This is a genomic window from Membranihabitans marinus (assembly GCF_019802045.1).
Classification (GTDB): domain Bacteria; phylum Bacteroidota; class Bacteroidia; order Chitinophagales; family Saprospiraceae; genus Membranihabitans; species Membranihabitans marinus_A.
The window spans coordinates 1-115,343 of sequence record NZ_JAHVHU010000017.1; the positions used below are offsets into that span (position 1 = coordinate 1).

Annotated in this window: 103 protein-coding genes, 1 tRNA gene and 1 pseudogene (1 of these 105 running past the window's edge); 59 read left to right on the forward strand and 46 right to left on the reverse strand. The window is 44.1% G+C overall.

All coding sequences use genetic code 11. The features are described from left to right. Window positions 1–364: 364 nt before the first annotated feature. From groL to miaB, 7 genes are all read right to left on the reverse strand, one after another. Window positions 365–2,014, reverse strand: a complete 1,650-nt coding sequence (gene groL, locus KUV50_RS16085; protein ID WP_222581211.1) for a chaperonin GroEL — start codon at window positions 2,012–2,014, stop codon at window positions 365–367. A 53-nt stretch (window positions 2,015–2,067) separates the two neighbouring features. Next, entirely contained in the window at window positions 2,068–2,337 is a 270-nt protein-coding gene (gene groES, locus KUV50_RS16090; protein ID WP_410000067.1) for a co-chaperone GroES, read from the reverse strand. A 478-nt stretch (window positions 2,338–2,815) separates the two neighbouring features. Continuing rightward, complete coding sequence (secG, locus tag KUV50_RS16095) at window positions 2,816–3,082, reverse strand: preprotein translocase subunit SecG (protein WP_222581213.1); 267 nt, start codon at window positions 3,080–3,082, stop codon at window positions 2,816–2,818. 4 nt (window positions 3,083–3,086) lie between these two features. Then, window positions 3,087–4,079, reverse strand: coding sequence for a hypothetical protein (locus KUV50_RS16100; protein WP_222581214.1), 993 nt, complete (start codon window positions 4,077–4,079; stop codon window positions 3,087–3,089). Window positions 4,080–4,162: 83 nt separating this feature from the next. Then, window positions 4,163–4,669 (reverse strand): LPS assembly lipoprotein LptE, encoded by a 507-nt coding sequence (gene lptE / locus KUV50_RS16105; protein WP_222581215.1) that lies wholly within the window; start codon window positions 4,667–4,669, stop codon window positions 4,163–4,165. After that, on the reverse strand, window positions 4,666–5,955 hold the full coding sequence (locus tag KUV50_RS16110) for a sigma-54 interaction domain-containing protein (RefSeq protein ID WP_222581216.1): 1,290 nt from the start codon (window positions 5,953–5,955) through the stop codon (window positions 4,666–4,668). The genes lptE and KUV50_RS16110 overlap by 4 nt, the downstream gene beginning before the upstream one ends. After that, the gene (miaB, locus tag KUV50_RS16115) at window positions 5,952–7,382 is read right to left on the reverse strand and encodes a tRNA (N6-isopentenyl adenosine(37)-C2)-methylthiotransferase MiaB (RefSeq protein WP_222581217.1); all 1,431 of its coding nucleotides are present in this window, start codon (window positions 7,380–7,382) and stop codon (window positions 5,952–5,954) included. Before miaB ends, KUV50_RS16110 begins: the two co-directional genes overlap by 4 nt. Before the next feature lie 216 nt (window positions 7,383–7,598). On the opposite strand from miaB, the gene KUV50_RS16120 reads away from it, so the two are divergent. The 3 genes from KUV50_RS16120 (at window position 7,599) to KUV50_RS16130 (ending at window position 11,382) form a co-directional block, all read left to right on the forward strand. Beyond that, window positions 7,599–8,333 carry a shikimate dehydrogenase family protein gene (locus KUV50_RS16120; protein ID WP_261395327.1) on the forward strand — a complete coding sequence of 245 codons (735 nt, stop codon included), beginning with the start codon at window positions 7,599–7,601 and terminating at the stop codon, window positions 8,331–8,333. 390 nt (window positions 8,334–8,723) lie between these two features. Further along, complete coding sequence (locus KUV50_RS16125) at window positions 8,724–9,914, forward strand: proline dehydrogenase family protein (RefSeq protein WP_222581219.1); 1,191 nt, start codon at window positions 8,724–8,726, stop codon at window positions 9,912–9,914. A gap of 343 nt (window positions 9,915–10,257) precedes the next feature. Beyond that, window positions 10,258–11,382, forward strand: coding sequence for an aminotransferase class V-fold PLP-dependent enzyme (locus KUV50_RS16130; RefSeq protein ID WP_222581220.1), 1,125 nt, complete (start codon window positions 10,258–10,260; stop codon window positions 11,380–11,382). 179 nt (window positions 11,383–11,561) lie between these two features. On the opposite strand, the gene KUV50_RS16135 is transcribed toward KUV50_RS16130, so the two are convergent. Next, the gene (locus KUV50_RS16135; RefSeq protein ID WP_222581221.1) at window positions 11,562–12,548 is read right to left on the reverse strand and encodes a hypothetical protein; all 987 of its coding nucleotides are present in this window, start codon (window positions 12,546–12,548) and stop codon (window positions 11,562–11,564) included. A 168-nt stretch (window positions 12,549–12,716) separates the two neighbouring features. Here KUV50_RS16135 and KUV50_RS16140 point away from each other — a divergent pair, with 168 nt between their 5' ends. The 14 genes and pseudogenes from KUV50_RS16140 (at window position 12,717) to KUV50_RS19805 (ending at window position 23,235) form a co-directional block, all read left to right on the forward strand. Beyond that, the gene (locus tag KUV50_RS16140) at window positions 12,717–13,289 is read left to right on the forward strand and encodes a Crp/Fnr family transcriptional regulator (protein WP_222581222.1); all 573 of its coding nucleotides are present in this window, start codon (window positions 12,717–12,719) and stop codon (window positions 13,287–13,289) included. A 98-nt stretch (window positions 13,290–13,387) separates the two neighbouring features. Next, the gene (locus KUV50_RS16145) at window positions 13,388–13,759 is read left to right on the forward strand and encodes a VOC family protein (RefSeq protein ID WP_222581223.1); all 372 of its coding nucleotides are present in this window, start codon (window positions 13,388–13,390) and stop codon (window positions 13,757–13,759) included. 22 nt (window positions 13,760–13,781) lie between these two features. Continuing rightward, window positions 13,782–14,168, forward strand: coding sequence for a VOC family protein (locus tag KUV50_RS16150; RefSeq protein WP_410000068.1), 387 nt, complete (start codon window positions 13,782–13,784; stop codon window positions 14,166–14,168). A 631-nt stretch (window positions 14,169–14,799) separates the two neighbouring features. Then, on the forward strand, window positions 14,800–16,947 hold the full coding sequence (locus KUV50_RS16155) for a prolyl oligopeptidase family serine peptidase (RefSeq protein ID WP_222581225.1): 2,148 nt from the start codon (window positions 14,800–14,802) through the stop codon (window positions 16,945–16,947). Window positions 16,948–17,166: 219 nt separating this feature from the next. After that, complete coding sequence (locus KUV50_RS16160; protein WP_222581226.1) at window positions 17,167–17,922, forward strand: head GIN domain-containing protein; 756 nt, start codon at window positions 17,167–17,169, stop codon at window positions 17,920–17,922. 8 nt (window positions 17,923–17,930) lie between these two features. Continuing rightward, window positions 17,931–18,230, forward strand: a complete 300-nt coding sequence (locus KUV50_RS16165) for a hypothetical protein (protein WP_222581227.1) — start codon at window positions 17,931–17,933, stop codon at window positions 18,228–18,230. A 271-nt stretch (window positions 18,231–18,501) separates the two neighbouring features. Beyond that, entirely contained in the window at window positions 18,502–18,870 is a 369-nt protein-coding gene (locus KUV50_RS16170) for a YrdB family protein (protein ID WP_222581228.1), read from the forward strand. 756 nt (window positions 18,871–19,626) lie between these two features. Beyond that, the gene (locus tag KUV50_RS16175; RefSeq protein WP_222581229.1) at window positions 19,627–19,866 is read left to right on the forward strand and encodes a type II toxin-antitoxin system ParD family antitoxin; all 240 of its coding nucleotides are present in this window, start codon (window positions 19,627–19,629) and stop codon (window positions 19,864–19,866) included. Then, window positions 19,859–20,146, forward strand: a complete 288-nt coding sequence (locus tag KUV50_RS16180; protein ID WP_222581230.1) for a type II toxin-antitoxin system RelE/ParE family toxin — start codon at window positions 19,859–19,861, stop codon at window positions 20,144–20,146. The genes KUV50_RS16175 and KUV50_RS16180 overlap by 8 nt, the downstream gene beginning before the upstream one ends. A 121-nt stretch (window positions 20,147–20,267) precedes the next feature. Then, window positions 20,268–20,735: a DinB family protein gene (locus KUV50_RS16185; protein WP_222581231.1), complete on the forward strand. Its 468-nt coding sequence runs from the start codon at window positions 20,268–20,270 to the stop codon at window positions 20,733–20,735. 846 nt (window positions 20,736–21,581) lie between these two features. Continuing rightward, window positions 21,582–21,916, forward strand: a pseudogene (locus tag KUV50_RS19800) (type II toxin-antitoxin system RelE/ParE family toxin). Continuing rightward, complete coding sequence (locus KUV50_RS16195; RefSeq protein WP_222581233.1) at window positions 21,906–22,196, forward strand: helix-turn-helix domain-containing protein; 291 nt, start codon at window positions 21,906–21,908, stop codon at window positions 22,194–22,196. The pseudogene KUV50_RS19800 and the gene KUV50_RS16195 overlap by 11 nt, the downstream one beginning before the upstream one ends. A 129-nt stretch (window positions 22,197–22,325) precedes the next feature. Next, window positions 22,326–22,775: a hypothetical protein gene (locus KUV50_RS16200; RefSeq protein WP_222581234.1), complete on the forward strand. Its 450-nt coding sequence runs from the start codon at window positions 22,326–22,328 to the stop codon at window positions 22,773–22,775. Window positions 22,776–23,103: 328 nt separating this feature from the next. Further along, window positions 23,104–23,235, forward strand: coding sequence for a DUF2568 domain-containing protein (locus tag KUV50_RS19805; protein WP_410000066.1), 132 nt, complete (start codon window positions 23,104–23,106; stop codon window positions 23,233–23,235). Window positions 23,236–23,501: 266 nt separating this feature from the next. On the opposite strand, the gene KUV50_RS16210 is transcribed toward KUV50_RS19805, so the two are convergent. Both KUV50_RS16210 and KUV50_RS16215 read right to left on the reverse strand, forming a co-directional pair. Continuing rightward, complete coding sequence (locus tag KUV50_RS16210) at window positions 23,502–24,122, reverse strand: response regulator (RefSeq protein WP_222581236.1); 621 nt, start codon at window positions 24,120–24,122, stop codon at window positions 23,502–23,504. Then, complete coding sequence (locus KUV50_RS16215; RefSeq protein WP_222581237.1) at window positions 24,109–26,100, reverse strand: sensor histidine kinase; 1,992 nt, start codon at window positions 26,098–26,100, stop codon at window positions 24,109–24,111. The genes KUV50_RS16210 and KUV50_RS16215 overlap by 14 nt, the downstream gene beginning before the upstream one ends. 188 nt (window positions 26,101–26,288) lie before the next feature. Between KUV50_RS16215 and KUV50_RS16220 the strand changes: the two genes are divergently transcribed. The 4 genes from KUV50_RS16220 to KUV50_RS16235 all read left to right on the forward strand — a co-directional run bounded on the left by KUV50_RS16220 (window position 26,289) and on the right by KUV50_RS16235 (window position 31,040). Next, window positions 26,289–26,774, forward strand: a complete 486-nt coding sequence (locus KUV50_RS16220; protein WP_222581238.1) for a T9SS type A sorting domain-containing protein — start codon at window positions 26,289–26,291, stop codon at window positions 26,772–26,774. A 53-nt stretch (window positions 26,775–26,827) separates the two neighbouring features. After that, the gene (locus tag KUV50_RS16225) at window positions 26,828–29,368 is read left to right on the forward strand and encodes a hypothetical protein (RefSeq protein ID WP_222581239.1); all 2,541 of its coding nucleotides are present in this window, start codon (window positions 26,828–26,830) and stop codon (window positions 29,366–29,368) included. Window positions 29,369–29,570: 202 nt separating this feature from the next. After that, window positions 29,571–30,107 carry a DUF3575 domain-containing protein gene (locus KUV50_RS16230; RefSeq protein WP_222581240.1) on the forward strand — a complete coding sequence of 179 codons (537 nt, stop codon included), beginning with the start codon at window positions 29,571–29,573 and terminating at the stop codon, window positions 30,105–30,107. 279 nt (window positions 30,108–30,386) lie between these two features. Continuing rightward, window positions 30,387–31,040 carry a hypothetical protein gene (locus tag KUV50_RS16235; protein WP_222581241.1) on the forward strand — a complete coding sequence of 218 codons (654 nt, stop codon included), beginning with the start codon at window positions 30,387–30,389 and terminating at the stop codon, window positions 31,038–31,040. A 113-nt stretch (window positions 31,041–31,153) separates the two neighbouring features. Here KUV50_RS16235 and KUV50_RS16240 read toward each other — a convergent pair whose 3' ends face one another. The 3 genes from KUV50_RS16240 to KUV50_RS16250 form a co-directional block, all read right to left on the reverse strand. Further along, entirely contained in the window at window positions 31,154–32,362 is a 1,209-nt protein-coding gene (locus KUV50_RS16240; RefSeq protein WP_222581242.1) for a serine hydrolase domain-containing protein, read from the reverse strand. A gap of 265 nt (window positions 32,363–32,627) precedes the next feature. Further along, the gene (locus KUV50_RS16245) at window positions 32,628–33,938 is read right to left on the reverse strand and encodes a hydroxymethylglutaryl-CoA reductase, degradative (RefSeq protein WP_222581243.1); all 1,311 of its coding nucleotides are present in this window, start codon (window positions 33,936–33,938) and stop codon (window positions 32,628–32,630) included. Further along, window positions 33,938–34,948 carry an isopentenyl-diphosphate delta-isomerase gene (locus KUV50_RS16250; protein ID WP_261395330.1) on the reverse strand — a complete coding sequence of 337 codons (1,011 nt, stop codon included), beginning with the start codon at window positions 34,946–34,948 and terminating at the stop codon, window positions 33,938–33,940. The genes KUV50_RS16245 and KUV50_RS16250 overlap by 1 nt, the downstream gene beginning before the upstream one ends. Before the next feature lie 376 nt (window positions 34,949–35,324). Here KUV50_RS16250 and rplM point away from each other — a divergent pair, with 376 nt between their 5' ends. The 6 genes from rplM to KUV50_RS16280 all read left to right on the forward strand — a co-directional run bounded on the left by rplM (window position 35,325) and on the right by KUV50_RS16280 (window position 40,829). After that, on the forward strand, window positions 35,325–35,768 hold the full coding sequence (gene rplM, locus KUV50_RS16255; RefSeq protein ID WP_222581244.1) for a 50S ribosomal protein L13: 444 nt from the start codon (window positions 35,325–35,327) through the stop codon (window positions 35,766–35,768). A 3-nt stretch (window positions 35,769–35,771) separates the two neighbouring features. Further along, on the forward strand, window positions 35,772–36,158 hold the full coding sequence (gene rpsI, locus KUV50_RS16260) for a 30S ribosomal protein S9 (protein ID WP_222581245.1): 387 nt from the start codon (window positions 35,772–35,774) through the stop codon (window positions 36,156–36,158). Between the two features lie 110 nt (window positions 36,159–36,268). Beyond that, on the forward strand, window positions 36,269–37,003 hold the full coding sequence (gene rpsB, locus KUV50_RS16265; RefSeq protein ID WP_222581246.1) for a 30S ribosomal protein S2: 735 nt from the start codon (window positions 36,269–36,271) through the stop codon (window positions 37,001–37,003). 191 nt (window positions 37,004–37,194) lie between these two features. Then, on the forward strand, window positions 37,195–38,025 hold the full coding sequence (gene tsf / locus KUV50_RS16270; protein ID WP_222581247.1) for a translation elongation factor Ts: 831 nt from the start codon (window positions 37,195–37,197) through the stop codon (window positions 38,023–38,025). Window positions 38,026–38,251: 226 nt separating this feature from the next. After that, window positions 38,252–38,965 carry a UMP kinase gene (gene pyrH, locus KUV50_RS16275; RefSeq protein WP_222581248.1) on the forward strand — a complete coding sequence of 238 codons (714 nt, stop codon included), beginning with the start codon at window positions 38,252–38,254 and terminating at the stop codon, window positions 38,963–38,965. A 511-nt stretch (window positions 38,966–39,476) separates the two neighbouring features. Continuing rightward, on the forward strand, window positions 39,477–40,829 hold the full coding sequence (locus tag KUV50_RS16280; protein ID WP_222581249.1) for an NAD(P)/FAD-dependent oxidoreductase: 1,353 nt from the start codon (window positions 39,477–39,479) through the stop codon (window positions 40,827–40,829). 62 nt (window positions 40,830–40,891) lie between these two features. Here the strand turns inward: KUV50_RS16280 and KUV50_RS16285 are convergent, their stop codons facing one another. The 4 genes from KUV50_RS16285 to KUV50_RS16300 form a co-directional block, all read right to left on the reverse strand. Continuing rightward, on the reverse strand, window positions 40,892–42,805 hold the full coding sequence (locus KUV50_RS16285; RefSeq protein ID WP_222581250.1) for a S9 family peptidase: 1,914 nt from the start codon (window positions 42,803–42,805) through the stop codon (window positions 40,892–40,894). Between the two features lie 119 nt (window positions 42,806–42,924). Then, the gene (locus tag KUV50_RS16290; protein WP_222581251.1) at window positions 42,925–43,785 is read right to left on the reverse strand and encodes an alpha/beta hydrolase; all 861 of its coding nucleotides are present in this window, start codon (window positions 43,783–43,785) and stop codon (window positions 42,925–42,927) included. Between the two features lie 214 nt (window positions 43,786–43,999). Further along, entirely contained in the window at window positions 44,000–45,547 is a 1,548-nt protein-coding gene (locus KUV50_RS16295; RefSeq protein ID WP_222581252.1) for a glycine--tRNA ligase, read from the reverse strand. 601 nt (window positions 45,548–46,148) lie between these two features. Further along, complete coding sequence (locus KUV50_RS16300; protein ID WP_222581253.1) at window positions 46,149–46,622, reverse strand: DUF4199 domain-containing protein; 474 nt, start codon at window positions 46,620–46,622, stop codon at window positions 46,149–46,151. Window positions 46,623–46,696: 74 nt separating this feature from the next. Between KUV50_RS16300 and KUV50_RS16305 the strand changes: the two genes are divergently transcribed. After that, window positions 46,697–46,909: a hypothetical protein gene (locus KUV50_RS16305; protein WP_222581254.1), complete on the forward strand. Its 213-nt coding sequence runs from the start codon at window positions 46,697–46,699 to the stop codon at window positions 46,907–46,909. A gap of 96 nt (window positions 46,910–47,005) precedes the next feature. Here the strand turns inward: KUV50_RS16305 and xylA are convergent, their stop codons facing one another. The 3 genes from xylA to KUV50_RS16320 all read right to left on the reverse strand — a co-directional run bounded on the left by xylA (window position 47,006) and on the right by KUV50_RS16320 (window position 50,608). Then, window positions 47,006–48,334 carry a xylose isomerase gene (gene xylA, locus KUV50_RS16310; RefSeq protein WP_222581255.1) on the reverse strand — a complete coding sequence of 443 codons (1,329 nt, stop codon included), beginning with the start codon at window positions 48,332–48,334 and terminating at the stop codon, window positions 47,006–47,008. Further along, entirely contained in the window at window positions 48,331–49,827 is a 1,497-nt protein-coding gene (locus KUV50_RS16315) for a xylulokinase (RefSeq protein WP_222581256.1), read from the reverse strand. Before KUV50_RS16315 ends, xylA begins: the two co-directional genes overlap by 4 nt. A 695-nt stretch (window positions 49,828–50,522) precedes the next feature. Then, a tRNA-Leu gene (locus tag KUV50_RS16320) sits at window positions 50,523–50,608 on the reverse strand. A gap of 216 nt (window positions 50,609–50,824) precedes the next feature. Here KUV50_RS16320 and KUV50_RS16325 point away from each other — a divergent pair. Continuing rightward, entirely contained in the window at window positions 50,825–53,326 is a 2,502-nt protein-coding gene (locus tag KUV50_RS16325; protein ID WP_222581257.1) for a DNA translocase FtsK, read from the forward strand. 269 nt (window positions 53,327–53,595) lie between these two features. Here the strand turns inward: KUV50_RS16325 and polA are convergent, their stop codons facing one another. From polA to KUV50_RS16345, 4 genes are all read right to left on the reverse strand, one after another. Next, the gene (gene polA, locus KUV50_RS16330) at window positions 53,596–56,367 is read right to left on the reverse strand and encodes a DNA polymerase I (RefSeq protein ID WP_222581258.1); all 2,772 of its coding nucleotides are present in this window, start codon (window positions 56,365–56,367) and stop codon (window positions 53,596–53,598) included. Between the two features lie 23 nt (window positions 56,368–56,390). Continuing rightward, complete coding sequence (gene folK, locus KUV50_RS16335; RefSeq protein WP_222581259.1) at window positions 56,391–57,179, reverse strand: 2-amino-4-hydroxy-6-hydroxymethyldihydropteridine diphosphokinase; 789 nt, start codon at window positions 57,177–57,179, stop codon at window positions 56,391–56,393. Next, window positions 57,160–57,870, reverse strand: a complete 711-nt coding sequence (locus tag KUV50_RS16340) for an SDR family oxidoreductase (RefSeq protein WP_222581260.1) — start codon at window positions 57,868–57,870, stop codon at window positions 57,160–57,162. The genes folK and KUV50_RS16340 overlap by 20 nt, the downstream gene beginning before the upstream one ends. Window positions 57,871–58,269: 399 nt before the next feature. Beyond that, a complete protein-coding gene (locus tag KUV50_RS16345) occupies window positions 58,270–59,328 on the reverse strand; it encodes a DUF3078 domain-containing protein (protein WP_222581261.1) in 1,059 nt (352 codons plus the stop codon). 118 nt (window positions 59,329–59,446) lie between these two features. On the opposite strand from KUV50_RS16345, the gene KUV50_RS16350 reads away from it, so the two are divergent. Beyond that, window positions 59,447–59,983 (forward strand): phosphoribosyltransferase, encoded by a 537-nt coding sequence (locus tag KUV50_RS16350; RefSeq protein ID WP_222581262.1) that lies wholly within the window; start codon window positions 59,447–59,449, stop codon window positions 59,981–59,983. Window positions 59,984–60,352: 369 nt separating this feature from the next. Here the strand turns inward: KUV50_RS16350 and KUV50_RS16355 are convergent, their stop codons facing one another. From KUV50_RS16355 to KUV50_RS16365, 3 genes are all read right to left on the reverse strand, one after another. Next, entirely contained in the window at window positions 60,353–60,859 is a 507-nt protein-coding gene (locus KUV50_RS16355; RefSeq protein ID WP_222581263.1) for a GNAT family N-acetyltransferase, read from the reverse strand. Window positions 60,860–60,922: 63 nt separating this feature from the next. After that, window positions 60,923–61,444 carry a DUF3427 domain-containing protein gene (locus tag KUV50_RS16360; protein WP_222581264.1) on the reverse strand — a complete coding sequence of 174 codons (522 nt, stop codon included), beginning with the start codon at window positions 61,442–61,444 and terminating at the stop codon, window positions 60,923–60,925. A gap of 119 nt (window positions 61,445–61,563) precedes the next feature. Further along, window positions 61,564–62,835: an alginate export family protein gene (locus tag KUV50_RS16365; RefSeq protein WP_222581265.1), complete on the reverse strand. Its 1,272-nt coding sequence runs from the start codon at window positions 62,833–62,835 to the stop codon at window positions 61,564–61,566. 161 nt (window positions 62,836–62,996) lie between these two features. Between KUV50_RS16365 and KUV50_RS16370 the strand changes: the two genes are divergently transcribed. Next, window positions 62,997–63,827 carry a glycerophosphodiester phosphodiesterase gene (locus tag KUV50_RS16370; RefSeq protein ID WP_222581266.1) on the forward strand — a complete coding sequence of 277 codons (831 nt, stop codon included), beginning with the start codon at window positions 62,997–62,999 and terminating at the stop codon, window positions 63,825–63,827. A 260-nt stretch (window positions 63,828–64,087) separates the two neighbouring features. Here KUV50_RS16370 and KUV50_RS16375 read toward each other — a convergent pair whose 3' ends face one another. The 5 genes from KUV50_RS16375 to KUV50_RS16395 all read right to left on the reverse strand — a co-directional run bounded on the left by KUV50_RS16375 (window position 64,088) and on the right by KUV50_RS16395 (window position 69,090). After that, complete coding sequence (locus KUV50_RS16375) at window positions 64,088–64,474, reverse strand: RNA recognition motif domain-containing protein (RefSeq protein WP_261395334.1); 387 nt, start codon at window positions 64,472–64,474, stop codon at window positions 64,088–64,090. A gap of 78 nt (window positions 64,475–64,552) precedes the next feature. Next, entirely contained in the window at window positions 64,553–65,614 is a 1,062-nt protein-coding gene (gene leuB, locus KUV50_RS16380) for a 3-isopropylmalate dehydrogenase (RefSeq protein ID WP_222581267.1), read from the reverse strand. A gap of 291 nt (window positions 65,615–65,905) precedes the next feature. Then, window positions 65,906–66,514: a 3-isopropylmalate dehydratase small subunit gene (gene leuD, locus KUV50_RS16385; protein ID WP_222581268.1), complete on the reverse strand. Its 609-nt coding sequence runs from the start codon at window positions 66,512–66,514 to the stop codon at window positions 65,906–65,908. Further along, entirely contained in the window at window positions 66,514–67,908 is a 1,395-nt protein-coding gene (gene leuC, locus KUV50_RS16390; protein WP_222581269.1) for a 3-isopropylmalate dehydratase large subunit, read from the reverse strand. Before leuC ends, leuD begins: the two co-directional genes overlap by 1 nt. Before the next feature lie 12 nt (window positions 67,909–67,920). Next, complete coding sequence (locus tag KUV50_RS16395; RefSeq protein ID WP_222581270.1) at window positions 67,921–69,090, reverse strand: 2-isopropylmalate synthase; 1,170 nt, start codon at window positions 69,088–69,090, stop codon at window positions 67,921–67,923. Between the two features lie 131 nt (window positions 69,091–69,221). On the opposite strand from KUV50_RS16395, the gene KUV50_RS16400 reads away from it, so the two are divergent. Then, on the forward strand, window positions 69,222–70,799 hold the full coding sequence (locus tag KUV50_RS16400) for a hypothetical protein (protein WP_222581271.1): 1,578 nt from the start codon (window positions 69,222–69,224) through the stop codon (window positions 70,797–70,799). 8 nt (window positions 70,800–70,807) lie between these two features. Here the strand turns inward: KUV50_RS16400 and KUV50_RS16405 are convergent, their stop codons facing one another. The 3 genes from KUV50_RS16405 to lpdA form a co-directional block, all read right to left on the reverse strand. Next, complete coding sequence (locus tag KUV50_RS16405; RefSeq protein WP_222581272.1) at window positions 70,808–71,029, reverse strand: hypothetical protein; 222 nt, start codon at window positions 71,027–71,029, stop codon at window positions 70,808–70,810. A 6-nt stretch (window positions 71,030–71,035) separates the two neighbouring features. Further along, window positions 71,036–72,946, reverse strand: a complete 1,911-nt coding sequence (locus KUV50_RS16410; RefSeq protein WP_222581273.1) for a peroxidase family protein — start codon at window positions 72,944–72,946, stop codon at window positions 71,036–71,038. A 488-nt stretch (window positions 72,947–73,434) separates the two neighbouring features. Next, a complete protein-coding gene (gene lpdA / locus KUV50_RS16415) occupies window positions 73,435–74,829 on the reverse strand; it encodes a dihydrolipoyl dehydrogenase (RefSeq protein WP_222581274.1) in 1,395 nt (464 codons plus the stop codon). Between the two features lie 308 nt (window positions 74,830–75,137). Here lpdA and coaD point away from each other — a divergent pair, with 308 nt between their 5' ends. Beyond that, window positions 75,138–75,593 carry a pantetheine-phosphate adenylyltransferase gene (gene coaD, locus KUV50_RS16420; protein ID WP_222581275.1) on the forward strand — a complete coding sequence of 152 codons (456 nt, stop codon included), beginning with the start codon at window positions 75,138–75,140 and terminating at the stop codon, window positions 75,591–75,593. A gap of 371 nt (window positions 75,594–75,964) precedes the next feature. Next, window positions 75,965–77,590, forward strand: a complete 1,626-nt coding sequence (pruA, locus tag KUV50_RS16425) for an L-glutamate gamma-semialdehyde dehydrogenase (protein ID WP_222581276.1) — start codon at window positions 75,965–75,967, stop codon at window positions 77,588–77,590. A 1,060-nt stretch (window positions 77,591–78,650) separates the two neighbouring features. Here pruA and KUV50_RS16430 read toward each other — a convergent pair. Next, a complete protein-coding gene (locus tag KUV50_RS16430) occupies window positions 78,651–79,250 on the reverse strand; it encodes a superoxide dismutase family protein (RefSeq protein ID WP_222581277.1) in 600 nt (199 codons plus the stop codon). A 236-nt stretch (window positions 79,251–79,486) separates the two neighbouring features. On the opposite strand from KUV50_RS16430, the gene KUV50_RS16435 reads away from it, so the two are divergent. Together KUV50_RS16435 and KUV50_RS16440 are read left to right on the forward strand one after the other, a co-directional pair. Then, window positions 79,487–79,828, forward strand: a complete 342-nt coding sequence (locus tag KUV50_RS16435; protein ID WP_222581278.1) for an AraC family ligand binding domain-containing protein — start codon at window positions 79,487–79,489, stop codon at window positions 79,826–79,828. 261 nt (window positions 79,829–80,089) lie between these two features. Beyond that, complete coding sequence (locus KUV50_RS16440; protein ID WP_222581279.1) at window positions 80,090–81,223, forward strand: serine hydrolase domain-containing protein; 1,134 nt, start codon at window positions 80,090–80,092, stop codon at window positions 81,221–81,223. A gap of 98 nt (window positions 81,224–81,321) precedes the next feature. Here KUV50_RS16440 and KUV50_RS16445 read toward each other — a convergent pair whose 3' ends face one another. Then, a complete protein-coding gene (locus tag KUV50_RS16445; RefSeq protein WP_222581280.1) occupies window positions 81,322–81,678 on the reverse strand; it encodes a hypothetical protein in 357 nt (118 codons plus the stop codon). A gap of 443 nt (window positions 81,679–82,121) precedes the next feature. Here KUV50_RS16445 and rplU point away from each other — a divergent pair, with 443 nt between their 5' ends. The 3 genes from rplU (at window position 82,122) to KUV50_RS16460 (ending at window position 84,275) form a co-directional block, all read left to right on the forward strand. Then, a complete protein-coding gene (gene rplU, locus KUV50_RS16450; RefSeq protein ID WP_222581281.1) occupies window positions 82,122–82,427 on the forward strand; it encodes a 50S ribosomal protein L21 in 306 nt (101 codons plus the stop codon). Window positions 82,428–82,446: 19 nt separating this feature from the next. Next, entirely contained in the window at window positions 82,447–82,695 is a 249-nt protein-coding gene (rpmA, locus tag KUV50_RS16455) for a 50S ribosomal protein L27 (RefSeq protein ID WP_222581282.1), read from the forward strand. 263 nt (window positions 82,696–82,958) lie between these two features. Then, entirely contained in the window at window positions 82,959–84,275 is a 1,317-nt protein-coding gene (locus KUV50_RS16460) for an MATE family efflux transporter (protein ID WP_222581283.1), read from the forward strand. A 202-nt stretch (window positions 84,276–84,477) separates the two neighbouring features. Here the strand turns inward: KUV50_RS16460 and KUV50_RS16465 are convergent, their stop codons facing one another. From KUV50_RS16465 to KUV50_RS16495, 7 genes are all read right to left on the reverse strand, one after another. Further along, complete coding sequence (locus tag KUV50_RS16465; RefSeq protein ID WP_222581284.1) at window positions 84,478–85,326, reverse strand: aminotransferase class IV; 849 nt, start codon at window positions 85,324–85,326, stop codon at window positions 84,478–84,480. A gap of 16 nt (window positions 85,327–85,342) precedes the next feature. Next, complete coding sequence (gene ggt / locus KUV50_RS16470) at window positions 85,343–87,070, reverse strand: gamma-glutamyltransferase (protein WP_222581285.1); 1,728 nt, start codon at window positions 87,068–87,070, stop codon at window positions 85,343–85,345. 467 nt (window positions 87,071–87,537) lie between these two features. Further along, entirely contained in the window at window positions 87,538–87,873 is a 336-nt protein-coding gene (locus KUV50_RS16475) for a hypothetical protein (RefSeq protein WP_222581286.1), read from the reverse strand. 33 nt (window positions 87,874–87,906) lie between these two features. Beyond that, a complete protein-coding gene (locus KUV50_RS16480) occupies window positions 87,907–88,272 on the reverse strand; it encodes a hypothetical protein (RefSeq protein ID WP_222581287.1) in 366 nt (121 codons plus the stop codon). Next, a complete protein-coding gene (locus KUV50_RS16485) occupies window positions 88,269–90,683 on the reverse strand; it encodes a penicillin acylase family protein (RefSeq protein ID WP_222581288.1) in 2,415 nt (804 codons plus the stop codon). The genes KUV50_RS16480 and KUV50_RS16485 overlap by 4 nt, the downstream gene beginning before the upstream one ends. A 152-nt stretch (window positions 90,684–90,835) precedes the next feature. Then, window positions 90,836–91,597, reverse strand: coding sequence for a peroxide stress protein YaaA (gene yaaA, locus KUV50_RS16490; protein ID WP_222581289.1), 762 nt, complete (start codon window positions 91,595–91,597; stop codon window positions 90,836–90,838). Window positions 91,598–91,804: 207 nt separating this feature from the next. Further along, the gene (locus KUV50_RS16495) at window positions 91,805–92,239 is read right to left on the reverse strand and encodes a DUF1573 domain-containing protein (RefSeq protein WP_222581290.1); all 435 of its coding nucleotides are present in this window, start codon (window positions 92,237–92,239) and stop codon (window positions 91,805–91,807) included. A 241-nt stretch (window positions 92,240–92,480) separates the two neighbouring features. Here KUV50_RS16495 and KUV50_RS16500 point away from each other — a divergent pair, with 241 nt between their 5' ends. From KUV50_RS16500 to KUV50_RS16510, 3 genes are all read left to right on the forward strand, one after another. Beyond that, window positions 92,481–94,895, forward strand: a complete 2,415-nt coding sequence (locus KUV50_RS16500) for a thiamine pyrophosphate-dependent enzyme (RefSeq protein WP_222581291.1) — start codon at window positions 92,481–92,483, stop codon at window positions 94,893–94,895. 259 nt (window positions 94,896–95,154) lie between these two features. Then, complete coding sequence (locus KUV50_RS16505) at window positions 95,155–95,409, forward strand: hypothetical protein (RefSeq protein WP_222581292.1); 255 nt, start codon at window positions 95,155–95,157, stop codon at window positions 95,407–95,409. Window positions 95,410–95,447: 38 nt separating this feature from the next. Beyond that, on the forward strand, window positions 95,448–95,771 hold the full coding sequence (locus KUV50_RS16510) for a hypothetical protein (protein ID WP_222581293.1): 324 nt from the start codon (window positions 95,448–95,450) through the stop codon (window positions 95,769–95,771). A 196-nt stretch (window positions 95,772–95,967) separates the two neighbouring features. On the opposite strand, the gene argE is transcribed toward KUV50_RS16510, so the two are convergent. Then, a complete protein-coding gene (gene argE, locus KUV50_RS16515; RefSeq protein WP_261395336.1) occupies window positions 95,968–97,140 on the reverse strand; it encodes an acetylornithine deacetylase in 1,173 nt (390 codons plus the stop codon). Window positions 97,141–97,346: 206 nt separating this feature from the next. On the opposite strand from argE, the gene KUV50_RS16520 reads away from it, so the two are divergent. The 11 genes from KUV50_RS16520 (at window position 97,347) to KUV50_RS16570 (ending at window position 107,490) form a co-directional block, all read left to right on the forward strand. Next, entirely contained in the window at window positions 97,347–97,850 is a 504-nt protein-coding gene (locus KUV50_RS16520; protein ID WP_222581294.1) for an MgtC/SapB family protein, read from the forward strand. A gap of 239 nt (window positions 97,851–98,089) precedes the next feature. Next, on the forward strand, window positions 98,090–98,971 hold the full coding sequence (locus KUV50_RS16525) for a cell division protein FtsX (RefSeq protein ID WP_222581295.1): 882 nt from the start codon (window positions 98,090–98,092) through the stop codon (window positions 98,969–98,971). 46 nt (window positions 98,972–99,017) lie between these two features. After that, window positions 99,018–99,341 (forward strand): DUF3098 domain-containing protein, encoded by a 324-nt coding sequence (locus KUV50_RS16530; RefSeq protein ID WP_222581296.1) that lies wholly within the window; start codon window positions 99,018–99,020, stop codon window positions 99,339–99,341. Between the two features lie 30 nt (window positions 99,342–99,371). Beyond that, complete coding sequence (locus tag KUV50_RS16535; protein ID WP_222581297.1) at window positions 99,372–100,169, forward strand: undecaprenyl-diphosphate phosphatase; 798 nt, start codon at window positions 99,372–99,374, stop codon at window positions 100,167–100,169. Further along, the gene (truB, locus tag KUV50_RS16540; RefSeq protein ID WP_222581298.1) at window positions 100,166–100,900 is read left to right on the forward strand and encodes a tRNA pseudouridine(55) synthase TruB; all 735 of its coding nucleotides are present in this window, start codon (window positions 100,166–100,168) and stop codon (window positions 100,898–100,900) included. The genes KUV50_RS16535 and truB overlap by 4 nt, the downstream gene beginning before the upstream one ends. 2 nt (window positions 100,901–100,902) lie before the next feature. After that, window positions 100,903–101,802: an ABC transporter ATP-binding protein gene (locus KUV50_RS16545; protein WP_222581299.1), complete on the forward strand. Its 900-nt coding sequence runs from the start codon at window positions 100,903–100,905 to the stop codon at window positions 101,800–101,802. Next, window positions 101,799–102,542: an ABC transporter permease subunit gene (locus KUV50_RS16550; protein ID WP_222581300.1), complete on the forward strand. Its 744-nt coding sequence runs from the start codon at window positions 101,799–101,801 to the stop codon at window positions 102,540–102,542. Before KUV50_RS16545 ends, KUV50_RS16550 begins: the two co-directional genes overlap by 4 nt. After that, window positions 102,539–104,221, forward strand: coding sequence for a gliding motility-associated ABC transporter substrate-binding protein GldG (gene gldG / locus KUV50_RS16555; protein WP_222581301.1), 1,683 nt, complete (start codon window positions 102,539–102,541; stop codon window positions 104,219–104,221). The genes KUV50_RS16550 and gldG overlap by 4 nt, the downstream gene beginning before the upstream one ends. Further along, window positions 104,218–105,216 (forward strand): DUF4340 domain-containing protein, encoded by a 999-nt coding sequence (locus KUV50_RS16560; RefSeq protein WP_222581302.1) that lies wholly within the window; start codon window positions 104,218–104,220, stop codon window positions 105,214–105,216. Before gldG ends, KUV50_RS16560 begins: the two co-directional genes overlap by 4 nt. 10 nt (window positions 105,217–105,226) lie before the next feature. Next, window positions 105,227–106,387: a zinc dependent phospholipase C family protein gene (locus KUV50_RS16565; protein ID WP_222581303.1), complete on the forward strand. Its 1,161-nt coding sequence runs from the start codon at window positions 105,227–105,229 to the stop codon at window positions 106,385–106,387. 125 nt (window positions 106,388–106,512) lie between these two features. Next, a complete protein-coding gene (locus KUV50_RS16570; RefSeq protein WP_222581304.1) occupies window positions 106,513–107,490 on the forward strand; it encodes a DUF368 domain-containing protein in 978 nt (325 codons plus the stop codon). 273 nt (window positions 107,491–107,763) lie between these two features. Here the strand turns inward: KUV50_RS16570 and KUV50_RS16575 are convergent, their stop codons facing one another. Further along, a complete protein-coding gene (locus KUV50_RS16575; protein WP_222581305.1) occupies window positions 107,764–108,774 on the reverse strand; it encodes a helix-turn-helix transcriptional regulator in 1,011 nt (336 codons plus the stop codon). Window positions 108,775–109,535: 761 nt separating this feature from the next. Here KUV50_RS16575 and KUV50_RS16580 point away from each other — a divergent pair. From KUV50_RS16580 to csm4, 6 genes are all read left to right on the forward strand, one after another. Further along, complete coding sequence (locus KUV50_RS16580; RefSeq protein WP_222581306.1) at window positions 109,536–109,916, forward strand: hypothetical protein; 381 nt, start codon at window positions 109,536–109,538, stop codon at window positions 109,914–109,916. A 218-nt stretch (window positions 109,917–110,134) separates the two neighbouring features. Beyond that, complete coding sequence (locus tag KUV50_RS16585) at window positions 110,135–110,821, forward strand: CRISPR-associated endonuclease Cas6 (protein ID WP_222581307.1); 687 nt, start codon at window positions 110,135–110,137, stop codon at window positions 110,819–110,821. After that, complete coding sequence (gene cas10, locus KUV50_RS16590; protein ID WP_222581308.1) at window positions 110,814–113,543, forward strand: type III-A CRISPR-associated protein Cas10/Csm1; 2,730 nt, start codon at window positions 110,814–110,816, stop codon at window positions 113,541–113,543. The genes KUV50_RS16585 and cas10 overlap by 8 nt, the downstream gene beginning before the upstream one ends. 4 nt (window positions 113,544–113,547) lie before the next feature. Then, window positions 113,548–113,925 carry a type III-A CRISPR-associated protein Csm2 gene (gene csm2 / locus KUV50_RS16595; RefSeq protein ID WP_222581309.1) on the forward strand — a complete coding sequence of 126 codons (378 nt, stop codon included), beginning with the start codon at window positions 113,548–113,550 and terminating at the stop codon, window positions 113,923–113,925. 27 nt (window positions 113,926–113,952) lie between these two features. Beyond that, a complete protein-coding gene (csm3, locus tag KUV50_RS16600) occupies window positions 113,953–114,651 on the forward strand; it encodes a type III-A CRISPR-associated RAMP protein Csm3 (RefSeq protein WP_222581310.1) in 699 nt (232 codons plus the stop codon). A 5-nt stretch (window positions 114,652–114,656) separates the two neighbouring features. Next, window positions 114,657–115,343: the 5' portion of a type III-A CRISPR-associated RAMP protein Csm4 gene (csm4, locus tag KUV50_RS16605; RefSeq protein WP_222581311.1), read on the forward strand. The gene runs 372 nt beyond the window's last position; the window shows 687 of its 1,059 coding nt (coding positions 1–687); it begins with the start codon at window positions 114,657–114,659; the stop codon falls past the right edge of the window.

Sequence of the window (115,343 nt, forward strand, 5' to 3'; positions counted from 1 at the left end):
ACTAGATAGACTTCAGCGTATTGAATCGGCTGAGGCCTTCTTTCGGTATCTTTAAATTAAGAAAATATTTTGAGAAATAACAATATAAATACTTGGATTAGATCATAGTATCTGTCAGGTTTATACTACCGCGCGAAAAAAGGTAGGTTAGCTTCTTAATTTAACAAATATACGAGTGTCTCACTTTGTGATATTATTACAAATGCAGGAAAGGAGAGTAGCTCAAAGTAGAAAGTAAGCTCAAAGTTTTTTTAATGAAATAAAAAAACCGGGACGATCACGTTGGATCATCCCGGTTTCTATCTGCTTTCAGCTTCTACGCTTCGAGCCTTCAGCTTGTTTGCTTTCGCCTTTCAGCTTTATCTTACATCATACCGCCCATGCCGCCTGGCATTCCACCGCCGCCTGGCATTCCAGCAGGTCCGCCATCATTGTCTTCCGGCTGATCACTGATCACACAGTCTGTGGTCAGAATCATGCTCGCAATGGAAGCTGCATTTTCAAGGGCAATTCGCGTAACTTTTGTTGGATCAATAACACCCGCTTTTTTCAAATCGGTGTATTCATCAGTTCGTGCATTGTACCCAAAAGAACCTTCGCCTTCCAGAACTTTTTGCAATACCACGGATCCTTCTACGCCGGCATTATTGGAAATAGAGCGTAGTGGTGCTTCCAGTGCATTCCGAACGATCTGAATTCCGATGTTCTCATCTGCATTGGCGCCCTCAAGGTCCTTCAGGACGTTAATGGAGCGTGCCAAAGCAACCCCACCACCGGCAACGATGCCTTCCTCTACTGCTGCGCGAGTGGCATGCAGTGCGTCATCCACGCGGTCTTTTTTCTCTTTCATTTCTGTTTCGGTTGCTGCTCCTACATATAGTACAGCTACACCGCCAGCCAACTTCGCCAACCGCTCCTGAAGCTTCTCTTTGTCATATTCAGAAGTAGTGGTTTCAATCTGCTGCTTGATTTGATTGATTCGTGCATCAATCTGATCTTGCTCGCCTTTGCCATTGACAATGGTTGTATTGTCTTTGTCAACTTCGATTTTCTCAGCTGATCCCAGGTGCTCCAGCTCGGTATTCTCAAGTTTGTACCCTTTTTCTTCACTGATCACGGTACCACCGGTGAGGATAGCGATGTCTTCCAACATAGCTTTTCGACGGTCTCCAAAACCTGGAGCTTTTACAGCAACTACTTTCAGCTGAGCTCGCAATCGGTTAACTACCAATACACCCAATGCCTGGCTGTCAATGTCCTCGGCAATGATCAACAAAGGTTTTCCAGAGCTTACTGCTTTTTCCAACAAGGGAAGTATCTCCTGCATATTGGAGATCTTTTTATCGTGGATCAGAATAAGCGCATCTTCGTACTCGGCAACCATATCCTCTGTGTCAGTCACAAAGTATGGAGACAAATACCCCCGGTCAAACTGCATACCGATGACTTCATCAACATACGTGTCCGTCCCTTTGGATTCTTCCACGGTAATAACGCCGTCTTTGGTCACACGCTTCATAGCATCAGCGATTAATTCACCGATTTCAGAATCGTTGTTCGCTGAAATCGCCGCTACTTGCTTTACTTTCTCCAGATCGCTTTCGATACGCTCTGACTGATTCTGAAGATTTTGGACCACCGACTTTACAGCCAGGTCAATGCCTCGCTTCAAATCCATGGGATTTGCACCAGCAGTGACGTTTTTCATTCCCAACTGGATCATAGATTGCGCCAGAACAGTAGCAGTTGTGGTTCCGTCTCCAGCAATGTCTGCCGTCTTGGAAGCCACTTCCTTAACCATTTGGGCGCCCATATTTTCAACTGGATCCTTAAGCTCGATTTCTTTTGCTACGGTTACACCATCTTTGGTAATGGCCGGTGCTCCAAAAGATTTTTGGATCACGACATTACGACCCTTGGGGCCCAAGGTGATTTTTACTGCGTTCGCTAATTGGTCGACTCCGGATTTGAGTTTATTTCTCGCCTCGAGATTAAAGCTAATTTCTTTAGCCATTGTAAATAATTTTAAATTTTAAAAAATAGAATAACAAATGAATGGAAGAACTCTTATCCTTCTAAGATTACGAGGATATCATCTTCTCGCATAATCAGATAGTCTGTACCTTCCCAGGAAATTTCCTGACCGGCATACTTTCCGTAAAGAACGACGTCACCTTTGGACACATTCATATCATTTCCGTCCTTTCCAGGACCTACTGCAACGACTTCACCACGCTGTGGCTTTTCTTTTGCAGTATCAGGGATAATAATACCCCCTTTGGTTTTTTCATCAGCGGGAGCAGGCTTTACCACTACTCTGTCGTTGATTGGCTTCATCATAACACCTAAGGTTTTTATGGTTTAAAAAATATGTTTAATTCACAACTGCCTATAGTGCATTTTTGATGCCAATGAAAACTTTACTGACAAAGTGGCAACTGGTCTGCAATTTGTGCAGAGAAAGGGTTCAAATGAATTGCTTCTTGTAGGACTTGGACATCTTGGCAGATGGAGGCTGTGTATTGGAAATTGATGACACTACAAGTTTGCGGCTGGATGTTGGGACATCGATACCCTTCCAGCTTACGACTTCCTTTTCTTTCTTTCGTATTTGAACTTCGAATGGATTGAGCTATTGTTAAGATGTTCAAGGGAAGATCCAACGAACGGTATCATTGGTTTCTCTATGGAAGAACTAAGCGTCAAGCGCTTGGCAATAAAAACCAAGCACACAGCACTAAGCACTAAGCACTAAGCACTAAGCACTAAGCACTAAGCACTAAGAACTAAGAACTATGAACTAAGAACTAAACCCTCACTCAGACAAAAGCTGGATACCTGCATCGCCGCCGGTATTGCTCACCATAATGGTTGTGATGATGCAGAGAACCACGAGGACAATAGCTAATCCCCAGGTCGCTTTTTCGACCAGATTGGTACTTCGCGCTGCTCCAAACATCTGGTTTGCACTTTGACCACCCAAAGTGGAATCAACTCCACCTCCTTTTGGATTTTGGATCAGGACAACCAACATAAGCAGCACACTTATGAACGCGATAAGGATTGTCATTGCAGTAACCATGATATTAGGATTTTAATTTTTGGATCGTTTTTATTTTCTCCGCAAAGTAACCACTTTTTTCCGGGTTTTTCAAACTTAATTTTTCATACATCTGAATGGCTTTGTCATAGAGCTCTTGTTGGGCATATATCCGGGCTAAAGTTTCACTAACGACTTCTTCATTTTCGGCAATGCTGCGTTCGGCTTGTTTTTCGGCTTTTGTGATCGTTTTTATTTTCTTCTTTTTTATGCCTTTCTTTTTTCTCTTTAATTCCCGAGCCGTTCCGGGAATCACTTCTTGTTCCTGAAGCCAGGCTGTAAATCCTTTTTCTTGCTGTGGGGTCTGTTTTTCGTTGGCCGATTTGCGTTGTTTTTTCTTCTTCTTCTTGCGGTTCTTTTTTTTGTCGATGACTTTTTCAAGCTTGGTTTGCTTGTCTCTTTTAGGCTTTACTTTTTTGGCTATGTCCGTTTTTTTCGACTCCTTTCCGGATTTGGATTTTGTAGTTTTTTCTTCTTTTTCATATGCTGAAGGCTTGACCTCTGTCCCGTTGTTTACTTCCTGGTGGGGTGGTTTAGGTTCGCTTGGAATTGTATTTTCCTCTTTTGTGACCTCCTTGTCCATGGGATTGGATGTTTCCTCCGATGAGTGGGCAGCATCGTCTTGATTATTCTCGCCGGATTGGGCATCAGGTTCAATGTTCTGAATGATGGTAGCCGGGGTCGAAGATTCAGTAGATGGGGAATCGGCACTATTATTTTGCTGGATCAGATCGGATTTAGTCGGGAAGTGCTGTACGATCCTAAGCATCTCTCGCAGGGTTTTCTTGTCATTTTCTATAACGATCAGATGATGGACAAGTTCATCGTCAATGCGTCCAAAGGCAAATTTTTGTTTGAGTAGCGTGATAAATGTTAGCTCGGTTTGTGTGGGATGCTCCTCCATACTGATCAGCAGATCTTCATAGTCTATTTCTTCCAGTTTGATGGGATCGTTGATGTAGTATGCGGAAGTATTCATTGTATTCTTTTATAAATATGTGGTCTATATAAATGAACGATCAGTAAATTAACAATTTTTACCATGAAAAACAATATAACAAATTACCAGTTTGAAAAAGTCTCATTGAAAATGTCTTCACTGATTTGCTCAAAAATCTCTTTTACCAATTGGTCCTGTACATCAAGAAAATTCACGTTCTGATCAAAATTTCTAAAATCGGAAAATGATTTAGACCAATTGTTTTCTTCATTGAGATGATCCGTATAGTCTACTTTTATGGCAATATCCAATCGACTAAAAGAAGTCGTCTCGTCGGGTTGTGGAGCCACCGATCGAATGGCAAACCGGGAGATTTCACCGGCGAATTCAATGTCCGGAGCCGTCTCCGTAAAATTCAACCGGGACTCTCGAAGGACTTTACGCTTGAACTGATCAGTAAACACCGTCCCCAGTTGGCGGGGTGCTTTCAGGGCCCGGTTGCTGATTTCAAAATCCTGGACATAGAAAGAAGTAGTTTCTTCAGGAATACTTACCCCTTTAAAGGAATAACATCCCGATATCGTGCATATCAATACGCTGACTATGGTTAGGCGAATCGCTGTTATCATTCCAGTTCGTATTGTTTGATTTTACGATAAAGGGTCCGTTCTGAAATACCCAGTTCCTCGGAGGCATCCTTGCGTTTTCCATTGTACTTTTTCAGCGCCTTCTTGATCATCTCTTTTTCCATGTCTTCCAGAGAAAGGTTTTCTTCCACGGGCTCTGAATCTTCAAAATAACTTCGTTCCTTTTTACGATCCTCAATAATAATGGATGGTAAGTCCTCTTTCCCGGTGTTGTAACTCGCATCAATGAGGTCTTCTTTTTCTTGTCTGGAAAGAGATCGATCAGACCAGTGACCGGTCGAGGCCCTTTCGGGTAAACTAAGTATTTTCTGTGCGTCCGGGATGTCGAGTTTGTTTTCTTTGATCAGACCAAAAACCAGTGATTTGAGTTCATTGAGATCGTTCTTCATGTCAAATAATAACTTGTAAAGGATCTCACGTTCCTGCATGTTGCCATCGAGATTTTGGTCGTCTGTGGTCCGGGCTGGCAAATACCGATTATTGAGTTCAGGCAGGACTTCCAGCAAGTCGTTTTCGTCGATGGTGCGGCGTTCGGACATGATGGATAATTGCTCTGCTACATTTTTAAGTTCACGAATGTTGCCGGGCCATTGGTAACGCAACAACAACGTTTTGGCTTCCGGCGTCAGTGTAATGGGGTCAATCCGGTGTCGCTCCGCAATGTCCAGGCTAAATTTGCGAAAGATCATCCAGATATCATCTCGTCGTTCCCGCAGCGGAGGAATGACGATCGGTACCGTATTTAAACGGTAATAGAGATCCCGGCGAAACTTGCCGTTTTCTACTCGTTCATATAAATCGACATTGGTGGCTGCTATGACACGGACATCGGTGTGAAGAACCGCAGATGAACCGACACGAATAAACTCGCCACTCTCCAATACCCGCAGGAGATAGGATTGCGTATCAAGCGGCAATTCACCGATTTCATCCAAAAAGATCGTTCCACCATCAACCGTTTCAAAGTAACCCTTCCGGTCTGCGGTAGCTCCTGTAAACGCACCCTTTTCATGGCCAAACAATTCTGAATTAATGGTGCCTTCCGGGATCGCACCGCAGTTAATGGCGATAAATGGATTGTGTTTTCTCGGACTCTGTTGATGGATGATCTTGGAGATGACCTCTTTTCCCACCCCGCTTTCCCCTGTGATCAATACCGTCAGATCTGTCCCTGCCACCCGGATTGATTTGCGCAGGGCATCATTGATCCCCTCCGAATTGCCGATCAGGCCATACCGGCTTTTGAGTCCCTGGATGGTAGGATTCATGCTTCGACAATATTTCCCAACAATGTAGCACTGGTGATTTCATTCACCCGAACCTGTACATAATCCCCCGGTTTGTAATCTGACTTTTTTGGGAAAATAATCATTTTATTCTGTGAATTTCTTCCCCTAAAATCATCTGATGACTTTTTGGAATCGCCCTCGATCAAGACTTTAAAAGTTTTACCCAGGTCTTTCTCATTGTGGGCTCTGGACAATTCATGTTGCTTGGTGATAATTTCACTCAGACGGCGTTTTTTGATCTTAAGCGGAACGTCATCTTCATATTTTCGCTCGGCAACCGTGCCAGGTCGCTCGGAGTAGTAAAACATATAAGACATGCTGTATTTGGCAAAATCCATCATGGTTAGGGTGTCCTGGTGTTCTTCTTCTGTTTCACTGCAAAATCCAGCGATCATATCCGAACTGATTGCACAATCAGGAATGACCTCATAGATGCGACGAACTTTTTCCTTGTACCAAGCTCTGGTATACGTCCGGTTCATCAACTCAAGTACCCGGCTGTTTCCGGATTGAACGGGCAGGTGAATATAATTGCAGATGTTCTCATAATCGCGAATGGCATAGAGCACATCGTCGGTGATGTCCTTCGGGTGCGAAGTCGAAAATCGTACCCGGAGATCAGGGTGGACATCCGCCACCATGCAGAGCAATTCTGCAAAGGTCACAGCGTGTTCCCCGTCCGGACTGGTCCAATTAAAACTATCTACATTTTGTCCCAGAAGAGTCACTTCCCGGTAACCTCTGTCAAACAAGTCCGAGGCTTCCGCTACGATACTAAAAGGATCACGACTCCGCTCGCGTCCGCGGGTGAACGGAACCACGCAAAAAGAGCACATGTTATCACAACCTCTCATTATAGAGATAAAAGCTGTTACTCCATTGCTATCCAACCGAACCGGTGAAATATCCGCGTAGGTTTCTTCTCGGCTCAGAAAGACATTGATTCCCTTATCTCCATCTTCGGCGGTCTGGATTAGCTTGGGTAGATCCCGGTAAGCATCGGGTCCGACGACCAGATCAACCAGTTTTTCTTCTTCCAGCAATTTGGTTTTTAATCGTTCGGCCATGCAGCCGAGGACACCGACCAACGTACCGGGCTTTTCCTCTTTGACTTTGTCAAATTCACGCAATCGCTGCCGAACCGTATCTTCCGCTTTTTCACGGATCGAACAGGTGTTGATCAGGATTAGATCGGCGTCGAACATAGAGCTCGTCGAACCAAAACCCGATTGTTGTAAGATGGAAGCCACGATTTCACTGTCGCTAAAATTCATCGCACAGCCATAGCTTTCTATATAATATGATTTTCCGTTGGACGGCTTCTGAGTGGCGTCTGTATACACCTCTCCTTGTCGTTCATCGGCCAACATTTGTGTAGAATTTATGTCTTTTATTTGTTCGCTCATGCTAAATATTTACATTTATAGTGGCAAATATAAAAGATCTTAGTGACATTTTGTCAGAGAATGGGCTCATAATTCACCTGATATAAAGAAGGCAACGGAATTCGCGCTAAGCCGCAAAACTGCAGGGGTGCCTATCGATAAAAGAATGAAGATGGTTGGTTGTGGTGAAATATGGTTTTATTTAGTGGAGGAAAGAGCATGAAAACGAATAGAAAAATGAAAAGATTAGCGTTATTGGGGAGGAAGTTGGGGCATACCTTTTCTCCACGGTATTTTGCGGAAAAATTTGACAGAGAGTCCATCACCGGATATCACTACGGAACCATGGAACTCGCTGATATCTCCGAGTTTCCGACCGCCCTGGAAGAGCATCCGGAATTGATCGGACTCAATGTGACGATACCTTATAAACTGGAGGTAATGGAATACCTGGATCAGCTTGATGAGACCGCAGCAGCGATCGGTGCTGTGAATACGATCCGGATTACCGACGAGGGCTTAATCGGTTACAATACTGATGTTATCGGTTTTCAACGCTCGCTAGAAGCATTTTTGCCGGAAAACTTTGCAGGGAGTGCGCTCATACTGGGAACGGGGGGCAGTAGTAAGGCGGTTCGGTTTGTGCTGGAACGCATGAAGATTCCCTATAAGCTGGTCAGCAGAAAGCCGGTGACGGACGGATACACCTATGAGGATATGGATGAGGAAACGGTAAAATACTTTTCTCTGATTATCAATACGACCCCATTGGGCATGTACCCGGAGGTGGATCGATGTCCGGATATTTCCTATGCGGTGATGGATGAAAATTATTATTTGTTTGATTTGATCTACAACCCAGAAGAGACTTTATTTATGAAAAAAGGAAAACAACAGGGGGCTAAAGTGAGTAATGGGTATATGATGTTGGAACAACAAGCGGAAGCTTCGTGGGAAATATGGACGAAATAATTATTAATGGTTGATTGTTGATTATTGATTGTTGATGGTGAATTATTGATTGATGATTGTTGATTTTTGATGGTGAATTATTGATGGATGATTGTTGATGGTGACGGAATAATTTCCCCCGCTGGTCGCTTGCGCCATAGTTTGGTGAAATAGATCCTGCTCCGCAAAAGTCAAACGTCACCCAAAATTGGGCTATGTAATGTGCCCAATTTTGGAAATTAAGCAATTGATACACTACATATTATGTATCACAAATGATCGACGTGGTGAATAAAGCGGGCTACGCAAGTTTCACGAGATAAATGGTGAATGAAGTGAACAATGCACCATAGTACGAGGTACTAAGCGCTATTCAATAAGTTCTATGACCTATATATTAAGCACTAAATTATGAATAAAGACGAGGAACAACGGGTCAATTTTGAGAACACAGAAGTGGCCTTTGCTTACAAATCTACTGCCCAACTTCGGCTGGCACTGTGGTTGTTCCGGTTGATGAGCCGGTCATTTTGGTCGCACATTTTTATAAAAATGGGGGCGTGGGCATTGAAGTTTCGGCTTCCATTAGCGCCTTATTTGATTAAGGAAACGGTTTATCAGCAGTTTATCGGGGGTGTGTCTCTGGAGGATACGGAGCCGCTTATTGACAATCTCAGCAATCACCATTGTCTGGTAGTGCTCGATTATGCCGTAGAGGGAAAACATGAGGAGGAAGAGTTGGATGGAGCCCGCGATCAGTTTATCCAAACCATTCATTTTGCAGCAAATCAGCCTACTGTGCCGGTGATCACGATCAAGGTCAGTGCTTTGGCCCAAAATAAAACACTCCAAGCATGGGCAGAAACCGGATTGCGGAATAGTGATTTTGATGAGAAATGGGATCGAGTTGTTCAGCGGTTGATTGAGATCTGCGATCATGCTGCCGAATATGGAATGAAGATATTTATTGATGCGGAAGAGAGTTGGCATCAGGATGCCATTGATTTTCTGGCCAATGAGATGATGAAGCGGTACAATCAGGATGAAGTGGTGGTGTACAATACCTACCAAATGTATCGGCACGACCGGTTGGATTTTTTGAAACAATCTTATCGTCGGGCGCAAGAGGAGGAGTATATTTTCGGCGCTAAGCTGGTTCGGGGGGCATATATGGAAAAGGAGCGGGCCCGGGCAAAGCGCAAAAATTACCCCAGTCCGATATCAGCGAACAAGAAAGTGGTGGATCGGGATTTTAACGAAGGCATTCTGTTTTGTGCGGAGCACTATGAGAACATTGCGTTGTGTGCTGCCACGCACAATTTGATCAGCTGTAAAATACTGGCTGATTTTATCGAAGAACTTCCGGCCCGGCGCGACCATCCGCACCTCAATTTTTGCCAGCTTTACGGCATGGGCGATGACATCACCTTCAATCTGGGTGCTCACGGGTACAATGTAGCCAAGTATGTGCCGTATGGTCCGGTCAAGGAAGCGTTTCCGTATCTGATCCGGCGGGCAGAAGAAAACAAGGCGATGTCCAATGAATTTAACCGGGAGTATAAACTGATCCGACGGGAGCTGGAACGGAGGAAGAATTCTTAATTCTTAATTTTGAGTGTTTAAATTTTAATTGGGTATGCTTCGATGTTGGTACGACTCAGGCGACTTTGAACTGGGAAGTTGATGTTCAGAGAATTCTGAAGTCCGGAATAATTTGTGAATTTATCATCATCAAATAACCGGCTTAAATATCAATCTAATGCACGTCGAGAAGCTTGGAGTGCCCTACAAAAATAAAAGATATACTACGACGTCTGAAATTATTGTTTGGATTGGGGCTTCTTATTTTATTCAGAATTTCTATTTTGTTGTATCAAATATATTTTTATCTTCTTTATGATGGAAGCTAAATTCGTACCCACTAATATCTAAAAACTAAGAACTTATGTCCCAAATCTATTTGGCTCACTGCGGTTTAAGCCCGCTCTATACCGGTGCCCGAAAAATTATGAACGAATTAATTGATCTTCATGCGACAAAGGGAGATGTCTTGTTCCGGGATCATTACATCCAGGAACTCGATAAAGCCAAATCGTTGTTTGGCCAATATCTGAATACCGGACCAGAGAATATGGCTGTAGTGAAGAATACCACCGAAGCACTGTCCATGGTGGCGAACGGATATCCGTGGGAGGAAGGGGATGAAGTGGTGCTTTATACCCATGAATATCCCGCCAACTATTATCCGTGGATTAATCTCCGGAATCGGGGAGTTCGCATTCAGGTGCTCGACAATGAAAATGATTTTCACGGAATCCCGGATGAGTTACCCGGATTCTGGTCTTGGGAAGAACTGGAACGCAAGGTCACGGACCGGACGCGGATGATCGTCATGAGCCATGTGCAGTTTGTGTCGGGTTATGCAGCGGACTTGGAGAAGCTGGGTGGATTTTGCCAGGAACGAGGGATTTATTTTATCGTGGATGGCGCGCAAAGCCTGGGAGCACTGCCGATTGATGTGGAAAAATATCAAATCTCAGCGTTGTCCGGCTCGGGCTGGAAATGGATGCGCGGTCCGATGGGGATCGCTCCGTTTTACACCAGTCCCAAACTGCGGGAAAAATTGGCCATGACAGTGATCGGAGCTGAAACCATGGAGCAGGGGACAGACTTCCTGAATCACACATGGAATCCACACGAATCCGCGCGTCGGTATGAGTACGCTACCTCACCGGTTTACCTCGTCGCCGGACTCAATCGGGTGTTGGAAGAAGTGTTTTTAGGTGATCTTGAACCGGTCACTCTGGCCGCTAAGTTGTTCCATTTGCAGGATCATTTTCTCGATCGATTGGACCATCCGGAATTTACGCCTTTGACCTGGCCCCGCATCCACCGATCGGGTATATTGAGTGTGCATCATCCGAACTCAGAAGCTGTGGAGGCTTATCTGCGGGAACGAAACATCGTGACCTCTGCCCGTGGCGGATATCTTCGGGTGGCTGCACATTATTACAATACCAATGAAGAGATGGCCTACCTGGCGGAAGTATTAAATGAGTTTCAAGGATAGGGGAGACTGCTCAGGGATATCTGGTTCAGATGTTGTTGATTCAATGGGTTGATCAATTATCATTGCGACTTTTCTGAAGTCGATTTCACTTGGCTGAGCCATTTGCTAACATACTTTGGACCGCTTTGCAGTCGCTCACGGATTTTCAATCATTCTTGCTTACTTTACTATTTCATATTCTAATCTGACATCTCCCGGTAATAGCGCCGCCAGCTTGGGATTTTTTTGATATCAAGTCCGGAAATTACCTTGTTTGGTGGAATATCGCGGATGTCAAAAGGTTCAGAAGCATCCACTATTTGGGCATACCGATCCAGTGTGACCAAGCTTCGTGCCACCAAAATGTGGATCCGGTAGAACAAACCTTCTGTATAATATCGCTCATCGGACAGTGCTTTTCGAGCTTCCCTCACCAGCTTTAATTGGTCATCAAAAATTGTACGTACTTCTTGAAGGGGCAGACCCAGAGTCATTATCGTGACCTCTCCGTTTTGGTGATCTTTTAGTGCGTCATTAATGTCATTGGTCATTTGCAACATGGCTCCCAATTCTGCAAGAAAGAGATCCTCTTCCGTGGTCAGGGACCGATTGATACAACTTCGGTAAAAAAGAACCGCCTTCGCGCCTTTTTCTTTGGTGATGTGAATTAGATCGTTTTTGTGAAGGTCGGCTTGCGGTGACTGACGATTCGATTCCGTGCGTTGCTGAGCGGAGGATTGCTGGGCCCGGATAATACCGCTAATGCTTTTATCCAGCAGGTGTTGGTTGCCGGAAAAATGCTTATAGATCTCCCGGAGCAGATATTGGCAGAGGTATTCTTCCAGATGTTCCGAAGAAATAATGTAATCGGGTGTTTCCATGAGCGCCCGGATCCGGTCACCCGGTAAGTGCAACCGGTCAAACAGATCGTCGAAAATACCAGTGACCAGAGCTTGAGCGGAAGCGACCTTTCGGAGTTCTGGGTCTTTGGGAACCTGGTGCAATCGGAACAACGCATCATGAATAATCACCGGAACCAATACCCCGTAAAAGTTTTGGTAGCGGTTCCAGGGCAGATCCGACCAGTCATCCCGATCATCTTCCGGAAGTTCGCGGTACATCGCATCGGTGAGTAGGTGGATATCAATCCATTGACGAATAAGATCGGGAATGAGGCGAATGTCCATGAAAACAAAAATAAGGAAATGGTCTATAAAAACCGGAGATTAACATTGAAGATTATGAGGAAGTGCCTAGCTTGGTGGTTAGAAAATAAAAATTAGATTTGACAGATGCTGAAGGAGCATCAAATCTTTGGCTTAATATTGAATAATTCGAATCATTAAATTGAAACCATGGAAGTTTTCCAAACTATTTACCAGCACCATCTTCTGACGGAGTCCGATCTGGTCACAGTCGCAGCGGCACACCAAAAAATATCCTTTTCCCGACACCATCATTTTCTAGAAGCGGGCCAAATTGCCCATAACTACTATGTCATGGAGTCCGGTCTCGCCCGAACCTATGTGATGGATAGCGATGGAAACGAAATGACCACCGGTTTTATCCGGGAAGGTGAGATCCTAATTGAAGCAGCTTCCCTTTTCCAACGTACACCAACCGTGGAATACTTGCAAACTTTAACAGACGGGGTCGCCTGGAAAATGGAATACGACACTTTTCAACAATTGTTTCATGATATAGAAGGTGTTCGCGAATGGGGGCGGAACTGGATGATCAGCCAATGGTTTGATCTGAAGCGACGTACCAATGCGATGATCACCAACAGTGCAAAAGATCGTTATTTGGCCTTGATGAAAGAAAATCCGGAAGTATTGCGGCTAGCTCCTTTAAAACAAATTGCCAGTTATCTGGGTATCACGGACAGCTCACTGAGCCGGATCAGAAGAGAAGTAACGAATAGTTGATGACCGAGCGTATAAACTATTTTCTTGACATAGGACAAGAAAAAAATGGGATGCAGTATGTATCTTACCTGGGTATAATTAATTGCAAAAATATTTCTATGAAATTAGGTGCTTTTTCAGTCAGTCTGAATGTCAAAAACTTATCTGCATCCAAAGAATTCTATGAACACCTTGGATTTCGTGTTTTCGGTGGAGCACTCGAGATGAATTACCTGATCATGAAAAACGAGAACACGCTGATTGGCTTGTTCCAGGATATGTTTGAGGGGAATCTTCTAACTTTTAATCCAGGCTGGGATCAGGATGCACAACCACTCGATGACTTTGATGACGTCCGGACCATTCAGAAACAACTGATAGATCAGGGCATCAATCTGGAGCGGGAAGCCGATGAGAATACAGAAGGACCGGCGAGTATCGTGGTCACAGATCCGGACGGGAATGTGATTCTTATTGATCAACACCGATGAATTTTCACACTCTAAAAATAAAATAATGTCAAAAGTAGTATGGTTTGAAATTTATGTCGAGGACATGGATCGGGCACAACAGTTTTATGAAACAGTATTGGGTGTCGAGTTAAAAGATATGACGGATCCCACAGAAAACGATGGCCCATCGATGGTCATGAGAGGCTTCCCCGGTGATATGGAAGGCTATGGAGCTGGCGGAGCACTGGTAAAAATGGCCGGTTTTGAATCGGGTAAGAACAGTACATTGGTTTATTTTGGCAGCCAGAACTGTACGACCGAAGAAAACCGGGTGGTGGATGCAGGTGGAAAAATCGTTCAGTCCAAAATGGCCATCGGTAAACATGGATTTGTGACTTTATGTACGGATACGGAAGGCAATATGTTTGGATTGCACTCGATGGAGTGACGATTTTCATAGAAAGATTCAATTAAAATTGTTTCACGGAGCGGCACAAAGATATCAGTTTATATAAGGAGCGGGTATTTAGGTTTCACAGCTGAGCATAAATCTTGTGTATTCTGCCAATCCAGTAATCGTGTTCAGAATATTCCACGGAGATTATCACGGAGGGACACAGAGGGTTTCATGGGAGACACAAAGAAATCAGTTTATATAAGGAGCGGGTATTTAGGTTTCTCAGCTGAGCATGAATCTTGTGTATTCTGCCAATCCGATAATCATGGTCAGAATTTTCCATGGAGTATTTTCACGGAGCGGCACGGAGGTTTTTCACGGAGCGACACAAAGATATCAGTTTATTTAAGGAGCGGGTATTTAGGTTTCACAGCTGAGCATGAATCTTGTGTATTCTGCCAATCCGGCAATCGTGTTCAGAATATTCCACGGAGAGGTTCATGGAGCGGCACAAAGATTTTATACAAGCTCAATTAAGCCGAAGGGTAAACTATTCATTTGCTCTGACCTTCGGTGACTACTTGGTGTGACTCTGTGAAAAAAATCAAGACGATACCTGCACCGCGTAATTTCATTTATCTTCGTATTTTTGTAAGCACTATTGAATCACAAACACTTAAATATGAATTTTTTATCCATCATCGCTATCCTCATACTGACCTCTTGTATGATCGCTTGTACGGAAGAAAAAAAGGATGACAGGCTTTCTTACCCGGCTTATGATTTTACCTACCCACCCACCACGAAGGGTGAAGTGGTCGATGACTATTTTGGGACGGAAGTCGCTGACCCTTATCGTTGGTTGGAGGTAGATACCGCCGCAGAAGTAGAAGCCTGGGTGGATGCTCAGAATGAAGTGACCTTTGATTATCTCCATCACATTCCGTTCCGATCGGAAATCCGGGACCGGTGCGAGGAGTTGTATAACTATACCAAATACTCGGTACCCCGTCAGGTGGGTAATCAGTTGATTTTTTATAAGAACGATGGATTACAGAATCAACCGGTTATTTATATCATGGATCGGGGCGATGATCCAACGAACGCGGATGTATTGCTCGACCCCAACGCCTGGTCCGAGTCGGGGACGTCTGCAATTTCACTAATCGGTGCCTCTAGGGACAACCAATACATGGCTTTTCTGGTACAAGAAGCCGGATCAGACTGGGGAACGATTCATGTGATGAACCTGGAAAATGGCGAAGTCCTGGAAGATAAACTGGAATGGGTGAAGTTTTCCGGGGCCAGCTGGCATGGCAACGGGTTCTTTTACAGCCGGTATCCGGCACCGGATGAAGGCATGGAGTTGAGTAATGAAAATAGTTTTCACAGTGTGTATTATCATACCCTGGGGCAGGATCAAGCGCAGGATGAATTGATTTACCGGGATGATAAAGCGCCCAAAATGTACCACAATGTCGCCGTGACGGAAGACAACAGATTTCTGATTATGGAAAAAGCCAGCGGGACCGATGGGTTTGAGACCTGGTTTATGTCTTTGTATGCCGATAAATCCGATTTTGAACCCTTGTTTACCGGGTTTACGAATAAGAATTCTGTGGTCGATCACCGGGACGGTTATTTTTATGTGTTGACCGATGTGGACGCCCCCAATTACCGGTTGGTCCGGGTGCCGGCAGATGATCCGGATATCCGCAATTGGGAAGATGTATTGCCTGAACAGGATTATTTACTGGAATCGGTCCGTTCGACTGGCGGAAAACTTTTTGCAAATTATCTGCAGAATGCGACCAATCAGATTTATGTGTATGATTTTGATGGAAATGAAGAGCGAAAATTGGATCTGCCCGGAACCGGTTCCGTGGGTGGTTTTGGCGGCAAATCAGAAGCCACGGAGACTTATTATTCGTATACGTCTTTTATCTATCCGTCGACGATCTTTCGGTATGACATTGAATCTGGCACCTCCGAGGTGATGTTTGCGTCCGACCTAGACTTCGACCCGGCGGAATACTTGGAGAAGCAAGTGTGGTATCCGAGCAAAGACGGGACCGAAGTATCCATGTTTATCGTTCATAGAAAGGATGTAGAGCTTGATGGTCAGAATCCCACACTCCTCTATGGTTATGGTGGATTCAACATCAGCCTGGGGCCCTCGTTTTCATCCTCGAGACTGGTCTTACTGGAAAAAGGCGGAGTGTATGCCATGCCCAATCTCCGGGGAGGTGGTGAATACGGCGAGGAATGGCATCAGCAGGGAATGTTGGAAAAAAAGCAAAACGTGTTCGATGATTTTATTGCTGCAGCGGAATATCTTATTGATGAGGGATACACAAACAGTAAGAAACTGGCCATCTCCGGACGATCCAATGGGGGATTGCTGGTCGGCGCGTGTATGACTCAGCGGCCGGAACTGTTTCAGGTGGCCTTCCCCGGCGTCGGCGTGTTGGATATGTTGCGGTTTCATAAGTTTACCATTGGCTGGGGCTGGGTACCGGAATACGGTTCCAGCGATGATCCCGAGCAGTTTAAGTTTCTCTATGCATATTCACCGTACCACAATCTGGAAGAAGGCACCGCTTATCCGGCCACTTTAGTGACGACAGCGGACCACGATGATCGTGTGGTGCCGGCGCACAGTTTTAAATTTGCAGCCCGGTTGCAGGAAGTGCAGGCAGGACCAGCACCGGTATTAATCCGGATCGACAAAGATGCGGGGCATGGCGCAGGCAAACCGACGTCAAAGATCCTGGATGAACAGGCCGATGTGTGGTCGTTTCTGTTTTACAATATGGATGAGAGGTATTGATCCTGTGTCGACTTGTGGCATGCCGTATGTGTAAAAATGCATTTTAACGGAAGAAGTCTTTTCATTTAATGTCCTTAGCTTTGTGCTTTATGGCTGTCTGTTGGTCAAATAGATTATTACTGGATGAGATCACTTTGCCGTAAAACACGTGGTTGATGGGGCGGCCATCTCAATGAAGGTGTATGGCGATACGGTCAGGTAAACAATAAAAAGAAAATTATGAAAGTCAAAATTACAGCACTGTTTTTAACCGTGGTATTTATGTTCTTGGGCGGGGCATTTGGCTTCGCTCAAAGTAAGAGCACAAAAGTAGATCCTTTTAATAAGGTTATTATAAGTCCGCATATACAAGTCACTTTTCAGCAAGGCGATGAAGAAAGGGTAACCATTGAAAGCAGTACGGTATCCGACGATAAACTCAATATTGAAACCATTGGAAAAACACTGCGTATCTATCTGGATGGGGCGAAAGAGGTGACCAAAACCGAGACGATCGATGAAAATGGCCAGGAAGTTAAGCGGTCCATTTACCAGGGAACCGTAACAAAGGCGACGGTGACCTATGTTGATTTGAATGAGCTCTCGCTGCGGGGTGAAGAAAAGTTTGTTTGTAAAAGCCTTTTGACTGGGGAACGATTTCGTTTAAATAATTTTGGTTCTTCCCGGGTGTATTTGGATGAGGTTGCACTTGGCCGGCTCCAGGCCACGACCTATGGAGAAAGCAATCTGAAACTTAAGACTGGTACTGTGGACCATATAAAAATGACAGCCTATGGACAGAGCAGTATTGATGGCCTTGGCGTGCAGAGCAAAACGGCTAGAATTACGGCCTATGGAGAAGCTAAATTCCGACTTAATGTGGAAAAGGAACTCCGGGTGAGTGCGTATGGCGAGGCGGTGGTGGAGTACCAGGGGAATCCTACAGTAAAAAAAGGTGTCGTCATTGGAGATGCGACGATCCGTAAAATGGAATAATGTAAACTATGAATTACCTTGATTCAATTCCGGCTGCTCTGTTTGAGTTTGTTGGGATTATTGCTGGATTAACGGCCTGCTTCGTTATTTTAATTCAATTGATAAAGGAATATAAATCAAGCGCCCCCAGTAGTCTGTCGAATACTTTTCTAATCGGTTGGCTCTTTATCTATGCATTTTGGGGCCTATACGGTGTTCGTTTTGATACCATGGCTTTGTGGCTGACCAATGCCATCGCCGTCAGTTTGCAAGCCATGCTTTGCGTGATTGTCTTTAGAAAGAAGGCCAGGCATTCGCGGAAAGGATAGTCCAGTGTTTGTATTGCTTTTGCAGAGTAGGGTTGTAGGTAGTCTCCATGTGGTCCATACTTTATGAAGCGCTTGATGATCGATGAAATATCGTATTTTACTGCGTCGGCATGAATTTCGTTTGTGGTGCTTTTTCAAAAAGGAGGCTTACGGTTAGTGCAATTGGGTTTGAGTCAGCGTTTCGGTAGGGATTTGTAATAGATCCAATTTTGGAATTTAAGCAATTGGTGCTAAAGTTTAATTTTTGACAACCATTATATATTTAAACCATATGGGAACCCATCCAATTAATCTGGCATTGCGATTTCTTCTTGAGTTGGTTGCGCTGGTGTCAGTAGGTATGTGGGGTTGGAAACAAAGCGACGGCGGACTTCGGTACGTTTTGGCCATTGGACTCCCTCTCTTATTTGCCTCGGCGTGGGGGATATTTGCCGTTCCGGACGATCCAAGTCGTTCGGGGAATACGGTTATTACTACCCCTGGAATGATTCGGCTGATCATAGAATTAGGATTCTTTGGCTGTGCGATATGGGCTTTGTACAGTCTGGGACATCACACAGTCAGCTTTGCATTTGGCAGCCTTGTCTTGATTCATTACCTGACATCGTATGATCGTATTCAATGGCTGATTACAAACTAAGTTGACAAGGAGGTGGTCCTGACTAGTGCACCAATTGAATAATCTGCTTGTACTTGAGGTTTTTTCATTGGGTTTTACCAAGGGGATCCGGATGGGGCGGACCCCTATTTAGTACTGGGATCGGTAAGCCTGAGGGGGTGGATGAAGTGTGAGGAGGATTGCCGAGCCCATATTCATTCACCTTCCCTCCGTCTACAGTAGGCATAAGGTTTTGAAATCAATATACCGATCAGGCGAGCTGGTGGAAGGCACTGGCAGCGCTGGTTTGGTGCGATGGCTAGTAGCTTACACCTGTGTAATGAATGAATTGGAAGCTTCGGTTACAATATTGCCGCTGATGCCGCTGATTTGATCCAGAACAAAGGGGCTTAATAAACGGGTGGCTTTTCCAGGTAGTATGGTATAAATTGAAAGCTGTAACGTGTTGGTTGTTAATATTTATTATATTTGGTGAACGGGTGAAACGGAGACCAATTCTGTTTACATCGACCGTCCTCCGGTTTTCAATGGACAATATCCACAGCAAATACGATGTCATACCAGTCCTGAAACAACGATGTTGTATGCTTGGATGAACGATAAGGATATCATGAACATAAAAGCTCTTAGGACCAACGAATATATTGGATGTGCCAAGAGCACAATACCTACTGAATTGATCGGTGATCAGCGTAAAATGTGGGTATATATAAATAAGTTGGCAACAATTTGGAGGTGGTGCATATTTGGTGTATTTTTACATCATAAAATGAAATTATGGCAAGACAAAGTATATCATTTACCAAACCAAACGATGAGTGGTTAAAAGCCCAAGTGGATAGTGATGAATATTCAAGTAAAAGTGAGTTGGTTAACGACTTGATAAGACAAGCTAGGAAACAACAAGTTCAAATTGACTGGATTCGAGCCAAACTTGAAAAAGCTGAAAATAGCGGATTTACAGATGATAGTAAAGAAAGTATTTTAGCTCAATCAAAGTCTTTGCTAAATGGCTAAATATAAACTGACAAATGAAGCAAAAAGTGACTTGATACGGATTCACCACTACGGAGTTGAAAAATTTGGAATGACTCAAGCGGACAAATATTTTGAGTCTTTTTTTGAATATTTTGATATTATTGCTGAACGACCTTTTTCCTTTGAATCGGTTGACTATATAAGAAAGGGATATAGACGATGCGTATGTGGAGTTGATAGTATTTACTATAGAATAAATGAAAACAATGTCGAAATAATGACAATCGTCGGAAGACAAGATTTGAGTGAAAAACGATAACCAAATTAATGGAAGATGATTGTCGACAAAACCTATACTCAATGCCTTTCGGGACACTGTGCATAGCCGCCGGCCGCTGGGACAAATAAAATAATAGGAAGTCAAAAGCTTCACAAAGAAAATGACCCAATCTAAACTAATAATTTCAAATTTTACGGAGATACGGAGAAGAAGCATCAAACTTTGGAAAGGACTACCTCAAAGCCATTACCATTGGAAACCCGACGAAAAGGCAATGACTGCCATAGAAATGATCAGGCACGTTTTAGAAGCCGATTATGGATGGAATATTATAATCAACAATGGGAGTATGGCAAATTATCAAACGCCCTGGAAAAATCGACCCTTCATTAGTGTTACTGACGAACTTGAATTTGCCGAACCCTATCGAAACACCTTTTTAGAAAGTGTTCGACGGTTTTCGGATAAGGAGTTAACTGAAACGGAAATCATTCACCCCGGAAATGGAGAAAAGAAAATCCTTGGAAAATATTTATTACGGATTGGATACCACGAATCTGTGCACGCAGGACAATTTCTTTCGTATTTAAGAACAATGAAAATTGATCGCCCAGAGATCTGGGACTGATTAACGAAAACACCCCAGCCATCATTGCAACAACTAAAATGCCCTCAAATTGGAATCTTTGCCAGTGCTGTCTGGTCATTGTACGATCTGTAATTTGATAAATAATGGGTCGCTGATGCTGTACTTGTCCTCCTTCATTACTTGGTGTCGTATGATCGGATTGAATGGCTGCTAGCGCAATAGTACTGTATTTCATAAGTTTTTTTTGGATACTCTCCTGAAAGTACTGTCAGCCTTGTGTTCGTCTCACTAATGTAACAAAAGCATCCTGCTTTTGGAAAATGTCTCATGCCCGGAGCTGGAAGCTCCGGCTACTTTTAGGAGTCGGGGCTGGTGGAAGGCACTTGAGGCGTTAGCCTGGCGCGATGGCTAGTGGCTTACACCTTGGTGATGAATGAGTTGCAAGCTCCGGCTACAATTATTCCACTTCTCCGGATGATTTGTACAGTTGATCCTCAACAAAATGGCTGAATACACGGATGGAAATTTCCAGGCCCTACGGTATAAATGAATAAAAGCAGGGAAGAGCACAATCAGTATTTGAAAGAGCTGGGTTTAGATCCGATATAAAGTTACCTGCCAACCGATTTTGCAGTATAGTGTCAACCTTCCCGGCTTACGAAGGTGACATCATGTTCGAGCGGGTACCAAAGTGTATAACTTCCTGGAAGGTTACACACATCAATGGTTACTTTCCGAATTGCTTTTATAGGATATCTGTTATTATGACCATCGGAAATATACTATACCTAAGAAACATCCGAAATTCAAATTTAAACTTCAAAATTATTTGAGAGTAGTAACTTTTAAGTTACATTTGTCTGGATGGAATGAGTTAGGCAAGTAATACAATACAAAAATTATTTCGAGGAGTTTTTGCTTGCCCAACCACCAAAGGTCCAGGACAAGATTTTCAAGGTCATTGAAATTATCGAAACCTTTCAGCACGTGCCTAAAACCTATCTGGCACCTATAAAAACCCAGAAAGGACTGTATGAAGCACGAATAAAATTAGGCTCGAACATCTGGCGGGTTTTTTGCTTTTTCGATAAAGGCAAGTTGGTTGTTCTCTTGAATGGATTTACCAAAAAGAGCAAAAAACACCTAAAAAAGAAATAAACAAAGCTGTCCGATTAATGAAAGAATATTACGAAGAAAAAAGTAAAGACAATGGAAACTAAAAGTTGGAAAGACATAAAAGACACGGTGTACGGAAAAAAAGGCACCGAACGCAGAGACGAGCTCGACAGGAATTTTGATTCGTTTAAAATCGGGTTACTCTTACGGAATGCACGTAAGGAAAAAAATATGACCCAAAAGGAACTTGGTGAATTGATTGACAAAAAGCGAACCTATATTTCCCGCGTGGAAAACGATGGAAGCAATCTGACATTAAAAACACTGTTTGATATCGTTGAAAAAGGACTTGGAGGAAAAGTCAATATTACAATAGAAGTCTGAATATTCACCAACCTTTCTAAAAATCGAACTTAGATTTTAGTTCTGGAAGGAAACTTTTGGAATGGAATCTATTCGTATTTAACCAATAGAGAAATCAACATTCGTGATCTATACAACAATAACTATAATATGATAATCAGATTATCAAGTGCAGGAAAAAAGAAAAATTGGTGCAGCACGCCACATTTTTTAGCACTGTCTTTATTAATTGCACTATCCACATTTAGCTGTGAAAAAGATGATGCAAATCCAGCTGATGAATATTATGTCAAGTATGAGGTGAATAGCTCTACAGTGTATTCAGGTGGTAAATTGGACTTAATAATAAGAACAGAGAAGGATGAAGATTTAGCTCTTGTGATCAATCAGCGTACACTTCATGAGACAATAATCGGGCCCGTTGAAAAAGGGTTTAATGCTTCAATGGTAGTTTCTACCCCAGGAAACACACACTACAAACTAAAGCTTTACACAAACATTTATGTGAGTAAGAATGGAAGTCCCTTTGCTCTGAAAGAAAGTGATGGCAGCGATGAGCCCAGGGATTTTGTTCGGTTAAGCTACACCATAGATTATTAAGAACTTGAATTGAGGTAAAAATCATAGTTAGGTATCATAAGTTTACGTTCTGGCCGGAACGTGCAGGATAATTACTTCATTAATTCGAGTAGTTGAAATTCTTAGTTTGATCCAGGGAGAGCATGAACGAGCGCCGTATCGCAATAAGCGAGGAATTCTCAGACTATTAAACGAAGCTGTGGATGCCGATGCCAATACAGGAAATCAGGAAAGGCATATTCGAAATATAGACAATATGCTGGGAAAGAACAGAATATTCGATTAGAGAGGATACCATCTTTCACAGCTGTCAACACACTAAAAGTTTATTGGATCACATCCAATAAGGTTGGTATTCCGATTTCTTCTTAAGTTGGCTGCGCTGGTGTCAGTAGGTAGGTGGGGTTGGAAACAAAGTGACGGCTGGCTCCGGATTGTTCTTGTTGCTGCTTTAATCCTGGTTTTTGCTACACTAATGTAACAAAAGCATCTTGCTTTTGGAAAAATGTCTCTTGCCCAGAGCTGGAAGCTCCGGCTACTTTTTTGCCCCTGGGCTGGTGGAAGAAACTTGGGGCGTTGGCCTGGTGCGATGGCTAGTGGCTTACACCTTTGGTTATAGATTTTGGTGAAAAATGCTTACGCTTCACAGAGCGTTCAGGCCATCTCTGGATTATAAATACTGTAAATACAAGACATGAGGCGCTATCCAATTGTCTAAGCAATCCGGCAAACTCCTGCCACCATTGGTTACACCAACCCGGCTACCACGGCCTGACGGATCAGCATAGCGGTGTTGCTGACTTCAAATTTGTGGAGGAGGTTTTTTCGGTGGCTGTTGACCGTAAGTACGCTCACATAGAGTTTTTTAGCGATCTGGGGATTGGTCAGTCCCTCGGCTATGAGAGCCAGGACCTCTTTTTCGCGGGGAGTGAGGGTCGGTATGGGCGAATTTTCTTCTTCCATTTGGGCACCATCGTCTTTTACCCGGAGGTACATCCCTCCTGCATGCACTTCCTGGATAGCAGTTAGAATCTCAGTTTTACTGGCATTTTTCAGCAAATAACCGGCGGCACCGGCCTCCATCATTTTATTGATGTAGCTGCGCTGGGAATAGGTGGTTAAAGCAATGCATTTCACCGAAGGAAACTCCTTCCTAATCCGGGCACAGAGTTCGATTCCATTCACATCGGGCAGGTTGATGTCCAGCAGGGCTACGTCGGGCACGGCGGTTCTCATGGCTTCTATCACCTCGTAGGCCGTCGTGCACATATGAATGATCTCTACGGCGTCTTCCTCGGCCAGCAAATTCTTCAAACCCTCCAGGATCAGCGGGTGATCATCTACTATTAAAAGTTTAATCTTCTCCATCTACTGTGGGTTTTATCTGGATAACAAGGATGGTCCCCTGGCCCGGTGTACTGCTGATATCGATTTCCCCATTGAGGTAGGCGACCCTGTTTTGTATGTTTTTCAGGCCGATGCCGGCAGATGGTTTATCCACTTCAAATCCGCGGCCATTGTCTTCGATGGTCAGGGTCACATGGTCTTCATCCTGATCGAGCTGGATAAAGACATCATCCGCATCCGCATGCTTCAGTACATTGTTGACCGCTTCCTGGACAATCCGGTACAACGTGATCTCGGTTTGCTGCGACATAGAACGGTAGCCGTAGGACTGATAGTGCATTGTTAAAGGGGTGTTTTCAGACAATGAGGAGGCGAAATCACTCAGCGTGTCATCCAGACCAAAGTTGATCAATGCTTCGGGCATCATGTTGTGCGCTACCTTTCGCATTTCCGAAATGGCCAGATCCAACTGACCCAGTGCCTTGTGAAACGTATCCACGCTCGATTCGCTTAATATTACATTTCCATCCATAGTGTTGAGTGTAAGTTTTAATCCCGATAATAACCCACCGAGTCCATCGTGTAAGTCCCGGGCAATGCGCTGCCGCTCTTCTTCCTGCCCCTGAATGATGGATTCCGATGCTTTAAGTTTTTGTTCTTTTTGCAGCCGGAGCCGTTCCTGCTCCGCTATTCGGGCCCGGTAATGGTATCGCTTGGCTATAAAGTAAGCCAACAGACCCGTGAGCAACAGCCCCAAAACCAATCCCGTAATCCACCACTTCTGCCGTTCCTTGCTGACTTCCAGTCCCAGGATCTGCGCATCTTTGCGGGCCGATTGATATTTTTCCTCCAGGGCGAGCAGCTGGGTTTTGATATCCGCTCCCCGGACGGAGTCCGCTATTTCACTTCCCTTGAGGTGGTATTCATAGGCTTGTTTGTATTGACCCAGCTCCGCCAGGTTTTCACTGTAATTCATATACAAACCATCCAATACCAATACCATCTCCTCTTCCTCTGCCAGTGGTAAAATTTCTTCCAATACGCGTAACGCTTCCGCACTCCGACCACTTTTACTGTAAGCCAGAGCGAGCTCTTTTTTGGTGAACACTTCATACAAGGGCGCCCCCCAATCCTGTGAAATGTCCAGTGCCCGACGGGCGTAGGTAATGGCCTCGTCATAGTCCCCCATTTCCCGGGCATTCACCGACATAGACCGGTATATAGTTTCGAGTAAGGAGGGCATTCCAAATCCCAGAGCAAGGGTTTCGGCTTCATCCAGATACTGTCGGGCGTCTTGGTATTTGGTTGCATTGTTCAGTGTCAGGCCAAGGTTCGATAAGACTTCAATGTGTAGTAGGGTATCCTTCAATTCAACCGCCAGCGGGAGCGTTTTTTCAAAATATTCCGTGGCCTGATTCACAATAGCACTATCAAGTGCGATGGCCTTGGAGAGGTTGTTATAAAAAACACCTATCGTGAACAGCATCCGCGCTTCCCGCGCTTCATCACCCAGTTCCCGGAACACTTCGAGGGCCTGCCTGGCATAGTCGATACCCGATTCAAAATCACCGATATAGCTGTAGGAAATCCCCGTGTTGGCTAACTGCCGGGCCAGGTAGGTCCGATCCTCCAGTTGCCGGGCTACTTCCAACCCGTTCTTGTTGTATTCTAACCCTTTCTCAAAATCCCCTTTATAATTATACACGTTAGTAATACCACTATAGTAATTGACCAGTCCTTCCTGATAATCAATCGCTTCGCTGATCTCCCTGACCCGTTCAAATATCCGCCCCGCGGAGTCGACATCTGTATTGATGACATAAAATCCCAGATCGTACAGTTTATCGGCTTTTTCTTTCGTGTTGCCGGATATCCCTTCTATTTCTGTGGATAGGTTAACCGCACTTTCCTCTTCCGTAGGGCTCTGTCCGGACACTACGGTGCTGTATCCGCTAAGGATGATCAGTATTAAAATACAAGTGGTTAATTCGTGCTTCATCGATCCATAAATGTAAAGTGTAAAGGTGGGGAATAATTTATTCCCTTCCTATCCCCCAAAAACAGGATTTTAAATTTACCCTTTTTGGGGGATTGTTTGGTACGCTTTCATAAAATACCTTTACATCATCCATGTTCGAAATATAATTTTTTGTTTATGACTTTTTCAAAACTATAAATACAAATACCATGAGCCACCACTTCTCCATCCTCTTTCTACTGATATTTTTTCTCTTTGCAAGAAAGGTTTTACATGCACAGCAGGCTGTTGTTACAGCCGGAGCATCCTTATCTCACAGTACAGGCTCCATCTCTTATTCTGTCGGACTCATTCCATTTAAACGATATGACACGTCTTCAGGCTCCCTGACTGAAGGGTTGTTTCATATATACCGGGTCAAAACATTTCGTGCAGCGGACGGAATCAAACCTTCCCATGTCACCATTTTCCCCAATCCTACACCGGACTGGATCAACATTCGAATGGATAATCACTCTGCCGACCCCATGACAGCTGTTCTTTCTGACATCAAAGGCCGCACGATGACCACAATAAAACTACAGGACCACCATGAAGGCCGATTGTCTTTGCATAAATATAAATCAGGTGTTTATTTTCTGAGTATCCGAAAAGGTTCGGCACCCTTAGAAACTTTTAAAATAATAAAACTATAAAACTTCATCGTACTGCTTTGATTTACTTCACTGCCATTAAAATTTAATCCATCATGAAATCATCCATCCAAAATCAGCCCACCATGAACATTCGCGCCTGTCTTTATACATTTTCTGGCCTTCCGATGATATTAATTACTCTACTAATTCTGCTGAGTCCCTCGGGAGTGACGGTTGCACAGACCAATAGTGGTATCAGCTACCAGGCTGTCGTACGGAACTCCAAAGGTGATATGATAGAAAACGACCAGGTCGGCATACGATTTTCCATACTACACGGTACCCCCAATGGAAATGTGCTGTACCAGGAAAGACAGGAGGTCAAGACCAACGAGGACGGATTGATCAGCCTCATCATAGGGGCTGGATCCAATATTCAGGGGGACTTTGATAAAATTGACTGGTCGGCAGGCCCCCGCTTTCTTCAAACGGAAGTAGATCCTGATGGCGGTAGTCAATACACCATCAGCGGAGTCACCGAGATGACGGCGGTTCCCTATGCCTACTATGCCGAACATGTCAAAAATACCGATGATGCCGATGCCGATCCTGCGAACGAAATCCAAAACCTCAACCTCTCCGGGACCACGCTGTCCATCAGTCAGGGGAATGATGTGGATCTGAGTCCGTTGACGGGCACGGATGCTCAAACGTTGACCTATGATAATAATACGGGTCAGCTGAATATCTCCGGAGGAAATGCGGTTACCCTGCCTTTATCCTCCGGTGGCGACAACTGGGGGTCGCAGCACATCGTATCGGATAGCACACTGACCGGCAATGGCACCTCAGCCGATCCGCTGTCTGTAGTCCAGTCATCCGGTCCCTCTCTTTGGAAAAAGGAATCCGGAAAAGATGATATCTATTACGACGAAGGAACCGTGCAGGTGAAGGACAATTTCTACTTTTCAGAAATGAATGCGCAACATTTTACCAACATGGACTACGATAGCATCCAAGCAAGTCGCCTGGATAATTTTTCCCTTGATTTTAATGCAAAGAATGGATCTTACAGCAGCGGTTATGGTGCGCTTGGAGCATATGTGACGATCGATAGCCAGAATCTTGAAATGAATTCTTACCGTGTGATGTTTAGCGATGAGGAGAATATTCCGAGTGCTGTTTTCACACCGGACAGTCTGACGATGCATTCTCAGGTAGGGCTGCTATACCCGGAGGTGGCTACCTTGAAAGCTGGAGAACTTCGAATGGAATGGCTTTATACCGGATTGAAGAGCCGCTACGGGGCCGGTAGCACCACGCATGAAAACGGAGAACATCAGAGCATTCTCAATCCTTATCAATTGGACATATGGGAGACTACACAATCCACGCCATTCCATCGGCTGCACCTCTCCGGTGACAGTCTCCAGATGTTCAATTCTGCCAAGTGGAAAACGGTCGATATCAAGGGCGACAACTCCATTGGTGGTCAGATAAATCTATACAATCTCTCCGGGTCAAAATTATCCTTTCTGGGTGGCACAGATCTACCCGGGGTCGGCGGAAAACTCTGCCTTTTCACGCCAGGCCAGGACATTGAAAAATTCTGCGCCCTAGCTACAGAAGACTTTGGTGGGGAATTGACCCTTTTCGGAAAGGAGTTTGCCAATTTTTATGCCGGCGGTGAAGATAACAAAGGTCATGCCTATGTGGCTGATACAACCGGACTTAGCCGTGCAGGAATGAGCGTAAATGACGAACAGAAGGGTGTACTCTACACCCGGGGTGGATATGTCACCATTCAAGATAAATTTGGAACTGATCTGAATGGCATAGACCAGGATATTCTATGGATGGGTACAGGTATAGGTACTCCAAGCCTGGTAATTGGAAAATCATTGGATATTCCGGAGGCCGGGTATCAGCTGATATTTGGCAAAAACCACACACCCAATGTCTATCTGGGCTACGATGAAACCATCAGTCCTGGCAATGTGGGGATTATTAACCTATTTGACGGAAACGGTGATAGAGGTGCCAGTATAAATGGTATGGGCGACATAAAAGGTCGTACTTTTGAATTGAAAAATGGCAATGGTGATGTGACTCATTCGCAAGGGATATTTTTGGGAGGAAACCCTTACAGCAATCTATATGCCCCCAGTGGAAATATTGCCATCTCCATGAGTACCGACCCTCAGCAAAATGGAGGAGAATTACGGGTTTATGATAAATCTGGCAACGATAAGGCTTCTATCTACGTGGACAATGCCGGTGTAAGCCACATCGTAGCCAATGTCAAAAACTTCCGAATCGATCATCCTACCGATTCCAGCAAAGAAATATGGTATGCTTCCGTCGAGGGTCCTGAAGCGGCTATTTATCAGCGGGGAACAGCTCAGGTGGTGGACGGGGAGTGCTTCGTGCCTTTTGCCGATCACTTCCGGGTAATCCTGAACACCTCCTCAGCAACTGTGCAGTTGACACCCAGGCACTGGGATACCTTCGGATTGGCGGTCACCTCGATTACAGATACCGGATTTTATGTCAAAGAGCTGAAAGGAGGCACCGGCCAGTTTGAATTTGACTGGGAAGTGAAGGCGGTCCGAAAAGGGATGGAGAATTTCGAACCGGTCCGGGCGAAGAAGTGATCTATACCAATCAGATCGGTAAGCCTGAGGGCTGGTCGCAGACATAGGAGGATTGCCGAGCTAAGATTGGTCATCAATTTAGTTCATCTATATGCATTGAAATTGAATCACTGAAATTGATGAGTCCAAATTTAAACTGACAAACTTTGTTTTGACAGACCACCTCAACCTATTTAATTTAATAACACTAAAAACACAAACTATGAAAAACGTACTATTTATGATCATTATGGTTCTCTGCGGCCTTAGCGTTTCAGCACAGACTGACCTGACAATCAGTCCGGCCGGATTTTTCCTGGGCAATGCCAATCTGTACATCGACAAATCCGCCGGCGACCGGTGGAGCGTGGAACTCGGACTGGGGTACAGTTATGAAATCTATACTCAGACAGAAACTGACTACCACAGTAAAGGAGCTGTCATCAGGCTACTGGGCAAATACTATGTGAACAAAGATAAGAACCACTCTGGATTCTATGCAGGTCCTTACTTGCGGGGAGCTTTGGCGAAGATTGACAACATTGCGGAGCAAAAATACCGACGTCTGGGTTTAGGTGGTTTCACCGGATACAAATGGCTGATCGCTGACAAACTCGTACTGGAACTCGGTATGGGAGTGGGTTATGCATTGGTCCATCAATTTGATCCTGCTGATCCCGGCTTTGATGACATTCCCTGGTTTGCGGACAAACTCGATATCACCGGGAAGGTGAGTGTAGGAATGCGGATTGGGGATTAAGTAAATTTCAATTTGTGCCGGCAATCTTAGCTTCACAATCCCCAGTGCGCTGACCTCGCCACCCGGCTTATGAATCTGAAGCAGATACCAAGAAACCCATAAGCCTTGAGAGATATTGAGTACTCAGATGACTGTTGTATTCCGCCAGGAGTAGAAACGATGTGAAGCCTGAACAGGTAGTAGTAGAAACACTGCTCCTGGCTTACATGTCCTCAACGAGATAAAATTTATTAGACACTGTAGTTGTGGTAAACCAATAAATAATTAAAATCAACCACCATGAAAAACCAAATCATATTTCTTGTTATCGGAATGCTTTTCCTGTCATTCTTCTCCTGTGACAAAAATGACATTCCCAAAAAGGACGACAAACAGGAAAGGCCTAAAATTGCACACTACCCCTTTTCCACGGATTATAGTGATCTCACCGGCAATAATGACGATGCCCGGCAAGAGAACACTTCCCTGAAAGATGGTGGCGTGTTTATGGATGGGAATTACTTGTGGGACGATGATGAGGGATCCGTTCTGTGGATCCCAAAGATAAAGAATTTTCATCCGGATAACTTCCGGTTGAGCCTCGGCTTCAAAGTAGCCCGACTGCCGGATCTCAATAAACCCATTATCGTATTGGGACATAGAAAACGGTGGGCTATGATCTATATTACGCCGTCCGGGCAGCTCAATCTTGCTTTCAATGACGTACCCCGAAAGAAGAATCTTTCTGACCAATCCATTGAGCCCGATAAATGGCTAAATCTCTCCATGGAGCGAAATGAAACGGGTGTTTTTATCGTAAAAGTAGATGGAATCATCTTTTTTCGGACTGAATCGACGGTGCTGGATCATGAAAATGACAACAGTCTGGCCGCGTATCATGGCGGCAATGGCAACATGTTTCACGGGTATTGGCGGAATTTGGTGATAAGATGATGACCCTGGTATCGAATACAACATCAATGTCGGTCAGTTTTGTGTGTGAGATCGTCAATAACACCTGCTAAATTCACCGCATTCGTCTAATGTGTTCATAATGCACAGTGTACCTATTTGGCATAAACTTTCACGGCATCCCGGGCCAGGTCTTGTACGCCATACGCCAATTCGAAGAAGCTTTGATCGTTATCATTTTCGGGGTTGACCCGTATAAAATTGGCAACAGCCAGCACGGTGGCTTTCGTTGTCGGGTCGTACCGCAGAGTAGAAATGTAACTCAGGTGGGCACCATCGTGCCCAAAGCCAAGTCCATCGTCGTAGGTCAGCCCCAGGCCGTATACGCCGTGCGCCTCGTCGGCGGGTTCCATGGCCATCATTGCATTGATCTGGTCAAAGTCGAGAGCGCTTTCTCCGATTAACATGCCTGATATCCAGTGCACAATATCACGGGGTGTGGATACGATCTGGCCTTCAGACACATGGGGTGACATGTTGTCCAATGAGGTATTAACGGGGGCATCAGCTCCCAGGTAGAGATAGGAGGGGAGGTACGTCCCTTTTATTTCCATGTCTGTCCCCTGGACCACGCTATAGGTATGTCGGAGGTTCATCGGCTCCATAAAATGGGTGTGTAAAAAGTCGGAAAAGGTTTGTCCGGAAACCTGTTCGACGATAACACCGAGTAGATTGTATCCAGTGTTCGAATAGTGAAATGTTTCACCCGGCGCATGATTGTACAATCCATTTTCGGCGACCACGCGGATCAATTCCTGAAAAGTGAAGGTATGGCTGTCTTGACCGGGTTTTGAACGCACATAATCGATGTACCGGGTTCCGGCATAAGGGTGGGGTAGGGTATCCGGTAAATCCTGGTTGGTGATATCAAAGACTCCGGCCCGGTGTTGCAATAGTAGCCGGATGGTGATCTGATCTGCAAAAGGGATGTGGTACGCGGGATCATCAGGCAGATAGGCCTTTATGCCGTCATCGATATCCAGTTTTCCCTGTTGATCCAGCAGCATGATGGCTGCGGCTGTAAACGTTTTGGAAATGCTGGCTATCCGGTACCGCGTATCGAGGGCCATGGCCGGGTCCTGATTGGCTGAAGCCAGATAGGATCCTTCCGGACCGTCGATCATCACAAAAAAGCCGCCTTTATTTTCCCGAAGATCCCATCGATTCTCAAATTCCCGGAAGGTACTGTCAATCAATATCTGTAGTGCTGTCTGCAGGTCTTTTTGAGGTGCTTTGTCCGGAGTATTGCAGGCAGTGATGCCCATCACCAGGATAATGATGAACCGGGTCCATTTGATGTGCATAAATAACAATTGTTTTTAGGATGCGAGGGCGAAAATTCAACCTCATCTGATTATTTTATAAAATTTTTACTCTGGATAAAGATAACATATTTTGAGAATGCAGGAAGTGTTGAATTTAAAAATTAGCGCATAAAACACCCCAAACTTTGATTTCTTAAATAAGGGCGTACGAATGTTTAATCTCAGCTTTTTCGCAGATGGTCCGTATACCACATTCGTACACCGTGAAGGCTTAGGTTCATTCCCCAGAACGGATTTGGAGTTTTTACTCTTCCCTACGAATTTGCTTGAGGTAATTCCGTACCTGAGCAAAAGTGATCACCTTATCGTCAAAGTGGGCAATGGTCTGGTCGATCTCAGAGGATGTCGCATTCAAGTGATTGAGGATGTTGATGAGGTGCATTTTCATATGACCTTTCTGGATACCGGTAGTGATCAAAGAGCGCACGGCGGCAAAATTTTGTGCCAACCCTGCGACTGCTATGATTTTCATTAGTTCATGGGCGCCAGGATTTCCGAGGAGCTCCAGTGATCGCCGTGCCAGCGGATGAACATGAGTCAGACCACCTACGGTGCCGACGGAAATCGGAACCGTGAGTTCCAGGGTAAACTGGCCGTCCTCTACGGTACATGTACTCAAGCCCCTGTACTTTCCGTCGCGGGCGGCATAAGCGTGTCCGGCGGCCTCAATCGCTCGGAAGTCATTGCCTGTCGCCAGGACAACGGCATCAATACCATTGTATATTCCTTTATTGTGAGTGGTTGCACGGTAGGTATCCATGCGTGCGATATTCACTGCTTTTTGAAACTGATCGGCAAAATCATTTCCCCTGATTCCTTTTTGATCCAAGTCTTTCACTGGGCAGGTCACCTTCGCCTGAACAATGCAATCCGGAGTGTAATTGGATAGAATGGACATCAACACCTCCGGTAGGGTGCATTGGGGGCCAAAAATATCTGTAAACACAGCGTCAAGTTGTGATGAAAAATGTTCTAGGATCGAATTAATGTAATTCGCCCCCATCGAATCGCAGGTTTCGAAACGGATCAAAAACTGAAAGTAGGAAGGATCTTCTTCGAAGGTACGGATGTCCATACCTAAAATTCCACCGCCCCGGCGAACCATATTCTCTGATAATTCCCGGGAGTGATGGCATAAAGCCTTAAAGATCTGATCGCGGGCTTTCATCAGGTCACGCAGCACGCCATCCCAGTAAAAGTGGATCTGCCCGACCTTTTCGGATCGCAAAACCCGAGCTTCAAAGCCCCCTCGTTGCATCCAAAACTTTGCGGCATTACTCGCTGCAGCGACCACAGAACTTTCTTCAATGACCATGGGGATAATGTATGATTCTCCATTGATGATGAAGTTTGGTGCTACACCATAGGGCAGGATGAAGTTACTGATGGTATTCTCGGATATCCGATCGTAGATGTGTTGTTTTTTTGCGTCGTTCAACCAATAGCTTTTCAGTTCCTGGACGAACGACTCGGGATCATCAAATCCTTCCTCAGCAACCCATTGTAGCTTTCCGTCCTTGCTTCGCTTTGAAAAGCCGTTAACCCTCTTCTTCATTATTTTACTTCATTTTTGAGTGCAAGATAGTTTTGACACAGTGCCCAGCCGCGATGTTGGTTGTCCAGGTACTCATCGAGGTCTTCAAAAGAAACCAGGGCGCGTTTTAATAACGCCGATGCCTGTCCGATCAAGGCCGGGAACAGCGATTTTTCATGCAGATAATACCCATCCAAGAAGCCTTTTACACCCCCTGAAATGATCAGGTTTTTCGTCAGATATTTGTCTTTGTTCTGCTTCAAAAGATCATTGGAGAGGCCGACCATTTCTTCGGCAGAATGACCGATCCGGGTCAACCCTTCGAAAACGTCTTTCTTGGCCGCATCGGAACGCAGTAATTCGACCAGCGTAAAATTGGTGCCCCCGTTGGCAGCAAAGTCGATTGCTTCCAATGGCAGCCGAAGCAAGGCATCGAGGCTGGCTTTGCCCATCCCTTGCCCGACTTCTTTGACGATGACGGGCAGCGGAAATTCGTCCAGAAGTCGGGAAATGGTTTCGACCGGTGGCGCCGTGATCCGATCCCCTTCCGGTTGCATCCATTCCTGCAAGGGGTTGATGTGGACGATCAACCCATCGGCGGTAAGCCGGTGGATGAGTTCAAGCCAGCGGTCCATGTGGTTTTTATTCAGCGCATCCTCAAGCTGCGCGATTCCGATATTGGCGAAAAAAGGCACTTTGTCGCCCAGTATTGGCCGAAGGTCAAAATCAGGAAGACTTTCCGGTGTGTCAAGCAATATCCTACAGCTGCCCAGTCCCATGCCCATTTGGTATTTGGCACACGCTTTGGCCAGGTTTCTATTGATCATGCCTGCTTTTTCTGTGCCGCCGGTCATACTGGAAACCCAAAATGGGGATTTGAGATCCTTGCCGGCTAATGTGAATTCAAAAGCAGGCCGGTCTGACGGGTGGCTGGAAAAAAGTGGTTCATAAAAAAATCGATTATCCAGTCGCCGGTGATCGATCTGGGAATCAAATGCCAGATCAATGTGGTCTTTTTTTCGGTCTTTCAAGTTGGTGTCTTTTATTTCCGTTCTGAAAACAAAGATAATCGTTGGACCCCATATTACTAATCCAATTTCGTGCAATTTTTATTTATCGATTCCTCTGATGCCGAATTTTGACATTAAAAATAATTGATTTTCGTATGATTTTAGACGGTAAAAAATTATTTTGTGCGAAAATCGAACTGTTTTTCAATTCGTTACGCGGGTGAGGTGAAAAATAAATGGTAAAAATGTTTGATTATTAAGGATTAAAAAAATACCTTTGCACGGCTAAATCGGGGCAAGCATATCTTAACGATATAAAAGTAAAGAAAACCAAGCACCTAAATGGTCCTGATCAGCAGCTTGGAATTTGGAAATAATACGTCGTAAATAGTTAGTAATGAGCAAAATAAGTTACAAGACCCAATATCCCACTAATGAAACCGTTGAGCGGGAATGGTTTGTCGTGGATGCGGATGGCGAAAAAGTAGGACGGATAGCAAGTAAAATTGCTTCTGTTCTTCGAGGTAAACACAAACCCACTTATTCTCCACACGTGGATGCGGGGGATCATGTCATCGTTATCAATGCCGATAAAGTACGCTTTACGGGTCATAAAATGGAACAAAAAACCTATCTGACCTTTTCCGGTTATACGGGTGGGCAGAAATCACGAAACGCTGCTGAGTTAATGGCCAAATTCCCCGATCGAGTTCTTGAGAATGCGGTACGCGGAATGCTTCCAAAGACCAAGCTCGGTCGTCAAATGTTTAAGAAATTATTTATTTATACCGGATCAACACATCCACATCAGGCTCAACAGCCCAAAGAATTTAAATTTTAATTCATGGAAATAATTAACGCCGTCGGTAGACGAAAAGCATCAGTTGCCCGTGTCTTTATGCGTAAAGGCAGTGGTGATCTGAAAGTAAATGGAAAAGCACTCGAAGTTTATTTTCCTCAAAAACATGTTCAAAATAAAGTGCGGGAGCCTTTGAATACCGTTGAGATGGAAGGAGAAATCGATTTTAAGATCAACGTTAACGGAGGAGGATTCAAAGGACAGGCTGAAGCCATTCGTCTCGGAATCGCTCGCGCTCTGGTCAAGTTGAATGAAGATTTCAAGAAACCATTGAAAGACAAAGATTTCTTGACGCGTGATTCGCGGGTGGTTGAGCGTAAGAAATACGGTAAACCGAAAGCGCGTAAAAGCTTCCAGTTTAGCAAGCGTTAATATAGAAAGCATTCAGCAGCAAGGGAGTACATTCTTGTATGGATGTATAAACCTGATTGCAGGAATGATTTCTTTCGAAAATATTTGAACAGAGTAAATAGCTATATCATATGTTAAGTGCACCAAAATACAAAGAATTATTAGATGCCGGCGTTCACTTCGGTCACCTGAAGCGTAAGTGGAATCCCAAAATGAAACCATATATTTTTGCAGAACACAAAGGGATTCATATCATCGATTTGCACCGTACCTCGGAGGCACTCGAAGAAGCTGGAGAAGCGATGAAGAACCTGGCTCGAGCTGGGAAAAAGATTCTTTTTGTGGCGACCAAACGTCAGGCCCGCGGTATCGTAGCGGACGCCGCCTTAAAAGTAGATATGCCTTATGTGACCGATCGTTGGTTAGGAGGGATGATGACGAACTTTGCCACGGTTCGCCGTTCTGTGAAAAAAATGAACAACATCGACCGGATGCTGAATGATGGTACGCTTTCCAATGTCACGAAGAAAGAGCGGTTGACATTGACGCGGGAACGTGATAAAATTGAGCGTGTGTTGGGTGGTATTGCAAAATTGAGCCGTTTGCCACATTCTATTTTTATCGTGGATATTGATCACGAACACATTGCTTTGGCAGAAGCCAAAAAATTGGGACTGAAGACCTTTGGAATTGTCGACACCAACTCCAATCCACGACTGGTCGATTATCCTGTACCAGCTAATGATGATGCGACCAAGTCTATTGAGATTATCACGGATTACCTGGTTGAATGCATCAAACAAGGTCTGAAAGAACGTCAAGAAGGCAAAACCGCCGAAAAAGAAGGTCAGAAGAAAGAAGACTAACTTCTGTAAAAGGCTTCGGTTCGGTGAACAAGATCATGGGGGCGGTTCAATGGTTAAAGTACGCTTTTGATTGAGTCGTTATCCGATCAACAGAGATGGAGCGGATGATGCCGCGATACTCGGAGGTCCGGAGTAGGTACCGGACGTTCAAAATTTATAATTCTTAAAACATACAATCTAAAATCATAAAGATGAGTAAAATAACAGCTGCTGACGTCAAAAAATTGCGAGATCAGACCGGTGCCGGTATGATGGATGTAAAAAAAGCATTGGTTGAAGCCGAAGGGGATGCCGAAAAAGCAATTGAGATACTCCGTAAGAAAGGCCAAAAACTGTCCATGAAACGAGCGGGGCGAGAAGCCAAAGAAGGTGTAGTCATTGCAAAGGTTTGTGACGAGAATACAAAAGGAATTGTAATCCGGTTGAGCTGTGAAACAGACTTCGTTGCTAAAAACGATGATTTTATTGATTTCGCAGATCAGATCGCTGGTATTGCCTTGGAAAATATGCCTGAGTCCAAAGAGGCGCTTGAAGAATTGGAATTGGATGGTAAAAAGATAAAGGATTTGATTGTTAATCAGGTCGGAGTTATCGGAGAGAAAATAGAGTTGGCGGATTACGAATCATTGGAGGCTGAGACGGTGGTACCTTATATCCACATGGGATACCGGGCTGGTGTGATCGTAGGTTTGAACCAAACTGGCGATGAAGTAGTCGAAGCTGGTAAGAACGTGGCTATGCAGATTGCGGCCATGAAACCATTGGCGCTCGATAAGGATGGGGTGGACGAATCCATCGTGGAGAAAGAGATTGAAATCGGTAAAGAACAAGCTCGCCAAGAGGGCAAACCGGAGCAGATTTTGGAAAAAATTGCGAAAGGAAAGCTCAATAAGTTTTTTCAGGAAAACACCTTGTTGGCACAGTCTTATGTAAAAGACAGCAAACAATCGGTTTCGGATTATCTCAAGAGTATTGATAAAGATCTTACCGTGACGGGATACAAGCACCTGATGCTTGGCTAAAATTTAAATATCTAAAGCGACTGAATTTTCAGTCGCTTTTTTTATTTCTATTCCAAAAGTCTGTATGTTGTGACCCAAATTGAACTGGGGAAGAGAATAAGGATAATTTCGACGGAATGGTTGCATCATTAACGGGGTGTGATCAGTGGGGATTGCAGGGTGTCTTGAGGACATGTTTTTGTCCGGATCCGATACGATGTAATGTATACTATAAAATCAAATAACTATGGAGCTGGCGTATCAACGGGTTTTATTAAAATTAAGCGGTGAAGCTTTAATGGGAAAACGGGATTTTGGAATCGATAACGCTATGTTGCTTCATTATGCCGAAGAAATCAAATCTGTTCAGCGAATGGGTGTCGAGGTGGCAGTGGTGATAGGAGGTGGAAATATTTACCGGGGAGTCAACAATGAAAATAGCGTCATCGAACGCGTTCAAGGTGATTACATGGGGATGCTTGCCACGGTGATCAATGGGATGGCGCTCCAGTCTTCACTGGAAAGTATCGGGGTTTATACCCGGCTGATATCGGCCATCGAAATGAAAGAAGTGGCAGAACCCTACATTCGACGGCGGGCCATTCGACACTTGGAAAAAGGCCGTGTAGTCATATTCTCTGCAGGAACAGGAAATCCTTATTTTACAACTGATTCAGCGGCAGCCTTAAGAGCCATCGAGATTGGCGCCGATGTTATCCTGAAGGGGACTAAAGTAAATGGCATTTATACCTCGGACCCAGAACAGGATTCAACGGCAGAAATGTATGATCGGGTAACCTTTGATGAAGTTATCGATAACAGTCTCCGGGTAATGGATAAGACTGCCTTTACGCTGTGCCAGGAAAATAATCTTCCCATTGTGGTTTTTAATATTTACGAAGAAGGCAACCTGCAAAGCTTACTAAAAGGCCAGCAATTGGGGAGTGTCGTTTCAGGCTAATGATTTCGTAAATGCTCCATTTTCCAGGACTTCTACAGAAGTTTTGGCTGAATCTTTTTCTCAAAAATTCTTTTGGGTTCTAATTCCTAGGCTTAGTTCTGGGTTACGGTGCAGATGAATCACGACGACACTATAGTTGGTATGGACTAATCCGCAAAACTCCAACGTCAACAAAAATTGGGCTATGTAATATGTCTAATTTTGGGAATTAAACAATTGACGCATAGTAAATTATGCATCATAACAGATTGATCTGGTGAATAATCCAGGCTAAATGATTTGTCCTTCCCCTGGAAGCTCAGACCGTATGCCACTCGGCTTCTTTGTCACAGCGCGCAGGTAGGTTTGTGAAAAAACGCGGGTTTATTCTAAGTCCCATAAAATATATGGGAATCATTTATTACTTGAGTCTTCATGATAAAGAAGATATTACCCATCAAGCTCAACATTTAAATAGCAAAGGCGTTTTTAATTAAACAATGCGTGTTTTATTTACCTGAACATCCCTGCTATGGAAAATCATAAGAAAGAACGGATAGTCATTCTTGGTGCTGGATTTGCTGGTCTTAAGCTGGCCCGAGAACTTCAAAAATCCGACTATCAGATTTACCTGATCGATAAACACAATTACCACCAGTTCCAACCCCTACTATACCAAGTGGCTACCGCACGGCTGGAGCCTTCCAGCGTTTCGTTTCCCCTTCGGAGAATCTTTCAAAACCATAAAAATGTTCACATCCGTCTTGGAAAAATTCAGGAAATTGATCTGGAACATAAGCAAATTAAGGCTGATCATTTTTCGGTGAACTATGACAAACTGGTCATTGCATTGGGCTGTGAAACCAATTATTTTGGGAACGCACAGCTTGAAAAATACAGCATGCCAATGAAATCAAGTCAGGAGGCGCTTGCTTTACGCAACCGGATTTTACTGACCTTTGAGCATACCTTCTGTGCACCCAAGGAAGATCATGAAGCCATGATGAATTTTGTAGTGGTTGGCGCGGGTCCGACGGGGGTGGAATTGTCGGGCGCCCTGGCCGAAATGAAAAAATATATTTTGCCCAAGGATTACCCGGACATGGATTTTAGTCAACTCAAGATTCATTTAGTCGAAGGTGCAGATGCTACTCTTCCGGCTATGAGTGATAATGCACAGAAGTACAGTGAAAAATACCTTAAAGAGCTCGGTGTTGAAGTCCACTTGAATAAAATGGTTAAATCATACGATGGACGAACGCTGGTCTTTAATGATGATAGTTTGATGGAAACCGGTAACGTAATCTGGGCTGCCGGTGTCAAAGGGATCCGAATACCGGGTATCCCAGATGATGTGATTGTGCGGGGTAACCGGATCACGGTGGATCGGTTCAATCGGGTCGTGGGTCTGGAGGATGTATTTGCGATTGGTGATATTGCCTATATGGAAACCGAAAAGTACCCCCAAGGACATCCTCAGCTGGCCAATGTGGCCACTAATCAGGCTCTTCAACTAGGCAAAAATTTGATACATCAGCAAAAAGGTAAGCAGATGATTCCTTTTGAATACATCAATAAAGGTACCATGGCTACCGTGGGAAAAAGAAAAGCAGTTGTCGACTTGCCACGTTGGAAATTCCAGGGGCGGTTTGCTTGGTTGACCTGGATGGTGGTTCATTTTTGGTTGATTCTCAATGTGCGAAATAAACTCATTATCTTTATAAATTGGATCTCGGATTATTTCAACAACGATTCTACCCTGCGTATTATAATGCGAGCGCACTACTCAAAAGCTAAATTAAACTTACCGGTCGGGAATAGGGAACCCGGTCATGTCCAGCCCGAAGACCAGAAACCGCTCAAGTCGGTAAATCTGGACCAGTAAAGGAGCGATAATAGTCTATTGGTGACTCTGAATATGGACGTCTTGCAGACTATTCATCCACACTAATTATTCAGATATCTGGCCAAAAATCCTAATATAACCCGGTATACCTCAAATCGGTTTTCTTCATTCCGAAACCCGTGTCCTTCGTCGTATTTGACCATATACGGGACATTGACCCCTTTATTGCGAAGCTGTTCCACGATTTGATCTGCTTCGTCGATATTGACCCGTGGATCATTGGCTCCCTGAATAACCAGAAGTGGCGTTTTAATTTTGTCCACATGAAAGATCGGGGAGGCCGCACGCATTTCTTCTTCATCCAATTCTGGGTTGCCCACCATGGCATACATCATGTCCAGGAGCGGTTTCCAGTAGGGAGGAATCGTGGTCATAAAAGTAAACAGATTGGACACGCCGACATAGTCGATGGCACAGCAATATAAGTCCGGAGTGAACGTCACACCGGCTAGCGTGGCATACCCGCCATAGCTGCCACCATAGATAGCCACTCGTTTTGGATCGGCTATTTTTTCATTGATTAGCCAGTGTACACCATCTGTAATATCATCTTGCATTTTTCGACCCCATTGCTTGAAAGAAGATCTCCAAAAGTCCTTCCCGTATCCCGTGGAACCGCGGTAATTCATCTGAAAAACACCATACCCTCTTGATGCGAGCAACTGTACTTCCGGATTGTACCCCCAGGTGTCACGCACCCAAGGCCCGCCATGAGGATTTACGATGATGGGATAGGGTCCGTCTGTGTTCGAATCGGGTAATGTGAGATAACCATGTATGGTCAGCCCGTCCCGGCTGGTGTAGGAGACGGCCTCCATGGGCCGCATGTCATCTTCATCGATCCATGGGCTGATGTCGGTGATTTTGGTTAATGCCTGGCCGGTCACCTTGAAGTGATAATAGGTGCCCAGCGAACGATCACTGTAGGTACGCAGGATATAATTTTCCTCATCCAGGTCGACACTCGTGAGCGCTATTTCTTTTCCGGGAAGTTGTTTTTTCAGGTAGTCGTAGATGTTCGCGAGGTGTTGATCAAAAAAATGTCGATGTATGCGATCGGTAACAAAAGATGCAGCAGCTAATACTTTTCTTTTTCGTGAATAGGATACACCGGACAGATCTACATCGTTCCGTTCAAAAATGACATCACCCGTCTCTTTTCCCGTATGCATATCAAACCGGATCAATACCTTTTTATCTCGATCCAGGTTGGACAAAGCATACACTACATGCGGTGTTTCAAAATCAAAGAAAACCGGATTAATTTCTTCGGTAAAGTCCGTGGTGATCACATCCCGAAAGTCATCCTCTTCCTGATCACGGTACATCACGACCGTGTTGGTTCCTCCTTCGGTGCGCATCGCAATCCGGAGCCGTCCATCATGGTCGGTCATCCAATGAGTGACCGGTGCAGCCGGGTTGTTTTTTGCTAACTGCGTAAGTTCGCCGGAATGGACATTGAGCCGGTAGGGATCAAATAACTCCGGATTGTCCTTGTTCATACCAATGATCACTTCATCTTCATCGTCTTCCAGGTCATCGATGAGTTGTACGGTGACGTCTTGATAGGGTGTAAGGTCCTGATGTTCTGATCCATCGTGATTAATGCCGTACAATCTAAAATTTTCATCTCCGCCATCGTCTTTGACGTACAGGATCCGTTTGGAATTGGCCCAGAAAAACCCGCCAATATCCCGTTCTGTTTCTTCCGTGATACGCATCGTCTCACCCGAAGAAATCTCGCGGATAAAAATATTTTTTCTTCTTTTATACGGACTAAAAAAGGCCAGGTGCAATCCGTCCGGAGAGATCGAGAAGGCAGTTTGTTCCGGTGTGCGGAAAAAATCCTCCACGGAGTATTTGTATTCGCCCTGGTCCTGATCAATGATTTGTTGTAATACCTCTGGAGCACTGACTAATTCTGGTTTTCCGGGAAGGTTTTTAGGATCTGTCATTTTAATAAATATTATTTCTTAGTTATTAATGAGGTACAATCAATCATTTTAACCAAAATTGTATGGAAACTTTTCTTATCTACAGCCACTCCAATTAAAAAACTCAACTTTTACAATATTTAATTGCCTGACTGTGCATAAATCCAGTCAATCAGCAAATTCGGCCATTTTGCCAACCGGCCTTTGTCGAGCGCTAGCCCAAATCCGTGTTTGCCCTGTGGATAAATGTGGAGTTCTGCTTCTACATTTTTGGCGGCCAATGCAGCGTACATAGTCAGACTGTTGCCGACCGGAACTGCTTTGTCATCCTGGGTATGAATCAGAAAAGTAGGAGACGTTTCCGGGGTTACCTGCAGGTGCGAAGAGTAATATTCCTTTTTCTGCGTACTCATATCGTTCCCGAGTAGATTGGCGCGAGACCCCCGGTGCGTATTGGGTGTATCCCCAAAATCAATCACCGGATAGATGAGTGCCATGAAATCAGGTCGCGCAGAGGTGGTATCATCGCTCACACCTTCCAAAAAGGTTTGGTCGTCAAAATGGACCCCGACCGACGATGCCAGATGGCCACCGGCTGAAAAACCCATAATGCCAATTTTGTTTGGATGCAATTCCCATTCCGATGCTTGACGGCGTACGATCTGGATCGCCCGCATGGCATCCCGCATCGGCATGGTGTCATCGGTCTCCCCGTCGATCGGAAAAGGAAGCCGGTATTTTAGCACGAAAGCCGCAATGCCCGCTGCATTCAGTCGCTTGGCAAAATCTTGACCTTCCCAGTCCCAGGCGAGCATGCCGTATCCACCACCCGGACAGATGACCACGCTGGCACCGGTCCGGTTTTTTCGGTTGGGAAGATAAACCTCTATGAACGGTGTAGTGACTTTTTGGATCCGGACGATATCGGTGGTGTCACATTTCTCCACGTAATCGTAGTCCGGAAAGACCAACTGGTCATCCTTCCATAAAGGTATCTGCATATCCGAATTTTGTGCGGATAATCCCGTTATTGAATTTAGCACAGTAATTAATATCAAAAGTGAGAACCCTGACAGGTTTTGACCCCCAATAATTTGCTTGTAGGGCCTACTTACACGGGGTGCCCTATGAATACCCCAGTGGATAAAACCTGTCAGACTTGTTGTAAATAAATCAGAATACCCCCTAGAGTCTGATTCATTAGTACTTTTGGATTTACTGTTGTAATAAGATCGCTTCATTGGTTGATTTTAAAATAATGTCCCGGGCTTCTTCGACAGTGACCCGCTTTTGTTCCAAGCTATCACGGTCGCGGATGGTTATTTTCTGATCATCTTCAATGGTCTCAAAATCTATGGTCAGGCAGAATGGTGTTCCGATGGCGTCCTGTCGCCGGTAGCGCCGGCCAATGGCATCTTTTTCATCGTACTGACACTGAAAGTGCATTTTTAAGTCATCAAAAATCTTTCGAGCTCGTTCGGTCAGTTCCGGTTTGTTTCGCACCAAGGGTAATATAGCGGCTTTTACCGGAGCCAATACCGGATGAAGTTTCATTACGGTACGCGTGCTCTTTTTCCCTGAAGCATCTGGGACTTCTTCTTCCTGCAGTGATTCACTAAGCATAGCGAGGAACATCCGATCGCACCCGATCGAGGTCTCCAGCACATAGGGGATGTAATTCTCTTTCGTTTCCGGGTCGAAATACTGTAGTTTTTTGCCGGAAAATTCCTGATGGTTTTTAAGATCAAAGTCCGTCCGGGAATGAATCCCTTCCAATTCCTTGAAGCCAAAACCGAACTTATATTCAATGTCCGCAGCTGCGTTGGCGTAATGCGACAGATTTTCATGTTTATGGAACCGCAGATGCTCCTGGGGTGTCCCCAGTGCCAGGTGCCATTTCATACGCTGCTCTTTCCAGTATTCATACCATTCCATTTCACTGCCTGGCGGGATAAAATACTGCATTTCCATTTGTTCAAATTCCCGCATGCGGAAGATAAATTGCCGGGCGACGATCTCATTTCGGAATGCTTTTCCGATCTGAGCGATCCCAAACGGAATCTTTTGTCGCGAGGTTTTCATGACATTGAGGAAATTCACGAATATACCCTGCGCGGTCTCTGGACGGAGGTACAGTTCTGAATTCTCACCCGATATGTTACCCAGCTGGGTGGAAAACATGAGATTAAATTGGCGAACGTCGGTCCAGTTTCTGGACCCCGATACGGGGTCCGCGATATCCAAATCTTCGACGAGCTGTCGAAGACCTGTCATATCATCTGCCATCATGGCCGCACCCAATTTGCTCTTTATATCTGCAATGGTTTCTGTGTACCGCTGTACTCTGGGGTGGGTGGATTTGAATTGCTCTTCATCAAAAGCATCGCCAAAACGTTTGCGTCCTTTGCGTACTTCTTTATCAATTTTGCCTTCTATTTTGGCTATTTCATCCTCGATTAATACATCAGCCCGATACCTTTTTTTGGAATCTTTGTTGTCCATCATCGGATCATTGAAGGCATCCACGTGACCGGAAGCTTTCCATATTTTGGGATGCATAAAGATGGCAGCATCCAATCCGACGATGTTTTCGTGCATGCGTACCATGGATTTCCACCAGTAGGACTTGATGTTGTTTTTGAGTTCGGCGCCCAGCGGGCCATAGTCATAGACAGCACTCAATCCCTCATAAACCTCACTGGATGGGTAAACAAATCCATACTCCTTCGAGTGAGAAATAATAGTCTTTAAATCTTCGGCCATTTTGAATCAATTCTATATTTGAAAATTAAAGCGCTAAAATAGGTATTTTAGTTCATAGTGTATAGTTCGTTGTGTGTAGATTGTGTTTATGAGGTTTATGAGGTTTATGGGGTTGATAAGGTTTATGGGGTGAGGTGGAAGAATTTATAGTTTTAAGTTTTGAATTTTTAAGGGAGGGGTTTTTCGGTGGTTCGCACAGACCGCGGCATTTAGCAATCTGCACTTTTCCTTCCTGTGTCCATTGGGAGAAATTTATAAGCAAAAGCAATTGAATTCATGAAAATGTGGAAACACAGCGATCTGGTTTCATACTATCTTATTTAATCTTCTCGAATGAAAATGCGATCCGTAATTTTGGTATTAGAATAATTCGTATGTTTAAATCGTAGACTGCAATGCGTGAACGCCGGGAAGCGAATGCTGTAGTATGAAGCTCTTTTTTGATGAAAACCTTCGTTCCCGTCTGGTTGATATCCGTTCACTGATTTCATGAATTATAAAAAACTAAAAGCTCCGGTACTTTGGGGTGCCCTAACCCCTAATAGCGAAGTGCCACAACAGCGAAGGGCCCTAACACCTAACAGCGCAGCGACCTAATGACCTAACTCCTTCTCACGAACAAAGCCACCACCGCCGAAGTGACCATTCCCAGACTAAACGTTCCAAAAAGGGATTGGACAATGTAACTTCGGAGGTTAAAATAGCCGGCTAAAGTTTCTGGGTCTTTGCCCAGACTAGCACCATATTCTATGGCATTTGTGAAATAGGAAGGCGCAATAATCTTGTGGACGATCAACTGAGTCAATGGGCTGAACGCTGCGATGATTAACGTGATAATTAATCCGCTGATAAAACCCTGCTTCCAGCTCATCCGGTTGTTGTAAAAGTTTCTGCGTTTGTCCAACAGCGCCAGGACGTACAGGATGATGGCCACTATACCAAACAAATTCGTGTAATACATGTGCTTGTCAATATGCACCGTGTGCAAGCCGACCACATTCTCAATACCCATCCATATCAGCGTAGCAACGATAAAAATTAGTCCCCATTTAATTTCAATTTCGTATTTTCTCATATTTGGATTATTGATACCTAATTGTTAAATTTATAGTTATTTTTTAATTATTATATTTTATAAATCCAAAAGAAATGCAAGATTCATCAGGAGTAAAAGAAAGTTTGAAACAAATGGTTAAAGATTCTAAGCAAGAATTATCTGTTAACCCGACTGCCAGCACAGGAAAATGTGTGATTTCCAGTGCCGGCTGGAGTGAATGCAAAAGCCCTATAACCAAGGCAGCCTGTAACAAACAGAAAGGGCCCGGGGTTACGGTCAAATGGTACAAAGATGAATCATGCTAATATTTAAATAATTTTTCATTTAATAGGTCTAAGGAATATATATAAAAATGGCTGATGTGCCATTATTAAGCGTAGTATTTGTCTGATTAGACTTAATTACAAAATATACCGATTAATTAAATTTTCATAATATTCCTGTCGGCCGCTGATCAGTTTGAGCTGGTCACCTTCGCCAATGTATGTTGCCAAATCTTCCAGGCTGAGTGCGCCTTCTTCAAATTTTTTGCCATCGTTACTATCAAAGCTCGCATACCGATTTTTCAATAGTTCGGAATATTCGGATTCTTCAAGAATTTGATGAGCAATCTCCAACGCCCGGGCGAAAAGATCGATTCCCCCGATATGCGCGTGAAACAGATCATTGAGATCGGTGCTGTTGCGGCGTAGCTTGGCATCAAAGTTTATCCCGCCACCCTGAAATCCGCCATAGCGAAGAATGACCAGCATGGCTCGAGTCAACTCATAAATATCCACCGGAAACTGATCGGTATCCCAGCCATTTTGATAATCGCCACGGTTCGCATCAATGCTGCCCAACATGCCCTCAGCACCGGCTACTGCTAATTCATGCTCAAAGGTGTGTAAGGCCAGGGTGGCATGGTTGACTTCCAGGTTGAGTTTGAAATCATCAGCCAGGTCGTATTCGTTCAAAAAGCCCAATACGGTTGCTGCATCGTAATCGTACTGATGCTTGGTCGGTTCGGCCGGCTTGGGTTCGATAAAGAAGGTCCCCTTGAAGCCGTTCTTCCGGGCATAATCTTTGGCCATATGCAGAAAACGGGCCATGTGGTCTTTTTCCCGCTTCATATCGGTATTGATCAGGGAAATATACCCTTCCCGTCCGCCCCAGAACACATAATTCTCGCCATCCAGCGCCATAGTAATGTCGAGCGCATTGCGCACCTGGGCACCGGCATGAGCTACGACGTTGAAATCCGGATTGGTGGCTGCGCCATTCATATAACGCGGATGCGAAAAAAGGTTGGCCGTCCCCCATAACAATTTGACCTGATGTTCTTCCTGTTTTTTGCGCGCATAATCTGCAATAAAATCGAGCCGTTTTCTCGATTCTGACAACGTGTCACCTTCGTCGATCAGGTCCACGTCGTGAAAGCAATAATAGGAAACCCCCAGTTTGGAGATAAATTCGAAGGCTGCATCCATTTTGTTCAACGCTCGTTCTTCAGCTGTGCTGCCTTCGTTCCATGGCATCGGACGAGGTCCCCAGCCGAAAGGATCGCTGCCATCGCCATTGAAACTGTGCCAATACGCTACGGCAAAGCGAAGATGTTCGGCCATCGATTTGTTACCTACTTTTTTATTAGGGTCATAGAACCGGTAGGAGAGGGGGTCCATGGAATCAGGACCTTTGTATTGGATGGGTGACACGTTGGGGAAATGAGTTTTTTGGGTATGGTTTTTCATAGCGTTTTTAGTTTATTCAGAAGAGCTTCTTTCCAGGTATGGTAATACTCTTCATAAGTGTTAGATAAATTTTTATTGGGTTCAATAGTTTTTTTGATTTCTTGCGAGGAGAGCGCTTCATTAGCCGTTTTATAATAGCCGGACCCGAGTCCTGCACCCAGTGCGGCACCCACCGCGCCGGTCGCCTCCCGGACCTCAATGGTCACACCGGACAGACTGGCAAAACACTCACTGAATATGGTGGATTGAAAAAGGTTGTCATTGCCTACCCGGAGTAGATGGGATGACATGCCCAGTTCTTTCATGATCTCATAACCGTAATAAAACGCAAATCCAATCCCTTCCAATCCCGCCCGAATCAGGTGGTCCTGATGATGTCGATTCAGGTCCAGTCCGGCGAGGTGCGCACCGATGGGTTTGTTCTGCAACATGCGTTCAGCTCCATTGCCAAAGGGCAGCATGAAAACACCTTCTGAACCTGGTGATATGGTCGCAGCCCGGTTCTCCAATTCGGCGTATTCCTGCTCTTGCCCCGTGATGTTTTTACGGATCCAGCTGTACAGGATGCCGGCCCCATTGATGCACAGCAAGGTGCCAATGCGTGGTTTTTCCGGCGTATAATTCACATGGGCAAAACTATTGGTACGCTGGGACCGATCAATGACGGGTTGTTCTGAAATGCCGTACAATACGCCTGACGTGCCACCCGTACCAGCCATGATTCCCGGTTCGTTGACGTGCAGTGACCAGGCATTGTTGGGTTGGTCGCCGGAACGATAGCTTATGGGTACTCCCGGCTCGATGCCCAGTTCTTTCGCTGCTGTGGAAGTGACCTCCCCCTGGGTGGAAAAGGTCGGTTGATATTCCGGCACCATTTTCGGATCCATGCTGCATCGTTCGAATAAATTTTTGTCCAGCTCATTTTGCTCAAAATTCCACATAATACCTTCACTTAGCCCCGTAATGGAGGTCCGGGCCATGCCGCTCATTTTGAAGGCAATATAATCGCCGGGCAACATGATCTTATCAATTTGATCGAAGAGCTCGGGCTGGTGATTCTGTATCCAGCGTAATTTGGAGAAAGTGAAGTTTCCGGGGTAGTTGTAGTGCGAATGCAGGAAATAATCCGGTTCCAGTTCTTCTAATAATGCTTCCCCGGTATCAACGGCCCGGCTGTCGCACCAGATAATCGATGGGCGTAGAACTTTACCGTTTTTATCGATGACCACCAACCCGTGCATCTGATAAGCGATTCCGATGGAAACGATGTTTTCGGAAGCGTCGGGGTGTTTTTCTATGATTTGATTGCTGCAGTCACAGACGTACTTCCACCACATAGCCGGATCTTGCTCAGCGAAGCCAGGTTGACTTGAAGCGATCGGCATCTCTTTTTTTGGTGCGGATACGATGGAACGCACTTCTCCAGACTCTGCGTGTATGAGGGCTGCCTTGATGGAAGAGCTTCCAATATCAAATCCTAATAAGTATTTCATGTTTTAGGGGCTATGGCCTGATTTATATACCGGTTTTCAAAATGAGGCAAAAGATATAAAAGATTTTTGAAAGGGTGGTTTTATGTTCGGAAACATACGCAGAAATTCTTGATCGGATCTCAGCAAGGGCCGGATCAATGGTGTGGAAAAAACAAAGAACCTGTATATGTCATAAATTTATTGTATGAATAATCCATGTACTCTTTAAGATATTTATTTTATCATAATTTTTCGTTCTGATGGGTTTTCTCAAATTGCCAGTCAAAAACTAAGATGACCAGGTTGAAGACCTTTCGGAGCTCAAAGGCCTGACATGCCGCCCCGAATGACGCCTATCGGTTTATTCGGGGTTATTCACCTTCAGCACCTCCGGTGTTGGTGGTATGAACTCTGTTCGAAATGAGACCGAATAGATTGAATTTTCACGATATATCGAGATCCTTGTTTCTTAGAACCCTGGATGTGATTAACCCCTGGCAAGCGTAGTGCAGCCGGGGGGTAGACCATTCCTATTCAGAACCCCGCATAGGGTTCAAGTTTTAGAGCGAAATTGTTCAGGGTGATTATGGTGAATAAAGCGGGTTTGTTTCTTAAATATGGAAGACATCATTATGATATCCCACCTAAGCTGAAGCGTAAAACTGACACTGGGCAGTACCTCCCTCGTTTATTGGTGGATTAAATATTGAAGAAAGTGCCCGGAACAGGAGTTGAACCTGCACGTCCAATGAAGGACACAAGGCCCTCAACCTTGCGCGTCTACCAATTCCGCCACCCGGGCAGGATGATTTGATTGGAGGATGCAAATCTAATAAAAAATTTGATCGTTGTATAAATTCAGTTTTATTTCTGAAATATTTTACCAGTTCCAAAAAATACTGTTGTTTTGCACTTTACTTCATATGTTATAAATTTTTAATATATTAGCAGCTGGAATTGAAATGAGGTCATTTTTCTCAATATGAGCAGGATGAGTTCAAAAACCCAAACCCGATCCATGGCAAGAAAACGAAAACGGTCAAAAAAATCCCAAAGTAAATGGACCATCGATAAGCGATGGCGTGCCATTTCTGCGCTGTTTATCGCAATGATGTCGATATTTCTCCTCATTGCACTGACCAGTTACATCTATACCTGGAAGGAAGACCAGGATAAGGTGATCCGGCTGTCGTGGGACTTATTGTTGGCTCAGGACGTCAAGGTTCAGAATTGGCTGGGCCGGTTTGGAGCGATCATTTCATTCCTTACTTTTTACAAAGGGATTGGAGTGACCTCGTTTTTGCTTCCGGTTTTTGGCTTCGGATGTGCGATCATAGTGTATTTTAAAAGACACTGGATGCAATTTATCCGACTGGCGACCTATCTAAGCATTGCCATTTTGATTTTTCCATTGACCTTTGAGTTTTTGTTACATGCCTCTCCGTTTGCCTGGGGCGGGGCGTTTGGCTATGCTTTATTTCAATATTTCTCAGCCTTCATCGGAATGATGGGGCTGGGCGTGATGCTTCTTTTTGCCTTTATCGGATTGATTTACTGGCACAATGAGTACCTGCCTCAGATCAAGAGTACCTTCCAGTTTCGATGGACATCGTTGCGACGACGTCGAAAACAGTTTGTGGATACTTTTCTGTCTGGTGAGGCTTTGCAAAACGGAGAAAAAGTAAATCCCGTCAGAGAAACAGCGGTACAGCCATCTAAATCGGAATATCCGGACGAACCACCCATGGAGGAGGAGAAACAAGAACCCGTCAAGGAATTGGAAGAAGCGATCGAACTGGATACCTCAGAGATCTCGAAAAGAAGGGATCAGGCCACACAGGAGGAAACAGATACCCCTGGTATCCAGCTGGAGATGGATGAAAAGAGTTTCGGCCCTGCTTATGAGGCCGATCATCCGGAGCCTGAAGTCCGGGAGGCTACGATGTCGGATGATGATAAACTGGTGGTGGAGCGTGAGGATAAGACGACCTTACTGGAGCCGTTTGATCCGACGAAAGAGCTTTCGCGGTACACCAATCCTGTTTTGGATTTGCTGGATAACTACATGATCGGCCAGGTTCACATCAACCGGACCGAACTGGAGTCAAATAAGGATCAGATCATCACTACGCTGCAAAATTATAAAATTGAGATTACCAAGATACGGGCTACAGTCGGCCCCACGGTGACACTTTATGAGATTATTCCGGCACCCGGCGTTCGCATCTCTAAGATCAAAAATCTGGAAGATGATATTGCGTTATCCCTGGCTGCATTGGGGATTCGGATCATCGCACCGATCCCGGGGAAAGGAACCATCGGTATCGAGGTGCCGAATAAGAAAAAACAGATTGTCAGTCTCAAGGAAACCATTGCGTCTGAAAAATTTACAGATGCCAAAATGGAATTGCCCATCGGGTTGGGTAAGACGATTAGCAACGAGGTCTTTGTCGCTGACCTCGCCAAAATGCCCCACTTGCTGATTGCCGGGGCCACCGGACAGGGGAAATCCGTTGGGATCAATACGATCATCATGTCTTTGCTGTACCGGAAACACCCCAGCCAGGTTAAGTTGATCCTGATCGATCCGAAGAAAGTAGAGCTTTTCCCTTATTCCAAACTTGAAAAACACTTTCTGGCTTTTCTGCCCGGTCAGGATGAACCCATTATTACGGATACCAAGAAGGTAGTTCATACGCTGAATAGCCTCTGTATCGAAATGGATGAGCGGTACAACTTGCTGAAAAAAGCATATTCCCGAAACATTAAGGAATACAACAAGAAGTTTATTGCACGAAAACTCAATCCGTTGAATGGTCATAAGTACATGCCGTTTATCGTATTGGTCATCGATGAGTTTGCTGATTTGATTATGACCGCTGGCAAAGAGGTGGAGATGCCGATTGCACGTCTGGCACAGTTGGCACGTGCTGTCGGGATACATTTGATAATTGCTACGCAGCGACCCTCTGTGAATATCATTACCGGTGTCATAAAAGCAAACTTCCCGGCCCGTATCGCTTTCAAGGTAACCTCGAAAGTGGATTCCAGGACCATTTTGGATGCCGGCGGAGCGGATCAACTGATCGGACGGGGTGATATGCTTTTGTCCGTAGGGAGTGACCTGGTCCGGTTGCAGTGTGCTTTCATTGACACGCCGGAGGTGGAACGAGTCATCGATTACATCTCTGATCAGGCCGGATTCGGTGAACCGTATTATCTGCCGGAATACAATGATCCGGATGAAGATGGCGGAGATCCTTTGGGAGATATTAAGGTATCCGATCTGGATGAACTGTTTACAGATGCGGGAAGATTGGTAGTTATGGAACGGAGTGGAAGTACGTCCATGCTGCAACGAAAACTTAAATTGGGATACAACCGGGCAGGCCGGATCATGGATCAGCTGGAGCATTTTGGAGTCGTCGGGCCCAGTGAAGGAAGCAAAGCCCGGGAAGTTTATTTCGACACCGAGTCAGAGTTGCTTCAGCATCTTGAAATGGTGATCAAGGATGGATGAGGATAATTATTGATTATTAATTGTTAATTGGGTTTTGGTGTGCTGCGCTGTTAGGATTCATAAGCCTGTGGGGTGCAGGAAGAGATGCGGATTGTGAAGCCTTTTGAAACTGTCAGACTTTACACAAGTTCAAACCTCAAGTGTTAAACGGGCTTTACAATCCTCTATGCTTCAGGCTCCGCCGGCTTGCAAATCCGAGCTTTCCGCTTTGAGCTTGACTCTTTGAGCTCACTTGCTTTCAGCGTGACTCTTTGCGCTCACCTGCTTTTTCAATGCGCTTCCAGCCAGGTATTTCCTGTGCCAGCTTCTACCAAGATGGGAACCTTCAGATCCGGGATGGCATTGATCATTTCTTCTTCTACTAATTTTTTCATCGTATCCACTTCATCATGAGGAACGTCAAACATCAATTCATCATGAACCTGGAGCACCAGCCAGGACTTTAGACCTTCTTCTTTGAGCCTTTTATGGATCCGGACCATGGCTATTTTGATCATATCGGCGGCCGTCCCTTGAATGGGGGTGTTGATGGCAATCCGTTCTGCAGCACTTTGCGCCATCCTGTTCCGGGAATTGATATCCCGCAGACCACGTTTGCGTCCGAGTAAAGTTTCTACATACCCGTTTTCCCGGGCGAACTTAACCGTGTCATCCATGTATTTTTTGAGTCCTTGGTATTGATTGAAGTAAGCTTCGATCAATGCTGTGGCTTCTTTTCGTGGAATATCCAGCTGTTGGGAAAGGTTGGTGGATCCTGCTCCGTAAATGATGCTGAAGTTCACGGTTTTGGCCTGACGTCGTTGGTCAGCGGTGACTTCATCATAAGGCACTTCAAATACACGGGCAGCGGTCGCCCGGTGAATGTCCTGACCACTATTAAACGCTTCGAGCATGGCTTCATCTTCACTCATGTGTGCGATCAGCCGCAGCTCAATTTGTGAATAATCAGCCCCGAGCAGGGTGTGGTTCTCATCCGCCGGAATAAACGCTTCGCGGACTTTTCGACCGGCTTCGGTGCGGATGGGAATGTTCTGCAGATTGGGATGATTCGAGCTTAGCCGTCCCGTCGACGCAAGAGCCTGATTGAAGCTGCTGTGGATTCGACCTGTTTTTGGGTTGATCATTTTGGGAAGCGCATCGACATAGGTTGACTTTAGCTTGGTTAGTCCTCGGTATTCCAGAATCAAAGATATAATCTCATGATCTTTGGCCAACTCGCTCAGTTTGGCTTCATTGGTGGAGAATTGACCGGTTTTGGTCTTGCGCCATCGGTATGGAATCTCCATTCTCTCAAAAAGCACTTCACCGACTTGTTTGGGACTATCTACATTGAAAACGACGCCGGCCATTTCGTGGATGGTGGCTTCGGTTCGGAGTACTTCTTCGGCTAATTTTTCGCTGTAGTCATTTAGGAATTTTTTATCCAACCGGATCCCGTTGTATTCCATTTCCGCCAGCACCTTAATCACCGGTTCTTCGATATCGAAATAAAGTTTTTCAAGATTTTCTTCCTGCAGTTTCGGGTGCAAGTGCTCGTGAAGACGAAGGGTGATATCGGCATCCTCTGCGGCGTAATTTTTGAGTTTTTCCAATTCAACATCTCTCAGTTTTTTCTGCTTCCGGCCTTTTTTCTCTGTAAGTTCATCATACGAAATGCATTTATAGGACAGGTAGGTCTCTGCCAGATAGTCCATGCCATGACGCAGCTCCGGGTGGAGCAGGTAGTGGAACAGCATGGTATCATGAAAGACTCCCGCTACATTGATGCCGTAATTCTTGAGAACAATGGCATCGTATTTTATATTCTGAGCAATTTTCTGAATTTTGGGATCTTCAAGAACGGCTCTGAACTCCTCCAAAAGTTCTGACGCTGCCTTTCGATCCTTGGGAAAAAGGATAAAAGAAGCGTGGTTCGGCCGGGTACTAAAACTTATTCCAACAAGGTCGGCCTCCATCGGATGAATAGAGGTCGTTTCAGTATCAAAACAAAATCGATCGGCGGATTTCAGTTCTTTGAGAAGTGCGGTACGTTGTTCCGCTGTTTCGATAAGTGTGTACGCTTGTTTGGTGTTATCAAATTGATTGGGAGCTATTTTGTCGATGACCGGCTTGGCGGCAGCCACGTTGCCAGTGGGGAAAAGAGCCTGTTGGACGCCTTGCTGAGGAGCGGTTCCCAGAATACTTTGAGCCAGGGTGCGAAATTCCAATTCGGCAAACAATTCCGCCAGTTTTTTCTTATTGGCCTGGTTCATTTCGGTTTTTTCTGCATCAAAAGTAATGGGGGCTTCGGTATTGATAATTGCGAGTTGCTTGGACAGGAGGCCTTGTTCGCGGAAGGTTTCCAGATTTTCCTTCATTTTGCCTTTTAGCTCCGAGGTGTGATCCAGCAAATTTTCTACCGTATGGTATTGTTTCAGTAGTTTGGCGGCCGTTTTGGGTCCAATGCCCGGAATGCCGGGGATATTGTCTACACTATCGCCTTGGAGGCCGATCATGTCCTTGACCTGATCCACATCCTGGATGTCCCATTTTTCAAGGACCTCGGGGATGCCGAGGATTTCTACGCCGGTTCCTTTTCGGGAGGGTTTATATATTTTGATATTCTCACTGACCAGTTGTCCGAAATCCTTGTCCGGGGTCACCATATACACCTTGAATCCTTGTTTTTCAGCTTGCTTGGCCAATGTGCCAATAACATCATCGGCTTCATAATTGTCCATTTCCAGAATAGGGATGTTAAATGCCTGGACAATTTCTTTAATAATCGGCAGCGCAGTGCGGATATCTTCCGGTGTCTCATCCCGATTGGCTTTGTATTCGGGGTACATCTCATTTCGGAAGGTGATGTTGCTTTTGTCAAAAGAAACGGCTAGGTGGCTGGGTTGCCGGTTAACGATGATGTCCCAAAGCGATCGGGTGAATCCGGTAATCGCAGAGGTGTTCACACCCTTGGAATTCATCAATGGCCGGTTAATAAAGGCATAATGGGCTCTGAAAACCAGGGCATGCCCGTCGAGGATATATAGTGTCTTATTGTTCATAGCGAATATCGGTTGTAATAATTTTAAAAATCAAATTCTACATCTGGTTTCAGGGTTTTGAGAAAATCCTGTAAAAAAGAATACTCATAAACCTCCTCATCCATGATACTCCCGTTGTAGAGGATGACGTCCAGATCAATCTTCCGGGGGCCGTTTTTAGGCCCGGACCGGTCCCGTCCCATATCATTTTCCAACGACTTCAGAAGATGGCGGAGTTCTTCATACGGAAGTGGTGTCCGCAGCAGCACTGCACCATTTAAAAATTGGTCCTGATTCGTGATTTTTTGTGGTGCCGTATAGACAAAATCGGTTTGTTGGTCAATGCGACCCACTTCTGCCAATTTTTGAAGGGCAATTCTAGTGTTTTGCTCGGGGTCGATATTCGAACCCAGACCGACAACGACTTCATTGGGCCGGTCTTTGCCGTCGACTTCTACCCAGACATTGTCTGAAAACCGAAGGGCGTGGGGCTTTTCGATCCGGACTACAATATCACGTGTATAGGGATTAGACCGAATGATTTCAAGCAAATCCTCCGCTACCTTTTCCAGTAGATGAAATGATTGCCGGTCAATATGGTGAATAATTTTTTTAGTAATTACTTTATAATCCAGAACATCTTTTTCCAGATCTGTTTCAATGGCTTTGGCCGCATTGTACCGAAAGGAAAAATTGACAATCACATCCTGTAGTTTTTCGGTTTCCCACTTTTTAAAACCAATGTAAGCTCGCAGGCGTAGGTTCTCCACCTTTATTTTGACCAACTTCTGGTCTGGTCCTGGTGAATTGGTATCATAAATGTTCTCCTCCATCAATGTATAGTATTTGACCGGTAAGAAACGGATTTTTTACCAGATAACGAACTGCTTTTTGTATTTGACTGGGATCGCCGACGGATTGCAAGGGGATATCCTTGGCTTTATTTTCCAGATAGGAATGATCTTCACCCGCCGGCGGTAGGATCAATCCGGGCGAGATGCCATTCACCCGAAACTCAGGTCCACAGGAGACGGCAGCCATTTTTGTCAAATCCCGGAGGGCTTTTTTGGTAATCAGGTAATCCAGGTGGTCGGTTTTATGGTGCGCCACTTTGGTATCCAGAATATTAATAATATGTCCGGATTTATATCGGTTTACAAATGACTTGAGTAAGGAATACGGACTCCGAAAATTGATTTTATAATGCAGATCCAGAAGATCCTCGGATTCATTGTCAAACCCGGAAGGCTGGAAAATCGAAGCACTATTCACCAGTACTTCCACCCTGAAGTCCGGGTTAATCCGATCAAATAAGGTCGGGCCAGCATTGGCTTTGGACAGATCCAGCGACACCAGCTGGCATTGAACTCCTTTTTCTTCGATTTGTTTTTTGGTATCTTGAGCCTCCGCTTTAGATGACCCGTAATGGAGTACGATGTGATACCCCATATCGGCCAGACCGAGACAAATACTCCTGCCCAGGCGATGGGCACCCCCGGTGATTATGGCAGATTTAGGACTCATGGTATTACTGTTACTTTATATGTTTTTGTTGTGCACGTGATTAGCGTGTTTTAACCCGGGAAATTATGTGGTTTGGCAAAAGGGGCTAATCCCAGCAGTGTATTGTTATTCCAAATCCATCTTCTCCCACGAGTGGGTACGCCTATGATTCTACTACCCCAGATGCCAACACATCCTTTGCTTGTCCAAATACGAAGATAGGGAAAATGATGCAATGACAATGAAGACCTCAATGTCATTGTATCATTTCAAGTGCCGAGAGATTGAATTAGCCCGCACACGTCAAACGTCACCCAAAATTGGGCTAGGTATTATTTCCAATTTTGGAGTTTGAGCAATTTATGCACCGCTCATTCTGCATCCTAATAGTTTGATGTGCTGAATTTAGCGGGTTGCGGGTTAGAACACATAAATGTACTTCAGAAGCATTTGTTCTGTGATACTTACTCGTTTCCCGGTGATGACGTTACCGTCGGGGTCTCGTTTTATTCCTCCTACAGCATCACTGTCTGAGATCTGAACCAGTACATCGTCGTCATAGAAAAGATTCACGAGAACGCTGAGTTGAAGTCCCTTGTATATTTTGAATGCAAATTCATTCACCCAGTCAATATCAATATTTTGCGGATTGTTCAGATAATTGGAATACATTCCCAGGCTGGTATTGTAGGATATTCGCTCCGGAACCAGGTTGCCTGAATACCCAATTTTGAGAAGCCCACCAATCTGATTGTCGGTGTTTTCGAAGTCGGTCGGACTGTTCCATGGGTTACCGTGTATTCCAAGTGCTGCAATGTCGTCATCAGCTACAATCAGTCCTTTGTAAGAGACCGGAGATAAGTAAATCGACCAGGTAGGCGTGGGTTTGTAATCAATACCCACCCCAAATATTACTGTGGCCGGGTTAAAGATTTTGGAAGCAAGACTTGTTTCCAACTCCTCGATATTTTTAAGATAATTACCCCCATCTACTTTACTGTTGTAGGTCGGTGTAAATTGGGAAAGAAAACTAAAATCAACCGCATAATTGAAATTGGACTCTTTGGATATGGCGTAGCCAAATTTCGAATTGATGCGAAGCTCGTCGATGCTTTTTTGGAAGGGTGTTTTCTCATCAGAATTTGCTCTGATCACCCCCGATCCCAGTTTCTGGAGTGCCAGATTCAGTGAAAAGCTGTTGGACCAGTAATACCGGTCTTCGATGAGGTTGGCAAAATAGCTGATGGCGCCTCCAAAACCAAACCGATTTTCACCCGAACCAAGCTTGGGGTTCAGAAAAGCTAATTGTCCGATATCCATACCGATTCCTCCACCTTGAATCCAACCGGTGGTATCGGCTTTGATGGCAGAAGCTTTTTTGACGGCATCGAGTCTTTTGGCGTTGTTCGCCTGGGCTGAGGACACCGTTTGGAATGTGAAAAAAATAAACGTAGCAAGTAGGAGAGTTCTTAATTTCATAGTGGAGATTTTAACAATCAATGCAAAAATAAATTTATAAGCAAATAATATGTTTGCTTGGTTATGTCGGTTGATAGTGGCATTTTGGGGCAAATGTATCATTTAATTGTTCAAAATTTTGGATGCTAAACTTAAAATAAACGAGCACGAATTTGAATTGTTTATTGCTCAGGATAAGATTGAAGACCGTATTGCGGAGATGGCATGGCGGTTCAGTTCAGATCTAAAATCGGAAGTTGCCATGGTACCAGTGATGGCTGGGGCCTTTTATTTTGCTTCCCGTTTTTTGTCTCACATCGATAAACCATACCGGTTGTTTGGTGTACAAGCCTCGAGTTACAAAGGGGTCAATCAATCGGAGGAACTGGCCATTTCATTTTTGAAAGACGATCGTTGGATTAAAGATGCCCATTTGGTTATTCTGGAAGACATCATCGATTCCGGACGAACGGCGCACGAATTGGAAAAATATTTTTACTCCAAAGGAGCAGCCCGAGTGGAGGTGGTGGCTCTATTTTATAAACCGGAACAACAACGTTTTGAATGCAATCTTACCCACTATGGATTTGAAATCGGCCCCGAATTTATTGTGGGATATGGATTGGACGTGGATGAAGAAGGGCGGTATTTGAAGGATGTATATAGGAAGCAGTAACGCTTTTGGTACGCTTCGCTATTGGTACGCTGCGCTATTGGGACGCTTCGCTTTTGGGACGCTGGTGCTTTGGTACGCTACGCTTTTGGGACGCTGGCGCTTTAGTTGTTGGTACGATCAACGATTACTCATCCTATATGCGGATGGAAAGAGAGCTGCCATTTTGTTCTGGTGGCGATTAATAAGCCCTGAAGATCCGTGGGTAATTCAGCGATGGGTCCCAACCAAAGGTCGGGATCGTATATGAAAAGATGAATTATGAGCCCTGGAAGGGTGATGGGGTGGGGAGGGTGTCCTGGTTTCTAACCGGAAACCTTTTTATTCAAACTCCACAAACCACCGACTAAAAGTGCAGCGCCCGAACTCCTACTAGCGCAGCGCGCTAAAATCCTTCCTATATACATAATCATCCATCACATAGTCACCGCCGATATCGATCACCTCAGATCGCCAACGTATAAAGCCACATTTTTCATAAAAATGTGTGGCTGCGTTTTTCTTATTGACGTTAAGAATTATCGATTTATCGCCTGCATTTTGTGAAATATTTGTCAGGCTTTGAATGGTCTTTTTCCCCAAACCTTTTCCCTGGTGCTCCGGGAGGATGTAGATCTTGTGAAGCTTTGATATAGTGTTTTCGTAATGTAGTTCCAACGCCGCAATTCCGGCACCATCGTTAATGAGATAGAACAGAAAATCAGGTTGTTGGATTAACTTACTCAATGTTTGCGTATTGTACATCATCTCCAGCATATAGGTGATTTGTTCGGAAGAGATCACATTTTTGTAGGCTGTAGCCCAGGTTTTGTAAGCGATCTCCTGGATGCGAGGAATGTCGTCCAGGGTGGCGGGGGTGAGTTTGAAGTTGGTAATCATTCATATCATCTTTTACGAATTGTTATTAATTAGTAGATTGTCCAAAATAAATTCGCAAAAATATTAACCCGCAGCCAGTTTTGCACTTTCTTTCCACAAATAATTTGGAATTGGTTCCTCTAAACTCCATTTTATAGACATGGGCTTAGAGTCCTTATAATCGACAAAATCAACGGGTCCTAGAAACACATAGCCGTGCGTGAAGCCATCACTGTCACGTTTTGCTTCCCGCACAAATAACAGGATGTTTTTATTGAAATCTTCCTGGTAGATGTAGGATTTTCCTTTTTCAGAGTCTGGAGAAGTTGAATTTTGAGACTGCCAATGAAATAGAGTTTCATTGATGGCATAGTCATCATACATCGTGGTTGGAGAAAAATCTTCTTCACTTTTTAAAAGGTTTACAAACAGGGCTTCCGTGTTTAAATCTCTATTCAGAGCTACGCCTTCTCTGTTACTACTCTGTTTTTCGTATGTGGTATCAATTTTTTTATCAGCTACTACGAAATATTGCTTCCGATCGAGATGGGCCAGCCTTCTTCTGATCGAATTCGATATTAGACTTTCATATATACCTAATTCCATATTTTATGACTATGTAATTACGAATATATACTTTTTTAGTAAACCAATACCTTATCGTCCGCGTTTCGGGACACCCGGTTCCCACCACGCTCCGCGACCCCTGTCACACACCATTCTTGCTACCGCATCAAGGAAAATCCGGGTTTCACGGTAAACATGACATAAAACCAGTTGCTCGTAGCGTCTTTATTGCCACCTTTGAGGATCTCCATGGTTGAAGTGCCGAACATCTGTGAATAGCCTGCTTGAACGGATGCCATAGCGTTGATCTGGTGTGTGACCGACAGATCAAGCTCCGTGCCCAGGGATTTTGATAATTTCTTGGATGGACCGCCTGGATCTGGAATAGCCTGCTGACTGCGGAAATGATGAATGTTAACACCCAGCTTCGTTTTTTCGAGCGGGAAGACTGTTTTTAAGTATAGGTCTATCAACCCGGTGCTATTCAGGTGGTTGCCCACGTAGAAGTAATCCATGTGGCCGTTGAACTTGTGGTTGGTCCCAAAAAACGGGGTGAATGCGCCTTGTTTTCCTGCTTTATCGGGGTCATTGCCAGAAAGCACTTCATAGCCAAGGGTCGGATTCCAGTATTTTCCTGCGCGGTAGGTAATATCCAGACCGTGCATCCAGGCACCGAGATTTCGTTCGTCAAATACCGGTGCATCACCAAATTGAAGATATCCACGCAAGGTCACTTTCCATTTGTTTTTCTGGTAATTGAGGTGGGTTCCGGCGGTCTGATTGAACCGCGTTTTGGATGCGGTACTGTTGGATACCTGCAGACCCTGGTTTATGAAAAGCAGACTCATATCCAGCGTGGGAGATAGGCCTTGATGAAACCACAGGTATTGAAGGGTTTTGTAGTTCCCCGGAATGTCATAGTATGTGGACGTTAGCTGACTTTTCGGTTGGTTAAATGCCAGCCCGATATCCATGCGGGTCCTATTCTGCTGATACTGGAGCAGAAAAGCATCGTGACTGCGTGCCTGCTGTGCCCATCCCACATTGCCAAACATCCGCTGGTCGTCATAAATGATTTCCTGTCGTCCCCCCTTGAGGTGCCAGCGATCGAGTGTGTCCAGTGCCATCCGAAACCAGGCTTCGTGTATCGAGGTGGCTTTGTCTTCATTGCTAACCAATTGAGGTTGATTTCCCCAGGTACGGACATCCTGGAGCATAATTCTGGATTGAATCCGTTTGTCTTGAAAGAGCAATCCGATCCGGGTGCGCTGGGTGGTGAAGAATCCAGGATCCTGGTTTTTATCTGCCAATGTTTTTAAGCCATGGGCGTATTCGGTTCGCGGACGAATCTCTGCGTCCAGGTGGAGTTGCTGGGCAACCAACCACGCTGGAAGCCCTAAGAAAACGAATAGGAAAGTGAGTGATTTCATAGTTCAATTTTATATTGTCAAAGGTACGATTATTTGCTTAGAGGACAAAAATGTCCGAATTAATATTTTATGAATTGTAGTCTTTCGGTCCAAGAGTTCTTTTAACTTTGATCAATAAGCGGTAAAGCCCCCTGTGCTTATATGATTTTAAATAAAAAAAAGTGATTAAGAATATATTCAGATTGTTTTTGTGTTCTCTGCTTGTGGTGTCGTGCGCCGATTCATCAGAGCGCGGCTCCGGTGATTTCAAAGGTGTTACTGCTCATCGGGGTAACTCCGGTGAATTCCCGGAAAACACCATTCCGGCATTTGAAAGCGCCATTGAGCTTGGCGTAGATTGGGCGGAACTGGACATCCACCGCACCCGGGATGGTAAATTGGTGGTTATTCATGATATTAATACGGAGCGGGTCGGGGACAAATCCTTAGAAATTGCACGATCCACCTATGAGGAGCTCCTCGAGGTTGATGTTGCTACCCAATTCCGGAAAGAACACGGGTTGAATTACCAAGAATGTCCCCCGCAATCTCCGCCACTACTGGAAGATGTTCTAGCACTTTTTGTACAACAGAAACGAACCAGAATATCCATACAACCTAAGGTTGACTGCGTTGCTCAGGCAATTCATATCATTGAAGAAATGGGGGCCAGACACATGGTGGGCTTTAACGATCGAAGTCTTCAATACATGTCAACCGTTAAGGAATTAGCAGGGGACATACCTGTATTCTGGGACCGTCCCGCTAAAACAGATATTGATGAAGATATTCAGGTCGCGCTGGCGCATGGTTTCGAAACCATCGTTATCAGGCACAATGGTATTACACCTGAAAAAGTAGAAAAATTAAAAGCAAATGGGTTTGGAGTAGGCGCGTGGACCGTGAATGAAGAGGGGCGGATGGCTGATCTGTTGCACATGGGTGTGGAACGGATTTATACCGATCAGCCCCGGTTGCTTATCGAATTGCAGCAAAAGTTAAAAGTGCAGTAGGCAAATAATTAAATAACAAGGGAGTCTTGGATGAAGATATCATATCCGGCTTGCCAGGATGTGGGTACTGCCTTCAACGCCAATAATTGAACGGCACAATACGCATCAACTGGCAGATGTAATTAAAATTGTATTTAGTGAATAGGGGGGCGGGAAGGTTCAGTTCTATGCTGAGAGTAGTATTGGAACAGGTCGTCTAGGTAGGACAAAAAAAACCCTGTCGGGGAAGACAGGGTTTTTATAATCATTTCTGTGTGAATTCAATATCTATTTCCTCCACCACCACGGTTGTAGCCTCCGCGACCGCCACCACCACGGTGACCACCGCCGCCGCCTCCACGCTGTGCGCGAGGTTTAGCTTCCTTTACGACAATGGTGTTGCCATCAAGGTCGGAGTTATCAAGGGCTGAGATCGCCTCTTTGGCTTCTTCTTCTTCGTACATTTCTACGAAACCATAACATTTGGAATTACCTGTTTCGCGGTCCATAATGACTCGCGCAGATTTGATCTGCCCAAATTCACTGAACGCTTGTTCCAATTCATAATCGGAAGTTTGCGGACTCAGTTTTGCAATAAAAATATTCATAATAAAATTAATTAATAAAAAATAAAATACATTTTTGGCAGCTAAATAATTAAGCACCATCTAGGAAAACATCGAAGAAGAGGCAGGTTATTTATACTACTGGACTTCAAAGGTACTTTATTTATCGGAATATTTGTGTTAATGATTCAAAATATATTCTGACAGAAAGGAACCCACTTCCGATGTCTTGTGCGGTGTAGCGGGGTTAAGATCCTCTGTGACTATGTTTTCATCCAGCGCTCTGTTTATCGCCTCTTTCACTTTTTCAGCTTCATTCATCAATCCCCAGTGTTCCAGCATCATGGCACCGGACAATATGGTTGCCATCGGATTGGCGATGTTTTTACCTTTGGCCTGCGGGTATGACCCATGAATGGGTTCGAACATGGCGTATTGATCACCGATGGATGCGCTCGGTGAGAGCCCCAGGGAACCACTGATCACGGAAGCTTCGTCCGAGATAATGTCTCCAAACATATTGGAAGTCAACAGAACATCAAACTGGCTGGGCCGGAGGATGATTTGCATCGCAGCATTGTCCACGAACAAAAAATCCAGTGTAACTTCCGGGTATTCATTGGCTAATTGTTGAACCTCCTTGCGCCACAGCCGGGAAGAGGCCAACACATTGGCTTTGTCAACCAACGTCATTTTTCCGCGTCGTTTTTTGGCGGCTTCAAATGCCAACCGGGCTATTCGTCGTATTTCTTCTTTATGGTAAATCAATAGGTCGGATGCTACGCCCTCTCCATTGTCTTCTTTTTTGTCGCCAAAATAAATACCTCCGGTCAGTTCCCGGTAGATGATAAAGTCACTGCCTTTGATCCGGTCCTCTTTCAAGGGAGACAGATGCAGTATAGCATCAAAAGCCAAGATGGGCCGTAAATTGGCAAATAAGTTGAGCTCCTTTCGAAGTTTCAGAAGCCCCTGTTCAGGTCGAACTGGGGCATTGGGGTCGTTGTCGTACTTCGGATCGCCAATGGCACCAAACAGCAGCGCATCTGAAGATTTACAAATCTCCAACGTGGAGTCTGGTAATGGATCCCCATGCCGGTCGATGGCAATGGCTCCGACGTCGGCTTCGGTGTATTCAAATGTATGATTGTATTTAGTCGCGATGGCATGGAGTACTTTTTTGGTTTCCTCGATGACTTCCGGTCCTATTCCATCGCCCGGTAGAACGGCTACTTTTTTATTCATTTTTATGTTTTTGTTTCGTAATTATCCTCCTATTCCTCTCTTTTTATTCCTCCGCTATTATTATATCATATATTAACCTGACAGCGTCTGGTATTGAAGTAGTTTTGGGATGAGGTTTTATTAATGGTGTTTATTAGTTTTCGTGTTGGCTGTGACCTGTCAGCGTTTTATTTTACCCTCTTCTCAAAACACTGTCAGGTCACATTAATTCAAAAAGCTAAGAATATTTATTCGGACAAAATTTAGCCTCTATATTATTGGTTCCAGACGCTGACAGGTTAGTTTTGGCCTTTATTTTAGTGGAGCTGGCGTATAGGTCCTGTTTTCTTCAAACTTTTGGATCTTATCCTTCAGGCTGAGCAGATAATCGATATCATCATAGCCATTGAGCAGACACATTTTTTTATAGTCATCAATCTCAAAGGATGTTTTTTCTCCTTCCCCGTTGATTTGTATGAATTGCTCGGGCAGATTTACCACAATTTTTGTATCCGGATTCTCTGTGATCCGGGTGAGTAGTAAGTCCAGGTAATCGGGGCTCACCTGAATAGGTAGTATGCCATTATTCAAAGCATTCCCTTTAAATATATCTGCAAAAAAACTAGATATTACTACTCTGAATCCATACCCGTACAATGCCCACGCCGCATGTTCTCGGCTGGAACCACATCCAAAATTTTTACCAGCTACGAGAATGCGTCCCGAATACACCGGATTGTTCAGAATAAAGTCCGGGTTGGGTTCATTGTTTTTATCATAGCGCCAGTCATAAAAGAGATTATCGCCAAAACCCACTTTATCAATAGCTTTCAAAAAGCGGGCAGGGATAATCTGATCTGTATCTACATCTTCCATCGGCATAGGAACTGCCGTATCTTTTAAAATTTCTATTTTTTCCATTATGCGTAATCTCTTGCGTCAACAATTTTTCCATGAATCGCTACAGTAGCAGCGGTGAAAGGGCTGGCCAAAAACGTTCTGGCACCGGGACCCTGTCGTCCTTCAAAGTTTCGATTGGAGGTCGAAACACAGTATTCTCCGGCGGGAATCTTATCTTCATTCATACCCAGACACGCTGAGCAGCCTGCTTCCCGGAATTCAAATCCTGCATCTAACAATATTTTATCCAAACCTTCTTCAACCGCTTTTCTGCGTACTCGCTGGGAGCCGGGTACGATCATGGCACGAACATCGGGATGAACTTTTTGACCCTTTGCTACTGCAGCAACAATTCTCAGATCCTCAATCCGTGCATTGGTGCAGCTGCCAATAAATACATTTTGTACGGCCAGGCCTTGAAGTTCCTGTCCCGGAGTCAGCCCCATGTATTCCAAGGATTTCTGGAAAGATTCGGGTTTTGCAGAATCGATTTGTGTTGGGACTGATTGGGAGATTTTAATCCCCATACCCGGATTGGTCCCATAGGTAATCATCGGTTCGATATCTGCTGCGTCAAAATGATATTCTTTGTCAAAAACCGCTTCGGGGTCACTTTTTAGGGATTTCCAGTAGGACATGGCTTTGTCCCATTCTTCACCTTCTGGTGCAAAATCCCGTCCCTTGATATATTCAAAGGTGGTTTCATCCGGTGCGATAAGTCCACCGCGGGCGCCCATTTCGATACTCATATTGCATATCGTCATACGGGCCTCCATACTCAGCTTTTCTATCGCTGAACCCGCATATTCTATAAAATAGCCTGTTCCTCCTCCCGCGGTTAACTTGGATAGCAGGTAGAGAATAAGGTCTTTGGAATATACCCCGTCAGCCAGTGTACCCTCAATGTTGATACGCATTCGCTTGGGTTTGCTAACCAAAAGTGTTTGTGTGGCAAATACTTGTTCTACCTGGCTGGTGCCGATACCAAATGCGATGGTCCCAAAAGCACCGTGCGTCGAAGTATGGCTGTCGCCGCAGACGATAGTCATCCCCGGTTGGGTGATACCAAGCTCGGGACCAATGATGTGTACAATGCCTTGATTGGGATTGCCCAGACCATAGAGTTCCACATCGTATTCCTCGCAGTTTTTGGTCAGTGTTTCTACTTGGATTCGACTTAAAGGTTCAGTAATGCGTTGATGTTGATTGATCGTCGGGACGTTGTGGTCTGCTGTGGCGATCGTCAGTTCTTTTCTAAAAAGGGGGATACCGCGTTCCCGCAATCCTGAAAATGCTTGCGGACTGGTCACTTCATGGATGAAATGGCGGTCGATATAGAGAATGTCCTGATTATCATCCACAGATTCCACCACATGGTCATCCCATATTTTGTCAAATAAAGTTTTATGCTTCATAGAAGTTTTAAATTATTTAGAGTATTCGGCGTAGATCTCTTCTTTTGATTCAATCAAAAAATGCAGATCGTCCGTGTCTATTTCTTTTTTCACATCGGCTAATTGCAAGAATCGATCATATAGTGCATCGAGCTCGAGTTTGGTTACATCAAATCCGATTTCTTTTAGGCGAAATGCGAGCGCGGCTCTTCCGCTTCGTGCGGTCAGAACAATCGATGATTTATCAACACCCACTTCAGCCGGATCGATGATTTCATAGGTGGATCGTTCTTTGATCACCCCATCCTGGTGGATCCCGGAGGAGTGTGCGAAGGCATTGGTGCCAACAATCGCTTTGTTGGGTTGAACGACCATTCCCATCTCCTCAGAAACCATCTTGCTGGTTTCCAGTAACAACTGAGTTTTTATATCTGTGTAAAAACCTAGTTCTTTGTGCTGGTGCAGAATCATCACGCATTCTTCCAGGGAAGTATTCCCTGCACGTTCCCCGATTCCGTTGATCGTACATTCGATTTGCTGTGCGCCATTGATCACCCCGTAGATGCTGTTTGCGGTTGCCAGACCCAGGTCATTGTGGCAATGGGTCGAGATATGAACATGTTCCAGCCCAGTGACGTTCGCCACCAGATAGGCTATTTTTTCACCATATTCGTGCGGCAGACAGTAGCCGGTCGTATCCGGAATGTTGAGCACGGTTGCTCCGGCATTTACAGCAATCTGACAAGCTTTAGCCAAAAATTCATTGCTTGTTCGACCGGCATCTTCAGCATAAAATTCGACATCTTCCACAAATGTTTTGGCGTAGGAAACGCATTCATGGACACGTTCAAGCACGACATCCGGCGTGGTTCGAAATTTATATTTGATGTGGTTGTCCGAAGTTCCGATGCCGGTATGAATCCGGGGGCGTTTTGCTTTTTTAAGTGCTTCAGCGGCTACTTCAATGTCTTTCTTTACGGCTCTCGATAAACCGCAAACGATGCTGTTTTTGACCGTTTCTGCGATTGCCTGAACCGAAGAAAAGTCACCTGGGGAAGAAATGGGAAATCCTGCTTCGAGAATATCCACTCCCAGCCGGTCGAGCTGGCGTGCCAGTTTTATTTTTTGATTTTGATTCAATTTGCACCCTGGAACTTGCTCTCCGTCCCTTAGTGTAGTGTCAAAAATGTGTACTTTTGCCATGGATCCATTAGTTTTGTATGCTATTACACTACTAAAATAAACATAACGATGAGTTTGTTCATTGTAATTCACAGATGCCTTTACAAACCGTGATCCAGGCATAAATATTGTAAACAATTGAATATCAGACTGTGATAAAATCCAGGAATACAACGTCCAGCACGAAATCCGATACACTTCTACAGCTTATCCTTTCCATGTCTAAGGCCGAAAAGAGGGCTTTTAGTCTCTATGTAAATCGCGCTGGTAACTCGGATGAGATCCTGTATTACCAGGTTTTTTCGGAAGTCAACAAGCGCAAATCGTTTGATGATGAAGTTATTTTACGGGTCGTTCCGGGCTTGAAACGAAGTCAATTACCCAACATTCGGGCAAGTCTTTACCGGCACATACTGAAAAGTTTGCGTCATTTGTATGATCGGATGGATATCTATCATGTCCTGGAATCATTTGATTTTGCGCGGATTTTATACGACAAAGGGCTTTATTTTCAAAGTTTGGATCAACTTCAAAAATGTAAGGACCAGGCCATCGAACTGCAGGAGTATTTCCTACTGGGAAATTTTCTTCAATTTGAAAAATTTATCGAGAGTCAATACATCACACACAGCATTGGAGACCGGGCGGATAACCTTTCAGAACAATCCAATGAAATCTTCGAACACATCAGGCAGACAACGTACTGGTCCAATAAATCCTTGCAGTTATATGATTGGTATTTGAAGTATGGGTATATCAAAGATTATGAAGAAAAGGAAAAACTGACCCGTTATTTTTATCATGGAATGCAGGATCTGGATCTGTCCAAAGCTGGTTTTTATGAGCGGATTTATTTTCATCAGGCCTACATGTGGTACTATTACATCGTCCAGGATTTTCAGAATTACTACCGACATTGTCTCAAGTTTGTTCATGCATTTGAAGAGTATCCCCAGATGAAGCAGGTGAATCTGGCCATTTATATGAAAGCAGTTCACAATATCTGCAATGCCTTATTTTTCCTAAACAGCTACAATCGGTTTCGGGAGAAATTCGAACAATTTCGCGAAATCAAAAAATTTTTCAAAGCTAAAAGATCAAATATTGAGGGGCTGTACTACCTGTATTTCTATCTGCATAAGATCGATGCGTATACCATGCAGGGAGAGTTCCAGAAGTCATGGGTTTGGTTGCCTGAATTGATAGAGTTGTTGGAAAGAAATCCCTACAACTGGGATCAACATCGCATTATCGTATTCTATTATAAAATTGCATGTCTGTATTTTGGCGGCGGAGACTTTGATCGTGCCATAGACTTCTTGAACCTGATCATCAATCAAAAATCCTATGACATCCGCACGGATATTCAAAGTTATGCCCGTATATTAAATTTGATATCACATTATGAGTTAGGCAATCAACGGCTGCTGCAGTATCAGGTCAAGTCTGTGTACCGGTTTTTGGGGAAAAAGGAAGAACTTCAAAAGGTACAACAGTCCATTTTTGCTTTTTTGCGTAAACTGCCCAATATGAAACTGCTGGAGGTCCGAGATCATTTCAAAGAATTAAAGTCTGACCTGGAGATCCTGCAAAATGATCCCATCGAGAAACGGTTTTTTCTATATCTTGATATTTTATCCTGGCTCCAGAGTAAGGTTGAAAAACGGAGTGTCGAAGAAGTTATCCGTGGAAAATTTCTGGAGAAGCAAGATGATCACCGCTCTAATTAACTCGGGGTTTACGATTTTTTTGGATAATGCAATTTTGAAAGAAAGATCAGGACAAACCCTGCCAGGATGAGAAAGATCTTGAACAACACACCAATCAGAGCTCCCCAGTATTCCAAAAACTTTAAAAAAATAAAGTGGATACCGATCACGGAAAGAATTAGCGAAAGCATACCGATCATAAATAATAAAAACCCGATCAGGGTCATCCAGTCGTTTTTGGTGATCTTCACAACGGTTTAATTTGATTTAATAAATTTAATTACGCCAACAGATTGGCCTTGTGTGATTTGTATAACATATAAACCCGCCGATAGGTTCTTATCCACCGCACAATGTAAAAGATTTAGGCCCGGAGTTAGATCGATAAACGATTGGTCAATCACATTGCCCAGGGTGCTTCGAATCACCATGGATGCGCGGCCTTTTTTTCGGGAAAAAACTGATAAATCCATCTCTTTGCCAACAGGATTGGGGAACACCAGACCGGCCATGTGGTTTTTACTGACTTCGGCTTCCAGACAATGTAGCTGGTAGGTGAAGACTTCATCCTGAAGAAAGGTCAATCCAGTGTTGCGACGAATCACATCCGCCAAAAAAGTTTGACGGACGGCGCGGCGGTCTTGTTCGGACAGCATCGGATCGTTTTCGAAATAAAAGCGGTCGCCATGCCGCAGTCGGGAGAACTGGTCGGTCAAAATCATGCTCATGGTTTCTCCGAGTATAGAATGTGGGTAAGGATCTTCGAGGATCAGGCCGACCCACGCATCTATGTTATTAATATCGTCTTGATATACAGTGGCCAGTTTCGCTTGGATATTTTTGTCACTGGTTATTTCCGAAAACGATTCTGCAGCAGCCAATCCCAGTTCGCGTCGCAAAGCATTGTAATGGGGAATACCCCTTTCGCGACCGCGTATTATATCCTTTGTAATCCAATCAGATTTGATCTGAATTCCGTTTCGTTTGTAATCAAAATTCCGTATCTCATCTATCACATGTTCATCCCGCTCGAGTTGCTGCGTAACAGCCAGTCCCTTGAAAAGGGGAGTTAGGTTGGTTTTTAGGATATATAATGGATTGTACATCAGGTCGTTGAATTGCAGTGATCCCAATCTGTGGGGCCGGCACTGGTCATCCATAAGGGGGATGTGATTGGTTTGGAGCGTATTCCATATTTTAAATCCGGCTGCACAAAATTCGTTGGAAATAGTCGGGTTGATCTCGGGGTTGTAACCGCGGTAGGGACCCAATTCTACGCCGATGGCGGGCAACCATTCATTAAATACTATATTTTGTATCGTACCGACCACGATACTTCGGGCTTTTTCATATACCTGCTGATCGGTGAGGCCGGGTGAATTTTGAATCAATTCATCGCAGATCCTATTGTGTTCGCGGACGAATAAGGTGTGGAGAGCCAATACCACAAGGTTCTCATTAGCACGGGGATCACCGGCGATGAAATGCCGGTTCTCGCCGGAAATCGGCATACTCATCCGGGGTGCATCCGGATCAGCGGCACCGTTCAAGGTACCGGTCCGTGTGTTGAATGGCAACATGCTCCCCTGAGACATTTTTAGTTGGCCATTTTTTCCAGATCGCAGCCAGCCGGCAGTCAGAGAATCAGATCCATATATGGTGGATCCATCTATCCATGAAGTATTGAGATTGGCTACATTTCGTGGATTTTCTAAAGTATTCCCGGTTCCCTGAATGGGGGTGACTCTAGGGAATACCAAATATTGCGCACCACTGCATTCCGGATCCAGAAACTGATCACATTCCGGGATCTTTACGTGGACCTGATCGGTGTTGTTGCGCTCCAAATAAGCGATGTCGTGTTCTATAAACTTGCCAAATGCCCATACCAGGCTGGTCATCATAGATTTTTGGGCAGGGCTCTGGCGTGCATCAAAGAGCTCATTGGATACCGTACGTGCATTGGTTCTATTCCATCCTGCAGGGCTGTTGATCCCGTTGCTGTAGTCCAGTGATGTTAATACCCGGACGGGCTGGTACGATGCACCATAGCTCGGATTCTTCAGATTGTTTCCTCTGCCATCGATGCTTCGCACGGGCTGTGCATTAACAGATGCAACAATGGATAAAACGAATGCGATGATGGCATAGTGTTTTGAAACGTTCATGGGTTTTTTTGTTTAAAACATCGCTTTATCGCGAGCCGAAATTACTCAAAAAAACCAAAGGAAATTGTGATTGATCCTTTATTTAAGAAAATGAAAAGTAGGGTGGCGTGCGCGGCTTTTGGGTCGTTCCGCTTTTGGGACGATCTGCTTTTGGGACGCTGCGCTTTGGAACGCTGCACTTTTAGGACGCTCTGCTTTTGGGACGCTCCGCTTTTGGGATGCTGCGCCTTCCTGCTTCCCAACTTCGTCACGGGAGATAAACTTTGCGACGGGAGGTAAACTTTGGATGTAAAACAATCTTTATTTTACCATTTTGTTTGTGCACCGCCTTGAAAGAGAGCCATAGGCTCGATCCTATGTGGTAGCCACCGGTTTCAACCGGTGGGAACTAAGGTCGAAGTAATTTGAGAGCTGTAGGCTCGGAACTATCCACCAACAAAAGCACAGCGCCCCACTAACCCATACCCAAAGCGCAGCGTCCTTACATTTTATAGATGAATAACTTCATCATAAGCGGCTGCCGTAGCTTCCATGACAGCTTCGCTAATAGTGGGATGCGGATGCACACTGGAGATGATTTCATGACCAGTGGTTTCCAGTTTACGGGCGACTACTGCTTCAGCTATGATTTCCGTAACATTGTACCCAATCATATGACAACCCAGCCATTCGCCGTACTTGGCATCAAAAATCACTTTGACAAAGCCTTCGGGCGCTCCTGCTGCTTTTGCTTTACCAGACGCGGTAAAAGGGAATTTACCCACTTTAATGTCAAACCCCTTTTCTTTGGCTTGTTCTTCTGTATAACCCACAGAAGCGACTTCTGGTATGCAGTAGGTGCAGGAAGGAAGGTTGTTGTAATTCATAGGCGTAGGCTCTTCTCCGGCGATTTTTTCTACGCAGATAATACCTTCTGCGCTGGCCACATGGGCCAACGCAGGTCCGGGTACGATATCTCCAATGGCATAGATTCCGTCCACATTGGTGCGATAGTACTCATCGACCGCCACCAGACCGTTCTCTACCTGCACACCGACCTCTTCCAGACCGATGTTTTCAGTGTTGGGTGTAATGCCGACCGCACTCAATACGATCGAACAATCTATTTCTTCTTTTTTTCCTTTTTTGACATTTTCGATTTCGACTTTGAGCGAATCGCCTGATTCTTTGACTTCATTCACCTTTGTCGAAGCGAGAACATTGATGCCTGCTTTTTTGAAAACTTTACCCAGCTCTTTGGATATATCGGCATCTTCTCTGGGAAGCAGTCCCTGGTCAAGGTATTCAACGATGGTCACTTCCGATCCCATGGTGTGATAAAAATAAGCAAACTCGACACCGATGGCTCCACCGCCGACGATAACCATTTTTTTCGGAATTTCTTTTTGAACCAGTGCCTCCCGGTATCCAATGATCTTTTTACCATCGATTTGAAGATTGGGGAGCTCTTTACTTCTTCCACCCGTGGCCACAAGGATATTTGGCGCCTCGTATTCCTTCTTATCGCCGTCCTTTTCAACTTCTATTTTCCCTTTGGATATAAGCCGGGCCTGTCCTTCAATAACATCGATTTTATTTTTTCGGAACAAAAAATTGATCCCCTTACTCATAGAACCTGCGATATCACGACTTCGTCCGATGACCTTGTTAATGTTGGGTTTGCTATCGCTTATCTCCAATCCATAATCATCGGCATGTTGCATATACTCATAAACCTGAGCACTCTTTAAAAGTGCTTTGGTTGGGATACAACCCCAGTTGAGGCAAATTCCCCCCAGTGATTCACGTTCTACCACGCCCACTTTCATGCCAAGCTGTGAAGCTCTTATAGCAGCAACATATCCTCCGGGTCCACTTCCGATGACTATTAGATCATATTTCATATTAAACGATGTTTAGGTTCATTCTAAAAATGTCGCAAATATAACCTTTTCAGTTCTGCTTCTGTAAAATATCCCGAGCTATCCCTGAAAAAAATCACTGTATCTGTATTTTATTTTTAAATGATCCTGGCCCGGCAACCGACCAGTTCAAATCTTACCGTGGATGAATTGGGAATTAATTTGGTGTTCCAAAACACATTTCTTATAATGAGTGGGTGATGGATATGAAATCAAAATTCACCGGTGTGATAAATAATTCAAGAAGTGGGGAGGACGTTAGATGAATTCACGAACCAATACATGACATAATGAAAATAGCTGTTTTTCCCGGGTCTTTTGATCCCATTACCACAGGCCACATAGAAATAGTGCATCGGGCACTACCTCTGTTTGATCGAATTGTCGTGGCCATCGGGATCAATGAGAACAAAAAGGCATTGTATGACCTTGATCAGCGCATGGCTTGGTTAGAGGCCGTCTTTGCTGATGATGATCAAATAACTGTCGACCATTTTGAAGGCCTCACCGTGAATTTTTGCAAAAAGATTAATGCCCACTTTTTGATCCGGGGTTTGCGTAATTCATCTGACTTTGACTATGAAAAAACGATTTCCCAAGTGAACAGTACGATTGGTGAACATTTGGAAACCGTCTTTTTGATTAGTCAACCGAAGTACTCCCACATTTCATCCACGATCGTCCGTGAGATTATTAAGGGAGGCGGGGATGCCAGTCAGTTTTTGCCACCGGAAATTAAGCTTTAAGGAATCTTCCTGAGCTATTATATAGCTTCGGAAGACAAGGAAGGGGAAAGGAGGAAGGGGAAAGGGGAAAGGGGAGAGGAGAAAGGATAGGGGAGTATACCATCTTTGTTAAGGCGACAGCTGACAAAGAAAACCCATTGCCTCAAAGTGAAAGGGGCACCGAGTTAAGTCGAGGTACACGATGAATACCCATTAACTGAATAACCAATAACCGAATAACCAATAACCAATAACCGAATAACCGAATAACCGAATAACCGAATAACCAATAACCGAATAACCGAATAACCGAATAACCGAATAACCAATAACCAATAACCAATAACCAATAACCGAATAACTCAATAACGAATAACCAATAACAAATATCTATGCAAGCAATTTTTGAACCACCATACCCCGTCAATGAGCCGGTCCGTGAATATCGACCTGGAAGCAATGAAAAAGAGGCCTTGTTGGAAGCCATTCAGGCGATGAAGGCCAAAGATTGGGATCATCCGATGATCATCGATGGAAAAGAGGTGTTTACCGATACAAAAATGAAGATGTCGCCACCGCACGAACTCGACCATGCGCTTGGCGTGTACAATAAAGGAGACGAATCACATGTGGAGCAGGCTATTGAAGCGGCCTTAAAGGCCAAAGCGGATTGGGCGGCCACACCCTGGCAAGAACGGGCTGCTGTTTTTTTGAAAGCTGCAGAAATCATTACCGGCCCCAAACGGGATATTATGAATGCATCTACTATGCTCGGACAATCGAAGACGGTGTATCAGTCCGAAATTGATGCTGTTTGTGAGTTGGCCGATTTTCTTCGGTTCAACGTATACTACATGACACAGATCTACCAAGATCAGCCAAATAGTGATCCAGGTATATGGAACCAATTGGACTACCGGCCTTTGGAAGGTTTTGTTTTTGCGATTACACCGTTTAATTTTACGGCCATTGCTGGCAATCTGCCTTCGGCACCTGCTTTGATGGGAAACACCGTGGTGTGGAAGCCGGCGGAATCCCAGATCTTCGCAGCGCACTTTGTAATGGAAGCCTTCCGTGAAGCGGGATTGCCTGATGGTGTGATCAACCTCATATATACGGACGGCCCGCAGACGGGTGATAAAGTGTTTTCGCATCCCGAATTTGCCGGATTGCACTTTACGGGGAGTACCCAAGTTTTTAAATCTCTGTGGCACATCATCAATGAAAACCTGGATGTCTATCGAAATTATCCGCGCATCGTCGGAGAGACCGGTGGGAAAGATTTCGTAGTAGCCCATGGTTCTTCTGTGCCGATCCAGGTGGCAACAGCATTAACCCGGGGTGCCTTCGAATTTCAAGGCCAAAAATGTTCAGCAGCATCCAGAGCCTACATCGCCAAAAGCATTTGGGATGAAGTGAAAGAACATTTTTTGAGGCAGATCCAAACTATCAAACAGGGATCCGTGGAAGATTTTACCAATTTCATGACCGCTGTGATTGATGAACGAGCTTTTGATAAAATCGCCAAATACATTGATTATGCCCAATCCTCAGATGAGGCTGAAATCATTGCTGGCGGCGGATATTCCAAAACGGATGGCTATTTTATAGAGCCGACCGTGATTCTGACGGACGATCCGAATTTTAAGACCATGGAAGAAGAAATTTTCGGACCGGTATTGACCGTATATGTCTATGCAGACGATGAATTTGATGAAGTCCTCGACCTGGTCGATGGTACTTCACCTTACGGATTAACGGGCGCTATATTTGCCCGGGACAGAGCTATTGTCAACCAAGCGAAGGACCGGTTAAAGTATGCCGCGGGGAACTTTTATATCAATGATAAGCCCACGGGTGCCGTGGTAGGCCAACAGCCTTTTGGAGGAGCCCGGGCCAGCGGAACCAATGATAAAGCGGGGTCTATTCTCAATCTATATCGTTGGATCAGCCCGCGCATTATCAAAGAAAACTTTACCCCACCTTCGGATTATGGGTATCCGTTTATGGAGGAATAATAGGAGTTGGGATGACCAGGGAGCCCAAAGGTCATATACCGGCCTTTGGTGTCGGTGCGACAACGTTTCGGATGGGAATAATGGAGCGGCCCGGAGTACTGCCAAATCTGAATTTAATGTGATGTTGCCATTACAGAAGACTTACATTCAGGTTATTTGATCGTAGACGTTGTTTTATCCCGCTTTATTCATCACGTCAATTTGTTATGAGGCATAATACATTGGGCATCAATTACCTAAAATCCAAAATTGGACATATTACATAGCCCAATTTGGGGTGACGTTTGACTTTTGATTCATACCTTATCCTCGGGACAGAACCCTCCCACAGCCCAGGCGGGGATAGGTCGGTTCTCTCATCCTACCCACCCAAAATGAGGACATTTTTGGGTCCTTCACCGTATGTGGATTGACCACATTCGATCTCGCCCATGGCGAGATTTTGCTCAGTCTTACTGAACTTTCTGTTCCAGCTCGGCTTTGCCGAGATGAGACTACATTCGGTCATAATACGAACTCCTTGAAATAGAATACTATTCCTGAGGCTATATGTTTATAGTTTTTTAAATGCAATTAATGCGTACCCGCCCGAAACAAGGATGTTTCGGTTCCTTCATCAGAGGTAGATTCACTACCTCAGGTCTCGGGCGAGCCGAGACTGTATTCACTCATATCTGCACCTGTCGAACTGCCATTAAAACAATAATCAACGCCAGGTAGGTAAATCAAAAGCCATGAATTTTCCGGGTTAAATGCTCTCCAAGACTCCAAACTCAATAAGTTACTAGTGCTCTGTTTTTATATGTTGTGTGGACTAATTCTGAGGTCATTTTTCTGATAGTCAAGGCGTCAAAATGTAGCCAAAGCTGGGGTGAAGGCGAGGCTTTGCAACGCAGATTCGCACAAAAAAGGACCAGCATTAACCAGAATGAATTATGAAACGGAGCACTATGTATAAAAAAGAAAGGCTTATACCTGTTACCGTATAGGCCTTCGCTTTTGAAGTGAATCTTTATAGGATGGGAAATGATATACTCCTCAGTTCAAGGTCGCCTTTTTCTTACTTCTCGATGATCCCGCAGCCAACACGCGTGCCGGCTGCCCCCGACGGTTGGGAGGTGAAATCATCCACCCCATCATGAATGATGAGTGCTTTCCCAACTATATCCTTCTGTGGATCATTGCATCCAATACACCATTCATCCGTTGAGAAGTCAACTTGACCGATCCCATTTGCGTCAACTGTGAAATTGCCAATGTCGCCTTTGTGGTACCCGTCTGAACTTCCCCATTTGCCATGGGGTTCGTTTGTTGGATTCCAGTGTCCTCCAGCTGATTTTCCATCTGCAGAGGAACAATCCCCAGTTTCATGAATGTGAATGGCATGTTCTCCTTCAGACAAACCATTTATGGTCGCCTTCAGATGTACTTGTCCGTTGGACTGGGTGAAAGTAGCCGTCCCTGAAAGATCGCTGTCGCTCTTAGGTTCCAGGGTGATGATAAGTTCTTGGTTGTTTGTAGCGCTTTCATCCGTGTTATCGGCAGTCATTTCAGTATCCATGACTTCTTCATCGGTATCCTCATTGCCATTATCGTTGTTTTGACAACTCGAAACAAATAATGCAATGGTAAATAATAAGATTAAATTGAGCGTTTTCATAGCTGAATATTTTTTGTTTACTCCAAAATTATAAATGAAAGTACGATAATTTAAATAAGTAACCAAATTATTACAATTGGCTTAACAGTTGCCTATGCTCAGAGATATGATGTTAAGTTGTATTAATAATCGTTAAGAATTAAAAAGTAGAGAACTTTTCAGTGCTCTAATTCAACGCTAAAAAATGGATGGCTTCTGCAAAAATTATCTTTAATCATTCTAAATAAGGAAGAAAAATGAAGGCAAATAATTTATTGAAAGATATTGAATACCACGATACACGGCCAGCCATCAAGGTGATGCTGAATACGGATTTTACGAAAGAAATCCGTATTTTGATGCGGGAAAACCACGAGATGAAGGAGCATAAAACCCCATTTCCCATTGTAATACAGATTATCGAAGGCCGAATTGATTTTGGGGTAAATGGGAAACGTCATGACCTTTCCAAAGGAAGTATCGTGGCTTTACCCGGCGGTGTTCCCCATGATCTTATCGCGAAAGAACAGAGTATGATTCGTCTGACTCTGAATAAGTTTGATGCTGAAGATCGGGTCAGTAAAGTCCTTGATCTCTAGGTGCGCTTTATTGATTTGACGCAATCCTTAAGAAAGATACATAGCATAAATCCTAGGTCGATTTCCATCGGTCTTTTGTATATGGCTGGAAAAGGTCCTATTTCATATGTATTCTTTGTTACCTTCGTAGATGATAAAAAACAAATCACGTGCACAGTGTGGTTCAATAGCAAGATACAATGCAGAGACTGTTCTATTCATCAAAACATTGTTGGCTCCATACGACAGCGCTAAGAATTACTTATAAATTACTGGAATACTATGATAATTGTTGGGATTTCCTTGGTAGTTACGATTCTACTTCTGTTTGTGCTCCATTATTTTTTTCCTTATTTTTTTAAAGCCTTTCGACTGACGATCCTTCGCGGACATCGGACGGCCACGATATACGACCTGCCAGATTTCAAGAGTCGGACGATTTTCGGAGGTGTAGCATTGCCCTGGCCCACTGAACCTCGGAAGGAGATGGGCCAATTGAGTAGTGACTTTGCAAAAAAGTTAGCCAATATGAAAACCTCTGCTTTTTTAGTGGCTCAGAATGGTGTGATGGTTCATGAGTCCTATTACGACGACCATTCGAAAGATACATTATCCAATTCATTTTCTATAGCCAAGACCATCGTGGCATTGCTGGCCGGGAAGGCCATTGAGGACGGGTATTTGGCAGGGCTGGATCAACGGGTGTCTACTTTTTTTCCACAATACAATTATCCACAGGCTGACCACCTGACAATTCGTGATCTGATCCGGATGAGTTCGGGCATGGATTGGAAAGAAAATTATTATTTACCCCTCAATGAAACAACGGATGCCTATTATGGGGATCGTCTATCGGAACTGATTCTGAGCCGTAAAATTCTCCAACAACCGGGTAAAGAATTTAATTACCAAAGCGGAAACACCCAACTGCTTGGGATGATTCTGGACCAGGTTCTTCCGATGTCTTTAAGTGACTATTTGTCCGAAAGGTTTTGGAAGCCGCTCGGAATGGAACAGGATGCGCACTGGACCATTGATGAAGCTTCCGATATCGAAAAGACCTATTGTTGCATCCATGCCACGGCCCGTGATTTTATGAAATTTGGGCAGCTTTTTCTTCAGGAAGGCAACTGGGCGGGAGAAAATTTGATCTCTTCAGATTTTTTGAAAGAAATGCGCACTGTCGGATTTGCTGCAAGCCCGCAATATGGAGCCGGATTGTGGTTAGACGATAGTTACAGCACACCCTTTTATCTGATGCGCGGCCACCTGGGACAATATGTGATTGTAATCCCTTCTAAAGACCTGGTTATTTGCCGGATCGGTCAAAAATATCGAAAAGACGACAATCCACCACGACTACAGTTGGAGGACATATATATGTACGTGGACGGCGCTTTAGCAATGGTGGATTAATAATGGTCAATGGTTGAGGATGTGCACGGCGGTATTGGGTCATTATACAACACAATATGCACCATTTACCTATTAAAATTAATCAATAGCACTAAAAATTAAGACTTTTTCCGTGGTCCGCCCAGGCTGTAATAATTGTTTTCTTCATCTTCTTCTCCCAGTTTTTCTTCCTCATCATCGAGTTCTGATCCAGGAACGTCCAGATCATCACCGGAGTGATCGGTGTCAAAATTCTCTGTGTTCCAGTCGTCATCTTCGGGTGTTTTGATTTGATCACGAACTTCCGGCGGAAAGTCTTCCAACGGTATAGCCCGCTCATCAGCCTCTGTATTTTCGGTGGGATCTACATCTTCATTAAGTGGCACTTCTTTTTCCTTGTTGTAGATATCCTCTTTTTTTGGATAGGGCTTGTAGTCCGGGGCGTCTGGTTTTTTCTTATCTTTATTGCTTTCCATATCTTAGTCAAAGTGTTTGTTGAACCTGATAAGGTACTGAGAATGTGTGCCAAAAAAAAGCAACGACCTGATTTTATCATATTTTTAAGGGCTGTGCTTACTTGAGATCGAATAAAGTAAAATGGAAATCGGCACCGGATAGAGGAGAGGTAAATCCATAGAGCTATCTTTGCTGTAGTAAAACGAAGGACACGATTAGAGCTTTCGCCTGAGTTCATTCAGTGGCTAAAGTCAATTTAAAGTAGTACGGGGATGTTCTCAGTGTGTCTTCAGGTAGTAAGGCCCATGAATCTTGATCCATGATGGATTTTAAGCGTGGTCTCTGCGCGACTCAACAAAAAACTTGAGATTCAGAGCCATAAAATGTTTTATATACATTTGCTTATTAAAAAATATAGTCTTACTTTTGCAGACTAATTTGTAAAAATTTAATTCGATAATATATGTTTGCGATTGTAACTATTGCCGGAAAACAGTTTAAAGTGACTGAAGGTCAGGAACTTTACGTACACCGGATTGACGCTGAAGAAGGAGATGAAATAATCCTGGATCAGGTACACCTCACTGCAGACGGTGACAATGTACAGGTGGGAGCTCCGACACTCAATCTTGGCGTAACAGCCACGGTGATAGAGCACCTGAAAGATGATAAAGTGATCGTCTTTAAGAAAAAGCGACGGAAGGGCTATCGTCGGAAAAAAGGGCATCGCCAGGCATTGACCAAATTGAAGATTGATACGATTGCGTAAAAAATAAAATTTTAGAATTATGGCACACAAGAAAGGAGTAGGTAGTACGGACAACGGAAGAGATAGTAACCCGAAAATGTTGGGTGTGAAGATGTATGGTGGTCAGGCAGCTATAGCCGGCAACATCATTGTACGTCAGCGCGGAACCAAATTCCACGCCGGTAACAATGTCGGCATGGGACGAGATCATACCTTATTCGCGTTATCAGACGGAACCATCCAGTTCAAAAAAGGACGGCTCAATCGTACTTTCGTCCACGTGGTCTGACCCATGGGATGATACTATAAGAAATAAGAAGAGCGATGATTCATTTCATGGCTCTTTTTTTTTGTGGCTGAGCAGAAGAGGATTGAGCCGAGATACATAGCGTCATTGTGTTGGAATTTACCTTTCTATGACCTTTGGACTGCGTTCAGCCCTTATTATTTTGAATAGTCGTCGGTGAGATATACGATCGTTTCATTTCTCCTACATACGAAAATATTTACCTTCGTGATCATACATTCAACAGTTCTGAAAATCAGACAGGTGTGAAATCAAAACTCTTTCTTCGCCTGAACAAAGAAATTTGGGCCCTGGCTCTCCCCAATATCATTAGCAATATCTCGGTCCCTTTGCTTAGCACGGTCGATACTGCTTTGATGGGACGGTTGTCAGCGGCTCACCTGGGAGCGGTCGGTCTAAGTTCCATGATCTTTAATTTCTTGTATTGGAATTTCGGTTTTCTACGGATGGGAACGACCGGACTCACCGCCCAATCGTACGGGGCCAAAGATTTTGAACAAATCATGTACACTTTGTGGCGCGCCTTGCTTCTTGGTTTGGCGATCGCTTTGGTATTATTTGTATTTCAAAACCCACTGTCGGATCTGGCGGTGTTGGCACTTCAGGTTCAACCCGGTCAGATTGAGATGGTCAAATCCTATTTTTTTATCCGGATCTGGGCTGCACCAGCCTATATGGCCTTACTGACCATTACAGGGTGGTTTTTCGGAATGCAAAATGCTATTTATCCGCTGATACTCACAGCTGCAGTAAATGTGATCAACATAGGACTGAGTTTTTATCTGGTCAACTATCAGGGGATGGAGATCCGTGGTGTGGCTCTGGGGACGGTAGCTGCGCAGTATTTTGGATGTGCGCTTGGAGCGGTATTGTTTTTTATAAAATACCGGGGAATTACATTTCGTATCCGGTGGAGCAGATTATTCCACATGGATACTTTCCATCGATTTCTATTGATGAATCGAGACTTATTTATTCGAACTGTGTTGCTTACGCTTGTTTTTGGATTCTTTTATAGTCAGTCTTCTACATTTGGTGTATTGTCATTGGCGGTCAGTGTGGTTTTGATGCAGTTTATCAACTGGATGTCATATGGCGTCGACGGAATGGCCTTTGCGGCGGAGAGTGTCGTCGGGAAGTATGCCGGAGCTCATGATGAGTTGGCATCGAGAAAGGCGATCCAACTTATATTTGCATGGGGATTGTTGTTTGCTGTGCTCTATGCTGCGATGTATGGGGTATTCTATCAGGGACTTTTTCGGGTATTCACGAATGAAATGGATGTCATAATGGCTGGCATGGATTACCGGTTGTGGATGATACTGATTCCTTTGCTCGGTTTTGCATCTTACATTTGGGATGGAATATTTATCGGATTGACGGCCTCCCGGTCCATGCGCAATGCGATGATCCTGCCTTGCATTGTATTTGTCGTGGGGTATTATTTATTTCAAGATACCCTGGGTTTGCATTCTTTATTTCTGGCATTGACGGTCTTCCTGTTTGCCCGGGGAGCGGTGCAGACCTGGATGTATTGGCGGAAAGGATTGGAGATGAAGTGATATTGATTTGTTTGGGTTGACAAGGTTTATAAGGTTTATCAGGTTGGTGAGCTGTTCTCAGAGGAGATGATTAATTTGGGACTCCATGATTGAATAGCCCATGTGCCGACGCAACCAGGTTTATAGTATTTGGAATTTTGATCTGAAATCGAGTCGTTTTCAAGGTTTTAATCCACCTAAATTCCGGTCTGTTTGAATGTGTTTAAGAATTAAGTTCATCAAGATGCTGGTTTACAAGGTCTTTTAATGCCTTCTGAAGTTGGTGGATAACAGGTGAGATCTGACTTTCATTGATGCTGAAATCATCGATTTTTGTTACCGGCATAATACCTTTGGTTGTACTGGTAATAAAGGCAGACCGGGCTTTCTTGACATCCTCCAGCGTTAGATCGGTGACCTCCACTTCCATGAAATCCTGAGCTAGTTCCAGGACCTTGCTTCGGGTAATTCCACCCAGTATGTCATGCTGTGGTGTTTTTAAAATACCCTTCTCGTCAATAATAAAAAAATTAGAACGCGACGATTCGGTGATATTCGCTTCGGAAAGGTACAGTACGTCCGTTGCGTCCTCATTACGTATCCGATCACGCTCCAGTAATACGGTCATATAATTGATGGATTTTATGTGTGGATGTTCGCGCGTATATTGCATTGTGATTAACTTAATGCCCCGGGTATAGTTTTCTTCGATATATGGAACCGGGCCTTGGGTGATGACCAAAAAGTTGGCAGGTCCATCAGGCAGAAAGCCAGTGTTGGTATAGCCGCCGGTAAGAAGAAGGCGGCAATAACCATCCGCTCTGTTATTTTTATCCATCAACTCATAGAGCCGGGTCATAAATGGATCGTACTCCCATTCGAACGGCAACCGCATCTGCAGTGCTGAATTCCGAAACCGGTTCCAATAATCGTTGAAAAAAACAGGGTGATTTCCTTGAATAGGGAAGAAATCAAAAACACCATAGCCCCGCAGTAGTCCCAGGTCGTTGACTTTGAGCAGGGGTTCTGATGTTTTCTTGTATTCATTGTTGAGAAGACAGTAGGTATCCATTGCAAATATTAGGTTGTTAGTGGCCAATAGCGGTGTCATCCCCCCGGCTGGAATCCGGACCGCCTTCCAATACCCCGTTTTCATGTACCATAATCGCGTCGCACAGACCGATTTTTCCCCGGTCTTGGAAGGTGTAATTCATTAGTTTGAGCTCATTCATTACGGCATCAGAAAAGGTGTTGGTCTCGTGTAAAATGATGTCGGGCATCCACTGGTGGTGAAACCGTTTGGCGTCAACCGCTTCCTGCATGGACATCCCAAAAACCGTGGCATTGAGAATGGTTTGCAAAACCGTCGTGATAATGGTAGAGCCACCGGGACTGCCTACGACCATAAATAGGTCTCCATTTTTTTCCAGGATGGTCGGTGTCATGCTGCTCAGCATTCTTTTTTCAGGCCGGATGCTGTTAGCTTCATTCCCGAGTAACCCAAACTGATTAGGGACACCGGGCTTGGCCGAGAAATCATCCATTTCGTTATTGAGAAAAAATCCAGCCCCGTCCACCCATACTTTTGAGCCGAAATATGAATTTACTGTGGTCGTAATGCCTACCGCATTGCCTGCTTTATCCACGATGGAAAAATGCGTTGTCTGTACTGATTCTACAACCTCCACGTTTCCTTCTTTGATGTCCGAAGAGGGCGTGACGACCTCTTTATCAATTCCAGCCATTCGTTCGTCGATATAGGCATCGCTGATCAGGTAATCCACCGGTACCGGAGCAAAGTCAGGATCACCCATGTACGTCGCCCGATCTGCATAGGCACGCTTTTCTACCTCCACCAGAAGATGGGTGTAGGGTGCCGAGTTGTGTTCGTATCGATTCAGCTTAAATTGCTCCAGGCCTTTGAGCATTTGAATTAAGGCAACGCCCCCACTACTGGGAGGTCCCATGGTAATCACTGAATAGTCGTGAAATGTTCCTTTGAGTGGAAGTCGCCATTTGGCTTGGTATCTTTTCAGATCCTCATAATCAATGAGACCACCCCCTGATTCCATTTCCTGGGTGATGAGCTGCGCCGTTCTGCCGGCATAAAAACCCTCAGGTCCCTGATCCCGGATTCTTTCGAGGGTAGCGGCCAAATCAGGCAATTGCAATCGATCGCCGGCATTCCAGCCCTCTTTTTTAGTGAGCGGAATATCATGGTGGTTGATGTCCAAAAACCTTTCCTGATAACGATTGAATACCTGGGCCTGATCTGCGGTGATCTCAAACCCTTCTGTTGCTAAATCTATGGCTGGTTGGATGACCTGTTGCCAGGGAAGCACACCTTTCCATCGGTGTAGTTCATACATCCCCTGGACCGAACCTGGGACACCTGAAGCCAGATGACCTCGAAGACTCAGACCGGGAATCACATTTTGATCCGCATCCAAATACATATCCCGCGACGCGTGTCGCGATGCTTTTTCCCGAAAATCCAGCGTTCTGCTTTCTCCATCGTGCCAGCGAACCACTGCAAATCCACCTCCACCTATATTTCCGGCCCGGGGATAGGTGACAGCCAAGGCAAACTGAACAGCTACGGCAGCATCGACGGCGTTCCCTCCCTGAGCAAGAATGTGGCTGCCTACTTTCGTCGCATCGGGCGAGGCTGTTACCACCATATCTTCGGTAGAAGTCGGTCCCGTAGGAAGCTGCGTGGTTTTTATCGTACTACAACCGGATACCAACAAGATAAAAAGACCGAGTAGAGCGGAGAATAACAGTCTAAATAGAATAAAAGATGATCGTGAAAGCATAGTAATGTTTTATTTATCTGATCGTAAAGTTATAGGTTTCAGGCAAGATAATATCTATATAACGCAAATTATTCACGGCCCATTTTTATTCTGCTGATCACGACACAAAACCGAGTGTAATGAGTCAAACCTAGAAATCAATGCTGCTACGTGGAATGCGGTGCTTATCCCGCCAGAGTAAAACGGCACCCACTGTTGGGCTATGTCATATGCCCAATTTTGGAATTTAAGCAATTCATGAACTGCCTAGTATGTATCATACCAGATTGACGTGGTGAATAAAGCGGGATAGGATTGAAAAAAAAACCGGGTGGGTCCTAGCAAGGTTTTTGGGACAGCCTCTCCCCAGCCCGGTTTGACATAATTCTTAGCTAAATTATATTAATTCATAATATAACAAAAACTAAGCCAACCTTGGTTGTGTTGAAAAATATTTGAAAATATGTTAATGTTTAGGCGCTGAGAATCTATACGAAATCTGAGTCTTTCCATTCATTTTTCAATGTTTTGAAATCTTCAAGATCCAACGTATCGTCGGTCCATTCCTCCTCACTTTTTCTTGATTCATACGGAATGTCGTCATCGGAGAAAGCGGCTTCATCGTTTTGAAAAGTGTCGATATATTTATGAATAATGGAGATCGTCATGGGAATGGCCACGATGAAAAATACAAAAGAAGGCACCCCCACCCGTAAAAATAAAAATCCAAAAAATAAAAGCATCAGTACATACGAAACCAAACTTTTTTTGAAAGCTCGTTTTGTCCGCTCTTTTCTTCGGTGTTGGTGTCTGTCTTTATTCATTTTTTTTGATCGCTTAAAAATTAGAACGAATCACTAATCATTATCGTTCGTTTTTTGGAGTGAATTATGGAGAAAGTGACCAGTTACTGCCCCTAAGCCACCAATAAAACCACCTAGAATTCCTGAAAATACAACGAGCGTCGGTCCATTTGCCAGTCCAAATATTTTAGCGAGTCGTGTAGATAAGATACTGTTGTTTCCACCATCAATAATGAGAGCAGCCGTCAACCAAACCAAAAAAATACTGATGAAACCAAGCGTGAGATCTACTAAAAGTTTTTTGTGAGGAACAAACAAAATTAGGATAAATGGGAGCAGATAGGAAAATCGCCAGTCAACATTGAACGCAAATAACCAGCTCCCACAAATTAATAAGACGAGTTTTAATAGATTATTCATTGGGGTAGTAGATAGATGGAGTAATGAATGGATTGTTTGATCTTAGTCGGTGTTGGTGCTAAAGAAACCTCATAGTATTTGCCCGAAAGCCAATCATCCAAAAAATTATCATAGTATGGCGAGCCGGGGTTGCCCGATTGTCCGCCGGGATAAATCACGTGCCCGGTGACGCTGTCTTTACCCAATTCTACGATCATACGCCAACTCGGTCCATTGGTCCGCGTAATGGCATTAATGGTATTACCATTTCCGCCGGTATAAAGATTTTGTCTGGAGAATTCTGGTATGCCCAGTAGATGATCGATGGAAAGACTGGCGTAGCGTCCCCAATGGCGTTCGGTGGGTGAAAATCCAGTATAAATTCGATGTGCAACATCCCAGGAAGCCTGGACTATTTCACGTGCTGATTCCCGGGACTCGGGTGTGCTCAATCTGTCGAAAATGGGATCGTAGGGGTTTTGAAGCAATTCTAGTAAACGCCATGTATTTGGTGTCAACATGGAGATCGAATCGATGGACGAGATTTCATCGAAGGTTAATTTTTTACATTGTTCGATCCATAGTTCTGTGATTGTCGGTAGGGGTGAGTCCGGGTCATAATAGTAGTCCCAGTTGCGAAGACTATCGATCAGTGGTTTTTCAGAGGTAGTTACGGATAGATGGTCGATTAACACAGGTAGGACTTCTGCAGCTTTTAAGTTGAAGTTACTCTGTTGGATCGCTTTCATCTTTTCTACGGTTAATGAGTGATCAGAACGCAAAAAATAATCAATCGCCCGTCCTCGGTATTGATCGAACCGGCCAGAATAATAATAGGGGTATTCGGGATAGGTTGACCATTCATTCGCAGACAGGACGTAACCACGCTCCGGATTGATCATCCGGGGAAGGTCATCCATGGGTATGATGCCCTGCCAATCGTTAGAGGTTAGACTTCCATCCAGAACAAATCGTCCCTGGCCCGGGCGTTTGACGGGGAATTTGCCCTGGACAGTGATGGCGATGGAGTCCTGCGTAGATGCAAAAATAATATTTTGTGCAGGGGCATAAAAGCTTTCCAATGCTGCCTGATAATCAAATAAATCTTTGCTTCTCATCAACCCGTAAAGCGTGCGCATATCGCATTTGTCATGGGGCAATGCACTCATCCATTTGACTGCAATATCCTGCCGGGCTTGCGTGGAATTGTCAAATAATACAGGTCCCCAGTAGGTGTCATACACTTCCTCCGTATGAGGAGGCTCTCCTTTGATTTTGATAATTTCCTTTCGCAGCCTGGCTTTTTTTTCTTTGCCATCGAGAAGGTAGGTTCCCTGGTTTTTATCTTTCCATTTTATTTTATAAGTATCCAGTACGTCAATAGGGGCATTGGTCAGGCCCCAGGCAATGTGTTTGTTAAAGCCAATTACGATGGAAGGCATTCCAGGCACAGAGACACCGTGGGTTGTAAATTCCGGGGTATGCATTTGCAGTTCGTACCATATGCTGGGCAGGCTAAGACGAAGGTGCGGATCATTGGCCAGAATTGGAAAAGAATCTTTGGTTAGGGCTGCACGTACTGCCCAGTTGTTGCTCCCGATCCCAGGACCAGGGTCTGGTGGCAATTGATCCTTCAGATAGTTGAACCCCTGATAGCTTTGTGGATCAAGCGTCTGAACCGAATCCGGATAGGTCTCTTTTTCAATATCCACAGGTAGCAGGGAATCCGGAAACAAGGGGAAAAGTTTTTCATACATTTTTGGACCGATATCCCACATGGTATTGGTTTGGGGATAATCCTGAAGATTGAGATTGAGCGTAGCAGCTAAGGACAGTGTAATAGCAATGGTTTTTTGAATGGTCCATTTTTCCGGTTGAGCACCCAATAGCTTATACTCTACCGGGTAATTTTTCGGCGGAAGTGTTTTTAAGTAGTGATTGACACCATTTACATAAGCTTCAGCCAGTGCCATCATGTCGGGATGTCGTTGCCAACTTTGATATTTATTTTCGATCGCCTGAGGAAAATTGATGCGTCGAGCAAAGATGTCCCGATTCAAAGTTTCTTCTCCCAATAATTCCGACAATCTGCCAGAAATAGCTCGGGCTGTAATATCCATCTGGAATAATCGGTTTTTGGCATGAAGAAACCCTTGCGCATAGAAAGCTTCTGCACTTGATTGTGCAAAAATATGGGGGATCATTCTTTTATCAAATTCGATCTGTATGCTATCGACAAGATCGGAACTGTAATAGTTTTCGTGACTGCCCGCTTTGCCTGATTCTGCTTGATTCCAAAATCCAGTAAAAGGATTTAAGAAATGGCCCAGAGCCGGAATCGTTCGTCCACCGATGCTGACCGGGCGGGACAGCGTAATCAATAAAGCGATGCTCAGTGCCATACAGATGACAAACATCCAAGTGTTTTTCATGAAGTCAAGGTTGTATATATAGGAATGCCGTTGACTGGGCGGCTGTAAGATAGTGAGATCCTGTTATTTTCCAAAATAAAGAAAGCCCCCTAAATAGGGAAAATTGTTTTGGAGATGGGTGTAGTAGCAGTTAAAATTCGTGTATGGGGAATTTATTTAGTGAAAAACAGTTCGTTTTCAGAAGACAACTCCTCATTGAATGCATAGCCATCCAGGTCAAACCCTTTCAGGTCTTCTTTTTCCTCGATTTGATTCCGGAGAATGTATCTGGCCATCGTCCCCCGTGCCTTTTTGGCATTAAATGAAATAAACGTCCACTTTTCGTTTCGCCATTCCCGAAAATGAACGTCAATGACCTCCCCCTTTACCTTCTTGAGGTTAAGAGCTTTGGAATACTCCTTGGAAGCCAGGTTCACCAGGTAGGGCGAACCGACACTCTCCATGCTGGCATTAATTTGTTGAGTTAGACTGTCACCCCAAAATTCATAAAGATTTTTATTCCGGTCCACCGGAAGTGGGGTACCCATTTCGAGTCGGTAAGGCTGTACCAGTGTGCTGGGTTTTAGCAAACCATACAGACCGGATAATATATATAATCTGGGTTCAGCGTATTCCAGATCTTTTGCGGTAAACGATTCTGCTTGAAGACCCTGGAACACATCCCCTTTGAAGGTGAAAATGGCTGGTTCACTGTTATTGCCCTTGAAGTCATCTTCGAATGCTTTGTATCGGTTGTAGTTGAGTTCTGTGAGGTTGTCGGAGATGCTCATCAGGTTCTTGACTTCGGATTTGGTCAATCGTTGGAGTTTCCGCATCAATTGACCGGTCTTTTCCTGAAACAAGGGTGGGGACGGATTGGGGTGTTCGATTTTTTCGTCGCGTAGTGTTTTGGAGGGGGAAAGGATAATTATCATAGTAAAAGTTCAGTATTATATGCTCGGTTTTCGTTGGTGTTTTCAATGATGGAACGTCGGTCCCAGAAAAAGATCTATTGGGAAGACGGTAATTTAATATTAGTGTTTTTTAGGAAGGGGTGGAACGCTCTTCCGATCCTTCGTAGGTATAATAAAAAAAGCCCATGAAATGTTTCAAGGGCTTTTTAGTTTTTTTAAGGCGTACTTTTAGAATGCAGCCTGATCCTGCGCGGGAACACTTTTGTCCTCAGCTTTATATACTTTACCTTTTATTGTAAGGACGATTTTTTCATCTTTTGTAGTCATCAGCGTTACTGTTTTTCCAAAAGGTCCCACACGTTGGGTGTCATACCGTACCTTTACTTCACTTTTTTGGCCAGGCATGATGGGTTCCTTCGGATATTCTGGAACGGTGCATCCACATGATCCTTTCGCGCTTTTTATTGCAACCGGTTCGTCGCTTGCATTTTCAAAAACAAAAGAACGGTAGGGATCAGATCCTTTCTCGATCGTGCCGTAATCTACGGTCGTTTTCTCAAATTTCAAACTTGTTTTTTGTTCGTCTGGGGTGGATTTGTTTTGCGCCAAGCCGAACGATAAACAACCGACTGCCAAGAGCAATGTAAGCACAATATGTTTCATTGTAAATGATTTAATTATATGAATAAGCAATAGCTAATATACGGCCTTTCGACTTACTTAGGAAAACAATCTTTCCCTAAATAAAAGTTAAACCGGCCTGTGGCTGATTTACTTGCACTTAAGAGTTGGTAATCAGTTGATTACGGATTTTTAAGAGGCGGTTTTTTGGGGAGGTATCCATTTGATTAATTTTGAAAAGTACTATATTTACCGTATTTTGAGGCATAATCAACAATAACATATGGAGAATCTGATCACAGATGCGGGAGTAGATCAATTTATTTCCGGACATGAGCCCTACATCCGAGAGGTTTTGCATGATTTTTGGATTTGTTGTGTGAGTAGAGAAGCTTCTATTATGGTCCGGAGAGAAGTTTTGACCGGAAAAGCCAAATTTGGAATCGGAGGAAGTGGCAAGGAGGTTGCCCAGGTGGCGATGGCTCGATCATTCAAAAAGGGTGATTTCCGGACGGGGTATTATCGTGATCAGACCTTTATGTTTGCCATTGGAGCTGCAGATTTAGAGAGTTATTTTGCGCAAGTGTATGCAGATAGTGATCATGATCGCTTTTCAGGCGGACGTCAGATGGCCAGTCATTTTGCGAGTCCGCTGATCGATGATAAAGGTGAATTTACGAATCACAAAGAAACTTTTAATGTGACTGCTGATATTTCTTCTACGGCTGGGCAAGTGGCACGCGGAATCGGGGTGGCGTTGGCTTCACAAAAATTCAGGGAAGTTCCCGAACTGGCAGATCATCCCCTTAATGATCAGGGAGAAGGCATTTCTTTTTTTACAATTGGAGACGGAAGCACCTCGGAAGGCCCTTTTTGGGAAATGATGAATGCCGCTGCCGTTATGAAGGTGCCTATGGCGGTTAATGTATGGGATGACGGGTATGCCATTTCGGTTCCTAAAAAATATCAGACCGTTAAAGAGAGTATTTCCAGAGCTTTGGAAGGGTTTTTGATTGATGAAAACAAAAACGGCATCCGGATATACACAGCCAAGGCATGGGATTATCCGGGATTGGTGGAAATGTATGAACGGGCAGTGAGCAAAATTCGGGAAGAACATATTCCCGCCCTTATTCATGTGATGGATATGACGCAGCCTTTGGGGCATAGTACATCGGGGTCCCATGAACGATATAAATCAGCAGAGCGATTGGATTGGGAGCGTCAAAATGATTGCATCCTGAAATTTGGCGAATGGATCATTGAAAATGAATTGGCTTCGCAGGACGAACTCGATAAACTCAAAGAGGAAGCTACGAAAGTGGTGAAAAAAGCAAAAAATGCAGCCTGGGAAAAAATGACCTCCCGAAACAGACGGGATAAAGAATCATTTACAGAGGTAGTGCGAGAAATTTATCGAAGCAACGGAGAACCTGAATCCATCAAAGAAAAATACGATAAACTGGGACAAATTCAATTCCCAAAATTATCACACATCATATCTGTCGGCCGGAAAATAAGTCATGATCTGGCTTTAAAGAATATTAACCACTCCAAATTGACGCAGTGGCTCCAAGATAAAATGGCTGTGCTTGATGAACAGATTTCTTCTAATTTGTATTCGGACACGGCACATTCACCACTTAAGATCCCCGAGGTGAAACCGACGTTTACAGAGAACAGTCCAGTCCTCAATGGGTATGAAATCCTGAACCAATTTTTTGAATTGTCTTTTGAGCGGTATCCTGAATTATTTGCTTTCGGAGAAGATATTGGAAAATTGGGTGATGTCAATCAAGGATTTGCCGGGTTGCAGAAAAAATTTGGAGAACATCGAATATTTGACACCGGGATCCGGGAATGGACGATTGTTGGTCAGGCGATTGGGATGGGGATGCGAGGGCTCAAAACCATCGCTGAGATCCAATATCTGGATTACGTTATCTATGCCCTCGCCCCGTTGTCCGATGACCTCGCCACATTGCGTTACCGGACGGACGGCATGCAAATGAGTGCACCCATTATCCGCACCCGGGGGCATCGCCTGGAAGGCATTTGGCACTCCGGATCTCCCATGGGCATGTTGCTGAATTCGCTGAAAGGCATGCATCTTTGCGTACCTCGTAATATGGTTCAGGCAGCCGGAATGTACAATACCTTGCTTCAGTCCGATGATCCTGCTATCGTTATTGAGGTGCTCAATGGGTACCGGATCAAAGAACGCCGACCGGACAATCTGGGTGAATTTACGGTGCCACTGGGACAGGCTGAAACGATACGCGAAGGGACGGACCTTACCGTCGTTTCGTATGGTGCTACACTGTGGATCGCAATGAAAGCAGCGGAATATCTGGAAAATTACGGCATCTCCATCGAAGTCATTGACGTCCAAACCCTGATGCCTTTTGACACCGAGGGCCTGATCGGACAGTCAGTAAAGAAAACCAATCGGGTGCTTTTCGTCGATGAGGATGTCCCGGGAGGTGGAACAGCCTATATGCTGGAACGCACCCTATCTGAACAAAACATATTTGAATACCTTGAAATCCCGCCTCGGACGTTTTCCAGCCGGGAGCATCGGCCGGCGTATGGCGATGACGGCGATTATACCACCAAGCCCAATTCAGAGGATGTTGTTATGGAAGTGCTTAACATGTTGCATCAGGTGAATCCGGAGAAGTATCCGGTGGTGATTTAGGTGTTAGGTCGCTGCGCTGTTAGGTGTTGGGTCGCTGCGCTGTTAGATGTTGGGTCGCTACATTTATAGGGGGTAGGGCGGCTCCCTACTTCGTGAGGGGAGGTAAACTTTCCTGTGGTGATTGGTGGAAGGAACTTGAAGCGGGGGAGCAACTTGCAAGAGGGGAACAGGAATTTTTTCATCAAGTTGCCTGCTACGCAGATCCCGTTTTTCATATTTGGTAGTCCATAAATCTTTTATACCCTTTTAATCTTTCTCTGTGAATAGCTTACTTTATCTACTAATCATCCTGTCTCCATTTCTGGTTTGTGCGCAACATACTGAACAGGTAGTCCCTCTTTACAGCTATTTTTTTAGCTACGAGATCCAGGAAGGCCTTCGATCAGGAGATATGAATGTGGGAAAAGGCGCACAGAACTTTTCCTATATTGGCGAATATCAAAAGGCATTATCTGTTCCCAAAGGAATAAAATTACGATGGGGTCTTGATTCATTTTCACAGGAAGACCCCTGAATTCGCCTCTTGTGGGAACTTATATCAAAGAACCACAAATGTCAAATTTAATCATAGATGCTATCAATATTGGATTTGAAGTATTTCCATATGATAGGTTTGGGGAAAATCGGGAAAAATATCAGGCCAACATACCAGATCGGCTTGTGAAGTTTCCTGGTAATAAGATAATTGATTTTGAAGTAACAGGTGAGAATTTTCCTTATCTAGTCAAAGCTTATCGATCAGCATTAGGCGAAGAGTCGGTCCCCATTGATATTATCGAAAAAGAGTACGATCGTGACAATACAGTTTTAATACTACCTTCCGGAGATTATATAGTGGAGATTATAGATAGAGACCGGACGGTGACTCCACTATGATTTTACGTGTATTGTCGTCAATTCACCCGCAAAAGTCAATCGTCACCCAAAATTGGGCTATGTAATTTGCCCAATTTTGGAATTTAATTGATGCACTGGAAATTATGCAACATACTAGATTGAAGTGGTGTATAAAGCGGGATTAAAAATGATAATCGTGGTAAATACCTCGAAAAAGGCATGCATGGTTTGTGATTTATAAGGATAGTTCCTGAATCAAATTTTTTACAAATGCAATCCCGAGTTGTAATTGTTCTTTCTCCAAAAACTCATTCGCCCGGTGTGCCTGGGCAATGCTCCCCGGACCACAGATGATGCTCTCATAGCCGGCTTCGGAGAATTGTCCGGCTTCCGCAGCATAGGATACGGTCTCCCACCTGTGGTTGCCAGTCAGTTTCTGCACTAATTTTAATATGTCACTATCAGCACTGGTGTCCAGGGGAGGAACTGGGTAATGTCCCATCGTCGTCGTGATCTTAAAGTCCGGAAAAATCGATTTTAATTTTTCTTCCCGTTCAGCGCAGTACTGATGAAATTCATCCAGGATTTGATCTACTGTATTTCCTGGGATGACCCGCATATCCCATTCAAATGTGGCCTGATCTGCAATCACGTTGGGGGCGATCCCGCCAGTTACCGACCCGACATGCATGGAAGAATGCGGTGGATCGAAGCGGTCGTCTAAATGTCCCTTCTGAATAAGCTCATTCATCTTTTCTTCAATCCATACAATCAGTCGGGCCGCTTCATGAACAGCACTGACTTCTTGCCGGATCCGGCTGCTGTGGCCGGCTGAACCATTGACGGTGGTTTCAAGAACACATATGCCTTTCTGGCCGATTACGGGTTGCATCATGGTAGGCTCTCCGATAATGGCATACTTCGGTTTTTCAGCATAAGTGGTTCCTATATCATCGATTAATGCCGGAGCACCCTGACAACCAACCTCTTCATCATAAGAAAAGGCCAGGTATATAGGTTTTTTCAAATTGGCTTCCATCATTTCAGGTATGAGATGCAGACAGCATGCTAAAAAACCCTTCATGTCACATGTGCCGCGGCCATAAAGTTTTCCTTTCCCGTCGTCCACTACTTCAAATGGGTTGGTATCCCAGTCCTGACCTTCCACCGGTACGACATCCATATGACCCGAAAGAATAATCCCACCATCCACAGGCGGTCCGATGCGGGCATGAATTCCTATTTTGGTGTGATCATCATTCGTCATGGTATGAGACACCACACCCAAGTCGTTCATATAACCTCTGATCCATTGTGCGATGGGGAGGTTGCTTTCACCTCCCAAAACGGGAAATGAAACCAATTTCCTGAGAATGGCCTCTGCTGAAAGTGTCGATTCTGTCATCATAAAGTTTTATATTATCAAAGACTGAGTGAACGAAGGTAAAAGTAATTGCGGATATTTTGTAAATTAAGCATGAGAAAGGCGGAGGCAAAATCAGAGCTGTGCGATATGAATGAGGAACAAGTCACAATCGGGTTGAAATGCTGCAAAAATAAGTTTTCCTTCACCTGCACAGCCTTGGATGATTTATCAAAACAATATAAATACGCATGGAAGAAACCATTCAAGAATTAGCATCTTATGATCAGCAGTGGCTGATCCTACTGGACATCCTGATTGCTATGGTATTGGGGGGATTGATTGGAATAGAAAGGGAATTGAAGGGTAAACCGGCCGGATTTCGTACGAATATGATTATAGCCGGCGCTGCGACATTGTTTATAGAAGTAGGACGTATTGGTGTCCTTTATTTTGGGATGGCACTCGATGCAGAACTGATTCGGGCTGATCCTGTGCGAATACTTCATGCCGTCATTGTCGGAGTTGGATTCATCGGGGCTGGTACGATTATTAAAAGTGAGCGGGGCGAGGAGGTTCATTATTTGACGACAGCAGCTACGATTTGGATGTCTGCTGCGATCGGTATTGCCGTTGCTCTTCATCTGTATGTATTGGCTCTTTCAGTGACCGTGGTCTTATTAATTATCAATTCATTGTTTCATCGATTTGAAAATTGGGTGCTTCGAAAGAATGGGAAGGAAACGGATAATTAATCATTTCTTTGGAAGTGGCGCGGAGTGGGTATGCGCTACTCCTCATTTTGTCGGATCTGAACCCTTGGTGGAAATACCTGTCCGGACAGGCCGCAGCTATGGTGGGACTGCAAAACAGCCAAAATAAAAGTTGACTTGCCTCGGTTTTATATATTACGTTTAAAATTAATGTATTATATTTGTCAAACGGAGGGGCTTTAACCCCGAGGTTAACATCTAATCAATAACATCCAATTGCCATGGCAGGAAATTTTAAAAAATCCAAGTATCGTCCAAAACCGAATTATTGGTTGTCCAATGTATCGGTGACCTTGTTGCTCTTTCTGGCGGGGCTGTTGGGGCTTTCGTGGTTGCATTCCAATGAGTTGATCAATTACTTGAAAGAAAATGTCAATCTTACGGTAGAGCTCCACCGCGATATTAAAAATGCTGAGTTGAAAAAAGTAACTTCTTCGATCAAGGAACTGGATGGAGTGAAAGCAGGCAGTGTTCAGTTGATCAGTAAAGAAGAAGGATTTCAGAATCTTAAATCTGAATTTGGCGAAGATTTTCTTGATGATGATTTTCCGAATCCATTGCAGGATATGATCGTTCTTAATCTCAATGCAGTGGATGTGGAGAAGAAAAAAGTAGATGCGCTTAAATCTTCCATTCGTGCGCTCAGCCCCGGGGTGAGTCAGGTTTATTTTCAGGATGAACTTTTTGATACCGCGATTCGAAACATGAATTTGGTGAACTGGGGGATGACGGTCATTGGTTTTCTGATCTTGCTCATTGCTGTTTTTCTGATACACAATACGATTAAATTATCTTTGTACTCAAATCGTTTTGTGGTCAAAACGATGGAGCTGGTCGGCGCACGATGGGGATTTATCATCCGACCTTTTCTCTCAAAGAGTCTGGTCTATGGTTTGATTTGTGGAATCATCGCTATCCTGGCACTGGCCGGCTTGGGGTATTATATTTACTATGTGTATCCTTCCATTCTGACGATATTCAATCCGCAAAGTACGATGTTGATTATGGCGGGCGTTCTTATTCTGGGATTGTTGATACAGGCGGTAAGTACCGTTTTTGTAGTAAATAAATACTTGCGGAAGAACATGAGTGATTTGTTTTAGGATTTTCCGTTTATAATCCTACCTTTACAGAAATAAAACTTCGAATATGGCCGCGCAACGTAAGAAAAAAGTAATTAAAAGCACGGCGCCCCGGAAGCGAAAAGCTCCGGTCCGGCGAAAAGAATCTGTCACCAAGTCCAATGCGTTTACGCATTACAGCGATTTTCTTTTTTCCAACGAAAACTACATGTTCGTCGGTGGTGGTTTCCTTTTGATTGTGGTGGGCATGTTTTTGATGAGCGGAGGCCATATGCCCGATGATGAAACCTGGGATCCGAATATCATTTATTCATTTCGTCGAGTTACCCTGGCTCCGATTGTTATCCTTATCGGACTGGCTTTGCCTATTCTAGGTATTTTCAGGAAGTAAATTGTGATAGCAGATTTAATTTGCTTGGTCATGAACGAAATTCTGCAAAAAATCATCCTTGGTATTATTCAAGGATTGACAGAGTTTTTGCCTGTAAGTAGTAGCGGTCATCTGGAGATTGCAAAGGCATTGATCGGAGCAGATCAGCTAAGGGAAGACAGTCTGATGACTACCATCGTACTTCACTTTGGTACCGCTTTGGCGACCATAGTGGTTTTTTGGAAAGATATTCGTCAACTTTTGGTTGATATATTTCTGCGAAGAACATCTGAAAGTATTCGTTTCGCTGTAGCTATTTTGGTCAGTATGATTCCTGCCGTCGTTGTCGGACTTGCTTTTGAAAATCAAATCAATGGAATGTTCTCAGGTCAACTGTTGTTGGTCGGATTTTGTTTGCTGGTTACGGGCGGACTGCTACTTTTGGCAGACCGGGCCACGACGACCCATAAAAAGGTAACTCTGTTCAATGGGTTCTTGATTGGCATTGCTCAGATGGTTGCCATATTACCCGGGATATCCCGATCCGGCTCGACCATATCAGCCAGTGTATTACTCGGCATCGATCGGGAGAAAGCAGCCCGATTTTCATTTTTAATGGTTATTCCATTGATTTTTGGCAAAATCGCGCAGGACTTTTTATTCAATGATGTAGTCATTCAGGAAGGGGCATCCATCCCCTTGTTGATCGGTTTCGCTACGTCATTTGTGGTTGGAATATGGGCATGTCGATGGATGATCCGAATGGTCAAACAAAGCAAGCTCTATTACTTTACAATATATTGTGTAGTGGCCGGTATTTTTGCGATTTCTTTACATTACTTGTTATGAATCAACAACTAAAGAATCTGACGATGCTCCACCTGCGGGAAGGAATGGTTTTTTTGGTAGATAAACCGAAGAACTGGACCTCCTTTGATGTGGTTGCTAAGCTCCGGGGGACGATCAAAAATAAACTGGATGTGCGCAAGCACAAAGTAGGGCATGCGGGTACACTTGATCCCCTGGCTACCGGCTTACTGATTATCTGTACCGGACGATTGACAAAAACGATCGAATCGTACCAAAATCTTTCCAAAGAATATACGGGAGTAATAACGTTGGGTGCTACGACCCCGAGTTTTGATCTTGAAACACCATTTGATGCGCACTTTCCCATCGATCATATTACCGAAGAAGAAATGGAACGCGCCCGTGAATCATTGACCGGCATCATCATGCAAAATGTGCCGGTGTATTCAGCCATAAAAGTGGATGGGCAGCGGAGTTATCATCGGGCACGAAGAGGGGAAGCTGTTCGCATAAAATCCAGGGAAGTTCAGGTGCATGATTTTGAACTAGACTATGTAGACTTTCCAAATTTGAATTTTCGGACAACCGTTTCCAAAGGAACGTATATTCGGGCAATTGCGGACGACTTTGGACGTTTAGTTCACAGTGGAGGACATCTGGCTGAATTGCGGCGGACTAAGATTGGTTCCTACCACGTCGATGATGCCTGGACAATAGATGCACTGATCGAGGCGATCAATGCACTGGAAGAGACAAAACTGCACGGATAATTATGGGGATTACGGTTGAGAACCTGACAAAACGGTATGGCCCTCAGTTGGCGGTGAATCAGCTGAGTTTTACTGCAAGCCAGGGAGGTGTTTTGGGGTTTCTGGGACCAAACGGTGCCGGAAAGACGACTTCCCTTCGAATGATTGCCGGGTTGCTGCGGCCGGACCAAGGCAAAGTATATTATGGTGACCTGGATATATGGGCGCACCCCGCAGAAGCTCGTCGGTCCATCGGTTACTTGCCTGAAACGAACCCGCTTTATCCGGATCTGTACGTTTATGAAATATTATCTTTCTATGCAAAGATTCACAACGTGTCCGGAAGCCGCGTCGATGCAGTGATTGAACAAGTAGGTTTGGGGCAGGAGTCCAACAAAAAAATTAAACAACTCTCAAAAGGATTTAGACAACGTGTAGGATTGGGGATTGCCATTCTGCACGATCCGAAAATTCTTATTCTGGATGAACCCATTTCGGGGCTTGATCCCAACCAATTGTCCGGAATCAGACAATTAATTCGTGAACTGGCCAGGGAAAAAACCATACTTTTCAGTTCTCATATCCTTTCTGAAGTGGAACAGGTTTGTGACCGGGTATTAATCATCTACAAGGGGGAGCTCAGAGTGATAGATAGTCTCGAAAGACTTCAAGCCGAGCAGGATGGCCGACAGGTTATCGTGGCAGAGGTTGATTCTGAGGTGCCAGCGGAGTCCTTATCGGCTATATCGACCATGGACTATTGTGAAAAACTAGCACCAGGAAAGCTTCGATTGGTCGCTCATCCAGGTGCAGATATGCGAAAAGATCTGTATCAATGGTCCGTGCAAGCTGGCGTAGTATTATTGGAAAGCCGGGTGGAACAAACCAGTGTGGCATCACTCTTTGAAAAACTCACCAAATGAACTCGATATTACCAATCATCGGCAAAGACTTAGGTCGTTTTTTTAGTCACATGGGGTCGGTCGTATCGTTGATTGTGTTTTATATCATCTTAGGTTTGTTGCTTTGGTTTTTGCCGGATTACGGAATACTGGATGGGTATTATGCCAGTATGGATTTGTTCTTTTCCTATGTACCGATTCTATTGATTTTTCTTATCCCAGCTTTGAATATGGATGTACTTTCTGCGGAGATAGCAGGGGGCACACTTGATTTGCTTCTCATCCGACCTGTAACGACGATTCAGCTTATTTTAGCGAAATACCTTAGTGGACTAGTGATTGTATGCATCGGGATGATTCCCTCACTGCTTTACGTAGTGACGGTTTATTACCTGGCTCAACCCGTCGGCAATATCGACCTGGGAGCTGTGACAGGCAGTTACCTTGGACTATTTTTACTGATTATGGTTTTTACAGCGATCAGCCTTTTTGCGTCATCCATCGTCTCGGTGCCATTGTCTGCACTGATGGTTGGTATGTTTTTATGCGCTTTTTGGTATTGGGCTTTTTATTTGCTCAGCAGTTTACCCGTATTTTATGGACAATGGGATTACTGGGTGCAATATCTGGGACTTGATTTTCATTATGAAGAGATGGGAAAAGGATTGATTCCATTGGCATCTATTGTTTATGTTTTGTCGCTGGTATATGTATTTCTTCACTTCACCTGGTGGCGTATTCAAAATATCAGAAACCGATGAATCACATAACTACGCACATATGGGGTTTCATTTTGTTCGGCGCTGGATTGATAGCCGTCAATGTCCTGGCGGTGCAATGGAATGTCAAATGGGATTTTACAGATGACCAGCGATTTACACTGGCTCCCACGACCTATGAGGTGGTGGATGCTATTTCCGAACCGGTGACCGTTACGGTGTATCTTACCGGTGACTTTCCGGCGATATTTACCAGGCTGGAAAAGAGTACTCAAAGTTTACTGACCCAATTCACACGGAAAAATGCGAACATTATGATTCGCTATGATAATCCTTCTGTAGGAAGTGTGGAAGAGGTCAATCGCAGACGGGAGGAATTTTCAAAAAACGGATTGGCACCTGTCCGCTTATCGATTCAGGACAAGTCCACAGAAAAATTGATCTATCCATATGCCTTAATCCAGTTTGGGATGAAAAAAGTCTATGTGAACCTTTTAGAAGCGGAACGGGCCGGAATCCCAAATGATCAAACCATTGCTCAGTCTGCAGCTATGCTGGAATACAAGTTTACCAGTGCTCTAATGAGATTGTTTCAAGAACGAAAGAAAAATGTGGTGTTTACCGAAGGGCATGGAGAATTGACTCCGGCCGAAACGGCTGACTGGGAACGTAGTTTACGAGCTTATTTTAACACCACCCGGGCCAATCTGGATTCCTTAGTGGCTATACCTGGTGAAATTGACGTGTTGGTCATTGCAAAGCCGACAGACCCGTTTTCAGAGAAAGATAAATTCAAGATTGACCAATATCTTATGCAAGGCGGGCGGCTCATGTTTTTGATGGATAAAATGCGGGTGAATGAAGACAGCTTGCGGTTTAACGGGACCTATGTCAGCACAAACTATCCACTTAACCTGGATGATCTATTGTTCAAGTATGGCGTTCGTATTCAATCCAATCTGGTATTGAGCCTGGAACATACCCGTAGACCAATGATAGTTGGCCAGGTGGGTGGGGAAAACCAATATGAGCTCTTCCCGTGGTATTACTACCTAGCGGCTATCCCGTCTGATAATTCGGCAATTACGAAGGGGCTGGACCGGATACAGCTTAAGTATGCATCGGTGATTGAACCGCTGGAATCTCCTGTTCGCAAAACACCACTGTTGCATGCCGGAACGCACGCCCGGTATCAGTTTAATCCAGTAGAAGTGTCACTTGATATGGTCCGGTTCCAACCAGATGTGTCCGCATTTGGACATGGCAACTTACACATGGCTTATCTTTTGGAAGGAGAATTTGAATCGCTTTATCAGAATAGAGTAACAGAATCGATGAGTTCTGGCCTTCATGAATTGGGCATGTCCTTTCGGGAAAGGTCGACACCAACGCAGATCTTGGTCGTCTCTGACGGAGATGTCGCGCGGAATGGATTTGATCCCCAAAGACGGCAACCGCAACCCCTGGGCTTTGATCCTTACGAGAACTATACTTTTGACAATAAAGCTTTTTTGAACAACGCCATGGAATATATGACGGGAATGCGTGCTATTTTGCCGTTGCGTGGAAAGAAGGTTGAAATGCGGTTGTTGGATGCGCAGCGTGTGGACCAGCATAGGCTCCTGGTACAGGTGGGAAATGGTGTGTTTCCTGTGATGTCCATTGTGTTGGTTTCGATGGTTTGGCGTTTGTACCGAAAAAGGAAATATACTGGTCTATGAAGAAATGGTTAATCGGTACAGCGCTGGTTCTTTTCTTGGTTTTTCTCGCCTGGTGGTCTGGAAAAGACCCCAATGAATCAACTATTCGTGATGAGTTGGTTCTCAATGTAGCAGATACGGCATCAATCCATCAGATTGAAATTTTGGATCGGGACGGTCAGAAAATTGTTCTCTCCCGAGATCGTAATAATTGGTTTGTCAATAATCAACCTGCCCGACAGCATGCCATCAACAATTTGCTGAAGACAATGTATGACCAACGTGTATCCGCTCTGGTTCCAAAAGCAGCACTTGATAATGTAGTCAAAGATCTTGCAAGTCACAGCGTCCGGGTCAATGTGAAGGACCAATCAGGAAAATCGATGCTGGTATTTTACATCGGTGGGGTTACGCCGGATGAAAGAGGTACTTTTATGATGCGGGAAGGTTCTGAGTGGCCGGTCATCGTCAATATTCCCGGATTTGAAGGCGGGTTAAGGTCCCGATACATCATGTCTATCCGTGATTGGAAATCTCGTCAAATCATACACCCGATTGGGGATATAAAGACGATTCATCTCGAATACCCTACTCGCCAGGAACACAGCCTGGTGCTGACCAAAACCGATAAAAAATATTACGTCAGTCCGTTGGTAAACGCTCGTGCCGGGCGCATTCCGGTTCATGAGTATCTGGCTGAAGCCTATCTTGATCAGATCAACACGCTCTATGCAGAAGCTATTTTGGACGATTCCAAAAGACCCGAAATCGATGCTGCTACGCCCTTTTGCCGTTTAATTATTACAGACCCTGAGGGAAGCGTTCAAAAAGTAGAATTTTATCCCACAGAGTGGATCGATTATGCCCGTATCGGAGAACGTCCGGAAAAGGTAGAGCGCTATTATACGGATTACAACGATTCGGTAATTTACCTGACTCAGCACCTGTTGATGCAAAAGATTTTTACGGGATATGAACATTTCGTATCTTTAAAGGACTTTGGTCAGGAAGAATAATGTAGGGTTATTGACAGTTCTTGTCATGCTGTTTGGTTTATCGTTTGCGGTAAACGATTGGGGATTTTTTGCCCACCGAAAGATTAATTATTATGCCGTATTAACGGTTCCTCCGCCCGTGAATCAGTTTTTCAAATTTCATATTGATTTTTTACAACTCCGTGCAGTAGATCCGGATCGAAGAAGATATGCGGTTCCTGGAGAAGGTGCTCGACACTTTATTGATTTGGATTATTGGTACGATGGAGATTCGTTGATGCTGACTCGCGACTTTACACTTGATCGATTATTGCAAGGCCATTGGGAGTGGGAGACTGGTGATTCGGTGCAAGTGATGGAGCCCATGCTGGAGGGAGCGGGAAGAATTCAGTTCTTGGGAAATAAATCGATGTTATCGATCGATTCATTTGCTCTTCGTCAGGAACTGTATGGTATGTCGAATGACTCCATTATTTTTATTGATGAATTTTTGTATCCGCAGAGCGAAGGGAGATTGACCTTTTATGACTCCTTGATAGAGCATGGCATCGTACCGTATCATGTGGAAATCATGTATCGGCAGCTGGTCGAAGCAATGCAGCATAAAGACTTGGAATTGATTGTGAAGATCTGCGCAGACCTGGGTCACTATATCGGAGATGCCCATGTTCCCCTCCATACGACCAGTAACTACAATGGACAGTTCACCGATCAGCTGGGAATCCATTCATTTTGGGAAAGTCGGATACCAGAATTGTTTGAGAAAACACACTTCAATTCTTTGGTGGGACCCGCTGAATATATTGAGGATGTACCCGACTTTATATGGAGCACAGTATTGCATAGCTATAGTCTGGTGCCCAGCGTCTTAAGCATGGATAAGAAGGCGCGCCAAAATATCGCAGAACAACATCATTACTGTTATGAAGAACGGGGCAGTACCCTGGTGCGTACCCCTTGCCCCCGATTGGCTCGTGAGTATATGAACCTTATGAATGGTATGGTGCAAGAACAGTGGATGAGAGCTATACATGCTGTGGGTTCTGTTTGGTATTCGGCCTGGATAGATAGCGGGCAACCTGAAATATGGAATGAAACAGGATCTGCGCTGGAGCCGGACACAACTCTGGTGGATCGGATCAAATTGAAATTTAAGCGAACCTCAGACCATAATAGAAGTGATTTACATTGATATTTCTATCTTCGCCTTTTTACAATCAGGATCATTCTTTGGAAAATTTATTTACCACTTTCCAAGTGCAGGTACACTTTATACTTCGCTGAGATCCGGGTAAGCAACCGACAAACTGCTAGCAAATGAAAAAACGATTTATTGCCATTGTGGGGGCCATCATGGGACTCGCCGAAGTAGTTCCCGGCGTATCCGGGGGAACCATCGCCTTCGTAGCCGGAATTTATGAACGACTCATTGGTTCGATTAAAAATGTAGACAAAACAGCAATCCAGTACTTGCTGCGGGGAAAGTTTCACGAATTTTCAAAAAAAATCGATCTGTCTTTTCTGATTTTGGTGTTCGCGGGTATGGCTGGAGGCCTTGTCATCGGAGTATTTGGGATCTCTTATTTACTGGAAAATCATCCGGTAGCCATCTGGTCGTTTTTCTTTGGCCTGATTCTGGCGTCTTCCGTGTACCTTGGAATGATGATCAAGAGCTGGAATATTAAGATTGTTATAGCTTTACTGCTTGGGGTAGCGATTGCGTATATGATTACGATTCAATCTCCGTCTGGTGGGAATGATGCATTGTGGGCTTACTTTTTGTCGGGGATGATTGCGATATCAGCGATGATACTGCCAGGTATTTCAGGGTCGTTTATATTGTTGTTACTTGGAATGTATCCGTTGGTATTGGGACAGGCGCGGGCTTTCCTATCCGAATTTGATGGAATTGCGATGTTGAAAATTGGCGTATTTGGAGTAGGAGCTGTACTTGGTCTGGCGTTCTTTTCCAGGTTGTTGAGTTGGCTGTTTGGCCGATTCAAGTATGTGACCTATGCGGTATTAACCGGTTTTATTATCGGGTCGCTGAATAAGGTTTGGCCGTGGAAACGGCCGGTGCTGGGACAAGATGAATCGGGAAAAGTGATTGAATTGACCGGGTTGGAATTCGATCCGGAGCACATCAAGATTATCCGGGAAGAGAATTTATCACCTTTACATGCTTCCATTGAGCACCCTCATTTAATCTTGGCCATCACCATGTTTATAGTAGGGGTAGTTTTAATCTATATGTTGGCCCGGGTCGAAGACCAATTGAGCATTACGGATCGATAACTGACCGTTGATCAATCAAAAGGGAAGGGGGGAGCCCGCAACATAGATGGTTTTTGATTTACCGACCTGTCCCCGCCTTGGCTGTGGGAGGGCTCTGTCCCGAGGATAATGTATGATTCAAAAGTCAAACGGCACCCAAAATTGGACTATGTGATATGCTTAACTTTGGAATTTAAGAAATTGATGCACGGTGTGTTATGTATTATAATAGGAATAGTGTACGGGAAACGGATTGTACGGATGTAAGGACGTGACACAGACGCATACCCATGCTCACACCTGCAAGTAAATGTCCAACGCCTCCTTCAGTTCCGCTACAAAAGCTTCCCGAACGGAAGTCGGTTCGAGGATTTCCACATTTTTACCAAAACTCCGGAGTAGGCTATACAGTTCATAATTGGGCTTGACGGTAATCTGAATCAAAGTTTCCGATCCTTGTTTCCGTGTTTTTTGACTGGGATGCAGTGGTTTGGTGAGGACATAGGGTAAGGTCTCCTCCGAAAACCGCAACAGGATCTTTTCCAGTTGACTGTCGGCCTGGTGGGTCACGCCGATGATGTCATAAAAATAATCATCAAAATCAATCGAGGTTGGAATAAAGGGATGTTGAACCGGTGTCAGGTTTTGAATTCGATCGATGGCCAGATTCCAGATGGTGTCGGGTGCGGCTTCCTGTCGTCCGATGAGAAACCACCTTTGGTTATATTGCTTGAGATAGTAAGGGTGAAACGTGTAGGAGTAATCGGTGCCGGTGAAATCCCGGTAATCGATGGAGAGAACTTGTTGATTCACGACGGCCTGAAAGGCTTTTACAAAAAATGCCGCCATACCGATCAAGTCCGGATTGTGTTCGATACTGATCAGGGCTTGCTTACTGGAAAGTTTGGGAAAGGGTAGATGTTCATTTTTGCGCAGTGCGTCCAACCAGTCACCGAAGGGAAAGTTGGACACCCGTTCCAGAGACAGCAGGATGTGCTGCAGTTCAGTGAGTTGCTGGGGCGTTATAGGGCTGTTCGTGATCGAAAATCCTTTTTGGCGGTATCGATAGTAGACTTTCCGATTGATGGTTTTCTTTTCAAGGTCTGCATTGTATAAGTCCGGATCCTGCAGTCGCTCTAAATCGGTATAAAGGGTTCGTCTGGAAATTGGTTCAATGGCCATCTCTTGGACGAGGTGATCATTTACATGATTAAGTAAATCATCGATCGAATACCACTTGATTACATTGGACAAGCAGCGATCCAGGATTTGTGCTCGGATTTGCTGATTTTTATTAAGGGGCATCTCGTTCTTTTGTAAAGTTTTTAGAAACCAAAAATATTTTCATAGATACACATTTTAGGGTTGAAATGAAAACTTATCATCCTGATGTTAACTGATCATAATACAGGCGCCATCTAAAAATGTCATTCCGCAGAGCGGCCTTGTTGGATGACAAAGTTGCGGAATGACGATGGGCGAGGATAGGCGCACCGCAGGAAAGTGCTTCTTTTGGGATCCTGCTGGGAAAGAGTGTGTTCATCTCCGTTGGGATAAGCGGGGTGAACGATGTAAAGGTAAATAGGGGTTGTGCAGTTTTAGTTCATACATTAAGTCGGATTCGCAAGCCTCAGTGCGCGGAATCATAAGTAATGTATGCTATGGAAGAGATTATTTTTTGACAGATCAAAGAAGCAAAACCGCGCATAGCCACAGCTACGTAAGGATTTTGATGATGAAGATATGTCAATAAAAGAAGCCTTCAATAGTGTATGGTATTTATGAGTTCGTGCACTAGGGCAGGTCGGAGCGATGCGGATTGTGAAGCCGGCTGATCACTCCTTCATTTCAGATGTTTATTTCAGCTCCGGAGAGGATTGTATCTCCTTCGCTTTCAGCTCCGGCGTTCATTGAAAGGCCTGTCAGATCTAAATCATCCCAACAGTTGTCTTCAAACTGGTGGTGACTCTGCAACTATGAAGGAAATCCGCACATGTCTTTGTTATCTTTGATTCGTTCCTCCTCAAAAGTAGAGGGAAGTCCAAAAATCATCTAACAACCCCATTATGAAAGAAATTTTTCGACAGTGCACCTATTTTCTTTTTATCGTTTTAGCATTTTCGTTCTCTGAGCCTGGTTTGGTGTTGGATGCTGATGAGTGCATCGTGGTTGAAATATATGAAGCAATCCAGGCAGAATACGGCGTTCAGGTTCTGACTCCATACGGAACCCTGGAGGATGCAGAACTTATATTGATTCCCACGACTATCGAAGAAGGGAGTTATAAAGTCAATGTAACAAGGGAGGCACCGGATCTATATGCTTTGGAAGGCACTGATTTTTGCATTAAAACAGACTACTGTTTGGAGCTCGCTCTATACGATGAGGCTGTCTTAAAAATAGACCATACCTATGGCTATACCAAAGGTATTCTACTCATTTTATAGATATAGAAGACACGTTGATACTGGGTATCTGCGTATTGATTTTGTTCTAGTTAGCCAACCAATTAGTGTGAAAACGTAATGCAATTAATGGATATAAACCCATAATAATTTTAAAAATATACTGATTTTTCAAAAAATAGAATCCTAAAATTTTGAATTAAGGTCAAAATGTGTTAAAATTGGCTAAATGAAACCCTAAGTTTTTAAACCCCTGCCGCATGAAAAAGATACGATACCTTCATTTCTCGATGGATTTTCCTTTAAAGCCTTATGAAGTACACCGGTTCCGTGGCGCCATCATCAATGCCATGGAAGAGGCCCCGGATCACTTTCATCAGCATGCTTCCAACGGAGCGGTCATCTATCGCTATCCGCTGATCCAGTACAAGGTCCTGAAGCACCGCCCGACGATCGTGTGTCTCGAAGATGGGGCCGATGAAATCCATCATTTTTTTCAGAATCGTAAGGAGCCACTACGGATAGGAGCGAAGGAATATATTCCGGACATTGCCCGGATTTATCTGAGGCACCATCTACTGCAAGTGTGGCAGGAACCCATGTTTTATGGCATCAACCATTGGCTCCCGTTTAATCCGGAGAATCATAAGACCTATCAGTCGCTCAATGGATTGGTCGAGCGGACACAATTTATGGAGCGTATCCTTCAGAATAATATCGTACAATTTGCACATGAATTGGGATGGGATATCAAGAAAGAAATCAAGGTCCAGATAAAGAAGATCTACGCGCCAAAGTCGGTCACCTACAAAGGCATGCACTATAAAAGTTATAAACTAGATTTTTATACCAATGTATCACTCCCTGATTACATCGGACTGGGCAAGGCCGCCAGTACGGGATTTGGGGTGGTGTATAGGAAAAATAGAAAGAATTACAATGATTGAAAGAATTACAATCGCAGCTTTACTCCATGATATTGGAAAATTTTACCAGCGAGGTCAGGAAAATATTGCTACAGATTCAGATTTATATCGTCGGTATAAAAAATTGATGACTTTAATTTGTCCTGAGAATCGATATGGAGGTTTAGGCTACAAACATGCTTTTTGGACATATAAATTTTTTGAAGATTTTGGAACTAAATTCCGGGAATTAATGCAAAATCTTAATGAGGAGTTTGGAACTGATGCCACGGAGACAAATGAGGATAATTTGATAAATCTTTCTATATATCATCATAATCCTCATTCTGAAGTACAAGCTTTAATCCAAATGGCTGATTGGTGGAGTTCAGGTTTAGACAGGAGAAATGATTCTTTCGCCATGGAAGAAAAATATGATGAAGCTATTGATTTTGGTAAATATGCATTTAGGAGACGACCTCTTGAGAGTATATTTCAAAATATTTCTTTAGATAAAAATACTGGTTCACCGGAAAAAGAACAGCCTAATGAATCATCTTATCGATATGGATATTTATTAAGGGCTCTTGATCTGAAGAAAGATTCCATTTTCCCATATCGTTTAACCCAGGACGGAATTAAAGATTTAACTCCGGAATATAATATCCTTTATAATCAATTCAAGGAGGACTTTCTGAAAATACCAGTTAAAAATTATAGAGTATTTATAGATACGCTCGATCATATTTTGAAAAAATTTACATGGTGTATTCCTTCCAGTACTATCGGTATGGCTAATGTGTCACTGTACAACCATTTAAAAACAACTGCCGGCATAGCTGCTTGTTTATATAAATATCAAAAATCAACTGAGGAGGACGTTGGGATTGACCCATATGAATATAACTCTACAGAACAAAGAATTAGAATAAAAGATAACCATTATCCCGTATTGCTCACGTGTATTGATATATCAGGAATTCAATCTTTTATTTACAATATTGCTTCACGAAAAGCGGCAATGTCACTGAAAGGGAGATCGTATTATTTACATCTTCTTATGCAGTCAGTCATAAAGGAAATATGCAATCATAAAGCTATACAGCTGAGTACCATACAAACCATCTACAATAGTGGTGGCAAAGCCTATTTATTCCTTCCGAATACAAAGGCAGTAAAGAAAGCGCTGGAGGAAGTCAAAAAGGAGATGGAGAGGCGACTATGGAATACACATAAGCTTACATTATATTTATGTATTGGTTATGTTCCCTTTCGGTACCGGTTTGATAAACAACAAGATGGTTCTTTTAAAACAGGATTGGTGACTACGGAAGAGAAAGTAATCCAAATGGAAGACTTATGGAAAATGGTCAGTGAGGAAGCTGCAAAGAGTAAAAGCCGAAAATATGAATCAATCATTGCTCCAAATTCCAATTCTGGTGACTCCATTTTTCATCTGTTGTTTGGGAATGGAGAGGAGGGGATTGAACTCGATTTTACAGATAAATATGATATATGCACAGGGGAGCCATTATATGGGATGGATTTCAAAACCTTGGACACTCATGATGCGAGCGAAAAGAAAGTTTATGTATCCAAAGAAACTTATGTTCAAACAGAACTCGGCCGTGTGTTGAAAGATGCAGATTTTAATTTTTCATTCTCCAAACATCACAGTTTTGAAGATAAGAACTATAAGACAAACAAGAGACTCTCCATTCGACCTCTTAACGGGAATACTGGATTCCATCTATTCGATGATCTCAATTTAATAGATGGAGAAGATGCAGATTTTAGAAAAATCGTATCTTCTTCAGATGTTCATTGTGATATGCTCAATCGAACAGATTTCATGAAATTTTACTTGAAGGGATATAATGCCTCCTATGGTTTTAGTTTTTATGGCGGTAATAAACAACCACAATCTGAATATGGTAGATTAAAGACATTTAATGAGTTGGTTATAGCGGAAAATGGAAAGAGTGCCAAACTCGGTGTTTTAAGAATGGATGTTGACAATCTGGGATCAATATTTATTCGGGGATTAAGTAAAGAATTGAAGACTTTCTCTGCATATGCAACGCTTTCCTCTCAACTGGATATATTTTTCAGCGGGTTTCTCAATACCATTAGAAATGCAGATAAATATAAAGATTTCGTCAGTATTCTTTATTCCGGTGGAGATGACATCTTTGCAGTGGGCAGATGGGATAGGATATTGGATTTTGGCCTGGAAGTAAGGGAAAGCTTCAAAGAGTTCACCTGCCATAATCCAAATATCGATATTTCTGGAGGATTAATTCTAACTGGGGCTAAATTCCCTATTTCCAAGAGTGCTCAAATGGCTGGAGAAGCAGAGACATCTGCCAAAAATTTTGAACGGAACATAAATAGTAAAAAGACAAATCGGGCCGCTATTTCATTATTTGGTATCCAGGTAGGATGGGAAGAATGGAATGATGTGGAAAAATATAAGGAAATATTAGAAAAGATTTTAGATACCCATGGTAGTGGCGTGTCTTTATTACATAAAATCCAAATCGCCAGAACAATTAAAAAGGACCAGGAGTCAGACTCAAAAACGGTCGTGGATTATAGCTACATCTGGCGATTGCTATATTTTCTAAAAAGATATTCTTCTAAAGATAATGAAGAACACATCGATAAGCTTTATAAAAAAATCATGTGTTCAAATCAATCCCGAAACATAGATCTATTGGCGGTAGCTGCACGATGGGTTGAATTACTAAACCAGTTAAAATAAATAAATGATGAATGGATTTAAAGAAAGTTGGATCACAAATTCTATTGATTTTGAAACTGTCTGCTGGGCCCAAAATAAAGGGAAAGAACTAGCTTCAGGTACGGATCAACTATCAACTTCTCAGCTAAGAAAATTTTTTGGAGAACTCCGCCGGATAGAGTCAGACTATGAAAGGTATAAAGAAGATATCCCTTTACTAACAGTTAAGCTTGCTTATGCGACAGGAAGAAATAAAAAGTCGAAAATCAAAGACTTTTATAGATATTTTAAAGAAATGGATAAAGCATATAGAAGCTCTGATAATAAAAAAGAAAGCTTTTATCGCATGGTCAAAATCATTGAATCCATAGTAGCCTTCCACAAGTTTAGCGGTGGGAATTAACTTTAAATCAATCATAAAAACAAAATAATGTCAGATAATAAAATAAGAGAAATGAAGCCTATAAAATTTAAAACAGAGATTACCGGGAAAATTCACATTTTATCCGGGATTCATATTGGAGGAAGCGGCGAGGCCAACAGCATTGGAGGGATAGATAGCCCAGTGATTCGAACATTGCGTAATGGAGATCTTCAACCTTATTTACCCGGCAGTTCGCTACGTGGAAAAATAAGATCGCTTCTGGAACAGACTAAAGGAGTGGAACTGGGTGGATCTACTGAGATAAATTCTCTGTTTGGATTTTCAAATGATAATACTATTTCAAAGCTTATTGTGTATGACTCTTTCCTTAGTAGCAAAAGTGAAGAACAACTAAGATTAAGCGAACATTTGGATATGCCATACACAGAAGAAAAGGTTGAAAATACAATTGACCGGATTTCAGGTACTTCAGAGGGTGGATTGAGACATATTGAAAGGGTCCCTTCAGGAGCCGAATTTGAATTGAGAATGATGTTGACTTGTGAAGATGAAGAGGATTTGAATACTCAAATCAAGCTTTTAAAGAAAGGAATGTCTATTCTTGAAAAGGATTACCTGGGAGGAAATGGCTCAAGAGGATATGGCAGGGTGAGCTTTCAAGATTTGAAATACGTTAAATATGATTTATCAAGTGAAGAATATTATAAAGCGATTGAAGAGAATGATTTAATAATAACTGAATAAAAAATATGAAGTTTTCTCTTTTTCGACTGTCGTTTCCACATGGAATCCATATTGGTGATGAAAAGCCGGATAATTATTCTCAATCCCAAGATTTTATCCGGTCGGATACACTTTACGCTGCATTCTCTGCGGTAATAACTGAGCTTAAGGGCATAGATGAAGAGTATATTCCAAAGTTCACCATTTCCAGCCTCTTTCCATTCAAAGAAATTGAAGGTAAAATAGAATATTTCTTCCCTCGACCCAAAATGCGAATCGGATTTAACGAACCAGACAAATTACTAGATTATCGGAAAGACATCAAAGGTATTCAATGGATAGGTAAAGACTTCTTCGAAAGAATACTGCACGGGCAAAATTTCACTACTGACGAAGTCGGAAGATTTATTCATGATTCCTGTTTTTCTCCCTCTTTAGCAAATGAAAATTCAAAAATATATTATAATGAAATTCGGGAAAGAGTAGCTATTCCCCGCCATAGAAGAGAAGATGATCAGCCCAATCCCTATGTATTTGATGTGTTGCATTTTGGGAAAGGAGCTGGATTATATTTTTTAGCTTCTGAAACGGATCAGGATATTATAGAACAATGTCTCTTTATTTTGAAAGACAGGGGACTGGGAACAGATAGGAATCTAGGACTTGGTCATTTTACTTATGTAAAAGATGACCTTGAACTGAAAGTACCAGAT

Bases quoted from the DNA above. Each gene is read 5' to 3' on its own strand.
- groL (WP_222581211.1), bottom strand. From the start codon at position 2,014: ATGGCTAAAGAAATTAGCTTTAATCTCGAGGCGAGAAATAAACTCAAA.
- groES (WP_410000067.1), bottom strand. From the start codon at position 2,337: ATGAAGCCAATCAACGACAGAGTAGTGGTAAAGCCTGCTCCCGCTGAT.
- secG (WP_222581213.1), bottom strand. From the start codon at position 3,082: ATGGTTACTGCAATGACAATCCTTATCGCGTTCATAAGTGTGCTGCTT.
- KUV50_RS16100 (WP_222581214.1), bottom strand. From the start codon at position 4,079: ATGAATACTTCCGCATACTACATCAACGATCCCATCAAACTGGAAGAA.
- lptE (WP_222581215.1), bottom strand. From the start codon at position 4,669: ATGATAACAGCGATTCGCCTAACCATAGTCAGCGTATTGATATGCACG.
- KUV50_RS16110 (WP_222581216.1), bottom strand. From the start codon at position 5,955: ATGAATCCTACCATCCAGGGACTCAAAAGCCGGTATGGCCTGATCGGC.
- miaB (WP_222581217.1), bottom strand. From the start codon at position 7,382: ATGAGCGAACAAATAAAAGACATAAATTCTACACAAATGTTGGCCGAT.
- KUV50_RS16120 (WP_261395327.1), top strand. From the start codon at position 7,599: ATGAAAAGATTAGCGTTATTGGGGAGGAAGTTGGGGCATACCTTTTCT.
- KUV50_RS16125 (WP_222581219.1), top strand. From the start codon at position 8,724: ATGAATAAAGACGAGGAACAACGGGTCAATTTTGAGAACACAGAAGTG.
- KUV50_RS16130 (WP_222581220.1), top strand. From the start codon at position 10,258: ATGTCCCAAATCTATTTGGCTCACTGCGGTTTAAGCCCGCTCTATACC.
- KUV50_RS16135 (WP_222581221.1), bottom strand. From the start codon at position 12,548: ATGGACATTCGCCTCATTCCCGATCTTATTCGTCAATGGATTGATATC.
- KUV50_RS16140 (WP_222581222.1), top strand. From the start codon at position 12,717: ATGGAAGTTTTCCAAACTATTTACCAGCACCATCTTCTGACGGAGTCC.
- KUV50_RS16145 (WP_222581223.1), top strand. From the start codon at position 13,388: ATGAAATTAGGTGCTTTTTCAGTCAGTCTGAATGTCAAAAACTTATCT.
- KUV50_RS16155 (WP_222581225.1), top strand. From the start codon at position 14,800: ATGAATTTTTTATCCATCATCGCTATCCTCATACTGACCTCTTGTATG.
- KUV50_RS16160 (WP_222581226.1), top strand. From the start codon at position 17,167: ATGAAAGTCAAAATTACAGCACTGTTTTTAACCGTGGTATTTATGTTC.
- KUV50_RS16165 (WP_222581227.1), top strand. From the start codon at position 17,931: ATGAATTACCTTGATTCAATTCCGGCTGCTCTGTTTGAGTTTGTTGGG.
- KUV50_RS16170 (WP_222581228.1), top strand. From the start codon at position 18,502: ATGGGAACCCATCCAATTAATCTGGCATTGCGATTTCTTCTTGAGTTG.
- KUV50_RS16175 (WP_222581229.1), top strand. From the start codon at position 19,627: ATGGCAAGACAAAGTATATCATTTACCAAACCAAACGATGAGTGGTTA.
- KUV50_RS16180 (WP_222581230.1), top strand. From the start codon at position 19,859: ATGGCTAAATATAAACTGACAAATGAAGCAAAAAGTGACTTGATACGG.
- KUV50_RS16185 (WP_222581231.1), top strand. From the start codon at position 20,268: ATGACCCAATCTAAACTAATAATTTCAAATTTTACGGAGATACGGAGA.
- KUV50_RS16195 (WP_222581233.1), top strand. From the start codon at position 21,906: ATGGAAACTAAAAGTTGGAAAGACATAAAAGACACGGTGTACGGAAAA.
- KUV50_RS16200 (WP_222581234.1), top strand. From the start codon at position 22,326: ATGATAATCAGATTATCAAGTGCAGGAAAAAAGAAAAATTGGTGCAGC.
- KUV50_RS16210 (WP_222581236.1), bottom strand. From the start codon at position 24,122: ATGGAGAAGATTAAACTTTTAATAGTAGATGATCACCCGCTGATCCTG.
- KUV50_RS16215 (WP_222581237.1), bottom strand. From the start codon at position 26,100: ATGAAGCACGAATTAACCACTTGTATTTTAATACTGATCATCCTTAGC.
- KUV50_RS16220 (WP_222581238.1), top strand. From the start codon at position 26,289: ATGAGCCACCACTTCTCCATCCTCTTTCTACTGATATTTTTTCTCTTT.
- KUV50_RS16225 (WP_222581239.1), top strand. From the start codon at position 26,828: ATGAAATCATCCATCCAAAATCAGCCCACCATGAACATTCGCGCCTGT.
- KUV50_RS16230 (WP_222581240.1), top strand. From the start codon at position 29,571: ATGAAAAACGTACTATTTATGATCATTATGGTTCTCTGCGGCCTTAGC.
- KUV50_RS16235 (WP_222581241.1), top strand. From the start codon at position 30,387: ATGAAAAACCAAATCATATTTCTTGTTATCGGAATGCTTTTCCTGTCA.
- KUV50_RS16240 (WP_222581242.1), bottom strand. From the start codon at position 32,362: ATGCACATCAAATGGACCCGGTTCATCATTATCCTGGTGATGGGCATC.
- KUV50_RS16245 (WP_222581243.1), bottom strand. From the start codon at position 33,938: ATGAAGAAGAGGGTTAACGGCTTTTCAAAGCGAAGCAAGGACGGAAAG.
- rplM (WP_222581244.1), top strand. From the start codon at position 35,325: ATGAGCAAAATAAGTTACAAGACCCAATATCCCACTAATGAAACCGTT.
- rpsI (WP_222581245.1), top strand. From the start codon at position 35,772: ATGGAAATAATTAACGCCGTCGGTAGACGAAAAGCATCAGTTGCCCGT.
- rpsB (WP_222581246.1), top strand. From the start codon at position 36,269: ATGTTAAGTGCACCAAAATACAAAGAATTATTAGATGCCGGCGTTCAC.
- tsf (WP_222581247.1), top strand. From the start codon at position 37,195: ATGAGTAAAATAACAGCTGCTGACGTCAAAAAATTGCGAGATCAGACC.
- pyrH (WP_222581248.1), top strand. From the start codon at position 38,252: ATGGAGCTGGCGTATCAACGGGTTTTATTAAAATTAAGCGGTGAAGCT.
- KUV50_RS16280 (WP_222581249.1), top strand. From the start codon at position 39,477: ATGGAAAATCATAAGAAAGAACGGATAGTCATTCTTGGTGCTGGATTT.
- KUV50_RS16285 (WP_222581250.1), bottom strand. From the start codon at position 42,805: ATGACAGATCCTAAAAACCTTCCCGGAAAACCAGAATTAGTCAGTGCT.
- KUV50_RS16290 (WP_222581251.1), bottom strand. From the start codon at position 43,785: ATGCAGATACCTTTATGGAAGGATGACCAGTTGGTCTTTCCGGACTAC.
- KUV50_RS16295 (WP_222581252.1), bottom strand. From the start codon at position 45,547: ATGGCCGAAGATTTAAAGACTATTATTTCTCACTCGAAGGAGTATGGA.
- KUV50_RS16300 (WP_222581253.1), bottom strand. From the start codon at position 46,622: ATGAGAAAATACGAAATTGAAATTAAATGGGGACTAATTTTTATCGTT.
- KUV50_RS16305 (WP_222581254.1), top strand. From the start codon at position 46,697: ATGCAAGATTCATCAGGAGTAAAAGAAAGTTTGAAACAAATGGTTAAA.
- xylA (WP_222581255.1), bottom strand. From the start codon at position 48,334: ATGAAAAACCATACCCAAAAAACTCATTTCCCCAACGTGTCACCCATC.
- KUV50_RS16315 (WP_222581256.1), bottom strand. From the start codon at position 49,827: ATGAAATACTTATTAGGATTTGATATTGGAAGCTCTTCCATCAAGGCA.
- KUV50_RS16325 (WP_222581257.1), top strand. From the start codon at position 50,825: ATGGCAAGAAAACGAAAACGGTCAAAAAAATCCCAAAGTAAATGGACC.
- polA (WP_222581258.1), bottom strand. From the start codon at position 56,367: ATGAACAATAAGACACTATATATCCTCGACGGGCATGCCCTGGTTTTC.
- folK (WP_222581259.1), bottom strand. From the start codon at position 57,179: ATGGAGGAGAACATTTATGATACCAATTCACCAGGACCAGACCAGAAG.
- KUV50_RS16340 (WP_222581260.1), bottom strand. From the start codon at position 57,870: ATGAGTCCTAAATCTGCCATAATCACCGGGGGTGCCCATCGCCTGGGC.
- KUV50_RS16345 (WP_222581261.1), bottom strand. From the start codon at position 59,328: ATGAAATTAAGAACTCTCCTACTTGCTACGTTTATTTTTTTCACATTC.
- KUV50_RS16355 (WP_222581263.1), bottom strand. From the start codon at position 60,859: ATGATTACCAACTTCAAACTCACCCCCGCCACCCTGGACGACATTCCT.
- KUV50_RS16360 (WP_222581264.1), bottom strand. From the start codon at position 61,444: ATGGAATTAGGTATATATGAAAGTCTAATATCGAATTCGATCAGAAGA.
- KUV50_RS16365 (WP_222581265.1), bottom strand. From the start codon at position 62,835: ATGAAATCACTCACTTTCCTATTCGTTTTCTTAGGGCTTCCAGCGTGG.
- KUV50_RS16375 (WP_261395334.1), bottom strand. From the start codon at position 64,474: ATGGTGCTTAATTATTTAGCTGCCAAAAATGTATTTTATTTTTTATTA.
- leuB (WP_222581267.1), bottom strand. From the start codon at position 65,614: ATGAATAAAAAAGTAGCCGTTCTACCGGGCGATGGAATAGGACCGGAA.
- leuD (WP_222581268.1), bottom strand. From the start codon at position 66,514: ATGGAAAAAATAGAAATTTTAAAAGATACGGCAGTTCCTATGCCGATG.
- leuC (WP_222581269.1), bottom strand. From the start codon at position 67,908: ATGAAGCATAAAACTTTATTTGACAAAATATGGGATGACCATGTGGTG.
- KUV50_RS16395 (WP_222581270.1), bottom strand. From the start codon at position 69,090: ATGGCAAAAGTACACATTTTTGACACTACACTAAGGGACGGAGAGCAA.
- KUV50_RS16410 (WP_222581273.1), bottom strand. From the start codon at position 72,946: ATGAACGTTTCAAAACACTATGCCATCATCGCATTCGTTTTATCCATT.
- lpdA (WP_222581274.1), bottom strand. From the start codon at position 74,829: ATGAAATATGATCTAATAGTCATCGGAAGTGGACCCGGAGGATATGTT.
- coaD (WP_222581275.1), top strand. From the start codon at position 75,138: ATGAAAATAGCTGTTTTTCCCGGGTCTTTTGATCCCATTACCACAGGC.
- pruA (WP_222581276.1), top strand. From the start codon at position 75,965: ATGCAAGCAATTTTTGAACCACCATACCCCGTCAATGAGCCGGTCCGT.
- KUV50_RS16430 (WP_222581277.1), bottom strand. From the start codon at position 79,250: ATGAAAACGCTCAATTTAATCTTATTATTTACCATTGCATTATTTGTT.
- KUV50_RS16435 (WP_222581278.1), top strand. From the start codon at position 79,487: ATGAAGGCAAATAATTTATTGAAAGATATTGAATACCACGATACACGG.
- KUV50_RS16440 (WP_222581279.1), top strand. From the start codon at position 80,090: ATGATAATTGTTGGGATTTCCTTGGTAGTTACGATTCTACTTCTGTTT.
- KUV50_RS16445 (WP_222581280.1), bottom strand. From the start codon at position 81,678: ATGGAAAGCAATAAAGATAAGAAAAAACCAGACGCCCCGGACTACAAG.
- rplU (WP_222581281.1), top strand. From the start codon at position 82,122: ATGTTTGCGATTGTAACTATTGCCGGAAAACAGTTTAAAGTGACTGAA.
- rpmA (WP_222581282.1), top strand. From the start codon at position 82,447: ATGGCACACAAGAAAGGAGTAGGTAGTACGGACAACGGAAGAGATAGT.
- KUV50_RS16465 (WP_222581284.1), bottom strand. From the start codon at position 85,326: ATGGATACCTACTGTCTTCTCAACAATGAATACAAGAAAACATCAGAA.
- ggt (WP_222581285.1), bottom strand. From the start codon at position 87,070: ATGCTTTCACGATCATCTTTTATTCTATTTAGACTGTTATTCTCCGCT.
- KUV50_RS16475 (WP_222581286.1), bottom strand. From the start codon at position 87,873: ATGAATAAAGACAGACACCAACACCGAAGAAAAGAGCGGACAAAACGA.
- KUV50_RS16480 (WP_222581287.1), bottom strand. From the start codon at position 88,272: ATGAATAATCTATTAAAACTCGTCTTATTAATTTGTGGGAGCTGGTTA.
- KUV50_RS16485 (WP_222581288.1), bottom strand. From the start codon at position 90,683: ATGAAAAACACTTGGATGTTTGTCATCTGTATGGCACTGAGCATCGCT.
- yaaA (WP_222581289.1), bottom strand. From the start codon at position 91,597: ATGATAATTATCCTTTCCCCCTCCAAAACACTACGCGACGAAAAAATC.
- KUV50_RS16495 (WP_222581290.1), bottom strand. From the start codon at position 92,239: ATGAAACATATTGTGCTTACATTGCTCTTGGCAGTCGGTTGTTTATCG.
- KUV50_RS16500 (WP_222581291.1), top strand. From the start codon at position 92,481: ATGGAGAATCTGATCACAGATGCGGGAGTAGATCAATTTATTTCCGGA.
- KUV50_RS16510 (WP_222581293.1), top strand. From the start codon at position 95,448: ATGTCAAATTTAATCATAGATGCTATCAATATTGGATTTGAAGTATTT.
- argE (WP_261395336.1), bottom strand. From the start codon at position 97,140: ATGATGACAGAATCGACACTTTCAGCAGAGGCCATTCTCAGGAAATTG.
- KUV50_RS16520 (WP_222581294.1), top strand. From the start codon at position 97,347: ATGGAAGAAACCATTCAAGAATTAGCATCTTATGATCAGCAGTGGCTG.
- KUV50_RS16525 (WP_222581295.1), top strand. From the start codon at position 98,090: ATGGCAGGAAATTTTAAAAAATCCAAGTATCGTCCAAAACCGAATTAT.
- KUV50_RS16530 (WP_222581296.1), top strand. From the start codon at position 99,018: ATGGCCGCGCAACGTAAGAAAAAAGTAATTAAAAGCACGGCGCCCCGG.
- KUV50_RS16535 (WP_222581297.1), top strand. From the start codon at position 99,372: ATGAACGAAATTCTGCAAAAAATCATCCTTGGTATTATTCAAGGATTG.
- truB (WP_222581298.1), top strand. From the start codon at position 100,166: ATGAATCAACAACTAAAGAATCTGACGATGCTCCACCTGCGGGAAGGA.
- KUV50_RS16545 (WP_222581299.1), top strand. From the start codon at position 100,903: ATGGGGATTACGGTTGAGAACCTGACAAAACGGTATGGCCCTCAGTTG.
- KUV50_RS16550 (WP_222581300.1), top strand. From the start codon at position 101,799: ATGAACTCGATATTACCAATCATCGGCAAAGACTTAGGTCGTTTTTTT.
- gldG (WP_222581301.1), top strand. From the start codon at position 102,539: ATGAATCACATAACTACGCACATATGGGGTTTCATTTTGTTCGGCGCT.
- KUV50_RS16560 (WP_222581302.1), top strand. From the start codon at position 104,218: ATGAAGAAATGGTTAATCGGTACAGCGCTGGTTCTTTTCTTGGTTTTT.
- KUV50_RS16570 (WP_222581304.1), top strand. From the start codon at position 106,513: ATGAAAAAACGATTTATTGCCATTGTGGGGGCCATCATGGGACTCGCC.
- KUV50_RS16575 (WP_222581305.1), bottom strand. From the start codon at position 108,774: ATGCCCCTTAATAAAAATCAGCAAATCCGAGCACAAATCCTGGATCGC.
- KUV50_RS16580 (WP_222581306.1), top strand. From the start codon at position 109,536: ATGAAAGAAATTTTTCGACAGTGCACCTATTTTCTTTTTATCGTTTTA.
- KUV50_RS16585 (WP_222581307.1), top strand. From the start codon at position 110,135: ATGAAAAAGATACGATACCTTCATTTCTCGATGGATTTTCCTTTAAAG.
- cas10 (WP_222581308.1), top strand. From the start codon at position 110,814: ATGATTGAAAGAATTACAATCGCAGCTTTACTCCATGATATTGGAAAA.
- csm2 (WP_222581309.1), top strand. From the start codon at position 113,548: ATGATGAATGGATTTAAAGAAAGTTGGATCACAAATTCTATTGATTTT.
- csm3 (WP_222581310.1), top strand. From the start codon at position 113,953: ATGTCAGATAATAAAATAAGAGAAATGAAGCCTATAAAATTTAAAACA.